The 115,343-nt window shown below is 71.8% G+C and carries 92 protein-coding genes and 2 pseudogenes (2 of these 94 only partly in view); 53 read left to right on the top strand and 41 right to left on the bottom strand.

Features of this window, described 5'->3' with window-relative positions; all coding sequences use genetic code 11:
• Positions 1-644: the 5' end (the start) of an MFS transporter gene (locus tag OG798_RS10635; RefSeq protein WP_095856197.1), read on the bottom strand. 880 nt of this gene lie to the left of the window's left edge; the window shows 644 of its 1,524 coding nt (coding positions 1-644); it begins with the start codon at positions 642-644; its stop codon lies off the left edge, out of view.
• Positions 645-728: 84 nt separating this feature from the next.
• Between OG798_RS10635 and OG798_RS10630 the strand changes: the two genes are divergently transcribed.
• Positions 729-1,139: a MarR family winged helix-turn-helix transcriptional regulator gene (locus tag OG798_RS10630; protein ID WP_121416962.1), complete on the top strand. Its 411-nt coding sequence runs from the start codon at positions 729-731 to the stop codon at positions 1,137-1,139.
• Between the two features lie 116 nt (positions 1,140-1,255).
• Here the strand turns inward: OG798_RS10630 and OG798_RS10625 are convergent, their stop codons facing one another.
• Both OG798_RS10625 and OG798_RS10620 read right to left on the bottom strand, forming a co-directional pair.
• Entirely contained in the window at positions 1,256-1,999 is a 744-nt protein-coding gene (locus OG798_RS10625; protein ID WP_328756865.1) for a maleylpyruvate isomerase family mycothiol-dependent enzyme, read from the bottom strand.
• Between the two features lie 403 nt (positions 2,000-2,402).
• Positions 2,403-3,572: an MFS transporter gene (locus OG798_RS10620; RefSeq protein ID WP_328756863.1), complete on the bottom strand. Its 1,170-nt coding sequence runs from the start codon at positions 3,570-3,572 to the stop codon at positions 2,403-2,405.
• Between the two features lie 49 nt (positions 3,573-3,621).
• On the opposite strand from OG798_RS10620, the gene OG798_RS10615 reads away from it, so the two are divergent.
• The 3 genes from OG798_RS10615 (at position 3,622) to OG798_RS10605 (ending at position 6,963) form a co-directional block, all read left to right on the top strand.
• Positions 3,622-4,020, top strand: coding sequence for an acyl-CoA reductase (locus OG798_RS10615; protein ID WP_267061046.1), 399 nt, complete (start codon positions 3,622-3,624; stop codon positions 4,018-4,020).
• Between the two features lie 272 nt (positions 4,021-4,292).
• Entirely contained in the window at positions 4,293-5,408 is a 1,116-nt protein-coding gene (locus tag OG798_RS10610) for a GNAT family N-acetyltransferase (RefSeq protein WP_328756862.1), read from the top strand.
• Between the two features lie 250 nt (positions 5,409-5,658).
• Positions 5,659-6,963 carry a chloride channel protein gene (locus OG798_RS10605; protein ID WP_328756861.1) on the top strand — a complete coding sequence of 435 codons (1,305 nt, stop codon included), beginning with the start codon at positions 5,659-5,661 and terminating at the stop codon, positions 6,961-6,963.
• Here OG798_RS10605 and OG798_RS10600 read toward each other — a convergent pair.
• The 4 genes and pseudogenes from OG798_RS10600 to OG798_RS10585 all read right to left on the bottom strand — a co-directional run bounded on the left by OG798_RS10600 (position 6,914) and on the right by OG798_RS10585 (position 11,727).
• Positions 6,914-8,746 (bottom strand): glycoside hydrolase family 15 protein, encoded by a 1,833-nt coding sequence (locus OG798_RS10600; RefSeq protein WP_121416966.1) that lies wholly within the window; start codon positions 8,744-8,746, stop codon positions 6,914-6,916. The genes OG798_RS10605 and OG798_RS10600 overlap by 50 nt on opposite strands.
• A gap of 22 nt (positions 8,747-8,768) precedes the next feature.
• Complete coding sequence (locus OG798_RS10595; protein ID WP_328756860.1) at positions 8,769-10,187, bottom strand: DUF2252 domain-containing protein; 1,419 nt, start codon at positions 10,185-10,187, stop codon at positions 8,769-8,771.
• Between the two features lie 32 nt (positions 10,188-10,219).
• Positions 10,220-10,705: pseudogene (locus OG798_RS10590) on the bottom strand (dehydrogenase); the annotation flags it as partial.
• Between the two features lie 128 nt (positions 10,706-10,833).
• Positions 10,834-11,727: a YhjD/YihY/BrkB family envelope integrity protein gene (locus OG798_RS10585; RefSeq protein ID WP_257016941.1), complete on the bottom strand. Its 894-nt coding sequence runs from the start codon at positions 11,725-11,727 to the stop codon at positions 10,834-10,836.
• A gap of 239 nt (positions 11,728-11,966) precedes the next feature.
• Between OG798_RS10585 and OG798_RS10580 the strand changes: the two genes are divergently transcribed.
• Complete coding sequence (locus tag OG798_RS10580) at positions 11,967-12,611, top strand: GAP family protein (protein WP_095856204.1); 645 nt, start codon at positions 11,967-11,969, stop codon at positions 12,609-12,611.
• 103 nt (positions 12,612-12,714) lie between these two features.
• Here OG798_RS10580 and OG798_RS10575 read toward each other — a convergent pair whose 3' ends face one another.
• Positions 12,715-13,647 carry a cyclase family protein gene (locus tag OG798_RS10575; RefSeq protein ID WP_267061044.1) on the bottom strand — a complete coding sequence of 311 codons (933 nt, stop codon included), beginning with the start codon at positions 13,645-13,647 and terminating at the stop codon, positions 12,715-12,717.
• Between the two features lie 129 nt (positions 13,648-13,776).
• Between OG798_RS10575 and OG798_RS10570 the strand changes: the two genes are divergently transcribed.
• Positions 13,777-14,739, top strand: coding sequence for a DUF389 domain-containing protein (locus OG798_RS10570; protein WP_121416968.1), 963 nt, complete (start codon positions 13,777-13,779; stop codon positions 14,737-14,739).
• Here the strand turns inward: OG798_RS10570 and OG798_RS10565 are convergent.
• Positions 14,723-16,126 carry a hypothetical protein gene (locus OG798_RS10565; RefSeq protein WP_267061043.1) on the bottom strand — a complete coding sequence of 468 codons (1,404 nt, stop codon included), beginning with the start codon at positions 16,124-16,126 and terminating at the stop codon, positions 14,723-14,725. The genes OG798_RS10570 and OG798_RS10565 overlap by 17 nt on opposite strands.
• A 207-nt stretch (positions 16,127-16,333) precedes the next feature.
• Here OG798_RS10565 and OG798_RS10560 point away from each other — a divergent pair, with 207 nt between their 5' ends.
• Positions 16,334-16,747, top strand: coding sequence for a DUF6325 family protein (locus OG798_RS10560; protein WP_067373001.1), 414 nt, complete (start codon positions 16,334-16,336; stop codon positions 16,745-16,747).
• A gap of 62 nt (positions 16,748-16,809) precedes the next feature.
• On the opposite strand, the gene OG798_RS10555 is transcribed toward OG798_RS10560, so the two are convergent.
• The 5 genes from OG798_RS10555 to OG798_RS10535 all read right to left on the bottom strand — a co-directional run bounded on the left by OG798_RS10555 (position 16,810) and on the right by OG798_RS10535 (position 21,377).
• Positions 16,810-17,382 (bottom strand): gluconokinase, encoded by a 573-nt coding sequence (locus OG798_RS10555; protein ID WP_095856206.1) that lies wholly within the window; start codon positions 17,380-17,382, stop codon positions 16,810-16,812.
• Positions 17,379-18,428, bottom strand: coding sequence for a cytochrome d ubiquinol oxidase subunit II (locus OG798_RS10550; protein ID WP_121416970.1), 1,050 nt, complete (start codon positions 18,426-18,428; stop codon positions 17,379-17,381). Before OG798_RS10550 ends, OG798_RS10555 begins: the two co-directional genes overlap by 4 nt.
• On the bottom strand, positions 18,425-19,807 hold the full coding sequence (locus OG798_RS10545) for a cytochrome ubiquinol oxidase subunit I (RefSeq protein WP_095856208.1): 1,383 nt from the start codon (positions 19,805-19,807) through the stop codon (positions 18,425-18,427). Before OG798_RS10545 ends, OG798_RS10550 begins: the two co-directional genes overlap by 4 nt.
• 110 nt (positions 19,808-19,917) lie before the next feature.
• Complete coding sequence (locus tag OG798_RS10540) at positions 19,918-20,757, bottom strand: SDR family oxidoreductase (protein WP_267061040.1); 840 nt, start codon at positions 20,755-20,757, stop codon at positions 19,918-19,920.
• A 191-nt stretch (positions 20,758-20,948) separates the two neighbouring features.
• Complete coding sequence (locus OG798_RS10535) at positions 20,949-21,377, bottom strand: DUF7144 family membrane protein (protein ID WP_095856210.1); 429 nt, start codon at positions 21,375-21,377, stop codon at positions 20,949-20,951.
• A gap of 261 nt (positions 21,378-21,638) precedes the next feature.
• Between OG798_RS10535 and OG798_RS10530 the strand changes: the two genes are divergently transcribed.
• From OG798_RS10530 to OG798_RS10495, 8 genes are all read left to right on the top strand, one after another.
• Entirely contained in the window at positions 21,639-21,920 is a 282-nt protein-coding gene (locus tag OG798_RS10530; protein ID WP_267061039.1) for an SHOCT domain-containing protein, read from the top strand.
• A 9-nt stretch (positions 21,921-21,929) separates the two neighbouring features.
• Positions 21,930-22,721, top strand: coding sequence for a DUF427 domain-containing protein (locus OG798_RS10525; protein ID WP_267061038.1), 792 nt, complete (start codon positions 21,930-21,932; stop codon positions 22,719-22,721).
• A gap of 537 nt (positions 22,722-23,258) precedes the next feature.
• Positions 23,259-24,089 carry an alpha/beta fold hydrolase gene (locus OG798_RS10520; RefSeq protein WP_121416972.1) on the top strand — a complete coding sequence of 277 codons (831 nt, stop codon included), beginning with the start codon at positions 23,259-23,261 and terminating at the stop codon, positions 24,087-24,089.
• A gap of 286 nt (positions 24,090-24,375) precedes the next feature.
• Positions 24,376-26,100: a fatty acyl-AMP ligase gene (locus OG798_RS10515; protein ID WP_121416973.1), complete on the top strand. Its 1,725-nt coding sequence runs from the start codon at positions 24,376-24,378 to the stop codon at positions 26,098-26,100.
• Between the two features lie 190 nt (positions 26,101-26,290).
• A complete protein-coding gene (locus tag OG798_RS10510) occupies positions 26,291-40,225 on the top strand; it encodes an SDR family NAD(P)-dependent oxidoreductase (protein ID WP_328756859.1) in 13,935 nt (4,644 codons plus the stop codon).
• A gap of 87 nt (positions 40,226-40,312) precedes the next feature.
• Entirely contained in the window at positions 40,313-42,796 is a 2,484-nt protein-coding gene (locus tag OG798_RS10505; protein ID WP_328756858.1) for a thioester reductase domain-containing protein, read from the top strand.
• A complete protein-coding gene (locus OG798_RS10500; RefSeq protein WP_121416976.1) occupies positions 42,793-43,929 on the top strand; it encodes an alpha/beta hydrolase in 1,137 nt (378 codons plus the stop codon). Before OG798_RS10505 ends, OG798_RS10500 begins: the two co-directional genes overlap by 4 nt.
• A 64-nt stretch (positions 43,930-43,993) precedes the next feature.
• Complete coding sequence (locus tag OG798_RS10495; RefSeq protein WP_095856218.1) at positions 43,994-44,773, top strand: alpha/beta fold hydrolase; 780 nt, start codon at positions 43,994-43,996, stop codon at positions 44,771-44,773.
• Between the two features lie 225 nt (positions 44,774-44,998).
• Here OG798_RS10495 and OG798_RS10490 read toward each other — a convergent pair whose 3' ends face one another.
• Positions 44,999-45,955, bottom strand: coding sequence for an ABC transporter substrate-binding protein (locus OG798_RS10490; RefSeq protein ID WP_095856219.1), 957 nt, complete (start codon positions 45,953-45,955; stop codon positions 44,999-45,001).
• Positions 45,956-46,286: 331 nt separating this feature from the next.
• Between OG798_RS10490 and OG798_RS10485 the strand changes: the two genes are divergently transcribed.
• Genes OG798_RS10485 through OG798_RS10470 form a run of 4 tightly spaced genes read left to right on the top strand, consistent with a single transcriptional unit; the run spans position 46,287 to position 50,686 of the window.
• Positions 46,287-49,157 carry a sensor histidine kinase gene (locus OG798_RS10485; RefSeq protein WP_328756857.1) on the top strand — a complete coding sequence of 957 codons (2,871 nt, stop codon included), beginning with the start codon at positions 46,287-46,289 and terminating at the stop codon, positions 49,155-49,157.
• 2 nt (positions 49,158-49,159) lie between these two features.
• The gene (locus tag OG798_RS10480; protein ID WP_095856220.1) at positions 49,160-49,633 is read left to right on the top strand and encodes a roadblock/LC7 domain-containing protein; all 474 of its coding nucleotides are present in this window, start codon (positions 49,160-49,162) and stop codon (positions 49,631-49,633) included.
• A gap of 59 nt (positions 49,634-49,692) precedes the next feature.
• Complete coding sequence (locus OG798_RS10475) at positions 49,693-50,124, top strand: DUF742 domain-containing protein (protein ID WP_060898551.1); 432 nt, start codon at positions 49,693-49,695, stop codon at positions 50,122-50,124.
• Positions 50,075-50,686 (top strand): GTP-binding protein, encoded by a 612-nt coding sequence (locus OG798_RS10470; protein WP_095856221.1) that lies wholly within the window; start codon positions 50,075-50,077, stop codon positions 50,684-50,686. The genes OG798_RS10475 and OG798_RS10470 overlap by 50 nt, the downstream gene beginning before the upstream one ends.
• Before the next feature lie 55 nt (positions 50,687-50,741).
• On the opposite strand, the gene OG798_RS10465 is transcribed toward OG798_RS10470, so the two are convergent.
• From OG798_RS10465 to OG798_RS10455, 3 genes are read right to left on the bottom strand one after another with little or no spacing between them, the layout of a single operon-like run.
• Entirely contained in the window at positions 50,742-51,416 is a 675-nt protein-coding gene (locus OG798_RS10465; RefSeq protein ID WP_075025595.1) for an ABC transporter permease, read from the bottom strand.
• Entirely contained in the window at positions 51,413-52,120 is a 708-nt protein-coding gene (locus OG798_RS10460; protein ID WP_067373069.1) for an ABC transporter permease, read from the bottom strand. Before OG798_RS10460 ends, OG798_RS10465 begins: the two co-directional genes overlap by 4 nt.
• Entirely contained in the window at positions 52,117-53,253 is a 1,137-nt protein-coding gene (locus tag OG798_RS10455) for an ABC transporter ATP-binding protein (protein WP_261688715.1), read from the bottom strand. The genes OG798_RS10460 and OG798_RS10455 overlap by 4 nt, the downstream gene beginning before the upstream one ends.
• Positions 53,254-53,538: 285 nt before the next feature.
• Here OG798_RS10455 and OG798_RS10450 point away from each other — a divergent pair, with 285 nt between their 5' ends.
• On the top strand, positions 53,539-55,626 hold the full coding sequence (locus OG798_RS10450) for a GH92 family glycosyl hydrolase (RefSeq protein WP_121416978.1): 2,088 nt from the start codon (positions 53,539-53,541) through the stop codon (positions 55,624-55,626).
• A 37-nt stretch (positions 55,627-55,663) separates the two neighbouring features.
• Here the strand turns inward: OG798_RS10450 and OG798_RS10445 are convergent, their stop codons facing one another.
• Complete coding sequence (locus OG798_RS10445) at positions 55,664-56,443, bottom strand: DeoR/GlpR family DNA-binding transcription regulator (RefSeq protein WP_121416979.1); 780 nt, start codon at positions 56,441-56,443, stop codon at positions 55,664-55,666.
• Positions 56,444-56,598: 155 nt separating this feature from the next.
• Between OG798_RS10445 and OG798_RS10440 the strand changes: the two genes are divergently transcribed.
• The 3 genes from OG798_RS10440 to OG798_RS10430 all read left to right on the top strand — a co-directional run bounded on the left by OG798_RS10440 (position 56,599) and on the right by OG798_RS10430 (position 59,236).
• Entirely contained in the window at positions 56,599-57,489 is an 891-nt protein-coding gene (locus tag OG798_RS10440; RefSeq protein WP_095856225.1) for an SIS domain-containing protein, read from the top strand.
• A 32-nt stretch (positions 57,490-57,521) separates the two neighbouring features.
• Entirely contained in the window at positions 57,522-58,373 is an 852-nt protein-coding gene (locus tag OG798_RS10435) for a class II fructose-bisphosphate aldolase (RefSeq protein ID WP_328756856.1), read from the top strand.
• Positions 58,374-58,462: 89 nt separating this feature from the next.
• Positions 58,463-59,236, top strand: coding sequence for an AraC family transcriptional regulator (locus tag OG798_RS10430; RefSeq protein ID WP_095856227.1), 774 nt, complete (start codon positions 58,463-58,465; stop codon positions 59,234-59,236).
• Here the strand turns inward: OG798_RS10430 and OG798_RS10425 are convergent.
• Complete coding sequence (locus OG798_RS10425) at positions 59,226-60,371, bottom strand: methyltransferase (protein ID WP_179436669.1); 1,146 nt, start codon at positions 60,369-60,371, stop codon at positions 59,226-59,228. The genes OG798_RS10430 and OG798_RS10425 overlap by 11 nt on opposite strands.
• A gap of 104 nt (positions 60,372-60,475) precedes the next feature.
• Between OG798_RS10425 and OG798_RS10420 the strand changes: the two genes are divergently transcribed.
• Both OG798_RS10420 and OG798_RS10415 read left to right on the top strand, forming a co-directional pair.
• Positions 60,476-61,177, top strand: a complete 702-nt coding sequence (locus tag OG798_RS10420) for an alpha-ketoglutarate-dependent dioxygenase AlkB family protein (protein WP_328760010.1) — start codon at positions 60,476-60,478, stop codon at positions 61,175-61,177.
• On the top strand, positions 61,174-62,418 hold the full coding sequence (locus OG798_RS10415; protein WP_267061028.1) for an ROK family protein: 1,245 nt from the start codon (positions 61,174-61,176) through the stop codon (positions 62,416-62,418). Before OG798_RS10420 ends, OG798_RS10415 begins: the two co-directional genes overlap by 4 nt.
• Before the next feature lie 87 nt (positions 62,419-62,505).
• Here the strand turns inward: OG798_RS10415 and OG798_RS10410 are convergent.
• The 3 genes and pseudogenes from OG798_RS10410 to OG798_RS10400 all read right to left on the bottom strand — a co-directional run bounded on the left by OG798_RS10410 (position 62,506) and on the right by OG798_RS10400 (position 64,674).
• Positions 62,506-63,485 (bottom strand): annotated as a pseudogene (locus tag OG798_RS10410) (phosphotriesterase family protein).
• Positions 63,479-64,063: a DUF4865 family protein gene (locus tag OG798_RS10405; RefSeq protein ID WP_328756855.1), complete on the bottom strand. Its 585-nt coding sequence runs from the start codon at positions 64,061-64,063 to the stop codon at positions 63,479-63,481. The pseudogene OG798_RS10410 and the gene OG798_RS10405 overlap by 7 nt, the downstream one beginning before the upstream one ends.
• Positions 64,064-64,101: 38 nt before the next feature.
• On the bottom strand, positions 64,102-64,674 hold the full coding sequence (locus OG798_RS10400; RefSeq protein WP_257016950.1) for a TetR/AcrR family transcriptional regulator: 573 nt from the start codon (positions 64,672-64,674) through the stop codon (positions 64,102-64,104).
• 202 nt (positions 64,675-64,876) lie between these two features.
• On the opposite strand from OG798_RS10400, the gene OG798_RS10395 reads away from it, so the two are divergent.
• Genes OG798_RS10395 through OG798_RS10385 form a run of 3 tightly spaced genes read left to right on the top strand, consistent with a single transcriptional unit; the run spans position 64,877 to position 68,498 of the window.
• A complete protein-coding gene (locus tag OG798_RS10395; protein WP_095856231.1) occupies positions 64,877-65,185 on the top strand; it encodes an SHOCT domain-containing protein in 309 nt (102 codons plus the stop codon).
• Entirely contained in the window at positions 65,182-65,940 is a 759-nt protein-coding gene (locus tag OG798_RS10390) for an ABC transporter ATP-binding protein (protein WP_075025608.1), read from the top strand. Before OG798_RS10395 ends, OG798_RS10390 begins: the two co-directional genes overlap by 4 nt.
• On the top strand, positions 65,937-68,498 hold the full coding sequence (locus OG798_RS10385; RefSeq protein ID WP_328756854.1) for an ABC transporter permease: 2,562 nt from the start codon (positions 65,937-65,939) through the stop codon (positions 68,496-68,498). Before OG798_RS10390 ends, OG798_RS10385 begins: the two co-directional genes overlap by 4 nt.
• Positions 68,499-68,524: 26 nt before the next feature.
• Here OG798_RS10385 and OG798_RS10380 read toward each other — a convergent pair whose 3' ends face one another.
• Both OG798_RS10380 and OG798_RS10375 read right to left on the bottom strand, forming a co-directional pair.
• The gene (locus tag OG798_RS10380) at positions 68,525-69,058 is read right to left on the bottom strand and encodes an ATP-binding protein (RefSeq protein WP_095856233.1); all 534 of its coding nucleotides are present in this window, start codon (positions 69,056-69,058) and stop codon (positions 68,525-68,527) included.
• Between the two features lie 1,293 nt (positions 69,059-70,351).
• Positions 70,352-70,675 (bottom strand): hypothetical protein, encoded by a 324-nt coding sequence (locus OG798_RS10375; RefSeq protein WP_054228734.1) that lies wholly within the window; start codon positions 70,673-70,675, stop codon positions 70,352-70,354.
• Between the two features lie 407 nt (positions 70,676-71,082).
• Between OG798_RS10375 and OG798_RS10370 the strand changes: the two genes are divergently transcribed.
• Positions 71,083-72,207 (top strand): PLP-dependent cysteine synthase family protein, encoded by a 1,125-nt coding sequence (locus tag OG798_RS10370; protein ID WP_328756853.1) that lies wholly within the window; start codon positions 71,083-71,085, stop codon positions 72,205-72,207.
• Between the two features lie 59 nt (positions 72,208-72,266).
• On the opposite strand, the gene OG798_RS10365 is transcribed toward OG798_RS10370, so the two are convergent.
• Complete coding sequence (locus OG798_RS10365; protein ID WP_121416985.1) at positions 72,267-72,746, bottom strand: SRPBCC family protein; 480 nt, start codon at positions 72,744-72,746, stop codon at positions 72,267-72,269.
• A gap of 78 nt (positions 72,747-72,824) precedes the next feature.
• Complete coding sequence (locus tag OG798_RS10360) at positions 72,825-73,655, bottom strand: DeoR/GlpR family DNA-binding transcription regulator (protein ID WP_054228731.1); 831 nt, start codon at positions 73,653-73,655, stop codon at positions 72,825-72,827.
• Positions 73,656-73,935: 280 nt separating this feature from the next.
• Between OG798_RS10360 and OG798_RS10355 the strand changes: the two genes are divergently transcribed.
• Positions 73,936-76,278, top strand: coding sequence for a hypothetical protein (locus OG798_RS10355; RefSeq protein ID WP_443053734.1), 2,343 nt, complete (start codon positions 73,936-73,938; stop codon positions 76,276-76,278).
• Positions 76,279-76,306: 28 nt separating this feature from the next.
• On the opposite strand, the gene OG798_RS10350 is transcribed toward OG798_RS10355, so the two are convergent.
• From OG798_RS10350 to OG798_RS10335, 4 genes are all read right to left on the bottom strand, one after another.
• Positions 76,307-78,742 (bottom strand): right-handed parallel beta-helix repeat-containing protein, encoded by a 2,436-nt coding sequence (locus OG798_RS10350; protein ID WP_328756851.1) that lies wholly within the window; start codon positions 78,740-78,742, stop codon positions 76,307-76,309.
• 158 nt (positions 78,743-78,900) lie between these two features.
• On the bottom strand, positions 78,901-79,506 hold the full coding sequence (locus OG798_RS10345) for an Rv1733c family protein (protein ID WP_267061024.1): 606 nt from the start codon (positions 79,504-79,506) through the stop codon (positions 78,901-78,903).
• 160 nt (positions 79,507-79,666) lie between these two features.
• Positions 79,667-80,491, bottom strand: a complete 825-nt coding sequence (locus tag OG798_RS10340; protein WP_328756850.1) for an MOSC domain-containing protein — start codon at positions 80,489-80,491, stop codon at positions 79,667-79,669.
• Positions 80,492-80,559: 68 nt separating this feature from the next.
• Positions 80,560-81,003, bottom strand: coding sequence for a DUF6643 family protein (locus tag OG798_RS10335; protein WP_075025618.1), 444 nt, complete (start codon positions 81,001-81,003; stop codon positions 80,560-80,562).
• A 302-nt stretch (positions 81,004-81,305) separates the two neighbouring features.
• Here OG798_RS10335 and OG798_RS10330 point away from each other — a divergent pair, with 302 nt between their 5' ends.
• Positions 81,306-82,739: a TerD family protein gene (locus tag OG798_RS10330; protein WP_328756849.1), complete on the top strand. Its 1,434-nt coding sequence runs from the start codon at positions 81,306-81,308 to the stop codon at positions 82,737-82,739.
• Positions 82,740-82,799: 60 nt separating this feature from the next.
• On the opposite strand, the gene OG798_RS10325 is transcribed toward OG798_RS10330, so the two are convergent.
• A complete protein-coding gene (locus OG798_RS10325; RefSeq protein WP_121416990.1) occupies positions 82,800-83,975 on the bottom strand; it encodes a glycosyltransferase in 1,176 nt (391 codons plus the stop codon).
• Positions 83,976-84,033: 58 nt separating this feature from the next.
• Here OG798_RS10325 and OG798_RS10320 point away from each other — a divergent pair, with 58 nt between their 5' ends.
• Entirely contained in the window at positions 84,034-84,819 is a 786-nt protein-coding gene (locus OG798_RS10320; protein ID WP_121416991.1) for a glutamate racemase, read from the top strand.
• Positions 84,820-84,989: 170 nt separating this feature from the next.
• Positions 84,990-85,535 carry a hypothetical protein gene (locus OG798_RS10315; protein WP_095856242.1) on the top strand — a complete coding sequence of 182 codons (546 nt, stop codon included), beginning with the start codon at positions 84,990-84,992 and terminating at the stop codon, positions 85,533-85,535.
• A 12-nt stretch (positions 85,536-85,547) separates the two neighbouring features.
• Here OG798_RS10315 and OG798_RS10310 read toward each other — a convergent pair whose 3' ends face one another.
• Positions 85,548-86,564: an O-antigen ligase family protein gene (locus OG798_RS10310; RefSeq protein WP_328756848.1), complete on the bottom strand. Its 1,017-nt coding sequence runs from the start codon at positions 86,562-86,564 to the stop codon at positions 85,548-85,550.
• Between the two features lie 310 nt (positions 86,565-86,874).
• Between OG798_RS10310 and lnt the strand changes: the two genes are divergently transcribed.
• Both lnt and OG798_RS10300 read left to right on the top strand, forming a co-directional pair.
• The gene (gene lnt, locus OG798_RS10305; protein WP_121416993.1) at positions 86,875-88,503 is read left to right on the top strand and encodes an apolipoprotein N-acyltransferase; all 1,629 of its coding nucleotides are present in this window, start codon (positions 86,875-86,877) and stop codon (positions 88,501-88,503) included.
• A gap of 40 nt (positions 88,504-88,543) precedes the next feature.
• Complete coding sequence (locus OG798_RS10300) at positions 88,544-89,017, top strand: NUDIX hydrolase (RefSeq protein WP_121416994.1); 474 nt, start codon at positions 88,544-88,546, stop codon at positions 89,015-89,017.
• A 27-nt stretch (positions 89,018-89,044) separates the two neighbouring features.
• Here OG798_RS10300 and OG798_RS10295 read toward each other — a convergent pair whose 3' ends face one another.
• Positions 89,045-90,328, bottom strand: coding sequence for a PP2C family protein-serine/threonine phosphatase (locus OG798_RS10295; RefSeq protein ID WP_267061019.1), 1,284 nt, complete (start codon positions 90,326-90,328; stop codon positions 89,045-89,047).
• 119 nt (positions 90,329-90,447) lie between these two features.
• On the opposite strand from OG798_RS10295, the gene OG798_RS56525 reads away from it, so the two are divergent.
• The gene (locus OG798_RS56525; protein WP_095856247.1) at positions 90,448-90,702 is read left to right on the top strand and encodes a DUF2180 family protein; all 255 of its coding nucleotides are present in this window, start codon (positions 90,448-90,450) and stop codon (positions 90,700-90,702) included.
• 315 nt (positions 90,703-91,017) lie between these two features.
• Here OG798_RS56525 and OG798_RS10290 read toward each other — a convergent pair whose 3' ends face one another.
• Entirely contained in the window at positions 91,018-92,280 is a 1,263-nt protein-coding gene (locus OG798_RS10290) for an alpha-L-fucosidase (RefSeq protein ID WP_328756846.1), read from the bottom strand.
• A gap of 266 nt (positions 92,281-92,546) precedes the next feature.
• On the opposite strand from OG798_RS10290, the gene OG798_RS10285 reads away from it, so the two are divergent.
• From OG798_RS10285 to pqqB, 4 genes are all read left to right on the top strand, one after another.
• Complete coding sequence (locus OG798_RS10285) at positions 92,547-93,788, top strand: acyl-CoA dehydrogenase family protein (RefSeq protein WP_328756845.1); 1,242 nt, start codon at positions 92,547-92,549, stop codon at positions 93,786-93,788.
• A gap of 149 nt (positions 93,789-93,937) precedes the next feature.
• Positions 93,938-94,360: an SseB family protein gene (locus OG798_RS10280; protein WP_095856251.1), complete on the top strand. Its 423-nt coding sequence runs from the start codon at positions 93,938-93,940 to the stop codon at positions 94,358-94,360.
• 88 nt (positions 94,361-94,448) lie between these two features.
• On the top strand, positions 94,449-95,561 hold the full coding sequence (locus tag OG798_RS10275; RefSeq protein ID WP_095856252.1) for a hypothetical protein: 1,113 nt from the start codon (positions 94,449-94,451) through the stop codon (positions 95,559-95,561).
• Between the two features lie 63 nt (positions 95,562-95,624).
• On the top strand, positions 95,625-96,512 hold the full coding sequence (gene pqqB / locus OG798_RS10270; RefSeq protein WP_095856253.1) for a pyrroloquinoline quinone biosynthesis protein PqqB: 888 nt from the start codon (positions 95,625-95,627) through the stop codon (positions 96,510-96,512).
• Between the two features lie 3 nt (positions 96,513-96,515).
• Here pqqB and OG798_RS10265 read toward each other — a convergent pair whose 3' ends face one another.
• The 6 genes from OG798_RS10265 to OG798_RS10240 form a co-directional block, all read right to left on the bottom strand.
• Positions 96,516-96,911: a MarR family winged helix-turn-helix transcriptional regulator gene (locus OG798_RS10265; RefSeq protein WP_121417000.1), complete on the bottom strand. Its 396-nt coding sequence runs from the start codon at positions 96,909-96,911 to the stop codon at positions 96,516-96,518.
• Between the two features lie 84 nt (positions 96,912-96,995).
• Positions 96,996-97,349, bottom strand: coding sequence for a VOC family protein (locus tag OG798_RS10260; protein WP_067373204.1), 354 nt, complete (start codon positions 97,347-97,349; stop codon positions 96,996-96,998).
• Positions 97,350-97,457: 108 nt separating this feature from the next.
• The gene (locus OG798_RS10255; protein ID WP_095856255.1) at positions 97,458-98,489 is read right to left on the bottom strand and encodes a LacI family DNA-binding transcriptional regulator; all 1,032 of its coding nucleotides are present in this window, start codon (positions 98,487-98,489) and stop codon (positions 97,458-97,460) included.
• Positions 98,486-99,391, bottom strand: coding sequence for a carbohydrate ABC transporter permease (locus tag OG798_RS10250; protein ID WP_097226657.1), 906 nt, complete (start codon positions 99,389-99,391; stop codon positions 98,486-98,488). The genes OG798_RS10255 and OG798_RS10250 overlap by 4 nt, the downstream gene beginning before the upstream one ends.
• The gene (locus OG798_RS10245; RefSeq protein ID WP_095856257.1) at positions 99,388-100,311 is read right to left on the bottom strand and encodes a carbohydrate ABC transporter permease; all 924 of its coding nucleotides are present in this window, start codon (positions 100,309-100,311) and stop codon (positions 99,388-99,390) included. The genes OG798_RS10250 and OG798_RS10245 overlap by 4 nt, the downstream gene beginning before the upstream one ends.
• A complete protein-coding gene (locus OG798_RS10240) occupies positions 100,308-101,627 on the bottom strand; it encodes an extracellular solute-binding protein (RefSeq protein ID WP_095856258.1) in 1,320 nt (439 codons plus the stop codon). The genes OG798_RS10245 and OG798_RS10240 overlap by 4 nt, the downstream gene beginning before the upstream one ends.
• 186 nt (positions 101,628-101,813) lie before the next feature.
• Here OG798_RS10240 and OG798_RS10235 point away from each other — a divergent pair, with 186 nt between their 5' ends.
• The 13 genes from OG798_RS10235 to mptB all read left to right on the top strand — a co-directional run.
• On the top strand, positions 101,814-103,835 hold the full coding sequence (locus OG798_RS10235; RefSeq protein ID WP_121417002.1) for a beta-galactosidase: 2,022 nt from the start codon (positions 101,814-101,816) through the stop codon (positions 103,833-103,835).
• 224 nt (positions 103,836-104,059) lie between these two features.
• Positions 104,060-105,631, top strand: a complete 1,572-nt coding sequence (locus tag OG798_RS10230) for a glycosyl hydrolase 53 family protein (protein ID WP_095856260.1) — start codon at positions 104,060-104,062, stop codon at positions 105,629-105,631.
• Between the two features lie 168 nt (positions 105,632-105,799).
• Positions 105,800-106,084: an ArsR family transcriptional regulator gene (locus OG798_RS10225; protein ID WP_328756844.1), complete on the top strand. Its 285-nt coding sequence runs from the start codon at positions 105,800-105,802 to the stop codon at positions 106,082-106,084.
• Between the two features lie 247 nt (positions 106,085-106,331).
• A complete protein-coding gene (gene crcB / locus OG798_RS10220) occupies positions 106,332-106,808 on the top strand; it encodes a fluoride efflux transporter CrcB (RefSeq protein WP_095856261.1) in 477 nt (158 codons plus the stop codon).
• Positions 106,805-107,179 (top strand): DUF190 domain-containing protein, encoded by a 375-nt coding sequence (locus OG798_RS10215; RefSeq protein WP_097283438.1) that lies wholly within the window; start codon positions 106,805-106,807, stop codon positions 107,177-107,179. The genes crcB (OG798_RS10220) and OG798_RS10215 overlap by 4 nt, the downstream gene beginning before the upstream one ends.
• A 2-nt stretch (positions 107,180-107,181) precedes the next feature.
• Entirely contained in the window at positions 107,182-107,556 is a 375-nt protein-coding gene (gene crcB / locus OG798_RS10210) for a fluoride efflux transporter CrcB (RefSeq protein WP_328756842.1), read from the top strand.
• Between the two features lie 93 nt (positions 107,557-107,649).
• The gene (locus tag OG798_RS10205) at positions 107,650-108,486 is read left to right on the top strand and encodes an undecaprenyl-diphosphate phosphatase (RefSeq protein ID WP_121417004.1); all 837 of its coding nucleotides are present in this window, start codon (positions 107,650-107,652) and stop codon (positions 108,484-108,486) included.
• A 170-nt stretch (positions 108,487-108,656) separates the two neighbouring features.
• Complete coding sequence (locus OG798_RS10200; RefSeq protein ID WP_095856265.1) at positions 108,657-109,334, top strand: FadR/GntR family transcriptional regulator; 678 nt, start codon at positions 108,657-108,659, stop codon at positions 109,332-109,334.
• Entirely contained in the window at positions 109,331-110,779 is a 1,449-nt protein-coding gene (locus tag OG798_RS10195; RefSeq protein ID WP_121417005.1) for an amino acid permease, read from the top strand. Before OG798_RS10200 ends, OG798_RS10195 begins: the two co-directional genes overlap by 4 nt.
• 8 nt (positions 110,780-110,787) lie before the next feature.
• Entirely contained in the window at positions 110,788-111,795 is a 1,008-nt protein-coding gene (locus tag OG798_RS10190; protein ID WP_095858283.1) for an asparaginase, read from the top strand.
• Between the two features lie 184 nt (positions 111,796-111,979).
• Complete coding sequence (gene aspA / locus OG798_RS10185) at positions 111,980-113,398, top strand: aspartate ammonia-lyase (protein ID WP_095856267.1); 1,419 nt, start codon at positions 111,980-111,982, stop codon at positions 113,396-113,398.
• Positions 113,399-113,431: 33 nt separating this feature from the next.
• The gene (locus tag OG798_RS10180) at positions 113,432-114,391 is read left to right on the top strand and encodes a glutaminase (protein ID WP_095856268.1); all 960 of its coding nucleotides are present in this window, start codon (positions 113,432-113,434) and stop codon (positions 114,389-114,391) included.
• Between the two features lie 208 nt (positions 114,392-114,599).
• Positions 114,600-115,343: the 5' portion of a polyprenol phosphomannose-dependent alpha 1,6 mannosyltransferase MptB gene (mptB, locus tag OG798_RS10175; RefSeq protein WP_097226661.1), read on the top strand. The gene runs 669 nt beyond the window's last position; 744 of the gene's 1,413 nt are visible here — the first part of the coding sequence; it begins with the start codon at positions 114,600-114,602; the stop codon falls past the right edge of the window.

The following is a 115,343-nucleotide window of genomic DNA, read 5'->3' as shown; positions in this document are numbered from 1 at the left end:
CCGAGGACGGCGCCGGGGATGTCGTAGCCGTTGTGGTCCTTCTCGCGTTCGCTGCGCGGCAGCAGCTTCAGGCCGACGAGCAGGGCGAGCAGCGCGATGGGCGCGGGCAGCAGCATGGTGAGGCGCCAACTGGCCTCGGTGAGCAGGCCGGACAGTACGAGGCCCATGGAGAAGCCGGTGGCCGCGCAGGTCGTGTAGATCGACAGGGCGCGATTGCGCAGGGGGCCCTCGGCGAAGGTCGTGGTGATGATCGACAGGCCCGCCGGGGCGGTGAACGCCGCGCTCAGGCCCTTGATGAAGCGGCTGGCGATCAGCAGCGGGCCCGAGTCGACGAGTCCGCCGAGCAGCGAGGCGAGCGCGAAGACGCCCAGGGCCACCAGGAAGACCTGGCGGCGGCCCAGCAGGTCGGCGGTGCGGCCGCCGAGGAGGAGCAGTCCGCCGTATCCCAGGATGTAGCCGCTGACGATCCATTGCAGCGTCGAGGTGGAGAGGTCCAGTTCGGAACCGATGGACGGCAGGGCGACGCCGACCATCGACACGTCCAGCGCGTCCAGGAACATCGCGGCGCAGAGCACCAGCAGGGTGCCCCACAGCCGTGGGGTCCAGCGTCCCTCGGTGGTGGGGGTGGTGAGCGGAGAGGTCATGCGGAGACAGTACATGCACATGCATCGGATGCAAGTGCATTTAATTCCGATGCAACAAACTCGATTCTTTGCTACGGTGCGCCCATGGCGGCGAAGAAGGCCGAGCAGGTGCTCGTGGACCAGTGGCGTGACATCCTCGCGGTGCATGCGCGCACCCTGTGCGAGCTCGACCGCGAGCTGCACCGACACGGCCTGGGCGCAAGCGACTTCGAGGTGCTGGACGTGCTGGCCGGGGGCACCGCGTCCGACGGTGACTGCTCCTACCGCGTCCAGGAGATCTCCGACCGCGTCCATCTGAGCCAGAGCGCCCTGTCCCGGCTGATCGCCCGCCTGGAGAAGGACGGTCTCGCGACGCGCGGCATGTGCCCGGAGGACCGGCGGGGGGTGCGCGTCTGCCTCACTCCGAAGGGACGAACGCTCCATGCCGAGGTGCTGCCCGTGCAGCGGGCGGTGCTGACGCGGATGCTGGCGGGCGGAACGGCCACCGGCGACTGACGCCGCGGACCGCAGGGCGGAGGCCACCACACGCGAAACGCAGGGCGGAGGCCACCACGCGCGGACCGCCCTCGCACGCGGACCGACCCGGACCGACCCGGTCGGGCCCCGGTGTCTCAGCCCCAGGTGATGCTGGACTTCTCCCGCCACAGCGCGGCGAGCGAGGCGTCACCGGTCAAGTCCGGGAACGGCAGCCGGTTCCACAGCGCCAGATAGAGCCGTGCCGCGGGCCCCGCCAACTCGCAGTCGACGTCCCCGCCCGCCGCCACGCCCCACTCGCTCACCGGCGGCTCGGGCGACAGTCGTACGGTCCACACCGCGTCCACGTCGGTGGCGCGCACCCGCAGCACACGGGGAGTTCGGGAGCGCACCTGGCTCCTCGGACGTCCATGGAAGCCGCGCAGCAACTCGTCGATCCCGTCCACCGCGAAGCCGCGCGTCACCGTGTCCGGCGTCTCGCCGAGCGCCGACTGCGCGTCGACCCGGTGGATGGTCGTCTCGTGCGCCTGCCGCCGTGCCCAGAAGGCGAGCGGCGAGGGCGCGGGCAGAAAGCTCCAGCACGACAGGTCGGGCGGAGCGGCCGCGAGGGTGTCGACCAGGCGGCGGTGGCCGTCCCTGAACCAGGCCAGCAGTTCGGCGCCGTCCAGCTCGGGCAGGCCGCCGTCCGGGTGGTACGCGGCGTACCCCTCGGCGACGAACGCCGTCGCCCACCGGTGCACCATGCCCGTGTGCCGCACCAGATCCCGCACCTGCCACCCCGGGCAGGTCGCCACCTTGGCGTCGGGCCCCGCCTGCTCGGCCGCCGCGGCCAGCGACCGGCCCTCCTGGTCCAGGCTCTCCACGAACTCCGGAATCTCCATGCGGCGAGTGTGCCGGACGGAGTGGGCTCCGGGGGCCGCGGACGCCCATCGCGTCACACGACGGGGGTCACTGCCGACGCACGGTGGGCCGACCCGGCGGCTGTCGGCGCCGACGGCGGGCAAGGAGAAGCCCCGGCTGGACGGGGGAGACCAGCCGGGGCCGTATGTCGTGGCCGACGGAGGGCGGTCGCCTCGCGGCGGAACGCTCCATGGGGCTTCAGCCGAACGATCGTCCCCATGGGCTGTAGGTGAGACCCGGGGACACTGTCCCCTCCGCAGCCACGTACGGATCAACGGCCGATGCCCCTGGGTTGTTCCCGCCCGGCTCCCTCGCCCGCTGTGAGGTGGAGCACGCCTGCTCAGTCCGCGGGGGCGCCCGGCAGGGACCAGGGGCGACGCGCCGTCAGCCCACGGCCGCCCGGCGCGTCCCGAACCCGATGAGCGCGGCCAGCGCCGCCAGCACCGCCACGCTGGTGAGGGCGATGGGCAGCGAGAACCAGTCGGCCATGAACCCGATCGCGGGCGGGCCCAGGAGCATGCCGCCGTAGCCGAGTGTCGAGGCGATGGCGACACCGCCGGGGCCGGCGAGGGAGCCCGCGCGTTCGACGGCGACGGGGAAGATGTTGGCGAGTCCGAGCCCGGTGATCGCGAAGCCGAGCAGGGCCGCCCACACGGAGGGGGCGAGCGCGCCGAGCAGCATGCCGGTGGCGGCCGTGGCGCCGCCCCCCACCAGCGTCCGTGTGCGGCCCAGCCGTTCCAGCAGCGCCGTACCTCCGGCCCGGCCGATGGTCATGGCGAGCGCGAAGCAGGAGTAGCCGGTGGCCGCGACGCCCGGGTGGACCCGCAGGTCCTGTTCCAGGTGGAGGGCTCCCCAGTCGGCCAGGGCGCCCTCGCCGTACGCGGTGCACAGGGCGATCAGGCCGAAGACGAACACCAGCCCCCGGGTGCGTGCGTCGAGGCGACGCGGGGTGTGTTTCTCGTGCGACTGTCCGCGCTCCGGGGGCGCCGGGGGCTCGTGGCTCAGCAGGGTGCGTCCGGCGAGGGCGGTCACCAGCAGGCCGATCACGGTGAGCGCGAGCAGGTGCCGGGTGGGGGACAAGGAACCGGCCACCAGTGCGCCGAGCCCCGCGCCGATCATGCCGCCCAGGCTGAACGCCGCGTGGAAACTCGGCATGACAGGCCGCCGCAGCGCGGCCACCAGGTCGACGGCGGCGCTGTTCATGGCGACGTTGATACCGCCGTACGCCGCTCCGAACACGAGCAGGACCAGCCCCAGCGCGACCGCCGAGTGCGTCAGCGGGGGCAGGGCCACGCTCAGCGCCAGCAGGATGCCGCAGACGACGGTCACGGGATGGCTGCCGAAGCGGCGGCACAACCGGCCGGTGAGCGTCATGGTGATCACCGCTCCGGCGGAGACGCCGAGCAGCGCGAGCCCCAGGTCGCTCACCGAGGCGCCGGTCTGCTCCTTGATGGCCGGGATGCGCACGACCCAGCCCGCGAAGACGAAGCCGTCGAGGGCGAAGAAGGCGGTGAGGGCGCCACGCAGGCGGGGGAGGTCGTCGGGGCCTCGCACGGCACTGTGCGAACGGGCTTTGTTTATTAGCGGCACAAAGTCAGCGTAGGTGGCGGGCGGAGGTGGGGCAAGGAGCCTGTCGCGCCGAGCCGGTGACCGCGGCGGGATCACGGTGTTCCGCTGGGGCGATGCGGCCCGGCGCGACTTCATCCGCGAGCACGTCATGACCGGGCGCCACCGCCTCGCCGTCGGGCTCGGCGAGCCGAGCAGCGGCTCCGGCGCCGCGGCGCCGCGCACCACCGCCGACGATCACGGCGACCACTTCCTCGTACCGCAGACCGTCGGCGTCCACCCGGACACGCGCAAGGCGGAACCGCGCGACGCCCTCGCCTGCGCCGGGGTGCAGCGCGTGGTGTCGCTCGGCCGGGCGGGCGGTATGCCACCGGGCCTCTCCCGCGACGGCTTCCACCCCCTGCAGCGCCTCATGCGCCGGGTGGACGACGAGTGAATCGGCCTTTGATCCGCTGCCCGGACCCGAGGCCGGACGGCCTGGTCGGGTCCGGGCAAGCCAATTCCCACTCTTCCGTTACGACAGACACCCTTGACAGCTTGCGTACTGATTCGCGACGTTTGAGCCTCGCGGAACAGTTCGAGACGCGTCATGGGGGAATGGGGGGCGGTCGGCCGTGCGATCGATGAACAACGATCCTCACGCCTTAGGGGTCCGCGCTGCGAACGGTACGTCCCTCGCGGAGCCCGCGGAAGGGCGGTTGATCTGAGGTGGAGATCACGATCCACAGACCGGAGGAGCTGGGCAGTTCGCTCCTCCTGGCCTGGCATCGGGTGATGGACGAGTCGCCCGACTACGCCAACCCGTTCCTGGCCCCGGAGTTCGCGGCGGGGATCGACAGGTACCGAGGCGGGGCGCACGTGGCGGTCCTCCACGAGAGAGGGGAACCCGTCGGCTTCTTCCCGTACGAGCGCAACTCCCTGGGCGTCGGCCGGGCCATCGGTCTCGGCCTCTCCGACTGTCAGGCCCTGGTGCACCGCCCCGGGGTCACCTGGGACACGCAGGAACTGCTGCGGGCCTGCGGGCTGTCCGTCTTCGAGTTCGACCACCTCGTCGAGGAGCAGAAACCCTTCGGCAGACATGTCACCGGGACGTTCGCCTCACCGGCGATAGACCTGAAGGTCGGCGAGGGCACCTACGCCGAGTGGCTGCGCGGCGCCTACCCGGGACTGGCCAAGACGACGCTGAAGAAGGAACGCCGCCTGGGACGCGACCTGGGCGAGATGCGGTTCGTCTACGACGAGCGCGACCCGCGGATGCTGCGCACCCTCATGCGCTGGAAGTCCGCCCAGTACCGCAGGACGGGACGGATGGACCGGTTCGCGCGGCCCTGGATCGTGGACCTGGTGGACCATCTCTTCCGGGTCCGTGAGGAGCACTTCAACGGCGTGCTGTCCGTGCTGTACGCCGGTGACCGGCCGGTGGCCGCACACTTCGGACCGACCTCGCGCACGCTGTTCGCGGCCTGGTTCACCGCGTACGACCCCGAACTCCGCTACTACTCACCCGGGTTGATCATGCACCTCCGGATGGCCGAGGCCGCCGGGCGGGAGGGCGTGCGGCTCATGGACCTGGGCCGTGGCGACAAGGAGTGGAAGGACTGGCTCAAGACCCGCGAGCTGCGCGTGGGCGAAGGGTTCGCGACCCGCCCCCACCCGATGGCCACGGCGCACCGGCTCTGGCGCAGGCCGGTGCGGGGCCTGCGCAACACGGTCCTGGCCCATCCCAGGCTGCGGGATCCGGCCGACCGGCTGCTGAAGACGGTCGGCACGCTGCGTACTTCGGGCCGGCCGGACTCCGGCGCGGCGGGCCCCCGCGCCCGCTGAGCCGGCTTCGCCACCGAGGGTCCGGGTGGCCGTGCGGCATCGTGGCATCGGTGGGCGCGTCCACCCGGAGGGTTTCCGGGTGGTGTCGCGTGGCTTGGAGGGGCATGGGCGACGTGGTGGGTAATCTCGCGCTCCGACCGGCGGCATCGCTGCGAGCGGACCCAGGAGACGACCCATCACCGAACCGAAGCCCGTACAGGCGGAGCCCGCCCCGGGAGATCAGCCCCGCGAGGCCGAGCAGCTGAGGGACATGCTGCGGCAGCCCGCGTACCGGCGGACGTTGCTCTTCTGCGGCCTGATCGGGATCCCGGTGTCGTTGGTCGCGTTCTGGTTCCTCGTCCTGCTGCACGAGCTGGAACGTCTGATCTGGGTGGACTGGCCGCACCATCTCGGGTGGTCGAATCCGCCGTGGTGGTGGCCGTTGCCGCCGGCCGTGGTGTCGGGTGCGGTCGTCGCCCTGGTCGTCCTGCGGTTTCCCGGCCGGGGCGGACACATCCCGGCGGGGGGATTGCAGCCCGGAGGTGCGTCGAAGGCCGCCGTTCCCGGCGTGGTCCTCGCCGCGCTGGCGAGTCTGCCGCTGGGAGCCGTGCTCGGGCCCGAGGCGCCCCTCATCGCTCTGGGCGGCGGTCTGGCGCTGATGTTCCGGGATCTCGTACGTGTTCCCGCGACCGAGGCGAACACGGCGTTGCTCGGTGCCGCGGGCGCCGCGTCGGCCATCTCCGTGATCTTCGGAAGTCCGGTGGTGGCGGCCGTGCTCCTGATGGAGGCGTCCGGAGTGGGCGGGCCGCAGCTGTTCGCGGTGATGCTCCCCGTCCTGCTGGCCGGCGGAATCGGCGCCATCGTGTTCACCGGCTTCGGAGACTGGACCGGGCTGAAGACCGGGAGCCTGGAGATCGGACTGCCCGCGCCCTCCGTCCTCGACGCCGGGGACGTGGTGTGGTCGGTGCTCATGGCGGTCGTCGTCGGGGCGGCCATCCACTGGATCATCGCGGGCGGGCGGATCGCGGCGCGCCTCGTGGTCGCGCATCCGTTGCGCAACACGGTGCTCTGCGCACTCGGCGCGGCCGTCTGCGCGGCGCTCTACGCGGTCCTCACCGGCCGTTCGCCGTCCGACGTCGCCCTGTCGGGCCAGTCCATCCTGGTACAGCTCGCCACCGACCCGCACGCCTGGTCGGTCGGCAGCCTGGTGGCGGTCCTGGTGTTCAAGGGTGTCGCGTACGCGCTCTGCCTGGGCAGCCTGCGCGGCGGTCCGGTGTTCCCCGCGCTGTTCCTGGGCGGCGCGATGGGCGCCCTGCTCGCGCCGCTGCCGGGGCTCGGCGTCGTGCCGGGCGTGGCGGCGGGCATGGCGGCCTCGTCCGCCGCCGCGCTCCGGCTGCCGGTCAGCTGTGTGGTGCTGGTCGTGCTGATGGTGGGCAACTCGGGCACGGTGCCGGTGATCGTGCTCGCCGCCGTGGTGTCCTTCGTGACCACCGAACTGCTGTCGCTGGGGCCGGGAATCCCGGTGTTCAGCGATGGAGCGCGTCCAGCGCCTCGTCCAGCGTCGTCGCGGCCATGATCAGCGAGAGATGGGTGAAGGCCTGCGGGAAGTTGCCGAGTTGCTCCCCGCTGGGACCGATCTCCTCGGCGAACAGGCCGACGTGGTTCGCGTACGTCTGCATCTTCTCGAAGGCATAGCGGGCCTGGGAGAGGCGCCCCGCGCGGGCGAGGGCGTCGACGTAGAGGAAGGTGCACAGACTGAAGGTTCCTTCGGAGCCGCGCAGTCCGTCGGGCGAGGCCCCGGGGTCGTAGCGGTAGACCAGGCTGTCGGAGACGAGGACGCGGTCCATGGCGTCGAGGGTGTTGAGCCAGCCGGGGCTGCGGGGGGCCAGGAATCCGACCCGGGGGACGAGCAGCAAGGAGGCGTCCAGGACGTCGCCGCCGTAGTACTGGACGAGGGCCTGCTCCTTGTCGTTCCAGCCGCGCTCCATGACCTGTTCGAGGATCGCGTCCCTGGCCCGGGTCCAGCGCACGGTGTCGGCCGGTCTGCTGAACTCGTGCGCCAACTTCAGGCCGCGGTCGAACGCCGCCCAGCACATCACCCGGCTGTAGGTGAAGTTCTTGCGTCCGCCCCGGGTCTCCCAGATGCCCTCGTCGGGCCGGTCCCAGGAGTCGGCGAGCCAGTCGAGGGTGGCGGCGAGCCCCTTCCAGCCGTGGTAGCCCGTCTGTTCGCCGACCTCGCGGCCCTCGGCCAGGGCGTAGAGGGCCTCGCCGTAGATGTCGAGCTGCAGTTGGTCACTGGCCGCGTTGCCGGCCCGGACCGGGTAGGAGCCGCGGTAACCTTCGAAGTGCTCCAGGATCTCCTCCGTCAGATGGGGGTCGCCGTCGACCCGGTACATGATCTGGAGGGGTTCGTCGTCGGGGCCCTCGCGGTCGCCCAGACGGTCGCCCAGCCAGCGGGTGAAGCGGGTGGCCTCCTCCACGAAGCCGAGGTCGAGCAGGGCCCGCACCGACAGGGAGCCGTCCCGTACCCAGGTGTACCGGTAGTCCCAGTTGCGCTCGCCGCCGACCTGCTCGGGCAGTCCCATGGTGGCGGCGGCGACAGGCGCGCCCGTGGGGGCGTACGTGAGGAGCTTGAGGGTGATCGCGGAGCGGTGCACCATGTCCGTCCAGCGGCCGCGGTAGCGCGAGGTGCGCACCCACTTCTGCCAGAAGTCGATGTTCTCCCAGAGATCCTCGGTGATCCCTTCGGTGGTGGGGGGCGGTGGCGCCGCCCCGTCCGGCGCGCAGACGGTGAACACCACGACCGCCGACTCCCCGGCGTTGAGGGTGATGGCGCCTCGGACGTCCTGCCCGTCCCGTTCGAGCGGGATGCCGCCCTGGAGGTAGGCGGTCATACCGGGGGCCCGGAAGGTCGCCGTCTCCCGCATCGGCCTGCCGTGCGTCAGGTCGAGTTCGTGGGCGGCCCGCGCGTAGTCGAACCGCGGCCGGCATTCGAGGGTGAAGCGCACGGTGCCGCGCACCGCGCGGACGACCCGCACCAGGCTGTGCCGGTCGGTCGCCGTCGGGCCGGGCTGGACCGGCATGTGGTCGACGATCTCGCCGACTCCGTCGGGCGACATGAAGCGGGTCACCACGACGGCGGTGTCCGGGTAGTAGAGCTGCCTCCAGGTGCCCTCGGGGTGTTCGGGCGCGAGGAGGAAATGACCGCCGCCGTCGTGGTCGAGCAGCGCGGCGAAGATGCTCGGTGAGTCGAAGCGCGGTGCCGCGAACCAGTCGATGACTCCCTGGGACGAGACCAGAGCCGCGGTCTGCAGGTCCCCGACGAGCCCGTGGTCGGCGATGGGCGGATAGCGATCCATGCTGCTCTCCTTGTCAGGCGTGTCAGGCGGTTTCAGCCTTGACCCGCCCGGAACGGACGGCGTCGACGAGTGCCCGGTGGTCCTGCTCGTTCTGGTCGGCGTAGCGCTCGGCGAACGTCACCAGCGCCCGGTCGAAGACCTCACCTCCGCCCAGGTAGGCGGCGATGGCGATCCGGTCCCCCGACCTCGCGTGCGCGCGGGCCAGCGTGGCACCGCACAGCTCACCGAAGGCCCGCATCCCGTCCGGCACCATCGACTCGGGCTCCGCGATGCCCTTCCAGTCCCGCAACTGCCGTACGTAGAAGTCCCGTCGGCCGCCGTCGATGCCGTCAGCCCGAGCCCAGCCGAGGAAGATGTCGCTGGCCGCCTGCATGAGCCGCTGACCGCAGACCACGCGCTCGCCCTGCGTCCGGCAGTCGCTCGCCCCGGTGAACGGCGCCAGTACCGACTCGTCGGCCTCCTTGGCCTGCAGGAGCAGCGGATCCTGGTCGTCGCGGCCGAGCAGCAGAATGATCCAGCAGCGGGTGCCCACGCTGCCGACCCCGACCACCTTGCGGGCCACGTCGACCAGCCGGTACTGCTCCAGCAGCAACCGCCGGTCCGACGGGAGGCTCTGACCGTACCGTTCGATCATCCGGCGGATCAGCTCCTCCATCGCCTCGCGTTCGACGTCCGGAAGCAGGTCCTGCAGCGGTGTGACCAGCGGGGGATCCGGAGCGATACGGACCCTCCCGTCGACGACATGGGTGAGTTTGTCGAAGGCCTGGAGGCTGTCGCGGGTGCGTGCCTTCGCCACCGTCCGCGACCAGCGCTCGCGGGCCCGCGCGCTCACCTCCTGGAAGACGTGGGTTCGCACCCAGTCCTCGTCGAACCGGGCATACCACACGGGGAGATTGCCCAGCTGGGCGAAGCGCCGCTGCCATTCGCGGTACGACCGCACCGTCGACCGCACGACGCAGGCCCGTTCCTTGGCGCTGAAGCCGTTCGCCCGGCCGGCGATGACGAAACTCGTGGACAGCCGCTTGACGTCCCACTCCCACGGGCCGGGCAGCGTCTCGTCGAAGTCGTTGATGTCGAACATCATGCGGCGCTCGGGCGAGGCCAGCAGCCGGAAGTTCAGCAGGTGCGCGTCGCCGCACACCTGCGTCGTGATCCCGCTGCGGGGGGTGTCGGCGAGGTCCCCGGCCATGATGGCGGCGGCCCCCCGATAGAAGCGGAACGGTGACTCGATCATCCTCCCGTAGCGGATCGGTACGAGCTCGGGCACCCGGGTCGCGGACTGCGCCTCGATGACGTCCACGGGGTCGGGCCGCTTCTGAGCGGGAGTGAACTCCGCGTGACTGGAGCGGGGTACGGCGGCCCGGGCGGCCTTGCCGGTCTCGGCACGCTCGCGGGGCGTGCGGTGCGGGACGACGCCGTCGGCCGGGTGGTGCGAGGTCATCGCAGTCGGTCCGCGATGCGATCACCGATACGCGGGGCGTTGGCGATGGCCGTCAGCGACGGATTGTTCTCGTCGAGGGCCAGGTGGATGCCGCCGAGGGGATCCGAGCTGTTGGCCAGCCCGCGTGGATGCCGGTCGTTCGCCGAACGCAGCAGCAGGACGGCGGAGTTGACGGCGCCGCAGGCGACGACCACGATGTCCGCGCTGAACTCCACGGTCGAGCCTTCGCCGCCCCCGTCCCCGACCGTCGCGACGACCGAGGTGACGCTTCGGCCGGTCGCGTCCGTGTCCAGGCGCCGCACGTCCTGGGTGAGGTTCATACCGATCGGGAGGTGGAAGGGGTGCAGCCCCTGCTTCTCCAGATCATGGCTGAGCTGCTGGATGCGCGGCTCGTGCTGGACCGGCGGATACAGGTACTGGGCGCTGGTGGGAGCCTCGGTCGGGTCCTCGCCGTGTCGGCCGTGGACGAGGTGGAGATGCTCGGCCTGGGTGTAGTAGGGCTCGAGTTCCTCGTAGGAACCGGTGCCGACCACGATGGCGTCGTAGTGCTGTGCGTCGGTCATGCAGGCCACCGTCCCCACTGCCCACCGTGGGCATCTGTCCCGAAACCCAAGGTATCCCTGGGGGATATTTCCGGCGAGTTGGACTATTCAGGTGAACCGAGGCGTCGGGACACGGCGGGTTCCCGCGCGATCACCGCCCCGGCGGTGATCCCGGCGGCGATGACGACACAGAGCCCGATCAGCCATGACAAGACCGTGAAGACCGCACCCAGCGACCCGTAGCGGTCCAGGCTGCGGTTGAGCGCGCTGGGCACGTACAGCTTGGCGACCACCGACAGAGTGGTCATGGCCACCCCGGTCAGGAGCGCACCGGGCAGCAGGGGCGGCCAGGGGACGCGCGCCGCCAGCAGCAGGTGCTGGGTCCACCACCAGACGCTCACCTGGGCGACCAGCAGGAGCGGCACGCCCAGCCACGCCCCCACGCCGAACCCGGTGCGCAGCGGTCCCTGCAGGGCGAGGACGACCAGCCAGGCCGCGATCCACACGAGCCATCTCCAGGCGGCGATCCGTGCGCTCGCACTCGGCAGTCGCCAGGCGCGTTGGCACAGGCGCTGCATCGCCCGGCTGCACGCCGTGGCGGAGAGCAGCACCATCAGCGAACTGACCACTCCGGCGCTCTGCTGCAGCTCCTCGGGATCGGCGGCGAAGACCTTCTTCAGCTCCTGTTCGGAGGAGCCGTTGATACCGAAGACGTCGTGCAGGGAGGAGAGGAACTCCTCGCGCACCGCCCGCGGGGCGAAGGAGGCGACCACGAAGATCAGTGGAACCGCGGTCAGGAAGACCTGGGCCGCGAGCCGGGTCGCGGAATCCAGCAGGTTCACCGCGATCAGGTGCGAGGTGAGGCGGGTGATCACCGGGAACCGCTCCTCGACGTCGGCGCGCAGCCGCCGCAGCCGCGCCCCCAACTCCGCGGCCCGCCCGCGCAGGCGGCCCGCCCCGCCGTCGGTGGACGGGCCGGATCCTCTGCCTGCGCGCAATTCCGCTCCCCGGGTCCGGACTGGGCTCCACGCCCCGAGGCGTGACCACGCCACCAGGGTGCCGTCCCGGGCGGCCGCCCGCCTGCGGCGCGAGCGCCGTTGCGCCGTACGGGGGAGAAGTCGCCCGAGGAGTTGCGGACGGCACCGCTGAATTGTGGGTGCGGGTGGGAGCGGTGACGATGGGGCCATGCGCGCATCCGGCGCCGCCCCGAACCTCGCGCGGCCGTACGGGGGCAGCGATGGTCCTTGACCTGGTCCTCATCGGTCTGGCGATCGCCGTGAACCCCTTCTCGGTCACCGCGTTCGTGCTGGTGCTGTCCGCGCGGGGCGGGATCTGGAACGGGCTGGCCTTCGTCCTCACCTGGTTGGCCAGTTTCGTCGCGATCATCGCCGTGGTGCTGCTGATGACCGGCGGGAAACCTCCGCCGCCCAAGTCGGCGCCCTCCACGGCCGCCCTGGCCGCCAAACTCGCCATCGGCGTCGGCCTCGTCTGGTACGGGGAGCGAACCCGCCGCAGGAGGGGCAGGCGGCGCAAGCCATCCGGGATGATGTCCCGGCTCGACCGGATCTCCCCGTGGACGTCGGTCGGGCTGGCGCTGTTCGTCCAGCCCTGGGGGCTGGTGGCCGCCGGTGCCGCCACCGTGGTGGAGGCGGACCTCTCCCACGCCGCCTCGTACGCGGCGTTGCTGGGCTACTGCCTGCTGGCCAGCTCCAGCCTGCTGGCCATGGAGATCTACGCGACCTTCGCCCCCGACTCCTCCCGCGTACGGCTCGGGCGGCTGCGGACGTGGCTGGAGAACCATCAGGACGAGGCGATCGTGGCGGTGTGCCTGCTGCTGGGACTGTGGCTGGTGGGCAAGAGCATCTACCAGCTGACCGCCTGACCCTGACCGGCCATCACCGGACCGCCGGGGAGCACCGACTGTCAAGGGAGCGTCGGGTGACGACCGCCCGCACAGGATCGCCGGACGGCGACCGTCGGCGTCGTCACAGGATCGCCAGGGGATTGACGGGCGAGCCGGTCGCCGCGGGCAGCCGCAGCGGAGCGATCACGCACAGAAACGACCAGCGGCCTTCGCGCGCGCAGATCGGCGCGAGGTCCTCGAACCGCAGATAGTCGAGCAGATGCAGTCCCAAGGCGTGGACGGCGAGTACATGTACCGGGAACGCGACCCCTCGCACCGCGCTCGGGGCCGTGTCGTTGTTGCCGTCACTGCCGAGCACCGCCACCTCCCGGTCGGCCACGAACTCCATCGCGGTCGGATGGAGTCCGGCACGGGCGGCGGCCACGTCCCAGGGGCCCAGCTCCTCGCGGCGCCGGCGGTGTCCGACCCGAACGAGCAGGATGTCCCCGCGGCCGACCCGTAGCCCCTGCCGGGTCTCGGCGGCGCTCAGGTCCTCGGCGGTCACGTTCGATCCGGGTTCGAGCCAGGAGAGGCCGTGCACCCGGGGTATGTCGAGGAGGACCCCACGTCCGACGATGCCGTCGCGGGCCAGCTCGACGGACAGGACGCTCGCGCCCTCCGGCGACAGCGCCTCCGCCGCCGGTATGCCGCCGTGCAGCGTGCCGTCGTAGATGACATGGCACAGCGCGTCGAGGTGACTGTCCACATCGCCGTGCACGTTCATGGCGAAGCGGTCCCGCACGAAGTCCAGGCCCTTCTCGGCCGGTTCGCCGTCGGCCGGAGCGGTGAGCCGGTGCTCGGCCGGATCGGCGTCGTCGGGTCCGGTACGGGTCTCCACGGGGGCGGCGAGCGACACCGTACGCCCCGACCGCACCTCGCGGACGGCCGCCAGCACCTGTTCCGCGGTGATCGTGTCCAGGGCGCCCCGGCGCCTGCCAGCGCCGGAGGCCGTGCCGCGCAGTCGGCGGTAGAGCGACCGGAACTCGGCCTCGCTCAGCTCGTCGGGCATCGGCATGTCACCAGCCTCCGACAGAAGCCGGATTCCGGCACGCCGAGTTGCCGGGGGCAGGCGCCACCGCGTTAATGAAGGAGCGACCTGTCCACGTCACGAGCCGGCGCACCGCACCGAAACGCGGAGGTCCGTATGGACATGATCCATGTCCGCGCGGTGTGCCCGCCGGATCTCACCCGGCGCACCATGGCCCTGCTGGGCGACGAGCCATGCGCCTTGAACGTGGTCCTCCAGACGGGCAGCGCACGCAACCCCGACGGTGACGCCATCGAGTGCGACGTCCTGACCGGAGCCGCGAACGACGTACTGCGCGGCTTGCGGGACCTGGGCCTTGAGCGCCACGGCTCCATCGTCCTCGATCCGGTGGACACGGTGTTCTCGGAACACGCCGCGAGGACCGGGGCCCAGCGGCTCGGGGCCACGCCGCGCGCACCGGTGTGGGCACAGGTGGAGGCGCGGATCCGGGCCGAGGGCAGATACCCCCCGAGCTTCTACCTCTTCCTGGTCGTCGCCGGGCTCATCGGCGCGGTCGGCATCATCACCAACTCCCAGATCCTCATCGTCGCGGCCATGGTGGTCGGACCCGAGTACGGGGCCATCACGAGCGTCGCCCTCGCGATCGACCACGGCTCCCGGCCGAGAATCCGGCAGGGACTGACGGCCCTGCTCGTGGGCTTCGTGCTGGCCGTCGCCGCGACCTTCCTCTTCTCGCTGCTCGTGCGGGGCTTCGGGCTCCAGCCGAGGGCCTTCGAACTGGGTGTCAGGCCCGTCTCGAATCTGATCAACACCCCCAACTTCTTCTCGGCCGTGGTGGCGGTGCTGGCCGGCGTCGTCGGTATCGTCTCGCTGGCCGAGGCGCGGACCAGCGCACTCCTCGGCGTCTTCATCTCGGTGACCACCATTCCGGCCGGGGCCGACATCGGGGTCTCGTGCGCGTTCGCCAGCTGGGACGAGGCCTGGGGGTCGCTGCTCCAACTTCTGCTCAACATCGTCGTACTGATCGTGGTCGGGACCGGCACCCTCAAGTGCCAGCGGGCGATCTGGCGGCGGGTGGGCGAACGCCGGCACCGGCGCGAGGTCAGGCGGGCGACGTAGGGGCGGACGGCGCCGGAGGAGACGGCGTCGAAGCGGCCGCGGCCGAGGGGGCGCCGGTGTCCAGGAACTCGCGGATCGCGAAGGCGACCAGCACGATCACCACGGTCCACACCACGACCCACGTGGTCGGGTAGTTCCAGGTGAACAGCACGATCGCGGCGACCACCAGGATCGCGGCGCCGATCCACCGCTTGAAGCGGTGCACGAACCGGCCGACCGGACCCAGCGGGAGCCCCGCCGACACGGCGACGTCGCGCAGGGCGGCGATGCTCCTGCGACAGCCCGTACGGATGAGGACGGCGATCCTGGACGGCCCGACGAGGAAGGCACCGACAGCCGTCACGAGCGCGAGTGCGCCGACCGCGCGAACACCGGCGCGCAGGAACCTGACCAGGGAGTCGAACACCGTGATGGCGGCGTCCTCGGACGTCCCGACGGGCAGATGGTCGAGATAGACCGCCCGCGAGACGGTCAGGACGATGCCGAGCACGACCATGGCGGCGAACACCCCGAGCGCGGCCCCGATCAGGGCCCGGCGACGGTTGGTGGCCAGATACACGCCCGCGGCGGCGATCAGCACGGCGATGAGGGGGAGCCAGCCGCCGATGATGTCCAGCACCCGCAGATACGTCTTGATCTTGCCGACGTCCTTCGACGCGAACACCACGAAGTCCGTGTGGATGGCCGGGATCCGAGCGGCCGGCTTGAAGCCGGCGCTGACCAGCCGGTCCTTGACCTGGGCCACGATCGGCGCCACGTCGATGGTGACCTGACCGTTCTTGGCGGACACCGCACCGGTGGCGTTGCCCGTGAGGGCCTTGTCCAACGCGCTGTGGGCCCGGCGGTTCGCGTCCACCCAGACGGTGTCGAAGGCCTTGCTGGAGACCACCCGCTGCACGGTGTCGCCGACCAGACTCTTCAGACCGCTGGTGATCGGGCCGCCCAGGTCACCGAGCAGCGTGGCGACCCTCGGCGGGGCACCCTGCTCCGACGCCGCCCGCTCCAGATCCTTGACCAGCGCGTCCACGTCGATCTGCGCCAGTACCGCGGTGGTGACCCGGTTGGTGACCGCCTTCTGCACATCCGGATCGCTCGCCAGCGGCCCCACGGTGGCGACATAGCGGTCCGTGTCCCGGACGATGCTGTTCGCCCAGACCGCGACGACGGCCAGCAGCGACAGCAGCGAGGCGAGGAGAATCAGCAGGGCCGAACCCGTCGAGCGGAGCCAGTGGTGCCGTGCGGCCCCCGACGGCCCCGCGGTCTCCAGAGCGCTCACCCGGTGGCGCAGCTCGTCCAACTCGTTGCGCTCCCGTGCCGAGAGCCGCTGCTCGCCGGACGGTTCTGAAGGCTTCTGGTCCGGGTCCGGTGGAGGCGGGCTGCTCGTCATGGTTACAGCAGAGGCGCACGGATCCGATCCCGCGACCCGGAACCGGCCCGGCGGGTGAACACCGCACCGAGGTGCGGCGCCTTCCGTCCGATGCTGCAATGGAATTCGGGCCCGTGGATGCGCAGGCATTCGGGGACAGGGGGAATTCCATGACCACCCAGGGGTGAAGCCGTGAGCGATTCTGCCGTGAGCGATGAATTCGCCGAAATGGGCCCTATCGACTACATAGTCGTCGAGTTTCCCGGCAACCGCATGACCGGCGAAGGCTTTCCCCTACTGGTCGACCTCGTGGACCGCGGCGTCATCCGGATCCTCGATCTGATGTTTGTCAGGAAGGAGGAGGACGGATCCGTGGTCGGCATGGAGATCGCCGACCTCACCGGCGACGGAGCCCTCGACCTCGCCGTCTTCGAGGGCGCCTCCTCCGGCCTGCTGGGTGAGGACGACATCGAGGAGGCGGGCAGCGCCCTGGAGCCCGGCAACTCGGCCGGAATCCTGGTCTACGAGAACCTGTGGGCCGCTCCCTTCGCCACCGCCCTGCGCCGCGGCGGTGCGCAACTGGTCGCCTCCGGGCGCATCCCGGTGCCGGCCGTGCTGGCCGCGCTGGACGCGACGGAGTAGCACACGGCCGCCGCCCGAGCGTTCGGGAGGCATCGCCGCCGTACTCGTGAGCGTCTGATCCGTCAGGGGCCCGGGTGCCCGGCGCAGTCTTCGACGGCGGCCCGCACCCGGGCGAGGTTCACCGGCAGGTCGGCCGTGGCATCCAGGGTCATGCCCGGCTCGTCCCGCTCCAGCGGCTCCAGCGTCTCGAACTGCGAGTCGACCAGCCGGGCGGGCATGAAGTGGCCGGTGCGCCGGGACACACGGTCCCGGGCCGTCGCCCGGTCCAGGGCGAGGTACAGGTACCGCAACGCCGGCCCTCCGGCCTCCCGGAACTCGTCGCGATAGGCGCGCTTGAGGGCCGAACAGGCGACGACCAATCCCTCGCGGGCCTCGGCGGAGCGACGGATGCGGTCGGAGAGGGCACGCAGCCAGGGCGCGCGGTCGGCGTCGTCCAGGGCCTGGCCGGCGGTCATCTTCGCGATGTTCGCCGCGGGATGGAAGTCGTCCCCCTCGACGAACGCCAGGCCGAGCTCCACGGCGACCGCCTGGCCGAAGGTGGTCTTCCCGGATCCCGACACGCCGAGGACCACGATGATCGGGGGCCTTTTCCCGTCCCCTTCGCCGCCTCCGGCGCTGCCTCCGGCCCCGGTCACGGGTTCTCGGGTTCCCGCCCTGGTGCCGTCTGCCGCAGGTCCGCCTCGGTGAGGGGCTGGAGGGCCCCGCGGGTGTCCAGCCGGTAGAGCAGGACGAGCGGCGGCCCCACGAGCACCACCGCGACGACCGTGACCAGCATCAGCCAGCGCAGCGTCGTCGCCGCGCCGGCCGCCTGGGACACGGTCAGTGAGGTGGGGATGAGATAGGGCCGCTGGGCCAGTCCCCAGGCCACGACGACGAGGGCCACGCTGCCGATCGCGGTGACCCTCGCCCATCCCGTCGCGACGCGGTACAGCAGCCAGGCGGTGGTCAACGCGCTGAGGACGGCGATGAGGACGAGGACGAGACCGATTCCGCCGGTCAGCCCGTCGTAGACGTAGGGCGCGTCGTCGTGGGTCACGGCGAGGCCGACGACCGCCAGCACGGCGAGGACGACGAGAGTGCACCAGGCCCGCAGCCGGAAGTAGCCGACGAGGTCGGGGGCGTCGAAGCGGCGGGCGTCGGCGGTCAGGAACACCGCCCCGAGGAAGGCGGTCGCGGCGACGGTGAGCAGCCCGGCGATCACGGAGGTCCCGTTGGACCAGGCGTCCGCGGACGCCTGTGTGCCGGGAGCCACCCGGCCCGTGGCGATCCCCCCGACCGCCGCGCCGAGGAAGAAGGGGGTCAGCAGCGAGGAGACGGCGAAGACGGCGCCGTAGATCCTGCGCCCGGCGAGGCGCCGCGTGGGCTTGCGCAGGGCGAAGCCGGCGCCACGCAGGACGAGTCCCACGGCCGCGAGTGCCAGCGGGAGCCACATGGCGGAGAAGAGCGTCTGGAACAGGACCGGGAACCCGGTCCACATGATGACCAGGACGAAGACGAGCCAGACGTTGTTGGTCTCCCACACGGGTTCCATGGCGTGGTCGATGAGCCACCTCGGGCGCTTGCCGCGTTCGGCGCCGCCCGCGACGAGGTCCCAGAATCCGGCACCGTAGTCCGTGCCACCGGCACACGCGTAGGCGGCCACCGCCACCAGCAGCACCCAGGCGACGACGTCCTCGATCATTCGTCTCCCCTGTCCCCGCTCGCGGTGGTCGACAACGGGCGGGGCCCGTAGGGAATGCCGCCCTGCAGGTCCTCGGCGCCGGCACCCGCGCCCTCGTCGGCCAGCCGCCAGCGGTGGCTCATCTTCGCAAGGACGGTCAGGAAGGAACCGAAGGCGAGGACGTAGACCACCACGACGATGCCGAACATCGTCCACAGGGACGCGGCGCGGGTGCCCGTGACCGCCTCCGAGACCCGCATGTTCTGGTAGACGATCCAGGGCTGCCGGCCCACCTCGGTCGTGATCCAGCCGCACTCCACGGTCAGCAGACAGGCGGCGCCGGCGAGGGCGGCACACCGGAGGAACCAGGGCGACCGGGGCAGTTCACGACGCCGCAGCCAGCACCAGCCGTACCAGAGCGCGAGCAGCACGAGCAGGCTTCCGACGGTCACCATGATGTCGAACGCCCAGTGGACGATGGTGGCCTGGATCACCGTCGGGCGGTCGCTCGCCGGGACCGATGTCAGTCCGGTCACCTTGGTGGCCGGTCTGAATCCGGCGAGGATCGAGTCCAGTTGCGGGATCTTGATCCCGCCGGAGACCGACCCATCGGCATGCAGACGCCCGAAGATGTACTCCGGTACGTGGGTGTCGGTCTTCCACACCAGCTCGGTGGCCGCGAACTTCACGGGCTGCTTCTGGAAGACGGAGCGGGCGATGGAGTCCCCGAGCACGAACTGCACGGGGGTGAGGATCGCGGCGACGGTGAACGGCAAGGTGAAGCCGAGCCGGTGGTAGCGGTCCCGGCGGCCGCGCAGCAGGCCGACCGCGTACACCCCGGCGACGACGTATCCGGCGGTCAGGACCACGCCGACCACGAAGTGCCAGTACTCGGGGCCGAACATCGGTGTGAAGACCGCCTGCCGGACATTGACGTTCCGCGGCCTGCCGGACGCGTCGAGAGTGAAGCCGCGCGGGGTGTTCATCCAGGCGTTCGCGGCCACGACGCCGAACGCCCCCATCAGGGCGGCCAGCGGCAGGGGCAGGCCGAGCCAGAAGTGCGTCCACGGCTTGAGCCTGCGCCAGCCGTACAGGTAGATGGCGATGAAGATCGCCTCGAGGAAGAACGCCCAGGCCTCGATCCCGAAGCCGAAGCCGAAGACGTCGCCCCACCGGCCCATCATCCCCGGCCACAGCAGACCGAATTCGAAGGACAGCACGGTGCCCGTCACGATGCCGATCGCGAACTGGACGGCCATGACCGCAGACCAGCGCCGTGCGAGCAGCAGGGCGATGGCGTCGCCCTTGCGCAGCCCGCGGTAGTGCATGAGGAGCGTGATGGCGGGCAGCGCCACGCCGAAGGGTACGAGCAGGATGTGGGAGGCCAGGGTGAAGGCCATCAGCTCCCGGGCCGGGAGAAGTTGTGGTGGGCCGTCCGCGAGAAGGTGGCCGATTGTGCTGTTCACATGACCTCGGTGGCTCGTACCGGATGGCTGAGGGGCCCTGTGCTTCAGCCGCCGGTGGCGAAACCGGGGAACAGCGTCATGCCGCCGTCGACGTAGATCGTGGTGCCCACGACGTAGTCGAAGAGGTCGGACGCGAGCGCCGCCACCGCGTTCGCGATGTCTTCCGGGTCGCCCACGCGGTGGTAGGGGATGAGCTGGAGCAGGTCGGCCTCGGCTTCGGGGGTGTCCCAGGCGTCGCGGTTGATGGGCGTGCGAATCGCGCCCGGGGCGACGGCGTTCACCCGGATCCCCTGCGGCGCGAGCTCCTGCGCGAGGGTCGCCATGAGCATCTGCACCCCGCCCTTGGACGACGCGTAGTTCACATGGCCCGCCCACGGGATGATCTGGTGGACCGAACTCATGCAGATGATCTTCCCGGCCGAACGGGAGACCTCGGGGACGACGCCCCGCCGCAGGAACTCCTTGGTCGCTTCGCGGGCGCACAGGAACTGTCCGGTCAGATTGACGTCCAGCACCTTCTGCCACTGGGCCATGGTCATCTCGGTGACGGGGGCGTCGCGCTGGAGCCCGGCGTTCGCCACCATGATGTCGATGGTCCCGAACTCCGCGACCATGCGGGACACCATGTCGACGACCTGGTCCTCCTGGGACACGTCCGCCTCGTGCGTGTAGGCGCGCACCCCGAAGCCCTCGATCTCGCGTACGACTTCTTCCGCGGCGTCCCGCCCGGACACGTAGTTCACCACGACGTCGGCGCCCACCCGGCCGAGGCCGATGGCCGTGGCCTTGCCGATGCCAGAATTCGCGCCCGTCACCAGCGCCTTCTGCCCTTTGAGGAGCGGGAAGGCAAGGGGTTGGCGACCATTACTGCCGCTGGTTTCCACTCATGTCTCCCTGTGGGTGCCGACGCGGACCTTCGGAGGAATCCGCTTTTCGGAGGAATCCGCCCCACAACGAAAACACTGGTGAGTCGGGACGGCTCGTCGGCACGTCCGCTGTCAGCCGGTCGGGGGGCCGACCCGGGCTGAACGGCCGAATGCCCACCCGCGGGGTCCACCCGGGACGGCGCGCTCGGCTACTCGGTGCGGGGCTGCCGGCTGATTCCGACGCACAGCGCCCAGATGACGAAGGCGTCGACGGCGATCAGCACGATGGCCCAGACGGGGTAGTACGGCAGCCACATGAAGTTGGCGATCATCGACAGGCCCGCCAGGACGACTCCGACCACGCGTGCCCACATCGCTCCGGTGAACAGGGCTGCGCCCGCGAGAACGACCAGGACGCCGAGGGAGAGGTGGATCCAGCCCCAACTCGTCAGATTGAAGTTGTAGGCGTAGTTGCGGGTGAGGACGAAGACGTCGTCCTCGGCGATGGCGGAGATTCCCTCGAATATCGCCATCACTCCGCCGAAGATCATCATGACTGCGGCGAAGGCGGTCCAGCTGGACGCCCACGCTCCGCCGCTCCCGGTCTCGCGTCGCTGGTGCATTCCGGTCGTGGTCATATCGAGCTCCTCCCACGTAGGCCTCACCACTGACCTGTGACCGGTCGGTGGTCCACATTTCAGCTTGCCATGAGAGTCACCGACCGGCAGAACGGCGGAATTCCCGCGGGATGGCGCCTATGCCGATGTGCGGGGGAATACGTGCGGTGCTCCAATGGAGGTGTCCCATGCGCCGAGAATTGCCCGTCGGTCGGGGGAGTGCGCATATTTCGCAGACCGCCTTCCGGATGCGCGGGTCGCTTTTCCAGAAAGGAAACCGCCGTGCCAGGTCTCCTTCGCGGGGTCGCCCGCACAGCCGTGGTGGCCGGTACCGCGACCGCCGTGTCGAACCGTGTGTCACGCCGTCAGCAGGGGCGGTGGGCTCAGCAGGAGTACCAGGAGGCCCCGCCGCAGTACGCGTCCGCCGCGCCGCCCGCGCCCGTCCCGTCGGCCGACGACATGAACGGCAGGATCGATCAGCTGAAGCAACTCGGGGAACTCAAGGCCCAAGGTGTCCTGACCGAGGCCGAGTTCGAGGAGCAGAAGCGCCGGATCCTTGGGTAGTGAGGGTCCATGAACCTCACAACTCCGGAAGGCCTGCGGTGGGAGCCCAGCGGGCGCTGGGTGCGCGGGTGCAAGGGCGAGGTCACGGTCGTCGACAGCCGGCACCCCGTCCTCGTCTGGGAGCCCGAAGTGCCCGTTCCGCTGTACGCGTTCCCGCGCGAGGAGGTCCGCGAGGACCTGCTCCGCCCCGCGAAGAACCCGCCGACCGGCACCCACAGCGGATCGCGGGTCTTCTACGACCTCGAAGTCGACGGCGAACTGCTGGAGAACGCGGCCTGGACGTTCCCCGCCGACGACCTCGCCGGCCACATCGCCTTCGAGTGGTTCAGCCGCAGCGGCCGGGGACTCGACCACTGGTACGAGGAGGACGAGGAGATCTTCATCCACCCCCGCGATCCGCACAAGCGGGTGGACGCCCTCCCGAGCAGCCGTCACGTCCGCGTCGAGATCGACGGCACGGTCGTCGCGGACACCCGCCGGCCGGTGCTGCTCTTCGAGACCGGCCTGCCGACGCGGTACTACATCCCGCGTGAGGACGTCCGCCTCGACCTGTTCGTCCCCAGCGACCTCAGGACGGGGTGCCCCTACAAGGGCACCGCCGCGTACTGGTCGTGGCGGGATGGCGGCGACGACCCCGCGCACCTCGTCTGGAGCTACCCGGAGCCACTGCCCGCGGTGGGCGCCGTCAAAGACCTCCTCGCCTTCTACAACGAAGCGGTCGACATCACCGTGGACGGGGAACGCCTGGAGCGCCCCGTCACCCCGTTCACCTCGACACGCCCGACGCGACCGGCGACGTGACGGCGGCGCGCCCCCCGGGTGCGACGGGGAGGGCCACCGCACCGTGTCCTGACGTCGCGGCCGGTGCTCCCGGCAGCCCGCGATCGAGGCCGATCTTCGGGCGTCGTTCCGCAGCATCACGGTCCACGAGCCTCCGCTCGTCGCGATCGTGGCCGAGGATCCGGACGCCCTGAGGCAACTGCGTCCGACGCGAGCCTCGATGGACGCCGTCCTCGGGCGAAGATCGACACCGATGCCCTCGCCCGGCGCGCCGCACCGGTCCTGCTCAGCGGAGGCGCGCAGAGCCCGGTGTGGTCGGCGGCGATCCTCGACCGGCTGGCCGCGGTCCTGCCACGGGCGCGGCGGCAGACCGTCGAGGGGGCGGGGCACATTCCTCACGTCACCCATCCGCGGCGGTACGTCGCCGCCCTCACGCGCTTCGTCCGGACGTCCTGAGACGCGGGTCCCGTCACTCGTCGGTACTGTCGGAAGTGATCGCCGCTCGCTCTCCGCTCCTGGTTCCCCGACCGGGCGGCGGAGCGAAGGAGGCAGGGTGTCGTGACCGTGATCTCCCTGAAGTCCGCCCAGGTGCGGGAAGGACTCACGCTGCCCTACGCCGAGGCCGGCTACCCCGGTGGCACACCCGTCGTCTTCGTGCACGGACTCGGTGACTCCTGGTGGGCCTTCGAGCCCCTCCTCAGGCGCCTTCCGGCCGCCCTGCGCGGTTACGCGCCCACCCAGCGCGGCCATGGCGACGCCGACCGCCCGTCCGAGGGCTACACGCCCGAGGACTACGCCGCCGACCTCGTCGCCTTCCTGGACGCCGTCGACATCGACCGCGCCGTGCTCGTCGCCTCCTCGAGCGGCGGCGTGCCCGCCCGGATGGTCGCGGGCAGCCATCCCGACCGGATCTCGGGGCTGGTGCTGATCGGCGTACCCGGCACGCTCGAGGACAAGTCGGCGGTGACCGGGCTGCGGGAGGCCGTCGAGGGGCTCTCGGACCCCGTACCCCGGGAGTTCGTCGAGGAGTTCGTCTCCGGTGCGGTGGACCGGCCCGTCGCCAGGGGCCTCGTCGAGACGATGATCGAGGAAAACCTCAAGGTCCCCGCGTACGTCTGGCAGGAGACCCTGCGCGGACTGCTCGACACCGATCTGCGCGCGACCCTCGCGGGCATCCTGGTGCCCACCCTCGTCATCTGGGGTGACCAGGACGACCTGCTGCCCCGCGGCGACCAACAGACCATCCTGGACGCCATCCACGGTTCACGCCTGATCGCCTACGAGGGAGTCGGGCACGACGTCCACTGGGAGCAGCCCGACCGCGTGGTCGCCGACCTCGCCGCCTTCACCGCGCACCTGGAACACCCCGCGGCTCCCGGCACGTCATGAAGGCGTGCAGGACGGCAGATTGGCCAGATCGGCCAGTTACCTATTGAATACCCGGGGTTACATCCATCCGGGCGACAAGACTTGCTAGGGTGTTACTCGTTAGTAGCAAGCTGAACGGGGCACACGAGGGGCCGGCGCATGCGTCGCCGCCGCTCCTCGGGCGGGTTGGTCGAGACGGACTGTCCGGCAAGGGGGCCGGGCGGCCACGGCACCTGCGCGTACGCACCCCGCGGCCTTCGAACTCCACTTCTCTCGCTCACTCATTCGAACAGGTGAGACTCCTCATATGGCTCGTTCCCTGGTCGACTTACTGACCACGCATGCCTCGCAACAGCCGGAGCGGACGGCATACCGCTACCTCGTCACGGGCGACTGCGACGGAGAGATCCAGGACATCTCGTACGGACGTCTGGCCCGTCGGTCCCGAGCCGTCGCCGCCTGGCTGCAGGAACGCGGCCTCGCCGGATCCCGCGCCCTGCTGCTGTACCCGCCCGGCCTGGAGTTCATCTCCGGCTACCTGGGCTGTCTTTCGGCCGGGGTCGTCGCCGTGCCGGGCCTTCCCCCGCAGGGGCGGTCGCAGAACCACCGTGCCCTGACCCGCATGAAGCGCCTCATCGCCGACGCGGACGCCAAGGTGATCCTGGGCGGCCGTGAGGTGCTCGCCGCCCTGGCCGCCCAGGCGGAACACCTGCCCGAACTGGACGGGATCACCTGCGTCGCCACCGAGGACATACCCGACGAGGCGGCCGACTCCTGGCGCGAACCCGACCTCACCGCCGACTCGGTCGCCTTCCTCCAGTACACCTCCGGCTCCACCTCCGCCCCGCGCGGCGTGATGGTGACGCACGGGAACCTGCTGGACAACCAGCGGGCCATCACCGAGCGGATGGGCCACACCCCGGACACGCTCGCGGAGTACGAGCACGAACTGTTCGTCAGCTGGCTGCCGGTGTACCACGACATGGGCCTCATCGGCCCGGTCCTGAACACCGTCCACCTCGGCGCCACCGCCACGCTCTTCTCGCCCCTGCACTTCCTCCAGCGGCCCGCGCGCTGGCTGACCGCCCTCAGCCACTACCGCCCGCACACCAGCGGCGGCCCCAACTTCGCCTACGAGCTGTGCCTCAAGCACGCCACCCCCGAACTCCTCGACGGACTCGACCTCGGTCGGTGGAAGGTCGCCTTCAACGGCGCCGAACCGGTACGGGCCGCCACCCTGCGGCGCTTCACCGAGACCTTCGCCCCGGCCGGCTTCCGACGCGAGGCCCTCTATCCGTGCTACGGCCTCGCCGAAGCCACGCTCATCGTCACCGGTGGCTCGGTCGACACCCCGCCCACCCTCGCCGCGGCCCCCGGGTCAGGGCCGCACGTGGGCGCGGCCGACGCGGCCGCCGTCGGCTCCGGGCGGCCGATCCCCGGTACGACCGTGGTGATCGCAGACCCCGAGCGGCGGGAGGAGTTGCCCGAGGGGGAGGTCGGCGAGATCTGGGTGAGCGGCGCGGGCGTCGCCAAGGGCTACTGGCGCAACGCCCTCGCCACCCGCGAGACCTTCCGGGCCACGCTGAAGGACCGTCCGGACCGCTTCCTGCGGACCGGCGACCTCGGATTCCTGCGCGAGGGCGAGCTGTTCGTCACGGGCCGCCTCAAGGACCTGATGGTCATCGACGGACGCAACCACTACCCGCAGGATCTGGAGCTGTCCGCCGAGATGTCCCACGGGGCGCTCCGGCCGGGCTGCACCGCCGCGTTCTCCGTGGACGGCGGTGTCGAGGGCGAGCAGCCCGTCATCGTCGCCGAGACGGCTCCGGACGCGGCGGCCGACTCCGAGCGGATCACCGAGGTGATCCGCAGCGCGATCGGCGAGGCCCACGGTCTCGCGGTGCGTGACGTCGTGCTGGTCCACCCCGGCACCATCCCCAAGACGTCCAGCGGGAAGATCCAGCGCCACGCCTCCCGGGCGGCCTACCTCGCCGACGCCCTCGCGGTCGTCGGCGCGCCCGCCGCGAGATGAGGTAGACGAGGTCACCCCCCGTCGGCGCGGACACCCGCGCCGGCGGGACACCCCGGTCGTACCCGCCGTACACCAGGGGTTCCTTCGTCGCGCGCCGGTGCCTCCCCAGCTCACCGATCGCCGTCCACCGGTCGCCGTACCCGTCGTACGGAATCCGCCTGAACCCGAGTTCACGAGGACACCTTTCCCGATGCCTGCGAGCGAGTCCCCGAAGCAGTTCCCCGAGATCTCCCTCACGACCTCCGAGGACGTGACCTCCGAGGACGTGCGGGCCTGGCTGACGTCGGCCGTCGCCGAGGCGGCCGGGCTCGACCCACTGGCCGTCGACGCCGAGCGGCCGATCGCCGAATTCGGCCTGGGATCCCGCCAGTTGGTGACCCTGGCGGCGGAACTCGCCGGGCGGATCGGCCGCGCCGTGGAGCCGTCCCTCGTCTTCGACCACCCCACCATCGCGGCGCTCGCCGCAGCGGTCCTCGACGAAAGGCCCGTCGGCGAAAGGCCTGTCGGCGCTGCGGCGCCGGTGCCGGCGGACGCGCCCGTACGCGGCGACGAGGACATCGCCGTCATCTCCATGGGCTGCCGCTACCCCGGCGGCGCCGACGACCCCGAGGCGCTGTGGCGGCTGCTCGCCTCCGGCGAGGACGCCATCACCGAGGTGCCCGCGGGCCGTTGGGACACCCGGGGGCTCTACGACCCCGACCCGGAGGCCCCCGGCAAGGCGTACACCCTGCGCGGCGGCTTCCTCTCCGACATCGACCGTTTCGACGCGCACTTCTTCGGGATCTCACCGCGCGAGGCCGCGGCCATGGACCCCCAGCAGCGGCTGCTGCTCGGGACCGCCTGGGAGACGATCGAGCGCGCCGGGATCGTCCCGGACACGCTGAACGGCAGCTCCACGGGCGTCTACATCGGGCTGTACGACAGCGGCTACCAGGCCTCGGCCCCGCTCGGCCGGCTCGACGGGCACGTGGGCACCGGTTCGGCTTCCAGCGTGGCCTCCGGACGCATCGCCTACACCCTCGGCCTTCAGGGCCCGGCGGTCACCGTCGACACCGCCTGCTCCTCCTCCCTCGTCGCCCTGCACCTGGCCGCGCGGGCGCTGGCGAGCGGCGAGTGCGACCTCGCGCTGGCGGGCGGCGCGACGCTCCTTGTCACCCCACGCGGACACGTCGAGTTCAGCCGACTGCGGGGGCTGTCGCCGTCCGGGCGGTGCAGCCCGTTCTCGACCGACGCGGACGGCGTGGTGTGGGCCGAGGGCTGCGGTCTGGTGCTGCTCAAGCGGCTCGCGGACGCGCGCCGCGACGGCGACCGGGTCCTCGCCGTCGTCAAGGGGTCGGCCATCAACCAGGACGGCCGCAGCCAGGGCCTGAGCGCCCCGAGCGGGCCGGCGCAGGAACGGGTGGTGCGCGCCGCCCTCGACGCGGCCGGACTGCGCCCGGACGACCTGGACCACGTCGAGGCGCACGGCACGGGCACCCGGCTCGGCGACCCCATCGAGGGCCGGGCGCTCGCCGCCGTCTTCGGGCCGGGGCGCCCGGCCGACCGGCCGCTCGGCGTCGGCTCCCTCAAGTCCCAGATCGGTCACACCCAGGCCGCGGCGGGTATCGGCGGTGTCATCAAGACGGTCCTGGCCCTCGGCCACGAACTGCTCCCTGCCTCGCTGCACGCCGACACCCCGACCGAGCACGTGGACTGGGCGGGCGGCGGCCTGCGGGTGCAGAGCGCCGCCCGGGCATGGCCGCGGGGCGGCGACCGGGTGCGGCGGGCCGGGGTGAGCGCGTTCGGGATCAGCGGTACGAACGCGCACGTGGTGCTGGAGGAGGCGCCGCGGGACCTCGTACGGCCGGCCACCGGGGCACCCCCGACGCAGCTCCCCGGCGCGACCCTCTTCCCGCTCTCCGCCCGTACCCTCCCCGCCCTCCGGGGCCAGGCCGCCCGTCTCCTCGAAGCGCTCGACGAACAGCCGCGGCCGGCGCTGCCCGAGGTGGCCGCGACGCTGGCCCACCACCGCACGCACTTCGAGCACCGGGCCGTCGTCCGGGCGGCCGACCGCGACGACCTGCTGACCGCTCTGCGCGCACTCGCCGAGGGCCGAACCGACAGCGACACCGATACTGGTGCCGGTGTGGTCGTTGGGCCCCAGCAGGCCGTCCCCACCGGCAAGTTGGCCTTCGTCTTCCCCGGCCAGGGCTCCCAGTGGGCCGGCATGGCCCGCGATCTGCTCGACCGCGACCCGGTGTTCGCAGACGAACTCGACCGCTGCGACGCCGCCCTGCGCCCCTTCACCACCTGGTCGGTCGCGGCCGTCCTGCGCGGTGCCGAGGGCGCCCCGCCCCTGGACCGCGTGGACGTCGTGCAGCCGGTCCTGTTCGCCGTGATGGTGTCCCTGGCCGCGGTGTGGCGGGCCCGGGGCGTACGGCCGGACGCCGTGGTCGGACACAGCCAGGGCGAGGTCGCCGCGGCCTGCGTCGCGGGCGCGCTCAGCCTGAGCGACGCCGCCGCGGTGGTCGCCCTGCGCAGCCAGGCCCTGACCGGGCTGTCGGGCACCGGCACCATGGCCGTCGTCGCCCTCCCGCACACCGAGGTCGAGGACCGCCTCGCCGACCTCGACGGACGGGTCTGCGTCGCCGCCGTCAACAGCGGCCGCTCGACGGTGATCGCAGGTGACGTCGAGCCCCTGGAAACCCTGCTCGCCGACCTCGACCGCGAGCAGGTCTTCGCCCGCCGCCTCGATGTCGACTACGCCTCCCACAGCCCCCGGGTCGAGCCGGTCCGCGCGACGGTCCTCGACGAACTCGACGGCGTCACCACCTGCCCGACCTCCGTCACTTGGTACTCCACCGTCACCGGCGAACCGGTCACCGAGGAGTTGGAGGCCGACTACTGGTACACCAATCTGCGCGAGCCCGTCCGCTTCGCACCCACCGTGGAACGCATGGCCGCGGACGGCTACCGCTGCTTCGTCGAACTCGGCCCCCACCCCTCCCTCGTCACCGCCCTGCACACCATCGCCGAGGACTCCGGCCACGACAACCTGGTTGCCGTCGGCTCGCTGCGCCGCGACGAGGACGGGCCCGCCTGCCTGGACCGGGCCGCCGCCGAACTCCACGTCCACGGACGGCCGATCGACTGGCGCCGACTGGTCCCCGACACCGCCCCCGCCGACCTGCCGACGTACGCCTGGGATCTGCGGCGCCACTGGATCGAGCCCGAGTCCACCACCGGTGCCCCAGGCCTCTTCGACCGCGCCGCGCACCCCCTGCTCGGTGTCCAGCTCCAGTCGCCGGACGAGACCCGCTGGACCTTCCGGGGCGAGTGGTCCCAGGACACCGCCGACTGGCTGTCCGACCACGCCGTGTTCGGCCGGACCGTCGTCTCCGGCACCACCCTGATGGAACTCTGCCGCGCCGCCCTCGCCGTGGCCCACCCGGACGACCCGGCCGACCTCACCGACCTGCTCCTCCTCAGCCCTCTCACCCTCCCCGACTCCGGCACGGTCGAGGTGTCCGTCGAGGTGGTCACCGCCGGTCCCGTACCGGAGATCACCGTGCACAGCCGTCCGCGCGCCCAAGAGGCCACGGGCTGGACCCTGCACGCCACCGCGTCCGCGTCCGCGCCTGCCGCGCCGACGGGGGAACGGCCCCCGGTGTGGCCGGAGGCCGCCGAACCGGCCTGGACCCCGGAGACGTACGAGCGGCTCAGCGAACTGGGCCTCGGCTACGGCCCGGCCTTCCAGGGCGTACGGTCGGCGGTCACGACCGGCGACGGTGAACTGCTGGCCCGGCTCTCGCTGCCGCCCACGGCCCGCGACGCGGCGGACCCGTACCCCCTCCACCCCGCCCTGCTGGACGCCGCGCTGCACGTGGCCGCCGGGCTCGACGCGTCCGACGGCCGGGTGCTGCTCCCGGTCGCGGTGGGCCGGTGCGTCCTGCCGCCCGGTGGCGCGAGGGACCTCACCGCGGCCGTACGACGCACGGGCGGCTCCGGCACGGACCTCACCCTGGACGTCACGCTGTGGGACACCGACGGCTTCCCGGCCGGTCGTCTGGAGGGCGTACGACTGCGGGCGGCGGACCCGGCGGACCTGAACGGCGCCTCGGAGAACGCCCGACATCTGTACGAGGTGGTCTGGACGGCCGTACCCGAACAGCCCGCAGAGGCGTCGGGCACCGAGTGGGCCGTCGTCGGCGACGCCTCGGACCCGGAGGTCGCCGGGGCCCTGCGTGGCCTCGCGGCGGCGGGGACCCACGTGCGGAGCGGGACGGGCGGCGCGGACGTGAGCGGGACCGGCGGCGTCGACGTGCTCGTACGGTTCTGGCCGCGCCCGGCGATGGACGCCGAACCGGCCGCCGCAGCACAGGAGTTGGCGGCCGCGGCCCTGGCCGAACTGCGTGCCCTGATCGCCCTCCCGCAGGACGAGGCACCTGCCCGGACCGTGTGGGTGACGCGCGGTGCGGTCGGGGCCGTCGACGAGGACACCGTGCCCGGCCTCGCCCAGTCCGTGCTGTGGGGGCTCGCCCGCAGCGCCCGCGCCGAACACCCGGAACTCGGCCTGACCCTGCTCGACCTCGACGACTCCGACCCGGCGGACGCGCTCCCGACCGTCGCCACCCACACCGAGGAGCCCGAACTCGCCTTCCGCGCGGGCACTCTGCTCGCGCCGCGGCTCGTCCGCGCCCGTGACCGGGACGCGACCGGCACCCCGGTCGTCCTCGACCTGGTCGGCCGCCCCACCTTCGTACCCACCGACGGCACGGTGCTGATCACCGGAGGCCTCGGTGCCGTCGGGCGGCACATCGCCCGGCTGCTCGCCGAACACGGCGTTCCGCGCCTGCTCCTGACGTCCCGTCAAGGACCCGACGATCTGCGCGCCGCCGAGGTCGCCGCCGAACTGGCCGCGCTCGGCGTCGAGGTCGAGGTCGCGGCCTGCGACATCGGGGACGCGGCGGCCGTGGCCGGTCTGCTCGGCCGTATCGGGGAGGAGTCGCCGCTGCGCGGTGTCGTGCACTGCGCCGGAGTCCTGGCCGACGGGGTGGTCGCCGAGCTGACGCCCGAACGCCTCGCACAGGTACTGCGCCCCAAGGTCGACGGCGCCGCCCACCTGCACCGGCTCACCGCCCACGCGCGACTCGACCTGTTCCTGCTGGTCTCCTCGGCCGCCGGAGTCGTCGGCAACGCGGGCCAGGGCAACTACGCTGCGGCCAACGTCTACCTCGACCAACTCGCCCACCACCGGCGGGCCCAGGGCCTGCCCGGCCTGTCCCTCTCCTTCGGCGCCTGGGCGGGCGAGGGCCTCGCCGCCGCACACGCCGACCTGGACCGGATGGCCCGTCTCGGCCACCGTGCCCTCACCCCCGACCAGGGCCGCGAACTCGTCGAACTCGCCCTGCGGCAGGGCGCCCCGCACCTGGTCGCCTGGGCCCTGGACCTGCCCCGCCTGCGCGAGACCGTGACCACCACGGGCGGCGGCACGGCGGCGCTGTGGCGCTCGCTGCTGCCCGCGCCCCGCACCGGCCGCAGCGGCGGCGACGGTCTGGCCGACCGCCTGGCCCGGCTGCCCGAGGCCGAACGCGCCGAACGCGTCCTGGCCCTGGTCCGCGAGGAGATCTCCCGCGCCCTCGGCCTGCGCTCGACGGAGTCCGTCCGCCCCGACCAGCCGCTGCGCGAACTCGGCATGGACTCGGTGACGGCGGTCGAACTCCGCAACCGCATCGGCGCCCGAATCGGCGCCAAGCTCCCGGCCACCCTGCTCTTCGACCACCCCACCGCGGCCCGGCTCGCCGCGCATCTGCTGGCCACCGCCCTCGCGGCGGGCGACCGCACCACTCCCGCCACCCGGCCCACACACGCCACGACGCCGGCCTCCGACGAACCGGTGGCCCTGGTCGCCATGGCCTGTCGGCTGCCGGGCGGGGTGAGCGATCCGGAAGGCCTGTGGAACCTGGTCGCGGAGGGGCGCGACGCGGTGGGCCCCTTCCCGGCCGAACGCTGGGACGTGGCAGCGCTGTACGACCCCGACCCGGACGCCGTCGGCAAGTCGTACGCCCGTGAGGGCGGCTTCCTGAACGACGACGACCTGACGTCCTTCGACGCGGGTTTCTTCGGGATCACCCCGAAGGAAGCGGCCGCGATGGACCCCCAGCAACGGCTGCTGATGGAGACGGCGTGGGAGGCGCTGGAGCGCGCCGGGATCGTTCCCGCCGAACTCGCCGGCAGCGCCACCGGTGTGTACGTCGGCATGTTCGGCAGCGACTATCTCGCGGGGTCCCGCCTCGACCAGCTGGACGGGTACGTCGGCACGGGCTCGGCGCTGAGCGTGGCCTCGGGCCGGCTCGCCTACGCGCTGGGGCTGGGCGGCCCCGCGCTGACGGTGGACACGGCGTGCTCCTCGTCGCTGGTGGCACTGCACCTGGCGGCACAGGCGCTGCGGTCCGGAGAGTGCGACCTCGCGCTCGCCGGTGGTGTGACGGTGATGGTGACCCCGGGAACCTTCGTGGAGTTCAGCCGACTGCGGGGCCTGTCCCCGACCGGCCGCTGCCGCTCCTTCTCCGACGACGCCGACGGCGCCATCTGGGCCGAGGGCGCCGGCATGGTCGTACTGAAGCGACTGAGCGACGCCCGGCGCGACGGTGACGAGGTGCTGGCCGTGCTGCGCGGCACGGCCGTCAACCAGGACGGCCGCAGCCAGGGGCTGTCCGCGCCGAACGGTCCGGCGCAGGAACAGGTGATCCGGCGGGCACTGGAGCTGTCCGGGCTGGAGCCCGCCGACATCGACTACGTGGAGGCGCACGGCACGGGCACCACGCTGGGCGACCCGATCGAGGCGAACGCCCTGGCGGAGGTCTTCGGCGACTCACGCCCGCAGGACCGCCCCCTGTACCTGGGCTCGCTCAAGTCCAACATCGGGCACGCACAGGCGGCTTCGGGTGTGATCGGGCTCGTCAAGGTGGTGCAGTCGCTGCGCCACCGGACCCTGCCACGCACCCTGCACGCGGACACGCCCAGCAGGCACGTCGACTGGGAGAACAGCGGGCTGCGGCTGGTGCGGGACACGGCGGCCTGGCCGTCGTCGCCCGGGCGGACACGACGGGCGGGAGTGAGCGCCTTCGGGATCAGCGGGACCAACGCGCATGTGATCGTGGAGGAGGCCCCGCCGGTCGCGAAGGCGGGAGGGAAGGACGAAGTCCCGCCGGGTAAGCGGCGGAAGGACGAACTTCCGCCGGGTAAGCGGCTGTTCGTGCTGTCGGGGCGCAGCGAGGCCGCCCTGCGGGGGCAGGCCGCGCGACTGGCCGACCACCTGACCGATGAGGCCGGCGAGGACCTCGCTCTCCTCGATGTCGCCCACACCCTGGCCCGGCACCGCAGCCACTTCGAACGGCGCGCGGCCCTCGTCGCGGGTGACCGGGACGAACTGCTCCTACGGCTCGAGGCGTTGGCGAGCGGGCGGGCGCCCCTTGCCACGCAACGCGACGACGGAACGGGCAAGGTGGCCTTCGTCTTCGCCGGACACGGCGGTCAATGGCCCGGAATGGGCGTCGAGTTGATGGCCGGATCGGATGCGTTCCGCGAGGAGCTGGTCCGCATCGATGAGGCCGTTCGCCGACGGGTCGGCTGGTCGGTGCTCAACGCGCTGCGGGCGCCGGAGGAGTTCGCCCCGCTCGGCCGCACCGAATTCCTGCAACCGGTGCTGTTCGCGGTCAACGCCTCACTGGCCGCGGCCTGGCGCGCGCTCGGCGTCCGCCCGGACGCCGTCGTCGGGCACAGCCTGGGCGAGATCGCCGCCGCGTACAGCGTGGGCGCCCTCACCCTGGACGAGGCCGTGACCGTCGTGACCGGACGCGGGCAGGCGGTCGTACCGCTGGTGGGCAAGGGCGGCATGCTGTCCCTGGAACTGCCGCCCGCGCGGGTCGAGGAGCTGCTCGCGCCGTTCGCGGGCCGCCTGTTCGTCGCGGCGGTCAACAGCGCCCGGTCCACGGCCGTCTCCGGCGAGGCCGACGCGCTGGCCGAACTGCGCGACCGCCTCGACGAGCGGGGCATCGCCGCACGCCCGCTGACGACACCGTTCGCCTCGCACACCCCCTTGATGGACCCGCTCCGTGCGGAGCTGCTCGAGCGTTTCTCCGGCGTCAGGGGCGCCCGGACACCGACCCCGCTGTACTCGGCGGTGCTGGCCGAACCCGTCCCCGGCGACCTGCTGGACGCCGACCACTGGTACGCCAACCTCAGGGAGCCGGTCCGGTTCGCGGACACGATCCGACGGATGCTGGACGACGGCTACCGCTACTTCGTCGAGCTGAGCCCGCACCCCTCGCTCACCTCGTCGATCGAGGCGGTGGCGGCGGAGGCCGGGATCGACGCGGTCGGCATCGGCTCGCTGCGCCGGCAGAGCGAAGGACACGACGTACTGCTGCGCGGGCTGGGGGAGTTGTACACGGCCGGGCACACGCCCGACTGGCCGCTGCTGTTCCCGCAGGGCCGCCGGGTCGGCCTGCCGACCTACGCCTTCGCCCGCGAACGCCACTGGCTCGTGCCCGCCCCGGCCACCGCATCGGCCGGTGGATCACCGCTGCTCGGCACGCACTTGGAGGCCAGCGACGAACCCGACCGGCACCTCTTCCAGGCCGACATCGACCTCGACGACAGCCGCTTCGCCTATCTCACCGACCATCGGGTCACCGGTGAGGTCTGGCTGCCCGGCGCCGCGTTCCTCGACATGGCCCTGGAGGCCGCGTCCGCGCTGCGGGACGGCGGCGAAGTACGGCTGGCCGACATCAGTTTCGTACAGCCGCTGCCGCTGGACGTGGACCGGCCCGTACGGCTGCAACTGGTCCTGAGCCCGGCCGAGGACGGCTTCCGGGACTTCACCATCGCCTCGACACCCGCCGCGGGGCACGGCGCGCCGTGGCAGCGGCACGTCAGCGGACGGCTCGCGGTCACCGAGGAAACCGCCGCCGCCGACGACGAAGAGCGGCTCGACGCCGTGCGCGAACGGTGCGACGAGCAGGTCGATCTGGCGGCGGTCTACGCCGGGCTCGCGGCCCTGGGCATCGACTACGGCCCCGCCTTCCGGGGGTTGGAGGAGGGCCGCCGTACGGACGCGGCCGCCCTCGGTCGCCTGGCCCGCACGCCCGCCGCCGGTCATCTGCTGCATCCCGCCGTCCTCGACGCGGCCTTCCACACGGCCGCCCTGCCGGGAGGCGCGCCCGAGGGCCGGGCGTTCGTGCCCGCGGCCGTCGGACAGCTGAGGTTCACCGGACTGCGCACGGCGCCCGTGTGGGCGACCTGCCGACTGCGTTCCGTGGACGGCGACACGGCGACCGTGGACCTGCGGCTGTGGGATGAGGACGAGCAACTGGTGCTGGAGGCGAGGGAGTTCGCATTGGCTGCACTGTCTCCGCTGGACGGCGTGCTCTTCGAGACCCACTGGCAGCCGCGCCCGGCCGCGCAGCGACCGCCCGCCGAGGGCAGTTGGCTGATCCTGGCCGACGACACGGGCGTCGCGGCCGAGCTGGAGGAGCGGCTCGGCTCGACCGTGCCGCGGGTGATCGCCCGCAGGGGTGAGTCGTTCGGCGTCGAGGGACCCGGTCGTTACGTGCTTGACCCCGCCGATCCGCGGCACCTGGCCCGCCTCCTGGACGAGGCCTTCCCCGACGGGCCGCCCGAGCGGGTGGTCCAGCTGTCCGCGCTCGACGCCCCGGCGATCACGGATGCCGGTACGGCCGAGGAGGCGGCGCGGCTGTGCTGCCTGAGCACGCTGCACCTGGTACGGGCGCTGGCGGACCGGCCGCGGGGCCGGGCCCCCCGTCTCTTCGTCGTCGCGCGGGGCAGCCAGGCCGCCGGTGACAGCACCCGGGTGACGCACCCTCAGCAGGCCCTCGCCTGGGGCTTCGGCCTCGCGGTGGCGCAGGAGTACCCGGAGCTGTCGGCCACCCTGATCGACCTGCCGCCCACCGACGGTGTCGACGCCCTGTGGACACAACTGCGGCACGCGGACGACGAACGGCTGGTCGCGCTGCGGGAGTCGGGCCGACTGGTCCCGCGCCTGGCCCGCACCCGCCCCGACGACGGCGGCGACGGCGAGGTCACCCCCGACGGGGTGTACCTGATCACCGGCGGTCTGGGCGGCCTCGGCCGGGTCGTCGCCGAACGACTGGTCCGCCGCGGCGCCCGCCGACTGGCCCTGATGAGCCGCGGCGAGCCCGACGCGCCCACCGCGAGCTGGATCAGGGGTCTCGAAGAAGACGGGACCACCGTGTACCTCGCCCGCGCCGACGTGGCCGACCGCGAGGAACTGACGGCGGCCCTGGACGCCGTGCGACGGGAAGCGGGGACGATCGCCGGAGTCGTCCACGCGGCTGGTGTCCTCGACGACGCGACGGTGGCGAACCTGACCGACGAGCGCGTCCTGCGCGTGCTCGCCCCCAAGGTCCTCGGCACCACGCTGCTCACCGAACTGATCCCGGAGGCCGAGAGCCTCGTCCTGTTCGCCTCGGCGGCCGGTCTCCTCGGCTCCGCGGGACAGAGCCCGTACGCGGCGGCGAACGCCTTCCTCGACGCCTGGGCGCACCACCTCTCCCGCGCCGACCGCCGGGCGCTGAGCCTGGACTGGGGTGCCTGGGCGGGCGTGGGCATGGTGGCCGAGTCCGGCACCCGGGCCGCCGAGACCGGCCGATCCGGGCTGCTCGCCTTCTCCCCGCAGGACGGGGGCGATCTCTTCGAACGGGTGCTGGCCACCTCGCGTCGTCAACTCGCCCCCCTCGCCCTGGACTGGGAGGCCCTCGCGCACGACCCGGACGTGGCCCGCACCCGACCGATCCTCGGCGACCTGATCACCGTACCGACCGGCGGTGACGGCGCGGACGACCTCGTCGCGAGCGTGTTCACGGCGACGACGGAACGGGACCGCGCGGACCGCCTCGAAGCGTATGTACGGGCCCGGGTCGGCCAGGTCTCCGAAGGCACGGTGGACGTCTCCGCGACCACGGCCCTGAAGGAACTCGGCCTGGACTCCCTCATGCTCGTCCGGCTGCGCAACGCCTTCGCCCGCGAGCTGGGCGCCGAACTCCCGGCCGCCACCGTGTTCTCCGCCTCCGACATCCGCGGCCTGGCCCGGGCGCTCGGCGAGGTGCTGCCCGAACGGGACACGGTCGCGCAGGCCGGGGAACGGCGGCCCGAGGCACGGCGACCTGAGGCACGGCGGCCCGAGGTCGCCGTCGAGGTGCCCGAGAGCGAACTGCGGCCCGCGACCCGCGATGTCGTACGACTGCTGCGCAGCGCCCGGCCCGGCATGCCGGACGCGGCCCACGCCGTCGGCCTGGCCCTCCGGCTCACCACGCCCACCACCCGCGAGGCGCTCACCGACGTCCTCACCCGTCTCGCCGGACGGCACGCCGCGCTGCGCACCGCGATCGTGACCGGTTCCGTCGGCGAACACGCGCGGCTGCTGCGGGTGGACCGGGAGCTCGCACGGCCGGTACTGCGCTGGACGGACGTGCCCGGCGACGACGAACTCGACACGGCCGACCGGCTGCGGCGGCTGCTGGAACCGCCCTTCGACCTGGCGAACCCTCCGTTGTGGCGCTTCGAGCTGCTCGACGCCGGTGCCCGGGGCCAGGTCCTGACGTTCGGCGCGCACCACGCGGTGAGCGATCTGCAGTCGCTGCTGCTCGTGGCGGGGGAACTCGACGCCGAACTGGTCGGCACCTCGCTCGGCGACGCCGTCACCAACCGGGACATCGATCTCCTGATCGAGGCGCAGCAGACGGACGACATCCCCGGCGAGGGCGTGACCGCATGGCGCGAGGCCTTCCAGGGCAGTGACCGACTCGACCTGACGCTCGCCCGGCCCCGCCCGGCGACCCGCTCGTACCGGGCCGGCAGCGTGAGCGTGACGATCCCCGACGGGCTCATGGACCGGGTGTCGGCCGCCGCGAGCGGGCTCGCGATCACGCCCGCCGCCTTCTGCCTCGGCGCCCTGACCGTGCTGCTGGCCAGGATGCGGCAGAAGGAACGTTTCGTTCTCGCCGTGCCCGTCGACACCCGCATCCACGCAGACGCGTACGAGGCGGTGGGCTTCTTCGGAGTGCCGGTGCCGTTCCCGGCCGAGGCCGGGGCGGGCGAACGGATCGAGCAGGTGCTGCGCCGCACCGACGGCCGTCTCGACCGGGTCCTCGCGAAGGGCGCCATGTTCTCGGACGTGCTGTCGACCCTCGCCCGACAGGGGCTGCACCGGGCGAACGCGCCGTTGGTGGAGGTGTACTTCAACTACGTGCGCTCTTCGGCGGGCCGCCTCGCCCACCTGGAGGTCCTGCCCGCCGGGACCGGGTACTCCGACCTCGACCTGATGATCACCATGACCCCCGACGCGGGCCGGATCCGGCTCGACCACAACCTCGACATCCTGGACGCGGCGACCTCTGCCGAACTGGGCGAGGAGTTCCTGCGGCTGCTCGCGGAGGCGGTGGACGATCCGACGGCGGCGGTCCGTTCGACGCCGGGTACGGCGGTGGAGCTGTCCGAGGGCACTCGCCGTTCCCCGCGCCGGTCGCTCGCCCTCGCCGCCACCTTCGCCCTCGGGAATCTGCCCCTGCTGTGCGAGGCCGCGGTCGAGGAGGGCGCGCGGGACGGCGGCCTGACCGTCGCGGAAGCCCCGTACCACCAGGTGCTCGCCGCCCTGCGCGACCCCTCCGGCGTCTTCGCCGACCCCACCGCGGCGGTGGGCGTGGCGCTGCTGCGGGCGGCGGACCTGGAACGGTTCGGCCCGGTGGACGACGCGCTGCTCGCCGAGTTGCGGACCGCGTTCCCGGCCGCGCTGCGTGCCCTGTCCGAACGGACGCGAAAGCCGCTGATCGTCGGCTTCCTGCCGTCCGCGCACGCGCAGGACCGCTTCACACGGTGGGAGCGCGAGATCGCCGACGAACTGGCCGAGGTGCCCGGCATCGCGGTGCTCCGCCCCGACGACTGGACCCGGTGCCACACCGTCGAGGAACCCTTCGACGAGCGGACCGAGCGCATCGCCCACCTCCCCTTCACCCCGCCGTTCCAGGCGGCGGTGGCGCTGTGCCTCGCCGACGTCGTACGTGCGGTACGGCGCCCCGCGCCCAAGGTGATCGCGGTGGACGGCGACGAGACGCTGTGGGGTGGGGTGGCCGGGGAGATCGGCCCGGAGGCGGTGGACCTGACCGGACCGCGTGCCCTGCTCGCACGCCGGCTCCTTCAATGGCGCGCGGCGGGTGCGCTGTTGGCACTCGTCAGCAACAACGACGAGGCCACGGTACGGGCCGTCCTGGACCGCCCGGACAGCCTGCTCAAGGCCGAACACTTCAGCGTGCTCTCCGCGACCTGGGGCCCGAAGTCCGGCCGGCTCGCCGAGGCGGCCCGGACGCTCGGTCTCGGCCCGGACAGCTTCCTGTTCCTCGACGACAACCCGGTCGAGATCGCGGGAGTGCGGTCCGCGCTGCCGGAGGTGCTGTCGGTGACGTGCCCGCCGTCGGCCGAACTGGGTCCGTTCCTGGGCAGGTTGTGGCCGCTCGTCCCGGCCGCGGCGACGGCCGAGGACGCGCTGCGGGCGCGGTTCTACGAACAGGAGCGGGACCGGGACGCGGTGCGCGCGCAGGCCGGATTCGAGGAGTTCCTCGCCCAGTTGGAACTCGACGTCGACATCCGGGCCCTGTCCGGGACCGATGTCGAGCGGGCCGAGCAACTCGTCCGCCGTACCAACCAGTTCACCCTGCGGGCGCGGTCCGCCGACGGGGGCGATCTCGGGCGGTGGCGGGAGCGCGGTGAGGTGTGGACGGCCGCGGCCCGGGACCGGTTCGGCGACTACGGCCAGATCGGGCTGCTCGTCCTCCGCGCGGACGGGGACCAACTCGACGTGCTGGCCTGGCTGATGAGCTGCCGGGCGCTGGGCCGGGGAGTCGAGGAACGGCTGTTGCGGTGGCTGGCCGACCGTGCCGACGAGCTGGGCTGCGTCAAGGTCCGTCTGACGGCGGAGCGCACCCAGCGCAACGTACCGGCCCGGCGGCTGCTGGCCGCGCTCGGTGGCGGGGACCAGGACGACGAACGCTTGGAGACCGTGGTCACGCCGGAACACCTGCGGGCCTTCCGGTCCTGGCGGCGGGGGTGAACCGGCGGCGCCGACGGGTGAAAGCGGTGGCAGTGGTGGCAGTGGTGGCAATGCGCGAAAGGACAAGTCACGGGGTGAAGGGCTCTCATGCGTGAGGTGAACGAGGACGCGTCGGCGTACGCCGGACAGCGGGCGACGGCCGAGGCGATCGAGCGGGGTGGCGGCGGGCTGAGCGTGGACGCCCTGCTGGCGAAGGTGAGGACGGCCGCGGCGCCCACGCCGACCGGTTCCGACGCGGGCGCCGCGGCGGCAGCGGTCCCGGACGTGGTTCCCGACATGGAGGGTCCGGCGGCAGCGGTCCTGGACGTGGAGCGTCCGGCGGCAGCGGTCCCGGACGTGGAGGCTCTGGCGGCAGCCATCGCCGCCGTGGCGGGCCGCCATCTGCCCGAGGGGCACCTGTCGCCCGACGCCGACTTCTTCGACGCCGGGGGCACTTCGGTGGGCGCCGTGGAACTCGTCGCGGCGCTGGAGGACGAGCTGGGCATGGAGATCGACCTCGACGACGTCTTCGCCGACGCCCGTCCGACCAGCCTGGCCCACCGCGGGCTGTCCACCGCACACCCCACGGCCGCCCTCTCGGCCCCGGCCGTATCGCAAACGCCGACGCCCGGGACGACTTGGGCCCCGGACACGGCAGGTACAGCCACGTCCGAGGGGACCGTGCCCGCACCCGGCATCCTCCCCGTCCCGGCCCCCCGCACCGCCCCCGCGGCGGCCGTCATCCCCGCCCCGTACTCCGCGGCCCGCCCCGAGGACCTCGACCAGATCCTGGCCGACCTGGCGCTCGCCGACCGGCTGCCCTGGACCGGCGACCCCGAGCCGCTGCCGCCGCGTCGGATCCTGCTGACCGGCGCCACCGGCTTCCTCGGCAGCCACATGCTCCTCGACCTGCTGCGGCACAGCGACGCCCACGTCTACTGCCTGGTCCGCGCCGCCGACGAGGAGGCGGCCCTCGGGCGGCTCGGTGAGGCGCTCAAGAAGTACGAGCTGCCCTGGTCGTCGGAGGTCCGCCGCCGGGTGACCGTACTCCCCGGCGACATCCGGCGCCCGCACCTGGGCCTGTCCGACGAACTGTGGACCACGCTCACCCACGAGCTGGACAGCGTCGTCGGCGTGGCGGCGGCCGTGGACTTCCTGCGCGGCTACCAGTCGCTGCGGCAGAGCAACGTCATCGGCTCGCTGACCCTCGCCGAGCTCGCGGCGACCGGCCGGCCGAAGCCGCTGCACCACATCTCCTCCATCGCGGTCTTCAACGAGGTCGGCATCACCGCGATGGGCGAGGACGACCCGCTCGCCCACGTCGACCGCCTCGTGGCGGGCTACGACCAGACGAAGTGGGCGGCGGAGGTCGCCCTGCGCCGGGCCCGCGACCACGGCCTGATCGTCACGGCCCTGCGCCCCGGCGGCATCGGCGGCCACACCAGGACCGGCGCCTACAACCCGCAGGACCTCAGCAGCGGTCTCCTCTCGGCCTTCGGCCGCTTCCGCACGGTCCCCGCCTTCCACCACCTGAACGCGGCCCCGGTGGACTGGGTGAGCCGGGTCGCGGTCGGCGTCGTCTGCGAACCCGACGCGTGGGGCTACGACTACAACCTGACCGGCGTACCCAACACCCTCGACGACGTCGTACGGGACATGGCGCTCGGCGGGATGCACGCACGCGTGCAGGACTGGGACGAGTGGCGGACCCATGCCCTGGCCCGGCTGGAAGCCGAGCCGGTGCCCGAACTGGCCTTCCTCACCAGGGTGTTGCGGAGTCCCACCGCCCTCAAACTGTGCGAGGCGACCCTGAAGGGCCCGGCGGCCACCGCCGAGCGCACCGCCGCGCTCGTCGAGGCGCTCGGGTTGCGGCCCGCCGCCCGCTACGACGCCCAGGCCCAGCTGAGGACGTTCGAGCGACTCGCCCAGGACGGGTTGGCCCGGCTGCCGCACAAGGACGACCAGCCCTACCTGTGGTTCTCCGAGACGACCGAGGGCGGCGTCGGCCCGGTCGGAGCCCCCGCCGACACGCCCTGCTCGATGGCGCTCACCCTCTCCCTCGCGAGCATGTACCAGCTGGTGAAGGAGCGCCGGGTCGATGTCACCGGCGAGTTGACCTGCGCGGCGGTGCATCCCGAACCGCTGGTCGTCGAACACGGCGACGTCTGGATCCGGCCCGAGGAGGGCATCCCGCAACGGCACGGTATGCGCCACCGACTCCTCAGCTACCGGCTGGCGTTGCGCGACGCGGAAGGCGGCCGCTGGTGGCTGGAGGGCCACAAGTACGCCCGGGCCCGTCGTGACGTGTGGCGCCAGACCCGGGCGCTCACCGTCGAGATCGGCCGCGAGGGCGCACCGGCGACCCTGGCGGGCGAGCTCGTCGTGCCCGCCGACACCTATCTGCGCGACCAGGTCGACGGCATCAAGGTCGACCCGCGCCTGACCAGCCAGGAGAAGCGGGCCGCCAAGCTGACCTGGCTCGCCTGGTTCGGCCTGGAGATGGGCCGCGGTCTGCTCGGCCCCTTCGCCCGGGCCGCCGCCGACCTCCTCGACCTGCGCCGCACCCCGACCCCCTCGGAGCACCACCGATGATCCTCCGGAGCACCGACTCCCGCACCAGGCCGACGCTCCGCAAGGTCAGGAGCACCACGACCCTGCGCCCCCTCCACCACCGCCTCGACCCGGCGCGGGTCGAGGAGATCCCCTTCCGGGCGGGCGACGGCGTGCGCCTCGGCCTGACCCGCGTCGACAGCGGCGCCACGGACCGCCCCGCCGTGCTGCTCCTGCACGGGCACACCGCGTCCGCCGACATGTTCCTGCTGCCCGAGACCCGCAACCTGGTCGACGTCCTGCTCGACGACGGCTACGAGCCCTGGCTGCTCGACTGGCGGGGCAGCTGCCGGCTGCCGTACAACGAGACCGGCCAGAAGTACACGTACGACGACGTCGCCCTGTACGACATCCCCGCCGCGGTCTCCCACATCCGCCGCCGCATCGGCGACCGGCCGCTGTTCGTGGTCGCCCACTGCGTCGGCTCCCTCACGCTGTCGCTCAGCATGACGGCCGGGCTGGTCCCGGGCCTCGCGGGCGTGGTGTCCCAGGGCGTGTTCCTGACGCCGAAGCTCGCGGGCCGCACCTCGCTGCGCATGTCGCTGGCGGGGGAGCTGCTCAGGTCCCGCATCGATCACATACCGGTCGACATCCGCAAGGCCGGCCTGTGGTCGAAGTACACCCCCCTGTTCGCGCTCGCCTCGCGCGGGGCGAGCTGCCCGGATCCGACCTGCCAGATCCTGCACAACTCGGCGTGGGGGACGGGCGCCTCGCTGTTCGTGCACGAGCACCTGTCCGAGGCCACCCACCACCGGCTCGCCGAGCTGCTGGGCCCCGCCCCGCTGTGGATCCTGCCGCATCTGCGCCGCATCGAGCTGGCCCGCACCGTGGTGCGCTGGCACGACGGCGACCACCGCTACCGGGCGCTGCCGCAGAACGCGCTGGACGCGGCGGCCGGTATCGACACCCCCGTCCTGCTGCTCGCCGGCAGCGAGAACGGCCTGTGGCTCGACTCCCAGAGGCTCTGTCACGACGTACTGGCCCGCAGGCAGCCGCAGTTGGACGTCGCGTACACCGAGATTCCCGGCTACGGCCACCTGGACACGTTCCTCGGCCGGGGCGCCGCCCTCGACGTGTTCGGGCACATCCTCGAATTCCTCGGCGAACGACGGTGACGGCGACCAGGGCGGCCGGTTACCGTACCCGTCAGTAACCGGACCGCATCGCAGGAGGCCAGCCATGCCGCAGCTCGAAGTCGACGGCGCCAGACTGACGTACGACGACGAGGGCCCCCGCGACGGTGCGGGCGCGCCCCTGGTGTTCATCCACGGCTGGACCGCCAACCGGCACCGCTGGGACCACCAGCTGGCGCACTTCTCGGCCACGCGGCGGGTCATACGTGTCGATCTGCGCGGCCACGGCGAGAGCGACGGGTCGGGACGGCGGAGCATCGCGGAGCTGGCCGGGGACGTTCTCGCCGTCCTCGATCACCTGAAGGTCGAGCGGTTCGTCCCCGTCGGTCACTCGATGGGCGGGATGATCGCGCAGACCCTGACGCTGGGCCACCCGGACCGGATCGAGCGCATGGTCCTGGTGAACTCGATCAGCCGGATGACGTACAGCCGGGGGAGGGGCCTGCTGATGGCCGTGTCCACGCAGGTGCCGTTCAAGCTGTTCGTCGCCGCCAACATCCAGCGGGCCTTCGCCCCCGGGTACCCGCGCGAGGAGATCAAGGAGTACATCCGGACCTCCGCGGCCACACCGCGGGAGGTGGTCATGACCTGCTACGGCGCGATGCGGTCCTTCGACGTCCTCGACCGGGTCGGGGAGATCCGTGTCCCCACCCTCATGATCCACGGCTACTACGACATCCAGCTGCCCGTCTCCCAGATGCTGCGGATGGCGAAGGCGTACCCGGACGCGGAGGTGCGCATCCTGGACGCCGGCCACGAACTCCCGGTGGAGAAGCCCGAGGAACTCACCTCGACCATCGACCGGTTCCTGACCGAGCGCCCCTGAGGCGCCCACCGCCTACGAGGTTGTCCTCGATGTCCCGCAGGGCGCGGGTGAGTTCCGGGTGGGTGTCGGCGAGCCGGAAGGTCAGCCGGACGCTCACCGCGAACACCTCGGCGGGCGTCGGTGATCTCGCGACGGACGGGCGAACCGTCGTGCCTCGGTGATCCCGCGGCACGGCAAAGGCCGGAGCGGCGGACCCCCGCTCCGGCCTGCGTACCTCCGTCGGAACTACAGCCCGGCGGTCGACAGCCAGCTCTTGGCCACGTCCAGCGGGTCCTTGCTGTCGTTCTGCACCTGGGCGTTGAGCTTGACCAGGGTGTCCGTGTCGAGCTTCGCCGATACGGCGTTGAGCGCGGAAACTCCGGCGGCGGAGAGACCGCTCTTGTAGGCCAGCGGCGTCACGTTCTCAAAACCGAAGAGATTCTTCGGGTCTTGAAGGACCACGAACTTGTTCTTGGTGATTCCGGGGTCGGTCGTGAAAATATCTGCGGCCTGAATGTTGTTGCCCTTGAGGGCGGCCACGGTCAACGGCCCACCCGCGTCCAGCGCCTTGAACGACTTAAATTCAAGGCCGTATTCGGACTTGAGGCCCTTCAATCCCTGCTTGCGCGTCTGGAACTCCGGCGATCCCCCGATGACCAGGTCCTTGGCCGAGGCGGAGAGGTCGGCGATCGTCGACGAGGTCGTGAGCTTGTACTTCTTGGCGGTCGCCTCGTTGACCGCGATCGCGTCCTTGTCCTCCGCCTTGGAGGGCTCGAGCAGGGTCAGCTTGGAATCGAGCGCGGCCGTGATGGCCTTGCTGGTGTCCTCGACCGTGGTCGGGGCCGCCTTGGCGTTCAGATAAGCCAGCAGCGCGCCGTTGTACTCGGGCAGGACGGTGATCGTGCCGTTCTTGATCAGACCGTAGGTGGTCTCGCGGCTGCCGATGTTCAACTTGTAACTGACCTTGATGCCCTTGGCCTTCAGGGCCTCGCCGTAGATGTCGGCGAGCAGGATGCTCTCGGGGAAGTTGTTGGAGCCGACCACGACCGTGCCGCCCTTGGCGGTGTCGCCCTGCAGCGGGTCCTTGCTGTCGGAGTTGTCGGAGGAACCGCAGCCCGTGAGGGCGGCCGCAGCCACAACCAGCAGGGATACAGCGTACGTTGCGGTCGTTCTGGTGCTTCTGGCGTGGGTCACGTTGGTCATCCAGACTTGTGCATGAGCGGTCGGTGGCCGGAAGGCATGGCGTGCTGACGATCCAATCGAGCCCAGTAACGCACCGTCAAGACACGAATAGATCACCGATGGAGACCACACGGCTTCGCCGCGTGGGCGCAACCTGACCGAAACGGGCGTGAATCCGACGTATCGCCGTGTCAGTTTTTGGTTGATCATGGCCGTACTCTTGCGGCAGCCGCTAATGTTGGCCGAGTCGGGGGACCTGGTTCCACTTGCTCGGCCCGAGCCTGCTGGCATGACCCAGTCCACGCAGCCCGGGGTGCGGGCTTCCAATTGGGATTGAAGTCAAGGAGGTTTGGTGCCCGCGCACAGGAAAGCCGCCCGGGGGCCGCAGACCACGGCTCCCCGAATAGGCCGGACGCCTTCCCTCCTCGACCGTTGGCCTTTCCGCAGGAAACTCAACGTCCTGGTGATTGTCCCGCTCGCCGTCGTTTCGGCGATGATGGCCTACATCACCTACGCCGAGATCGACTCGGCCCGTTCCGCCGCCTCCACCGCCCAGCTCGTGCGGGACAGCGCGCAGGTCACCAAGCTCATCGACGGCGTGCAGACCGAGCACCGCCAGGCGCTCCTCGTCTCCCTGCGCTACGAGGCGGCCCGCTCCGGTGACAAGGCGCCGGGCACCTCCGCCTTCCTCCAGGCGCAGCAGAAGGTCACCGCCCAGGCGGAGGCCGTGCGGTCCACCTACGGGGACCGGCTGCCCGACGCCGAGGCCCAGGCGCTCAAGGAGCTGGAGGGCCTCGACAGCCTCCGCAAGACCATCGAAGAGGGTCCGATCCCCGCCGACAACATCGACCCGGCGTACGGATCGGTCATCGAGGGCCTCATCAACGGCCTCGGGCTCGGTCAGTCGGGCGGCGAGTCCTCGGAGTCCGCGGGCAATCTGCTGGACGCGCTGCTGCGCGCCGACACCGCCCACGCCTCCTTCGAGACCAGTGTGTTCGCGGCCCGGACCCGTGACCCCAACGCGCTCATCGAGTACACCGGAGCCGTCGGCGACTACGAGCAGTACACGTACCAGGCCGAGCGGTTCACCCGGTTCGCCAGCCAGGAACAGGGCGCCGAACTCGCCGCGATCGAGCACAGCCCGTACCAGAGCGTCGTCGCCCAGCACTACGCCGCGCTGCAGGTCGACCCCAGCGGTCTGGTCGCGGAGAACGCCTCGCAGCTGCGCGCCGCGCTCGACGACGCCCTGGCCGCCGACCCGACGTACCAGCGTCAGGCGGAGAACCGGCTGAAGATCACCGAGTCGCTCATCCAGCAGATCGCCGCCGACACCCAGAAGGCGTCCAGCGACGCCTGGTGGCAGGTGCTGTGGCTGGTGTCCGCCAACCTCGCCGCCTTCGCGGCCTGGATCCTGTTCTCCGTTCTGGTCCGCCGCTCCGTGGTGCGGACCGTGCGGAGCCTCACCGAGGCGGCCCAGCACGTGGCCGACGCGGCCGAGACCGAGCTCGCCCGGGTCGCCGACGACGACGCCGACGACGCGAGCCCGCCGCGCCTCGAGGCCGTGCCCGTGCCGGTCCGCGACGAACTCGGCGAACTCGCCGAAGCCTTCAACCAGGTGCAGGTCACCGCGACCGCCCTGCTGGAGCGCCAGGTCATCAGCCGCCGCAACATCGCCGAGATGTTCGGCAACGTCGGCCACCGCGTCAGTAACCTGACCGCTCGTCAGCTCGCGCTGATCGACTCGGTGGAGCGCGGCGAGACCGACCCGGAGGTACTGGACCGGCTCTACCGCATCGACCACATCGCGGTACGCCTCCAACGCAACGCCGACAGCCTGATGCTGCTCGCCGGCATCCGCGAGACGGGCCTGAATACCGGGCCCATGCGACTGAGCAACATCGTCCGCGCCGCGCTCGGCCAGATCGAGGGCTATCAGCGGGTCACCCCGCACGCCGAGGGCGATGTCACCGTCGCCCCCGACATCGTCGGCGACCTCACGCTGATGCTCGCCGAACTGCTGGAGAACGCGGTGACGTTCTCCCCGGCGTCCAGCAGTGTCGAGGTCGTCCTGCGGCCCCGGCACGGCGCAGGCGGCGGCGCCCTGATCGAGATCATCGACCACGGGCTCGGGATGAGCGCCGAGCGGCTGGAGGAGGAGAACGCCCGCCTGATCCGCCGCGAACGGCTCGACCTGGCCCCGACCGAGGTCCTGGGCCTCTTCGTGGTCGGCGGTCTGTCCCGGCGCTGGGGCATCGAGGTCGTCCTGACCCGCACCCCGGGCGGCGGCGTCACCGTCACCGTCGCGGTGCCCGGCTCCCATCTGCTGCTCGCCGACCCCACGGGGGCCGCGACCAGGGCCCCGCACATCCTGCCGCCGCCACGCCGCCCCGGCGGGACCGAACCGCGCTCCGCGGCGGTCGACCCGGAACCCGGCCCCTCGTCCCTGCCGCGCAGGATCCCCGCGCGCAGCCGGGGAGCGGACGGCCACACGGGCCGTCAGGAACCGACGGGCGACGGCGGCTACGGCGGCCCCGGCGCATCCCGGCCCCGGCCGGGCGGCACACGGGGCGCCACGACTCCGGGGGCGGCGCAGCCCGCGGAGCGCGAGACAGCGGGACGCGGCATGCCTCAGGACGCGGTCGGCGGCCCGGGCCACCAGCGGGGTACCGGCGCCGGCATGGAGAGCGGACAGGGCCGGCCGTCACGCGCCGCGGGCAGCGGCATGGACAGCGGGCTCGTGCAGCGGTCACGCGGCGCGAGCACCGGCCCGGGGAGTGCGACGGGGCAGCCGCCGCGCGGCCCGAACACCGGTACGAGCAGCGGGCTCGGTCTGCCGCCCCGCGGCGCGAGCACCGCGCGCGGTTCCGGTACGGCCCCGGCGGCACCCGGCAGCGCCCCGGCGCGACCGGGCGAGGGCGGCCCCAGCCCGCTCAGGCGGCGCGTGCGCGGCGCGACCCTGCAGGCCACCACCGCCTCGACCCGGCTGCCCAAACAGACCGTCACCAACCCACGGCCGCCCGCCTGGCAGACCGCTGACGCGGAAGCGGCACGATCCGAGATCGACGAGTTCGAGGAAGCCGTGCTGCGAGCCGAGCGCGAGAGCGCGACAGAGGCCCGCGGTACCGACTTCGGGTCGGCCCATTCAGGGGGCCGTCCCGACACCTCTGGCGATTCCAGCACAGAGAACAACAGACCCTCATTCCCGGAAGGCATGAGCAAGTGACCATGTGGACAGGTGAACCGGAGTCCGCGGCCGTGGAACAGGCGACGGACGTGAAGGCCGCCGCTGCCGACTTCAATTGGCTGCTCAATCGTTTCGCCACCGAGACCGCCGGCGTCGTCGACGTCATCGGGGTGTCCTCCGACGGTCTGTTGATCGCGGTGTCCCAACTGCGCGGCAAGGCGGACTCGGAGCGGCTCGCGGCCATCGTCTCCGGGATCACCAGCCTCGCCATGGGCGCGTCCGGCAACTACGGCCTCGGCGGGCTCAACAAGGTCATCATCGACCTGGAGGAAGGGCACGTCCTGGTGTCCGCGCTCGGCGCGGGCGCGGTGCTCGGCGTGGTCGCCTCCAAGGAGGCGAAGCTCGGGAACATCGCGTACGAGATGACCCTCTTCGCCAACCGCGCCGGTGCCGCTCTGAGCCCGCAACTGGTCATGGAGCTCAAGAACACCGTGGGGATCGCGCCGACCGGTTGACGGTCGGCGGGGGCGTCACGAAGGCCGGGACGACCCGCGAGGTGAAGGGTGAGGACGAGATGACGGCCGGCGAGCCATCAGCCGCCGACGACGACGCATGGGGAGCGGAGCACCCCCCGTCGATCGTCAGGCCATTCCTGCTGACCGCGGGGCGGATCGCCGGCGGTGACAGTCTGGTGCCGACGATTCCGATCGAGACGCAGGTCGTCGCGACGGATCTCGGTCTGGCCACGCTGGACGCGTTCGTCTTCGACCAGCACCGCGACATCATCACGGTCTGCCGTCAGCCGCAGTCGCTGGCGGAGATCGCGGCGAAACTGCGGATGCATTTGAATGTGATCAGAGTGCTCGCCGACGATCTGCGCGCCGACGGTCAACTGGCCTTGTACGCACCGCAGGCCGAATCCGCCCGCGACGCCACCGTATTGCGAAGGGTTATCGATGGTCTCCGAGCTATCCCCGACTCCCGGGGCGCGATCCGTGAGCGCTGACACCGAGGGTCCCCGGCCGCCGATGCCGGTGAAGATGGTGATCGCGGGCGGTTTCGGCGTGGGCAAGACCACCACCGTGGGTGCCATCTCCGAAATCGAGCCGCTCACCACCGAGGCGTCCATCACCTCGGTCGCCGCGGGCATCGACGACCTCTCCCACACCCCGGAGAAGATGACGACCACCGTCGCCATGGACTTCGGCTGTGTCACGCTCGACCCGACCCTGAAGCTCTATCTGTTCGGCACCCCCGGCCAGGAGCGCTTCGGGTTCATGTGGGACGACCTGGTCGAGGGCGCCCTCGGCGGGCTCGTCATCGTCGACACCCGCCGGCTCGACGACTGCTACGCGGCCGTCGACTACTTCGAGCACCGCGATATCCCGTTCGCCGTGGCCGTCAACGCCTTCGACGGCAAGGTCGAACACGATCTGAACGACGTACGGTGGGCCCTCGACGTCGGCGACCACGTGCCGCTCACCGTGTTCGACGCCCGCGAGCGCGGGTCCGTACGGGACGCGCTCCTCGTCGTCCTCGAACACGCCCTGGCGACCGCGCAGCAGTGAACGAAGGAAGAGGGGGGACGGCCCTTGTGGCTCGTCCCCCCTCTTTCTCTTTTCCTCAGGCCGTACGGCGCCTGCGCACCCCCGGGGACACCGCCACCCGGGCAATGGCCCAGAACAGCACCAGCACGAGCAGTGCCAGGATCGCGGTGAGGGCCGCGCCGCCCACCACCTTCTCGTAGTTGCGCTGGTAGAGGCCGTCCAGGATGTAACGGCCGACCCCGCCGAGGCTCACATAGGCCGCGATGGTCGCCGTGGACACGATCTGGATCGCCGCCGAACGCAGACCGCTGAGGATCAGCGGCAGCGCCGCCGGCACCTCGACCTGGAACAGGACCTTCCCCTCCGGCATGCCCATGCCGCGGGCGGCGTCGACGGGGGAGGGATCCAGGGTGCGGATCGCCTCGTAGGTGGTGATGAGGATCGGCGGGACCGCCAGCACCACGAGCGGGATCATCACGGGCACGATGCCGAGGCCCAGCCAGACGAACATCAGCACCAGCAGACCGAAGGTGGGCAGCGCCCGGGCACCCGCCGACACGAAGGCCAGCGCGTTGCCGCCACGCCCGGTGTGCCCGGTGACCAGGCCGATGGGCAGGCCGACGGCCGCGGCGATCGCGAGCGCCCCGGCGGTGTACTGGAGGTGTTCCCACACGCGCTGCGGGATCCCGTCGTACCCGTGCCAGTGGGAGCCGTCGGAGAAGAAGGACTGAATGAAGTTGAGTACGTTCACGAGACGCTCTCCGGAGTGCGGGCGGCGCCCGCGATCGTGGACGTACGGCGTGCGGCCTTGCGGCCGGAGGCCGGCTGCCAGGGGGTGAGCACGCGGCGCAGCAGGACGAGCACGGCGTCGACCAGCACCGCGAGAACGGCGGTGGTGACCACCGAGTTCACGGCGAGGAGAGGGCGGTGGTAGAGCATCGCGGTGGTGAGCAGGTTGCCGAGCGCCCCCTGGTTGCCGATCAGCGAGCCGACGCTGACCAGACTGATGCTGGAGGCCGTCGCCACGCGCAGTCCGGCCATGATCGCGGGTACGGCGATGGGCAGTTGGACCTGGAGGTAGCGTCGCAGCGAACCGATGCCCATCGCCGCGGCGGCGGCGTTCGTCTCCTCGGGGACCGAGCGGACGCCGTCGACGACCGCCGGGACGAGAACCACGAGACTGTAGAGGGTCAGCGGGATCATCACGGTGGTCTTGCTCAGGCCGGTGTAGTCGATGAGCACCACGAAGAAGGCGATCGAAGGGATCGCGTACAGCACCGTGGTGATCCAGAGGACCGGCGGATAGATCCAGTTGACGCGGACGCACAACAGGCCGATCGGCAGTGCCAGCAGGAGGCCGACGAGAACCGGGACCAGCGCCTCCTGCATGTGGGTGGAGATCAGGCCGAGATAGCTGCTCTGGAGGTCGCTCGGGATGTCGAAGAAGCCGTTCATCGTGCGGCCTTCACCGTGGAGACGCCTTCGGAGTCCGCGGCGCGGCGCTGCCTGGCCGCGCGGATCGCCGCGGCGACCGTCTCCTGCCCGGCGAGCCCCAGCACGCGTCCCGTCCCGTCCACGGCGACCGCCTGACCGGTGGGCGAGAGCACCGCCCGGTCCAGCGCGACCCGCAGCGAGTCCTTGCCGACCTCGAAGGCCTGCCCGTGCGGCTCCAGTGCCTGGACGTCACCGGCCCACACCGTCAGGTCGGCCCAGCCCAGCGGCTTTCCGTCCGCGTCGGTGACCAGGACCGGCCCCGCGCCCGCCGACTCCCCGGCGAGCTGCTGCCAGTCGCTGCCGACCGGGAAGACCCGGGAGCGGTCGAGTGCGAGGTCGCGGGTGGACAGGAACGACAGCCCGCGGATGCCCCGGTCGCCGCCGAGGAACTCCTCCACGAACGCGTCGGCGGGCGCCGACAGCAGCTCGTCGGGGGCGGCGAACTGGGCGAGCTTGCCACCGGTGCGCAGTACGGCGACGCGATCACCGATCGTGATGGCCTCGTCCATGTCGTGGGTGACGAACACGATGGCCTTGCCCAGCTCGCCCTGGATGCGCAGCAACTCCTCCTGCAGACCACGGCGGACGACCGGGTCGACGGCGGAGAACGGCTCGTCCATCAGCAGGATCGGCGGGTCGGCGGCGAGCGCGCGGGCGACACCGACGCGCTGCTGCTGGCCGCCGGAGAGCTGGTAGGGGTAGCGGCGGGCCATGGCCGGGTCCAGGCCCACCCGTTCCATCAGTTCCGCCGCGCGGGCGCGGGCGCGCTGCTTGGACCAGCCGAGCAGCCGCGGCACCGTGGCGATGTTGTCGAGGATCGTGCGGTGCTGGAAGAGCCCCGCGTTCTGGATGACGTAACCCATGGACTGGCGCAGGGCGTTGACCGGCTTGCGGAGGATGTCCTCGCCGTTGACGCGGATCGTGCCGCTGCTGGGCTCGATCATGCGGTTGATCATCCGCAGTGTGGTGGTCTTGCCGCACCCCGAAGGCCCGACGAGCACGGTGATCGAGTGGTTCGGTATCTGGAGGGACAGGCGATCGACGGCCACCGTGCCGTCGGCATATCGCTTGCTGACATCTTCGATGGCTATCAAGCGTCGAAACCCTTCGGGAACGGCTGTGATCGGACGTGACCGGATCACATGCACGAGGGTGCGTAGTCTAGCCAGTTGGCGTGTGCGTTCGGGCACCGCAGGGTGGCCGGTTGTGGAGGGTGCGCAGGTGGAGCCCGCCGCGTCGCACGAGCCGGTCGGGTGAGGGCGGGCGCTCCGCCGTGCGGGTGATCTCCGGGCATGGCGGCGCGGAGGCGACGACATCCCCCGGGAGACTGTCGCCCTCACACTCTGTCGCCCCTGCCGCCACAGCCCGGAGAGACCCACTTGCGATTCCCCTTCCGCCGGGCCGCGCTGGCCGGCGCCGCCGTGCTCGTCGTGTCGTCCGCCCAGGCCGCACCCGCCGCCGCGGACGACACGGTGGCCGACCCGGCCCAGTACGTGAACCCCTTCGTCGGTACCGCGCCCGGAGGGGCCGATTTCGGCCATGGCGGCGGTGCCGGAAACACCTTCCCCGGCGCGACCGCACCCCTCGGCGGGGTGCAGTGGAGCCCGGACACGGTGACCTACCAGCACGGCGGGTACGCGTACGGGGACAACCGGATCAGAGGGTTCAGCCTCACCCACATCTCCGGGGCCGGCTGCAGGGACTACGGCAACGTGCCCTTCATGCCGATGCTCGCCGGCGACACCAGCGGGCAGGCGACCTTCTCGCACGCCAACGAGCAGGCGACACCCGGCAACTACCGGGTCACCTTCGACAACGGCATCCGCAGCGAACTCACCGCCACCCGGCGCTCCGGCATCGCCCGCTTCACCTACCCGGCCACCGACGACCGCCCCGCCGCGCTGAGCGTCGACGCGGGCAAGGCGTTCAACGCGGCGACCGGAACGGTCGACATCGGCACCGACACCCTGTCCGGGTTCACCGACAGCGGCGGCTTCTGCAAGTCCGCCAACCGCTACCGGCTCTACTTCCACGCCGTGTTCGACCACCCCTTCGCCCATGTCGTCCACCCCGACGGCAAAACGGGCGCCGCGCAGGTCTCCTTCGGCCCCGACGTACGCACGGTGACCGTCCGCGTCGGCGTCTCCTTCGTCAGCGTCGACGGCGCCCGCGGCAACATCGCCGCCGAGCAGCACACGAACCCGTACGACCAGATCCGGCGGGCCGCCCGTGCCCAGTGGAACGACTGGCTCGGCCGCATCCGTGTCGGCGGTGGCACCGACACCCAGCGCCGGGTCTTCTACACCGCCCTGTACCACTCGCTCCTGCACCCCAGCGCCTTCAGCGACGCCGACGGCCGCTACCCCGGTATGGACGGCCGCATCCACACCACCCCCGCCGGACACGTCCAGTACGCGAACTTCTCCGGCTGGGACGTCTACCGCTCCCAGGTCCAGCTGCTCGCCCTGCTGGCCCCGCACGAAGCCTCCGACATCGCGCAGTCCGTCCTCAACCAGGGCCTCCAGGCGGGCTACTTCGACCGCTGGACCGTCGCCAACGGCGGCACCGGCGTCATGGTCGGCGACCCGCTGCCCGTCATCGCCTCCGCCGTGTACGCCTTCGGCGCCACCGACTTCGACGCCCGCGGCCTGCTGCGTGCCGCCATGGCGGGCCGCGACGACGAGCGCCAGCGGCCCGGACACACGCAGTACGACGCCCTCGGCTACATCCCCGCCGGCACCAAGGGAGTGTGGGGCTCGGCGGCCACCACTCTCGAATACGCCGTTTCCGACTACGCGTTGGCCCAGCTCGCCCACCGCCTGGGCGACACCGCCGCCCACGACACCCTGCTGAAGGCCTCCAGGAACTGGCGCAACCTCTTCAACCCCGCCACCGGCTACCTCCAGCCGCGCGCGGCCGACGGCACCTGGCCGGCCTTCACCCCCGCGCAGAAGAACGAGTACGTCGAGGGCAACGCCGCCCAGTACACCTGGATGGTCCCGCACGACCTGCCCGGCCTCTTCACCCTGATGGGCGGGAACGCCGCCGTCACCGCCCGCCTCGACACCTTCTTCACCCAGCTCAACGCGGGGGGCACCCAGCCCTACGCCTACCTCGGCAACGAGCCGTCGTTCGACACCCCCTGGGCGTACGACTTCGCCGGCCGCCCCGACCGCGCCCGCGACACCGTCCGCCGCGCCCTGGCCACCCTGTTCAGCGACCGCCCCGACGGCCTCGTCGGCAACGACGACCTCGGCGCCATGTCCTCCTGGGCCGTGTGGGCGAGCCTCGGCATGTACCCGCAAGCCGCCGGCACCGGGCAACTCGCCCTGGCCGAACCGGCCTTCCCCAGTGTCGTCGTACACCGCCCGGGCGGACCGAGGACGGTGCTCGTCGCGCCGGACGCCTCCGCCACCAGCCGCGACATCCGCACGCTCACGGTCACCGCGCCGCAGCGGAAGGGCTGATGAGTCCGGCGTCGAGGTAGCGGGCCGGTCGGGGTCGTCAGACGGCGACGACCCCGACCCCCGCCTCCGTGAACCGCCGCACGGTCTCCTCGTCCACCGCCGCGTCGGTGACCAGTGTGTCCACCGACTCGGCCGCGCAGATCCTGGCGAAGGCGCGCCGGCCCAGCTTGCTGGAGTCGGCGGCGACGATCACACGCTCGGCGCGCTCGCACATCAGCCGATTGATCGCTGCCTCGGCCTCGTCGTGGGCGGCGGCCCCGTGCGTCACGTCGAAGGCGACCACGCCCAGCACGGCGACGTCCATGGTGATCTGGCTGAGCACACCGTCCGCGAGCGGCCCGACCAGCTCGTACGACTGTGGGCGGGCCACCCCGCCGGTCAGCACGATCTTGAACTGGGGCCGGACGGCCAGTTCGCCCGCGATGTTGAGCGCGTTCGTCACCACGGTCAGCGCGGGTGACCCCGAGGCGAGATCGGGGCGCAGGGCCAGTGCGCGGGCCACCTCGGTGGTGGTCGTGCCGCCGGTCAGGCCCACTGCCTCGCCGGGCGCGACGAGATCGGCCACCGCCTTCGCGATGCGCTGTTTCTCCGAGGCGTGCCGGGCGGTCTTGTAGCGCAGCGGCAGTTCGTACGACACGCCGTGGACGACCGCGCCGCCCCGGGTGCGCACGAGCATCTGCTGCTCGGCGAGCTGGTCGAAGTCGCGCCGGATCGTGGCCGGAGACACCTTCAGCTCGGCCGCGGCCTGCTCGACCTCCAGCCGGCCCCGCTCCACGAGCAGTTCCAGCAGGGCGTTCCAGCGGGCGTCGCGCGACATCCGCACTCTCCGTTCCTCGATCCTTCGCGACCCTAGCGCACCCCCGGCGCACCACATTCCGTGGCATTTCAGCAGTCGACATGCTTGATTGTGCTCGAAAGTCAGCCTTAACTTGCACTATCTTGCATGGACAGCGTCAGTGGGAGGGGTACGGCATGACCCATGTCGAGCACGAGCTGAACAGCCAGCCCGAGTGCTGGATCCGCGCCGCCGAGCAGGCCAAGGCGCACGACGGCGCACTGCCGGAAGGGGGGGAGCGGGTCGCGATCGTGGGCTGCGGGACCTCCTTCTTCATGGCGCAGGCCGCCGCCGCGCTGCGTGAGGGGTCCGGGCAGGGCGAGACGGACGCCTTCGCCGCCTCGGAGTTCCCGGAGAGCCGCTCCTACGACCGTGTGGTCGCCCTCACCCGCTCCGGCACCACCACCGAGGTGCTCGAACTCCTCGGGCGGCTGCGCGGCCGTACCCGGACGACCGCGATCACCGCCGACCCCGCGACCCCCGTGATGGAGCGCGCGGACGACCTCGTCGTACTCGACTTCGCGGACGAACGCTCCGTGGTGCAGACCCGGTTCGCGACCACCGCGCTCACCCTGTTCCGCGCCCACCTCGGACTGCACACCGACGACGTCGTCGCCGACGCGCGCACCGCGCTCGCGACCCCGCTGCCCGAAGGGCTCGTCGACTGCGCGCAGTTCACCTTCCTCGGCCGCGGCTGGACCGTCGGGCTCGCCAACGAGGCCGGGCTGAAGATGCGTGAAGCCTCCCTGGCCTGGACCGAGGCGTACCCGGCGATGGAGTACCGGCACGGGCCCATCAGCGTCACCACCGCCGGCACGGCCACCTGGATGCTCGGCGAGGCCCCCGAAGGGCTGGCCGAGCAGGTACGGGCCACGGGGGGACGGTGGGTGGCGGGTGAACTCGACCCGCTCGCCGAACTCGTCCGCGCCCAGCGGCTCGCGGTCGCCGTCGCCGCGGCCCGCGGACTCGACCCCGACCGGCCGCGCCACCTCACCCGCTCGGTCGTCCTCGCCCCGTCGGCCCGCTGAGCCGTCGGCCCGCGCACCCAGAAGGAGGAGTTGTGCCACTCGCAGCCACCGGTGACCTCGTCACCGCCGCGGCCGGGGCGCGGACCGCCGTCGCCGCGTTCAACATCATCACCCTGGAGCATGTCGAGGCCGTCATCGCGGGCGCCGAGTCCGTGGCCGCCCCCGTCGTCCTCCAGGTCAGCGAGAACGCCGTGAAGTTCCGCTACGGACGGCTGCTGCCGCTGGCCCGCGCCGCCGCCGCGGCCGCCGAACGCGCCTCGGTGCCCGTCGCGCTGCATCTCGACCACGTACAGAGCGACGACCTGCTCCGCCAGGCGTCCGCCGCCGGATTCAGCTCGGTGATGTACGACGCGGCTCGGCTGCCCTACGAGGAGAACCTCGCTGCCACCCGGGCCGCCGCCGACTGGGCACACGCACAAGGCCTGTGGATCGAGGCCGAGTTGGGGGCGGTGGGAGGCAAGAACGGTGAGCCGCCGCTCGACGCGCACGCGCCCGGCGCCCGCACCGACCCCGCCGAGGCCCGCGCCTTCGTGGCCGACTCCGGCGTGGACGCCCTGGCCGTCGCGATCGGCAGCTCGCACGCGATGACCACCCGCACCGCCGCCCTCGACCACGACCGCCTCAAGCGGCTGGCCGCGGCACTCGGCGTGCCGCTCGTCCTGCACGGCTCCTCCGGAGTGCCGGACGACGAACTGGCCGCGGCCGTCGCGGGCGGCATCGCCAAGGTCAACGTGGGGACCGCCCTGAACATCGCGATGACCGGCGCCATCCGGGAGTTCCTCGCCGCCCACCCCGAAGCCGTCGACTCCCGCACGTACCTCAGCGTGGGGCGGGAGGCGATGGCGGGGACGGTGGCGCGCCTGATCCGCGTACTGAACGCCTGACCTCGAGGGGCACCGACGTCGACCAGCTTCTCGGTCGGGGCCGCCGACGGCGTGTGGGTGCGGCTCACCGCCGCTGGTAGCTTTTCACCATGCGGGAGACGGAAGTCCACCTCGGCGAGCCGCCCGCCGTCGTCAACATAGGCGTCGGCGTGCACGGCGTGGCGAGCCGCACGGACGTCTTCCGGCTGCCGGAGCTGTGGCAGCTGCACCTCTACCAGTACGACGCCGAGCTGACCGTCGACGGCACCGCGCACGCCATCCGCCCCGGCCGCGTCAGCCTCGTACCGCCCGGCACCACGGTCCGCTACCGCTACCAGGGCCGCTCCGAACACCTCTACGCCCATCTGCGCATCGCCCCCGCCGGGCCGTCCCGCACCGTCCCCGTGATGCAGGACGCGGGGCCCGAATTCCCCATGCTCTCCAGCCTGTTGCTGAACGCGATCGCGGCGGCCCCCGGGGGACCCGAGCACACCCGGGCCGAGATCTGGACCGCGCTGTGGCGCGTCGCCCGGCTCACCCCGCCCACCGCCACGAGTCGCGGCCCGCACCCGGCGGTCGGCGCGGCCATCGCCCACATCGAGGCCCGGCTGGCGGCGTCGCTCACCATCCCGGAGATCGCCAGCGCCGTCGGGATCTCCCACAATCACCTCACCCGGCTCTTCCGCGCCGAGACCGGCACCACGGTCGTGGCCTACATCCGCCGCCGCAGACTTCAGCGCGCCCACCATCTGCTGCGCGCCTCGACGCTCTCCATCCCGGCGGTCGCCGCCTCCGTGGGCATCCCCGACCTGCAGGCCTTCAACAAGGCGTGCCGCCGCGAACTCGGCGCCTCGCCCCGCGTACTGCGCGGAACTACTTCTTGACGGCCCTCAGGACGACGAACTTCGCGTCGCTCGCCACGAGTTCGCTGTTGCCGAAGAGGCGGCGCAGCTTCAGGTGGTAGCCGAGATGGCGGTTTCCGATGACCCACAGTTCGCCGCCCGGCCGCAGCGCGCGCCGCGCCCCCGAGAACATCCGCCAGGCCGTGGTGTCCGTCGTCGCCTGGTGCGAGTGGAAGGGCGGATTGTTCAGGACGAGGTCCACGCTCCCGGCGGGGATGTCCGCGAGTCCGTCGCCCACGCGGAACTCCGCGCCCACGCCGTCGGTGTTCTCCCGGTACGTCTCCTCGGCCGAGGCGACCGCCTGGTACGACTCGTCCACGAACAGCACCTCCGCCTCCGGGTTGGCCAGCGCCATCGCCGTACCGACGACTCCGTTGCCGCAGCCCAGGTCAACGATCCGCTCGGGACCCCGGCTGCGCGGCAGGTGCTGGAGGAGGAAGCGGGTGCCGATGTCGAGACGGTCGGCGCAGAACACGCCGGCGTGGTTGACGACGGTACGGCCGGAAACCGGCCCGATGTCGTCGGGGAGCCGGTAGCTGTACGGCCAGGGGTTGGCGGCCCTGGCGATCCCGGGGTACGGGGTGCAGAAGATCAGCCGGGCCTTCTTCTCGGCCAGCGAGGTCCGGGTCGGGCCGAGGATCCGCTCGAAGAGGTGCAGCGTCGAGGTGTGGATCTCCTTGACCATGCCCGTGCCCACGACGACGGTCCCCTCATGCACGCCGGGCGCCAGCCGGTGCAGCTGGTCCTCCAGCAGGGCGAGGCTCTTCGGCACTCGGACGAGCAGGACGTCGATGCGGTCGGGGGGCGTGTCCTGGGTGGTCAGCAGCCGTACCGCGGGCGCCTCGACCCCGTTGCGGGCCAGGTTCGCGCGGGTCGCCTCCTGTGCGAGGAAGGAGTCGGTGATCTGCGTCGGCCGGTGCGCCGACAGCGCCGTGGCGAGCGCTCCCCAGCGGTCGCCGACCACCACGACCGACCCGGACAGCGGCGTTCCGCTCTCCGCGAGGTGCCGCAGCAGATAGGTGTCGGCGGCGTCCCAGGCACGGAGCTGGTCGCGGGGGTCCTCGGGGAAGCGGGCCAGCGCGTACTCGGCCCAGGGCGCGGTCATCCGGTCGTTCATCGTGGGTCAAGGCTAGCCGAGCCGCAGCTCAGCCGGGTCCGGGCCGGGTCTTGATCAGATGCGCGCACGGGACGGGCGGGGTGCGCGAGGATGGTGGCATGTCCATGGATGCTGAGCTGTTCCCCCGGAGCCGGGCGGAGATCGCGCCGGGCGCGGTGCATCTGCCGGACTGGCTGGACCCGGCTGCCCAGCGGGAGCTTCTCGATGCCTGCCGTGCGTGGGCCCGCCCGCCGGCCGGACTGCGTACGGTGCGCACGCCCGGCGGCGGCACGATGACCTCCCGGCAGGTGTGCCTGGGCTGGCACTGGTACCCGTACCGGTACGCGCGCACGGTCGCCGACGGTGACGGCGCCCCGGTGAAGCCCTTCCCCGCCTGGCTGGACGAGCTCGGCCGCCGCGCGGTCGCGGACACCCTGGGCCTCGAGGCCGCCATCGCCCCGTACGACATCGCACTGATCAACTTCTACGACGCCGACGCCCGGATGGGCATGCACCGCGACAGCGACGAGAAGTCCGACGCGCCCGTGGTGTCGTTGAGCCTCGGCGACACCTGTGTCTTCCGCTTCGGGAACACCGAGTCGCGCTCGCGCCCGTACACGGATGTCGAACTGCGCAGCGGGGACCTGTTCGTGTTCGGCGGGGCCTCCCGGCTCGCCTACCACGGAGTTCCCCGGGTGCACGCCGATACGGCGCCGCCCGAACTGGGCCTGACCGGCCGTCTGAACGTGACGCTACGGGTGAGTGGCTTCCAGGTGCCTTCGGACGGGACACCGCACGAGCGGATCATGGGAGACTCGCCCTCATGAACGGCAAGGCGGGCCCCCGGACGGCGGGGGAAGGGAACACGCGGACACGGCTGGACCGGGGGCGCGGGGCGCTCGGACCCGCGCTGGAACTCGTGCACACCGGACGTGCGCCGACGCGTGCCGTACTCACCGCCGAGCTGGGCGTCACCCGGGCGACCGCGGGCGCGGTGGCCGCGGAGCTGGAGGCGCTGGGGCTGATCCGGGTCGACGCGCGGCCCGGCGCGGCGGCCGGTTCGCAGGGACGGCCCTCGCACCGCCTGGAGGTCGCCGAGGACGGTCCCGTGGCGCTGGCCGCACAGGTGCACGCCGACGGGTTCCGCGCCGCACTGGTCGGGCTCGGTGGCCGGATTGTCGCCACCGCACCCAGCTGCGAGACCGTCGACGCCGACCCGGCCAAGGTGCTGGGCGCCGTCGTCGAGACCGGCGCGGAGCTGCTGCGCGAGACCGGGCGGCGCTGCGTGGGCGCCGGGCTCGCCGTACCGTCCGCCGTCGCCGAGCCGGACGGGCTCGCCCTCAACCCCCTCCACCTCGCCTGGCCCGCGGGCGCCCCCGTCCGCCGGATCTTCGCCGAGCGGGTGCGCGCGGCGGGCATCGAGGGCCCGGCGTTCGCCGCGAACGACATCAACCTCGCCGCCCTGGCCGAGCACCGCCACGGCGCCGGGCGCGGCGCCCGCGACCTGCTGTGCGTGGCCACCGGGCACCGGGGCGTCGGCGGCGCGCTCGTCCTCGACGGGCGGCTGCACACGGGCAGCTCGGGCCTCGCCCTCGAAGTCGGCCACCTCACCGTCAACCCCGAGGGCCGCCCCTGCTACTGCGGCAGCCGCGGCTGCCTCGACGTCGAGGCGGACCCCCTGGCGTTCCTCACGGCGGCGGGCCGCGACCCCGGCCCCGAGGTGTCCCTCCTCCAGCAGGCCAACGACCTGATCCGCACCCGGTACGACCATGACCCCTCCGTCCGCACGGCCACCGAGGCGCTGATCGACCGCCTCGGCCTCGGCCTCGCCGGACTGGTCAACATCCTCAACCCCGACCGGATCATCCTCGGCGGCCTGCACCGCGCACTCCTCGACGCCGACCCCGACCGGCTGCGCGCCGTCGTCGCCGACCGCAGCCTGTGGGGCCAGAGCGGCGGCGTACCGATCCTCGCCTGCACCCTGGACCACAACACCCTGGTGGGTGCCGCGGAGTTGGCCTGGCAGCCGGTCCTCGACGACCCACCGGCGGCACTGGCTCGGACCTGAGGGCGGACCTGAGGCCGGATCTGATACGAGGCCGTCGAGGCGGTATCGGCTCCCTCACGTCCTCGGTGTGCTCGGGCTCCACAGGGCCTAGGCGGCGTTCGGCAGCCGGGGCGGACGGGGCGGTGTACCGGGCCACTCCACGGCGAGCGCCCGGCCGGGGTTCTGCGTGAAGACGCGCTCCACGAGTTCCGCACCCAGGGCCAGTGCGAGCCGTGGCCGCACCCGGCGCAGCAGATACGGCATCCCGGGGCCGCCGTTGACCGAGCGCGCCGCCGCGGTCGTCGTGTCGGCGCCGAGGAGCAGGCGATGGCCGAAACCGGCGTCGGCCAGGGCGCGTACGGCGTCGGGCATGCGCCAGTCGGTGGCGTGGTGCGCACGGGAGGGGCCGTCGAAAGCGAGGTAGGCGCCCGCCTCGGCGGCCTGGCGCTGCACCACGAGGTCCGGGGAGCGGTTGAGGTGACCCAGGATCACCCGGTGCGGCGGCACCTCCAACGCGCCGCACAGCAGGTCGAGTACGTCGAGCGCGGCCGTGCCCAGCTCCAGGTGCACGGCGATCGGCGCGCCCGTGGCATGGTGCGCCTCGGCCGCCGCGGTCATCGTCCAGCGGGCGTGCGCGTCGAGCGCGTGGAAGCCGCCCGCGACCTTGACGAGTCCGGCCCGGACCCCGGACGTGCCGATGCCGGAGGTGAGTTCGCAGACGAAGACGTCGGTCAGCCTGCCGCGCAGTTCGGAGAGCGACTCCGGTGTGTAGTGGACCGCTTGGTGCAGGCCCGTCGCGGCGACCACATGGACCCCGGTGTCACGGGCGGCAGGTCCGCGGCGCGCCGGCCCAGTCCGTACGGTGTCCACTGCACCACGGTTCCGCCGCCCTGCTCGCGGAAGGCGGCCAGTTCGGCCCGCGCGGCGGTCGCGTCGCGCAGTTCCTGGCCGGGGAGCGCGGGACTGCCGAAGAAGAGGTGGTCATGGGCGTCGCACACCCCGAGGTGCTCGGGCGGCACGTCTCCGAGGACCGTACGGACCCGTGCGGAGACGGCGCCACCGGGGCTCGTGGGGGCAGGGCTCACCACTGCCGGCCCCGGGGCAGCCGGTCGCGCCCGGGCGCCGACAGGTGCAGCACCTGGAAGACCTCGCCGGGGGCCTTGGGCGTGTCGTGGTCCCAGAGGGAGAAGTGGACCAGCTCCCAGTGGCGCGGGTCGACGGCGGCGGCAGCGCACACCGCGCCGTCGAGCGAGGCCAGCCGCTCCGTCTCCGCCGCTGCGTCCGCCATCACCTCGGCCAGGTCGACGCCCTCGGGTACGGGCTGCCGTCGCCGCACCGCGACCTGGGGCGGCGCACCGGCGGCGCCGCCCTCCTCGTACGCGAGGCCCGTCCAGTTCTGCACCACCGGCCGCCCGAAGTCGTCGACGAGCCCCTGGAAGGCGCCGCCCCAGAGGAAGGAGTTCATGCCCTCGACGGTGTTCCAGAGGTAGAAGGGCGCGTACTGGTTGACCGGCGAGCCGTGCACCCCGCGCTCACGCATCAGATACGTCTTGAAACCGAGCCCCTCCCAGTCGTCGAGGAGGTGTCCGACGCGGGAGACCCGGGCGCGGACGATCCCCATGTCGTAGTCGGCGGGTAACGTCAGTTCGTACTGCGTCGCGTGCATCGCATGCCTCCTTGAGGGGCCTTCAGGCCTTCAGGTCTTCAGCCGAGGCCCCGACCGGCGGGGGAGAGCAGGGCGAGCAGTCCGCGGACGGCCGTGTCGAAGGCGGCCGGGGAGCCCGAGGCGCGCGCGAGCACATAGCCTCCCTGGACGGTCGCGAGGATCGTCGCGGCGATCTCCTCGGCGTCCAGCGACGGCGCGAACTGCCCCTGTTCCTTGCCCTCTTCGACGATCCCGGCCAGTCGCTCGCGCAGCCAGTCGATCGTCTCGTCGACGGGGGCGCGCAGTTCCGCGCTGGCGATCACGTCCGGATCCATCGTCAGCCGACCGACCGGACAGCCGCGCAGGACGTCTCGCTCCCGGCGCAGATACGCCTCGACGCGCTCGTACGGCGAACCGGGCGCGCCCAGTACGCCCTCGGCAGTAGACCGCAGTTCCTCGGCGGTGCGTCGGATCGCGGCCAGGGCGAGATCGGGCTTGCCCTTGAAGTGGTGGTACATGCTGCCCTGCCCGGCGCCCGCGTGCTCCTGGATCGCCTTGGGGCTGGTGCCCACGTAGCCGCGCTCCCACAACAGCTCACGCGTGGACTCGATCAGCCGCTCCGGAGTGCTCATGAACTCACTGTACATACTAGTAGGTACAGAGTCGAGGGCAGCCAGAGCGGACTGAGGAAGCAGGCGGTGACGCCCCGCGTACTCCCGCGGAGGTACGGGAACGGCCGCTGGCCGTACGACGACTCGGGCCCCCTCCCGGAGCCAGTCTCGATGCATCGAAACAGCTCCCACCCACAACTGCTCCTCTAGGAGATGACCCGAGATGCAGACCCTGGCGAACTGGGACGGCGGCCCCGGCCCGTGGATCCTGTTCTTCCCGCTGATCTGGGCGGCCGTCGTGATCGGCGTCGTGACGGTCCTGCGCCGCACCGTGGGGCGTGGGCGCCGCGGACCGTGGCGCGCCATGGGCGACTTCGGCCCGCCCCGCGACTCCCGCCTCACGGGCGACTCGCCGATCGCGCTGCTCGGCCGCCGCTTCGCCACCGGCGAGATCGACGAGGACGAGTACTGGCGCCGACTGTCCGTCCTGGACGAGCAGTTCGGCCGCCCGGGCAAGGGAGGAGCGGCATGACGACCGCCACCACGACGCGTCATGCCGCGGGCGTCGCCGACGCCGTCAAGGTGTACGGCAGCGGCGACACCGCCGTCAGGGCCCTGGACGGGGTGAGCGTCGGCTTCCCGGCCGGACGCTTCACCGCGATCATGGGCCCCTCGGGCTCCGGCAAGTCCACCCTGATGCACTGCGCGGCAGGCCTGGACACGCTCACCTCGGGCGCCGCGTTCATCGGCGACACCCCACTGAGCACGCTGGACGACCGCCGACTCACCCTGCTGCGCCGCGACCGTGTCGGCTTCGTCTTCCAGGCGTTCAACCTGATCCCGACGCTGACCGTCGCCGAGAACATCACGCTGCCCCTGGACCTCGCCGGGACGAAGGGTTCCCGCGAGTGGATCGACGCGCTCGTCGACGTCGTCGGCCTGCGCGACCGGCTCCACCACCGCCCCGCCGAACTCTCCGGCGGACAGCAGCAACGCGTCGCCGTGGCCCGGGCGTTCGCCGGCCGGCCCGACGTCGTCTTCGCCGACGAACCCACCGGCAACCTCGACTCCCGCTCCGGCGAGGAGGTCCTGAACCTCCTCGGCCGCGCGGTGCGCCGGATGGACCGTACGGTCGTCATGGTCACGCACGACCCGGTGGCGGCCGCACACGCCGACGAGGTCGTCTTCCTCGCCGACGGACGCCTCGTGGACCGGATGGAGTCCCCGACGGCCGACAAGGTCCTCGACCGGATGAAGGCGTTCGACGCCAAGGGAGGGCGGTCGTGAACGCCTCCGTGCGCCTGAGCGTGTCCTCCCTGCGCGCCCACAAACGCCGCTTCGCCGGTACGTTCCTGGCGGTGCTCCTCGGCGTCGCCTTCCTGGCCGGAACGCTGGTCATGGGCGACACGCTGCGGGCGAGCTTCAGCACGCTGTTCGGCGACGCCACGAAGGGCACCGACGCGGTCGTCCGCAGCGCCGACGCCATCACGACGCCCGGTGAGAGCCAGGGTGTGCGCCAACCGGTCGACACCACCCTGGTGAAGACCGTCGAGCGGGTTCCCGGCGTCGCGGCCGCCGCCCCCGACATCCAGGGCGCGGGCCAGCTCGTCGGCAGCGACGGCAAGCCCGTCGGCGGCCAGGGCCCGCCCACCCTCGCCGGCAACTGGATCACCGACCCGAAGCTCAACCCGTACCAACTCGCCGCGGGCCACGCCCCGTCGAAGTCCGGCGAGGTCGTCGTCAACCGGGGCGCCGCGAAGAAGGGCGGCCTGAAGATCGGCGACACGACCACCCTGCGCACCCCCGGTCCCGTCAGGGTGACGATCGTGGGCCTGGCGACCTTCGGCGGCGAGGACGGCATGGCGCAGGTGACGTTCACCGGGATGACGCAGGCCGACGCCGAGAAGTACCTCACCGCGAAGCCCGGCGAGGCGGCGAACATCCGGGTGCGGGCCGGTCCCGGGGTCGGTCAGGCCGAGCTCGTCGCGGACCTGACTCCCGTCCTGCCCAGGGGAGTCGAGGCGATCACCGGCCAGGAGTCGGCGCGGGAGAACACCGACATGATCTCCAGCCAGTTCCTGAACATCTTCACCACCTTCCTGCTCGTCTTCTCCGGCATCGCGCTGCTGGTCGCGACCTTCTCCATCCACAACACCTTCGCGATCGTCGTCGCCCAACGCACCCGCGAGAATGCCCTGTTGCGTGCCCTGGGCGCCTCCCGCCGCCAGGTCACCGCCTCGTCCCTGGTCGAGGCGAGCGTGGTCGCGGTGACCGCGTCGGCCGTCGGCCTCGCGGGCGGCGTCGGGATCGCGGCCGGCCTGCAGGCGCTGTTCCCCGCCATCGGGTTCCCCTTCCCCCAGGGCGACTTGGTGATCAGCGGCCTGTCCATGCTGCTGCCGCTCGCGGTCGGCATCGTGGTCTGCCTGGGCTCCGCGCTGCTGCCCGCCGTACGCGCCGGACGCACCGCGCCGCTGGCCGCGCTGCGCGAGACGGCCGTCGACGGGTCCGGGGCTTCACGGGGGCGGACGCTCGTGGGTGCGGCGCTGGCCGTACTTGCGGTGGGCGCCACCCTGACCGGCGTACTGGTGAGCCCGTCGCTGTGGCTCGCGGGCCTCGGCGCCGTTCTCGCCCTCGCCGCCTTCGTGGTCCTCGGACCCGTGGCGTCGTCGGCCGCCGTACGAGCCCTCGGCGCCCCCCTCGACACGCTGCGCGGTGTCACCGGCGGCCTGGCCCGGCGCAACGCCCTGCGCAGCCCCAAACGGACCGCCGCCACCGCGAGCGCCCTGATGATCGGCGTCGCCGTCGTCTCGCTGTTCACGGTCTTCGGCGCCTCGCTGAAGGCCACCATGGACCAGACGGTCTCCCGGTCCTTCGCGGGTGACGTCGCCGTCAGCACCCCGTCCTTCGGCGCGGGCGGCAGCGGGCTGAGCCCCGAGCTGGCTCCCGCGATCGCGCGGCAGCCGGCCGTCCGGTACGCGGTCGGCCTCGGCCGCGGGGTCGCCCAAGTCGACGGCAGGGGGCGGGCGCTGACCGTCACCGACCCCGTCACACTCGGCAAGGTGTTCGACCTCGGCGAGGTGCGCGGCTCGCTCGGCGACCTGGGCACCGACGGCATCGCGCTCACCCGGAAGGAGGCCGCCGAGCAGCACCTCACGACCGGCGACATCGCCCGGCTCACCTTCACCGACGGCAAGCGCGAGAACTTCACCGTCCGCGCGGTCTACGGCCGCTCCGAACTCGTCGGCGACTACGTCATCACCCGCGCCGCCTGGGCCCCGCACCGCACCCAGGACTCCGACTCGCTCGTCGCCGTCACCTTCAAGAACGGTGTCGGCGCCGCCGACGGCAAGGCGGCGGTCGAGAAGGTGGCCGCGCGGTACGGCAACCCCGAGGTGCAGACCCGCGACGAGTACGCGCGGTCCTCGGCCGGCGGCATCGACATGATGCTGACCCTGGTCTACGCGCTGCTCGCACTCGCGGTGCTCATCGCCCTGCTCGGCATCGCCAACACGCTCACCCTCGCGATCCACGAGCGCACCCGTGAACTCGGTCTGCTGCGGGCGGTCGGGCAGACCCGGGCGCAGCTGCGCGCCATGGTCCGCTGGGAGTCGGTCCTTGTCGCCGCCTTCGGAACGGCGGGCGGACTCGCCCTCGGTGCCTTCCTGGGCTGGGTGCTCGTCGAGGCCTCCGACGGCGCGTCGGACAGCACCTTCGCCTTCGCGATCCCGCCCGTACGGCTCGTCGTGGTGGCGCTCGTGGGCCTCGCGGCGGGAGCCCTCGCGGGGCTGCGCCCGGCCCGGCGGGCAGCACGCCTGGACGTGCTGCGCGCCATCGCCACCGAGTGACGTACGAGACGGGGGTCACCGCCCGGTCAACCGGCAACGGCGGACCGGGCGGGAGCGTGTTCGGGCCGACGTTCGTCGAGGGGATCGAGCGGGGCGACGGCGTGTCGGCGCGAGGTCTCGCGAGTCTGTTCGTACGGCGGAAGCACGGGCTCCGCCACCGCGGGCGAGGTCGCCGGCAGGGTGAACCACACGACCTTGCCCGACTCGCCGTCCGGACGCACGCCCCAGCTCTCGCTCACCGCGGCGATCATCGCGAGACCGCGTCCGCAGGTGGCCGTGGGGTCCACGTCCTGTACCTCGGGCAGGCGGGGGTCGTGGTCGTGCACCGAGACCGTGAGCCGGTCGAGCAGCAGCTCGATCTCCACGGTGCACACCTTGTCCGGCTGGGCGTGACGGTGAACGTTGGTCAGCAGCTCGGTCACTCCGAGCGCGGCCCGGTCTATCAAGGGGTCCTGATGCCAGTAGCGCAACTGCGCAGAAAGGATTCTGCGGACCTGGCCGATCCGCGACGGCAGGGCTTGGAGCTCCACCGTGCAATGCCTGCTTGGCTGGCTGATCACGGCTGCGACTCCCCGAATTGAGGTCCGGAAGAAGACGGAGATCGGATCCAGCAGAGTGGCTGAGTGGAACGGCCGCCTGCTGTGATGACCGGCGGACTGATTCGTAGCGTTATCGCCGGTGAACCCAGAGTGATGATGTGAGAACAGCGTGACTCAGGGGGTGCGGTCCTGCAACTCGCGGTGCGGTCCGCTCCGGCCCGAGCCGTCGCGGGGCGGCGGTCTCGCCTGAGCGGCGGCGTCCGGCGGGCCGGGGTTCATCGTTCACCGCCACGGGCCGGAGGTGGATCGCTCACGCACCGACCACCACCCACCCCGAACCGGGGCCGCCGCGCCGACGGCACCGATGCCGGACCGCGTTCCCCTCGGCCACAGCCGACCGAGGCCCCGAGCACCACCCCTCGCCGCACGCGCCCCGAAGCTTCCCGCACGCGGGCGGGTGGCTCCCACCCAGGGTTTTGCCGGGTGGGGGCCGGAGGCTCGTGGTCCGGGGTGGGCCGGTTGGGAGCCTGAGGCTTTTCGGTCGGCCGGAGCCGACCGTCGGCGGGTGGCTCACGCCCTGGATTTTGCCGGGCGGGGGCCGGAGGATCCGTAGCCGGGCTTCGCCGACGGTGAGTCCAGGGGTTCGTCGCGGGCCGTCGCCGACCGTCGGTCCAGGGCTGCCTCGTCGGCGGTCGCGGGTTGCGCGTGGGTGGTTCTCGCATCGGGCTTCGCCGGGCGTGCGTTCGGGGTGTGCCTTCGGCGCTCGTCGGGCGAGGGGTCCGGCACCGGGACTCGGCGGTCGCGGGCCCGGACCTTGCGGGTCGGCTGTGGGCGGCTGCGGTGAGGGCGTTCGTGCCGGACGTCGATGGTGGGACGACGTCCGAGGCTCGCCCGGTCGCCGTCGCCGGTTGCGGGCCGGGGCTGCTGGGCCCTGTCGTCACATTCCCGTCTGGCCCGCGACGCCATGCACGCGCCCCCAAGCTCTCGGCTTCGCTCGAACAGCGAGGGACCCCCTTCGCCGTACCGGGCAGCACGCACCTGACGCCGCCGGGCCCGTCCTCCAGGCGGACGACGGGAATGTGACGACAAGACCTGGCGCGGGCGAGCGGGGGGTGCGGGCCCGGGGCCCGCGTGTCCACCGCCGCGGGTCGCGAGCGTCGCTGGTAGCGCGCTCGGAGGTGCCCGGTGGGCGGCCGTCGGCCGGAGGTCGAAGGCCTGCGCGCAGGGCGTCGCCGGTCGCGAGTCGTGGGTGCCTGTGTCGGCCCTTGCCGGTGGCGAACCGAAGGCTCCCGTGTCGGTTGCCGCGCGGCCGACTCAGCCGTTGCGCCCCGCCGCCCTGCGAACCGCCTCTATGAACCGGCGCGCCGAGGGCGGCCCCGGCTTGCCCGGCGCGGGGTCGTGCTCGCCGAGCGTGAGTGAATAGCGGGTGCCGTTGACGTCGGCCAACGCCCGGTCCTCGGGCGCGAACCACGGCTTCGACGCCCGCACCGCCTGCACCGGCGCACTGTCGATCTCGCTGCCGTAACTCGTCAGCAACTCCAGCCTGCCGTCGCTGATCCGGACCTGTCCGGCCCGGGTGAGCGACCGCAGCCTCTTCCCGATCCGCACGCCCGTGGCCGTGAACTCCGGCTCTGCCATGATGCTCCGCCCCCTTGTGCGCGTCGGCTGTGCTCTGTCCCGCGTCGCTCTGTCCCGGGTCGCTCTGTCCCGCGTCCCGGCACCGGATTTCGCGCGGGTCGTGCTCCGGTGTGCGCGACCGCTGCGGGAGTGTCATCCCGCGCGGCGCGGTCGGACGCGGGCCGCGTGCCCTGCGGTGCAGTCTGCCCGCAGGCAGCGGCGAGCACCAGTGCGCATGACGAGGTGACGGCGGGGACGGGAGCACTCGCCCGGGTGCGCCCCCGTCGCTTTGGACACCCCTGCTCCAGGGGTGCCTTTGAGGTGCTCAAAGGAGTGTTTATGCAGGTGAGAAGCGTGCGCAAGGTGTTTATGATCGAGGCGTCCGACCATCTGAACCGGCGTCGGCGCGATGCGTAAGGAGCCCCGCCGTGAGCACCCCTCAGCAGATCCGGACCGGCGAAACCCTCGACGTCGACCACAGCGACGCGCGGTACCGGACCTGGCTCAAAGAAGCCGTCCGCAAAGTCCAGGCCGACGCAAACCGCTCCGCGGACACCCACTTGCTGCGCTTCCCGCTGCCCGAGGCGTGGGGTATCGACCTCTACCTGAAGGACGAGTCGACCCACCCCACCGGCAGCCTCAAGCACCGCCTCGCCCGCTCACTCTTCCTGTACGGGCTCTGCAATGGCTGGATCCGGCCGGGCCGCCCGGTGATCGAGGCGTCCAGCGGCTCGACCGCCGTCTCCGAGGCGTACTTCGCGAAGCTGATCGGCGTGCCGTTCATCGCCGTCATGCCGCGCACCACGAGCGCCGAGAAATGCCGTCTGATCGAGTTCCACGGCGGGCGGTGCCACTTCGTGGACGACTCCCGCAGGATGTACGAGGAGTCCGCCGCCCTCGCGGTCGAGACCGGCGGCCACTACATGGACCAGTTCACCTACGCGGAACGGGCCACGGACTGGCGCGGCAACAACAACATCGCCGAATCCATCTTCCGCCAGCTGGAGTTGGAGCGTTTCCCGGAGCCCGCGTGGATCGTCGCCACGGCCGGCACCGGCGGCACGTCGGCGACCCTCGCGCGTTACGTCCACTACATGCAGGCCGACACCCGCATCTGCGTCGCCGACCCGGAGAACTCGTGTTTCTTCGAGGGCTGGACCACCGGCGATCCGGACGTCACCTGCGACTGCGGCTCGCGTATCGAGGGCATCGGCAGGCCCCGTACGGAGCCGAGCTTCGTGCCGGGCGCGATCGACCGGATGATGAAGGTGCCGGACGCCGCGAGCGTGGCGGCCGTACGGGCACTGGAACAGGCCATCGGCCGCAAGGCGGGCGGCTCGACCGGCACCGGGCTGTGGAGCGCGCTGAAGATCGTCGCCGAGATGGTGACCGAGGGGCGCAAGGGGAGCGTGGTGACGCTGCTCTGCGACCCAGGGGACCGCTATCTCGACAAGTACTACTCGGACGCGTGGCTGGCCGAACAGGGGCTGGACATCGCGCCCTACACCGCGGCGATCGCGGCCCTGCTCCAGACGGGCGTCTGGCCGGACTGACCGCCGGGGCGCGGCTCACGCGGCGCGTCCACGGGCGGACCTGGGGCCCGGGCCTGTCGTCACGCGTGTGTCGACGCCAGCCGTCGGTCCAGCGCCGTCACCGCCTGGCGGAACGCGCGGCCGAGACCCGCCCGGCCCAGCTTCAGGGCCAGCAGGAACGGCGCCGAGCCGTCGACGGCGAAGGTCCACTGGACCCGGGTGCCCTTCCCGGCCGGAGTCAGCCGCCACTCCTCGACCAGGGCCCGGGGGCCGGGCGCGTTCGAGACGTCCACCCGGTACGCGTACACCTCGGGGGCCTCGGCCACGAGGACCGTTTCCTGGAAGCGCGTACCGCCCCGGAGCCGGATCTCCCGCCCGGCGCCGTCCGCGGTCGGCCGGGCGAGTGTCACCGCCGAGAACCACTCGCTCCAGCCGGGCACGTCCTCGGCCAGCGCGCGGAAGACCACCTCGGGAGGGGCCGCCACCTCGCGGGCGAACACCAGACGCAGGGGAGCGGTCTCGGCGAAGTCGAGCCCCACCGGGCGAAGACGGCGTGCCATGGACGAAACCCCCACCTGGGAACGGAGCCCGGTCCCGCCTCCAGAGCCGCGGGCAGCGTCACCTTAGCTGGCGGACCGTCAGATGTCTGTACCGTCCTCGGGCTCTCCGGCCACCACCAGGCGCCGCAGGTGTTCGGAGACCTCCGCCCGCGCCTCGGCCGGCAGCCCGGCGTCGGTGACCAGAGTGTCGACCTGGTCCAGCGCGGCGAACGAACTCAGACCCACCGTGCCCCACTTGGTGTGGTCGGCGACCACGACGACCCGCCGTGCGGACTGCACCAGCCGCCGGTTGGTCTCGGCCTCCGCCAGGTTCGGCGTCGACAGGCCCGCCTCGACCGATATCCCGTGCACCCCGAGGAACAGCACGTCGAAGTGGAGCGCCGCGATGGCCTGGTCGGCCACGGGACCGACCAGCGAGTCGGACGGGGTGCGCACCCCGCCCGTCAGCACGACCGTGGCCGCGCCCTGCCGCTGGCCGGAGAGGCGCTGCGCCGAGTGGAAGACATCTGCGACCCGCACCGAGTTGGTGACCACGGTCAGGTCCGGCACGTCAAGGAGCTGATGCGCCAGCGCGTACGTCGTCGTACCGCCCGAGAGCGCGATCGCCGTGCCCGGCGCGACCAGCTCGGCGGCGACCCGCGCGATGTCCTCCTTGGCGGTCAGCTCCAGACCCGACTTGGCCTCGAAACCCGGCTCGTGCGTACTCGCCTCGACCAGCGGCACCGCGCCGCCGTGCACCTTCTCCACCACGCCCTGGCGGGCGAGCGCGTCGAGGTCACGACGGACCGTCATGTCGGAGACGCCCAGCTTGCGGGTCAGCTCGTTCACGCGGACGCCGCCCCGGCGCCGTACCTCGTCGAGAATCAGGGCCCGACGCTGCTCCGCGAGAAGGTTCTGATTCTCACTCACGTCCGCTCCGATCCTTGCGCCACAAGCTGCCCGACACTCCGTCCGAACCCACTCCCACGTGGACATTCTCCTTGTCCTAGGCCTGGAGGACGACCCATCCTCGCACGGGCCACCGACACGTGCGCCACTCCCCGCAAGGACACCGCGTCCCGCCCGTCGCGTCACTGTCACACGTATCGGGGAGATTCCGTGACCACAGGTGCGCGCGCACCCCTGAGCGGAGATCCTTGTGCCTGCACATGACACACGCCAGACGCGCGCACGGGGGAAGTGCAGAAAAGTGGAACGTGCACGGGAACACGCCTCGGCGGGAGAGCTCAGCGGCCCCGCACAGCGGCCCGAAGCGGCCGATACCGCCCTCGAACTCCTGGTCCACGGAGTCGGCGGCACCACACCCGAGGAGATGCTGGACGATCCGCGGACGGTCCGGATCAGCGGCGACGACACCGCGGCCGTCTACCGGCGCGTCGACGACGCCGACGCGGAGCGGCGCCCCGACGACTACCGGGGCAAACCGGTCCCCGAGGCCTATGTGTGGTGCAACCTCACCTCCGGCAACGGCACCCGGGCCCTGTGGCTGTTGCTGCTGCCCTTCATGGTCGTCAACCTCGCGCACTGGATGCGTCCCGCCACCCGCGGCCGCACCCGGACGGTCCGCCTGTACGGCCTGCTCGTCCGGCTGGCCGGGCTCACCCTCACCGTGCTGCTGGTCGCCGCGGCCTGCGAGGTCGCCCTCGACCTGACCGCCTGGCAGTGCGCGGGCATCCGCGCGTGCGCCGAGGCGCACTCCTGGCTGGGCTTCCTCTCCCCGGACCTGTCCGACAACGGCTGGTGGAGCCGACCCGGCCGCCGCCTCGCCCTGGCCGCCCTGGTGCCCGCGGGTCTCACCTGCCTGCTCTGGTACCTCTCGCACCGCACCTGGAGCGCGTACGAGTCCCAGCAGCCCGTGTCCCGCAGGCCCGAGCCCGCCGAGGAGACCGGCCGGACCGGGCTCGGCAGGCCCGGCTTCTGGTACGGGCGCCGTCTGGTGGCCCGGCTGCGCGCCGCGCACACCGCGGCGGGACTCCTCACCGTCACCGCCGCCGTCGGCGGCCCCGCGGCCCGCTTCGACCGGGAGGCGGGGGGACCCGCCGTGCTCGGGATCCTCGGCCTGCTGCTGTACGCATCGCTCGTCGTGGGCGCGGTCGTGGTGCTGTGGGTGGTCTGCCGGCGCGGGCGCAGCGAACACCGGCTGGACCAGGAACTGGACGCCACGCTCGTGCGCGGGCTGCCCCTGGGCTCGATCGTCCTGTTCGCCCTGACCCTGCTGTACGCCGGATGGTCACGGCCCGGCTGGCACTCGACGGGGCGGCTGCCGGGCGACGCGACCTTCGGGGGCCTCACCCTCGCCCAGGGGCTGCTCGTCATCATGCTCGGCGTGGTGGCCCGGGTTCTGTACCGCACCAGGCCCGATCCGCGCACCGCTCTGCGGGGTCTGGCCGGACCCGCCGTCGCGATGCTGGCCTGCGCCCTGGGCGGCGTGATGTCCGGCGGAGTCGCGCAGCGCGTCGCCGACTGGCTGGACGGCACGCGCGGCTCGCTGCCCGGCCCGCCCGTCCTGCTGACCTGGCAGGCGTCCGTGATCCCGCCGACGCTCCTCGTGCTCCTCGGCCTGTGCGGCAGGCTGGTCCTACGCACCTGGCGGCTGCGCGTCCTCGAGATGCGCGCGGTGGAACTCGACTACCTGGGCGAGGCCAAGGACACCACCCGTACCGGCCGTATCGCGAGCACACGCGCGATGGCCGCCCTCACCGACCGGGCGCCCCTCATGGTCGGCGTGATCTCGTTCGTGACCCTGCTCCTCGGCGCCGGAGCCCTGGTGGGCGTCCTGATCACCGGTGACGCCCCGGCACAGGCCGCGCGAGGGTCGTACGCCTTCGTGCGAGGCGCCGCCGAAACCGCACAGGCGCTCGGGTCCTGGCTGATCGGCCTCGGCTTCATACTTCTCGTCACCTCGGGGCGGCGCGCCTACAAGGACCCGGCGGCCCGACGCACCATCGGCATCCTCTGGGACGTCGGCACCTTCTGGCCGCGCGCCGCCCACCCCTTCGCGCCGCCCTGCTACGCCGAGCGTGCCGTGCCCGACCTGACGTGGCGCATGGTCACCTGGACCCGGGCCACCGGCGGGCGCCTGGTGCTCTCCGGGCACTCCCAGGGCAGTGTGCTGGCCGCCGCCGCGGCCTGGCAGCTGAAGCCCTCCGTACGCAGGCGGGTCGCGCTGCTCACCTACGGTTCACCCCTGGAACGGCTCTACGGGCGCTGGTTCCCGGCCCACTTCGGCCCGGCCGCCCTCACCTCGCTGCACCGGGAGGTCGACTGCTGGCGCAACCTGTACCGCCTCACCGACCCCATCGGGGGCCCCGTCCGGCTGCCCGGCGACTGCGGCCCCCAGGTCGACCGCGCGCCCCTGAAGGACCCGCTCGCCTACGGACGCACTCAGGAGCATCCGCTGCCCGCGCCGATCCTCGGACACGGGGACTACCAGGCGGACCCGGCCTTCGCCGAGGAACGCGAACGGCTGCTGGCGCGGCTGCGGCCGGAGGCGGTACCGGGCCCCCGTCCCGACGGCGACGCCACGACCTGAGGGCGACCGCACGTCCACGGGGCGAGGCTCAGGGCAGCTCCGGCAGGTCCTCGGGGTAGAGCAGCGTGAGGTCGTCCGTGCTCGGCTCGTCGAGCTGGGCGACCCGCCCCGCGTGCCGCTCGACCATCGCCTCGAAGGTCTGCCGCGCGGTACGGCCGTTGCCGAACGCCGGGCCCTTGGGGATGGCCGTGAAGTACTTCAGCAGCGCCTCGGGCGCGCCGGGCGCCAGGCTGTACTCGTGCTCCTCGGCCTGCTGCTCCACGATCCGCAGCAGCTCCTCGGGGACGTAGTCGCTGAAGGTGATGGTCCGTGAGAAGCGGGACGCCACACCGGGGTTGACGGAGAGGAAGCGCTCCATCTCGGCCGTGTAGCCCGCGACGATCACGACGACCGCGTCCCGGTGGTCCTCCATCAGCTTCACGAGCGTGTCGATGGCCTCGCGGCCGAAGTCGCGGCCCGAGTCCTCCGGCGACAGCGCGTACGCCTCGTCGATGAACAGGACACCGCCGCGCGCCCGGTCGAACGCCTCCTGGGTGCGGATCGCCGTGGAGCCGATGTGCTCGCCCACCAGGTCGACGCGGGACACCTCGACCAGGTGCCCCTTCTCCAGGACACCGAGCGAGGCCAGGATCTCGCCGTACAGCCGGGCGACCGTCGTCTTGCCGGTGCCGGGGGAGCCGGTGAAGACCAGGTGGCGGCGGGCGGAGGCGGCCTTGAGACCCGCCAACTGTCTGCGGCGGCCCACCTCGATCATGTCGGTGAGGGCGCGCACCTCGCGCTTGACGCTGTCCAGGCCCACCAGCCCGTCGAGTTCGCCGAGGACGACCTTCGAGGTACGGGCCGGCTGCGCGGGCTCGAGCTCCGAGGCGGTGACGAGCGGCTCCTGCTCGGTGCTGCGCTGGCCCGGGATCGCGCCGAGCAGGCCCGAGGACGGGTTGGACGTCTGTACGGCCGTCTCGTGCGCCGGGGGGCGCACTCCGGCGCTCTCGTCGCTCGTGCAGTCCTCGACGATCGGGCCGCCGCCCGGTGTGTTGCCGCCGTCGGCGAACTCGTAACCCCCACGTGCGCAGCGCTCCGTACGGCACTTCTTCAGCGTCGCCCGGCAGCCGTCGATGACATGGAAGCCGTAGCCCCCGCTGCCTGTCACCCGGCAGTTGTGGAAGCTGCCGCGGCCACCCGCCGACACGTAGAAACCGGCCTCCGCGGGGGAGTCGACCGTGCAGCGCTCGAGGGTGGGGTCGGCGCCCTTGGTGACGATCACGCCGGTCTGGGTGCCGTCCACGGTGCAGCCGGACAGGGTGCCGCCGCTTCCGTGGTCACGGAACCAGGCGCCCGTCGCGGCGTCGCGGATACGGCAGTCGTCGAGCTGCGCCGTCGCGCCGTCGCTCACCGAGACGGCGGTGTTGCGCACTTGGGAGAGGTCGCTGTCGACGACGTCCACGCGTGAACCGCGGTCGAGGACGAACAGGGCGTCGGGCACGTCGTGCACCCGGCAGGACTCGAGCACCGCGGTCGCGCCGTCGCTGACCCACACCGCGGGGTAGTCGCCCGTGCTGTCGAAGATCTCGCACTGGTTGGCGTCCACGCGCGTGCCCGGGTCCCAGACCGACAGGCCGTTGCGTCCGAACTGCCGGACGGTGGTGCGGGTCAGGGTGAGGACCGAGCGGGAACGCAGGTCCACCGCGTTCTCCGGGATGTCGTGGATGCGGCAGTCGGCGAGCGTGAGCACGGCGTCCGTGTCCAGGGTGACGCCGTCCGACGTCGTGCGGTGCACATCGCAGTCGGTGAGATGGGCCGCGGCGCGCGCGGTGATCTGCACACCGGAGCCCTTGACCTCGTACACCTCGCAACCGACCGCCTCGAGCGAGGAGTTCTCGCCGGTCACCGACAGGCCCGCGCCGGAGGCGTGGTGCACCCGGCAGCGCTCCAGACGGGGATGCGCGCCGCCGCGGACCGCGATGCCGGACTGTCCGGCCGCGACGACCTCGCATTCCTCGAACACGCCACCGCCGCCGTCGAGTACGGCGATGCCGACGCCCGCCGGATTGTCGACCGTGCAGCGCCGCACGGTCGGACGGGCGCCGCCGCGCACCTCGATGCCGGCCGCGGAGCGCGTGACGATCCGCATGTCGAGGAGCTCCGGGGTGCCCTCCTCGACGAGCAGCGCGGGCGCCGCCGAGTCCTGGCCCTCCACGTACAGGTCCTGGACCACGGCCGAGGCGCGCACGGTCAGCGGCACTCCGTCCACCGGCGCGATGCGCACGGAGCCGGGGGAGCCCTCCGGGCCGCGCAGCGTCACCGCGCGCTGGACCACGAGATTCTCCCGGTAGGTGCCGGGTGCGACGGTGAGCACGTCCCCGTCGGCCGCGGCCTCCAGGGCGGCGGCCAGCGATGCGTACTCTCCTGTGCGGCGCCGCCACCGCGAGGTGCCGGTGTGCGTCACCTGGACCGTGCCCTGTGCCATGGCGCTGTAGTGCCCCCACCTCGTCGTACGCGGGTCCTGCGAGGCCGTGCTGAAATCCCGTCGCGATCAAGAACAGCTTCTCACGACGGTGCCGAACGATTCGGTCGGTCCACCGTAGCGTGCGCGGGCACGGTGGGTTGACCGGAGCCGGAAGGCGGTCAGCTGCCGGTGCCCGTCCTGCCCCAGTCCGGGCCCGCCCTGTCCCATGCCTGATCCCAACGGGCGTACCGGCGAAGGACCATGCGCCACACGATCAGACGTCTGCCGCTGTCGAGGAGCCCCGCGGTGAGCAGGGCCGCGCCGATGCCCGCCAGCACGGCGTGCGTCGTCGCGGTGGCCGGATCCAGCGGGCGGGCGACTATGTCACCGTGCTCGTCGGTCCAGAGCGTGAAGTGGTCGCCCTTGTGCGGTGACTTGAGGGCGGCTATCACCTTGCCGTGATGCGCCGTGCCGTCCGGAGCGGTCCAGTCGGCGAGCACACGGCTGTGCGGATCCTGCGCCGACGAGGCCTCGGGATCGGGGTCCAGCGGGGCCCGGGCCGCCTTGCCGACCACGGTGGCCGTCACTTCGTGGCGGGCCAGGTGCTGGTCCCGAACGGCCTGTTGGAGGGCGTCCTCGGCCGTCGCTCCGGTGAGGGCGCCGAGCAGGGGCGCGAGGGTGAGGATCAGCAGGACGGCCAGCAGGGCCAGCCATGCCTCGACCAGATCGGTCGTGCGGCGCAGCGGATTGTGCCGCCAACGCCAGAGTCCGCCGATAGCTCGCACCGTCCCGCACCCCCTTTCGCCTCCGTGATAACCCCCGGCGGAGCCGTTCATAGGCGAGCCCCGGGAAAGAGAGAGCGAAATCACCCTTCCCACGGGTCTTTCATGAACTTCTCACACAGTCTCAACGACCGTGCCCGGGGCCCGGGTTCCCGCGGGCGGGTCATTCGAGGACCGTGACCGGATCGCCGATCCGCACCGTGCCCCGGGACTCCGGCACCAGGTTCTGTCCGAAGACGAGCTGGGAGCCGAAGCGGCGGTGGCGTCCGAGTGTGCGCAGCGGCTCCTTGCCGCGCTGGGCGGTGTCCTGGTCGGTGGTGGTCACGGCGCAGCGGCCGCACATCTTGGGCACCCGGAAGGAGACCTCGCCGATGGCGATCCGCCGCCAGCCGTCCTCGGCCCATGCCGTCGTGCCCGCCACCACCACGTTCGGCCGGAATCGGTTCATCGGGAGGGGGCCCTCGTCGGCGCGGTCGCCCTGCGCGATCAAGGAGTTGAGCGCGTCCAGCGAGGCGAGCGTGGTGACCAGCAGGGGATAGCCGTCGGCGAAGCTGACGGTCTCGCCCGGACGCGCGTAGTCCGGGTCGACCGGCCTGCGCGTGGCGGGGTCGTCCATGTGCAGGAGACGGACCTGGGTCCCCAGATAGTCACTGCACCAGGCGTGCGCGTCCGCGTCGGCGAGGACCGCCTCCACCTTGCTGCCGAAGAGATCCAGCGGCGTCGTGCCGACCGGCCGGGGCACGTGGACGGTCAGCGGCTCACGGCCGGGCGCGGACAGGCGAATGCCGCCGCCGGGCAGCAGCTCGGCGGCGGCCAGTGCCAGCCGTGGTTGCTGACGCTGGGTGACGACCTTTCCCCCGTCGTCGATCAGTACCCAACGTCGGTCTCCGGCCAGCCCCCAGGGCTCCACGACGGCCTCCCTGGGCGAGAGAGCCCGGAAGGCCTTGACCGGATGGACATGGATCGAGTGCAGCTCCGCATTCCCCATGACTCCATCGTGCCAGCGGGCACCGACATTCCGGTCCGAATGCCGCGGTGCCCGCCTACCTCAGCCCCTCAGTACCCGCGGTACTGCTGGTTGTTGTACGGGTCCTGGTACGGAGCCGGGGCGGGGCGGGGAGCCGCGGGGCGCATGGCCTCGTAGCCGGTGCCGGCCGCCATCGGGCGCTGCGGCTGCTGCTGGGGTCCCGGGTAGCCGCGCGGGGCGCCGGCCTGCTGCGGGATGTACGGAGCCGGGGCCTGCTGCAGCGGTGCGGGCTGTTGGGCCTGCGGGTAGCCGCCGTACATGGGGGCCTGCTGCGAGGGTCCCGCGGGCAGGGCGGGAAGTGCCGAGGGGAGCGCGGGAAGGTAGCTGCTGCCCGTGTCGTAGGCGGCGGGAACCCGGATCGGGGCGATCTGGGGAGTGCCCCGCTCGGCGACCAGGGAGTCGTAGATCGGGGTGTCCGGGAAGGACGGCGCGGAGTAGTAACCGCCGCCATAGGTGGAGCGGGGGGAGGTCATGGCACATAAGTTAAGCCCACGATGTGCTGGTTGGGGAGACCGATAAGAGGGTTGTTTTCCGTGTCGGCAGTGACGCGGGATCCCCAATGCGAGCGAACTCGGCAAAAAAGGGCGCCAAATCGGGTTCAGATCGCGTAAAGGCCGAGTTCCGAGGGGGTTACCGGTGGTTGGCCAGCAGTGTTCGAGGCCCCTCGTTCGATCTTCCGGGGCACCGCACAGGAGTTCTCCGCCTTGGGGGAATAGGTTGGTTGGGAAAGGGCCCGAGGGACGGCCCGAGGCGCGGCCTGGCGCGGTGACACGTGATGGGGGCGGACATGACAATGCCTAAAGGTTCGAATGTTCCTGTGCCGACGCGTGGGTTGCGCGTCGAAATGGGGTGGCGTTCGGGGCCCGGGGTCCCCGACGCGGATGCTTCCGCGCTGTTGCTGGTCTCCGGAAAGGTCCGCTCCGACGGCGACTTCGTGTTCTACAACCAGCCGGCACACCCCTCCGGCGCTGTGCGGCACGAGGGCAAGCGGGGCGACGGCGGTCAGGTGACCGACACCCTGTTCGTCGACCTCGCGCGCGTGGAGGGCGCCATCGAGACCGTGGTGCTGGCCGCCTCCGCGGACGGCGGCACCTTCGGGCAGGTGCCCGGTCTGTACATCCGCGTGCTCGACGCGGGGCAGGGCACGGAGATCGCGCGCTTCGACAGCAAGGACGCGACCGTCGAGACCGCCTTCGTGCTCGGCGAGTTCTACCGGCGCCAGGGTGCCTGGAAGTTCCGCGCGGTCGGGCAGGGGTACGGCAGCGGACTGGAAGGGCTGGCGAAGGACTACGGAATCACGGTGGACGAGCCGCAGCACGCGGCATCGCCCCCGTCTCAGCCCGCGCCGACCGCCACCGCGCCGGTCGTCCCCGCACCGCCTGCGCCCGCACCGCCCGGCCCCACACCCCCCGCCGCCATGCCGCCCGCGCCCGGTACACGTGTGGCCGGTCCGCCGCCGGTCGGGCCACCGGTGAACATGCCCCCGCCCGTCGCACCGCCCGTCACCGCACCGCCGGTCACCGTCTCGCCCCCCGCCATGGCTCCGCCGCCCGCCCGGCCCGCGGCCCCGGTCCGCCTCTCCAAGGTCACGCTCACCAAGGAGGCGCCCTCGGTCTCGCTGACCAAGCAGGGCGGCACGTCCGGCGCCATGCGGGTCAACCTCAACTGGCAGGTGCGCAAGCAGTTCTCGGGGTGGGGCAGCAAGCGGGGCCGGGCCGTCGCGGCGCACAGGGACCTCGACCTCGACCTCTGCGCCCTGTACGAGCTGTCCGACGGCCGCAAGGGAGTCGTCCAGGCGCTCGGCAACGCCTTCGGGGCGCTGCACCAGCCGCCGTACATCCACCTCGACGGCGACGACCGCACCGGTGCCGTGGCGAGCGGCGAGAACCTCACCGTCAACCTCGACCACAAGCAGAGTTTCCGGCGCATCCTCATCTTCGTCACCATCTATGAAGGGGCGCGTTCGTTCGCCGACCTGCATGCCACGGTCACCCTGCAACCGCTGAACGGCGCCCCCGTCGACTTTTCGCTCGACGAGTGCACGGTGCCCTCGACGGTCTGCGCCCTCGCCCTCATCACCAACAACGGCGGCGACCTGATCGTCCAGCGTGAAGCCCGCTACCTCGTCCCCGAGCGCGGCGTGAGCCCGCAGCGCACGGTGGACCGCGTCTACGGGTGGGGCATGAACTGGACCCCCGGCAGGAAGTGACCCACAGGAAGCGACCCAGCGAAAGTGGCTCGCAGGAAATGACCCACAGGAAGTGCCCGGTCAGCGCTCGTCGAGCGCGGTGTCCGGGCGCGCGTAGGTGCGGCCCTTCCAGGCCGCGCCGCGCCCCCTGTAGTGCTGCACCGCGGAATCGACCGTCATGAGGAGGTACAGGAACGCGGTCACCGGCAGCGACGCGGCGAGCCACACGGGCTGCCGGTAGTAGCGCAGCATCGGCAGATACGTCGCCGTCATCAGCAGCCACGCGAGCCCGCCGGCCGCCGCGATCCCCGTATGCCCGGAGAAGAGACCCGTGAAGAGGGCGACCGGCGGCACCAGGTACACCACGGCGAGGCCGAGGACCGTACCGAGGAGCAGCAGCGGGTTGTGCCGCAGCTGGGCGTACGCGCTGCGCGAGACCATGCGCCACAGGTCGTGCAGCCGGGGATAGGGACGCACGCTGTCGACCCGCTCGGCCAGCCCCAGCCAGATGTGACCCCCGCTCCCCTTGACCGCCCTCGCGAGCGACACGTCGTCGATGACGGCGTGCCGGATGGCGTCCGGAATCCGCGCCCGCTCGGCGGCGTCCGCGCGCAGCAGTACGCAGCCGCCCGCCGCGGCCGCCGTCCGTGAGTCCTTCACCGCGATCCACCGGAAGGGATAGAGCTGTGCGAAGAAGTAGACGAAGGCGGGGACGACGAGCCGCTCCCACACGCTCTCCACCCGCAGCCGGGCCATCTGCGAGACCAGGTCGAAGCCGCCGGTGCGCGCCGCGGCGACCAGCGTCCGCAGGCTGTCCGGCGCGTGCGCGATGTCCGCGTCCGTCAGCAGCAGGTATTCGGGGCCACGCGCGCGTGCCAGGCCGATGCCATGACGCACGGCCCAGAGCTTGCCGGTCCAGCCCGCGGGCGGCTCCCCGGGCGAGTCGACGGTGAGCGGCAGCCCGCCGTGCGTGCGGGCGAGCTCACGGGCCAGCTCCCCGGTGCCGTCCGAGCTGCCGTCGTCGACGAGGAAGATCTCGGCGCGCCCCGGATAGTCCTGGGCGAGCAGCGAGGGCAGGCTCTCGGGCAGCACGGCGGCCTCGTCGCGCGCCGGTACGACGACGCAGACGGACGGCCAGTCGTCCGGTTCCCGACGCGGCGGCAGCCGCAGATCCGTACGCCAGAAGAAGCCCTGCCCGAGCAGCAGCCACAGCCAGGCGGCCAGTGATCCCACGGCGGTCCACGCGACGGCACTCACTCGTCGCAGTCTGCCCCACCCCGGGGGTCCGTCGGGGCGGATCGTCTATGGTGACCGGGTGAAGATCGCGCTCATGGACTCCGGAATCGGACTGCTAGCTGCTGCCGCCGCGGTACGTCGACTGCGGCCGGACGCCGATCTCGTGCTCTCCTCGGACCCCGGCAGCATGCCCTGGGGACCGCGTACGCCTGAGGACGTGACCGCCCGCGCCCTCGCCGTCGCCGAGGCCGCCGCGCAGTACCGTCCCGACGCCCTGATCGTCGCCTGCAACACCGCCTCCGTGCGAGCCCTGTCGGCGCTGCGCGCCCGTCTGGAGCCGGAGGTGCCCGTGATCGGCACGGTCCCGGCGATCAAGCCGGCCGCGGCCGGTGGGGGACCCGTCGCGATCTGGGCCACGCCCTCCACCACCGGGAGCCCCTATCAGCGCGGGCTCATCGGCGAGTTCGCCGCGGGGGTGCCCGTGACCGAAGTGGCCTGCCCCGGGCTCGCCGACGCCGTGGAGCACGGTGACCAGGAGGGCATCGACGCCGCGATCGCAGCGGCGGCCGAGCGCACCCCCCGCGATGTAAGGGCCGTCGTCCTGGGCTGCACCCATTACGAGCTGGTCGCCGAACGCATCCGTACGGCCGTGCAGCAGCCCGGCCTCCCACCGCTCGCGCTGCATGGCTCCGCCGGGGCGGTCGCCGCGCAGGCACTGCGCAGGATCGGCGAGCTCCCGGACCCGGCGGCCCCCGCCGAGGGCTCCCTCACCGTGCTCCTCAGCGGCAGCGAGGGCGGCCTGTCGGCGACCGCGCTGGCGTACGAGGAAGGCCGCCTTCTTCAGGCGGTAAGCCCCGCCCACTGACTGGTGCCGCCGAGCGGCGACCGTCCGTCACCACGGCCGCCGGGCGGAGGCCTGCGAACGGCGACCGTCCGTCACCGCCCGAACGCCCCGCGTGCGCCGCGCGCCCACCCGGAGCAGTGACCCTTCGCGACCCGGTGCCCGCGGTGCGGAACCTGAGTAGTCTCTTAAACATGAGGGACCACCTCCGCCGCGAAAACTTCTCGCACCCCGAAGTCTGGACCGGGAGTGCGACCAATCGCGTCCAGTGGCTGCCCGCCATAGGCGGGGCCGCCTGTATCGCGCTGGGTGTCGAACTGGCCGTCGACTCGACGTGGACGTCGGGTGTCGCGGCACTGGCCATGTCCGTCGTCGGGTGCATCGCGGCGGGACTGCTCATCATGTTCGGCACGCTCGCCTTCGTGCATGTCGCCGTGAAGGTCGACAAGGACTGCCTCGAAGTCCGGTGCGGCCACATCGGTCTGCCCCGCCGACGTATTCCGCTCTCGAGTGTCGTCGGCGCCGACTTCGCCCCCCGGGTCACCCCGCGGCAGTGGGGCGGCTGGGGCTATCGCTGGCGTCCCGACAAGGGCACCGCGGTCATCGTCCGGCGCGGCGAGGGCGTGGTGCTGCAGCTCGGCGACGGACACACGTTCACCATCACGGTGGACAACGCGGAGGCGATGGTCCGGATCATCCGGGACCGGCTGCGGCCGGCCACGCCCGGCGCGGTCATCTGAGCGGCGCGGAGATCACGGCTCCAGCCGGTTCCTCGGGGTTTGGTCTCCCGTGTTCAGGACGCTCTCCAGGTCCTCGTCGGCCAGGGGTCGTGCCGTCGCGAGCCCCGCGAGCAGCCCCGCACCCGCCGTCACCGTGGTGAAGCTCAGCGCGTTGCCCAGCGAGGCGATCACGGCCAGCGCCGTGAGGGCCGCGCCCGCCGTCAGCGCGATCGTCGTGGACCGCGGCGAACGCCACAGTGAATGGAGGACCCAGCAGAAGACCGCGGCGAGCAGCGCGACGCCGACCAGACCCTGTTCGGCCGCCTGCTGCCAGGGTGCCGAGTGGGGCTTGCCGTCGGGCGGCAGCGACTGCGCGACCGTCGGACTGAGTTCCCCGTACCGCCCGGGCCCCACGCCGAGGGCGGGATGGTGTCCGGCCAGGTGGAGCGCGTCGCGCCAGAGCAGGACCCGGTGCTCGGTGAGCTGCCCCTCCAGGGAAGCGGTCAGACCGTCCGGAAGCACGTTCTCCGCGACCGCCCAGGTCGCGCCCGTCACCAGCGCCGCGGCGAGCGCGAGACCCCCGAGTCCGAGGGCGCGGCGGCGCATGCGGTCGGCGGCGAGCGAGCACAGCAGCACCCCGGCGCCGGCGGCGCATCCCGTGGTCGAGCCGAGCACCGCCGCGCTCACCACGATCCCGACGGCGAGCAGACGCAGCGCGAGCCGCTGCGCAGGGCTGCGTGCCGCCCAGGCCGCGCAGCACGCCGCACCGGTGGACAGGGCGAGCAGTGCGGCCGTGGCGCCGCCGTGCCCGAGTGGCGTCGTGAGCTGCGGGCCCGGGGTGGTGTGCGCGGCGGTGAGCGCGAGGCCCAGTCCGGCGAGGGCCCCGGCACACGGCGCCGCGACCGGCAGGAGAGCGCCGAGGATCCGGCCCGAGGCATACCCGGCTGCCACGGCGAGCACGGCCAGGAGCACGCCCTCGGGCCGCCCGTCGTGCGCGGTCGCCGTGATCAGGGCCCACACCGCGCAGGCCCCGAGCACGATCACACCCATGGCGTCCGAAACGTTTCGTCTCTCGCCTTCGGCCGCCGAACCGGCCGCAGACCTCATCCCCGTGGACCCCACCCCGTCGCCCCCCGACCTGTGCCGGGCCCCGACCGCCACGGCCGCATCCGGCCGCACGTCAGAGGCTCGGGCACACCGTAACGGCTGATGCGCCGGTTTGTGGATGAGTTGCGCAGGAACGGTGCGTCAGGCGGGCACGCGACGGTCCGCGGAGCGGACGGACGACCCCCGGGCGCCGGGAGGTTCAGGGTGCGGACCGTGCTGTCGGCGCCCAGGTCACGCGCCGTACACTCCCCGGGTGACCGCCACCGCAACTTCCGTAGACGAGCCGGATCAGCTCGAACCCCAGGCCGCGCCCGCATCGCGCGGGGCCAGACTGGCTCGGCGATACGCTCCGGCCGCCGCCGCGGCGCTCTCCGGAGTGCTGCTCTACGTCAGTTTCCCGCCGCGCACCGTCTCGTGGCTGGCCCTGCCGGCCTTCGCGGTCTTCGGTTGGCTTCTGCGCGGTCGCTCCTGGAAGGCGGGCCTCGGGCTCGGCTATCTGTTCGGCCTCGGCTTCCTGCTGCCGCTGCTCGTGTGGACCGGTGTCGAGGTCGGCCCCGGCCCGTGGGTGGCACTCGTCGCAGTGGAAGCGGTGTACGTGGCGCTCGTCGGCGCGGGCATCACCCTTGTCTCCCGGCTGCCCGGCTGGCCGCTGTGGGCGGCGGCGGTCTGGATCGCGGGCGAGGCGGCACGCGCGCGTGCGCCGTTCGGCGGCTTCCCCTGGGGCAAAGTCGCTTTCGGCCAGGCGGACGGCATCTTCCTTCCGCTGGCCGCGGTGGGCGGCACCCCGGTGCTCGGCTTCGCGGTCGTGCTCTGCGGTTTCGGGCTGTACGAGGTCGTACGCCAGGTCGTCGAGGGCCGGCGCACCGGTGTCGTACGCCGAGGGGCCGCCGCGGCGGCGCTGCTGAGCGTTGCCGTCCCCGTGGTCGGGGCGCTCGCGGCGCGGTCGCTGGTGAGCGACAAGGCCGAGAACGGCACGGCGACCGTCGCCGTCATCCAGGGCAATGTGCCGCGCGCGGGTCTCGACTTCAATGCCCAGCGGCGCGCGGTGCTCGACTACCACGCCCGGGAGACCGAGCGGCTGGCCGCCGAGGTGAAGGCGGGCAAGGTCGCCCGGCCCGACTTCGTGCTGTGGCCGGAGAACTCCTCCGACGTCGACCCCTTCACCAACGCCGACGCCCGCCTCGTGATCGACAACGCCGCCAAGGCCATCGGCGCGCCCATCTCGGTCGGTGGCGTCGTGGAGCGCGACGGCAAGCTCTACAACGAGCAGATCCTGTGGGACCCGGTCAAGGGCCCCCTCGACACGTACGACAAGCGACAGGTCCAGCCCTTCGGCGAGTACCTTCCGCTGCGTTCACTGCTCGGCGCGATCAACAAGAACTGGACCTCGATGGTCCGCCAGGACTTCAGCCGGGGCCACAAGCCGGGCGTGTTCACCATGGACGGCTCCAGGGTCGGGCTGGTCACCTGCTACGAGGCCGCCTTCGACTGGGCCGTGCGCAGCACCGTGACCGACGGCGCGCAGCTGATCTCGGTGCCGAGCAACAACGCGACCTTCGACCGCAGCGAGATGACCTATCAGCAGCTCGCCATGTCCCGCGTCCGCGCCGTCGAGCACAGCCGTACCGTCACGGTGCCGGTGACCAGCGGCGTCAGCGCCGTGATCATGCCGGACGGGAGGATCACCCAGCGGACCGGGATGTTCGTGGCGGACTCGCTGGTCCAGAAGGTGCCGCTGCGCTCCTCCGAGACCCCCGCCACGCGGCTCGGCATCCTGCCGGAGATGCTGCTGGTGGCGGTCGCGGTGGGCGGTCTCGGCTGGGCGGGTACGACGGTGGTCCGCGGGCGCCGCAACGGCGCCGTTCCTGGCGATCTCGCCTGACCCCGGCCGGATGACGGAATCCGGCCGTTAGGGTCGCTCCATGGCTACTCCTGACTTCATCCGCACCATCCGGGCCTCGGCCGGCCACCAGCTGCTCTGGCTCCCCGGAGTCACCGCCATCGTCTTCGACGACGAGGGCAGAGTGCTGCTGGGCCGGCGCACCGACACCCGGAAGTGGTCGATCATCGGCGGCATTCCGGACCCGGGCGAGCAGCCCGCGGCCTGCGCCGTGCGGGAGGTGTTCGAGGAGACCAACGTGCGCTGCGTCGTCGAGCGCGTGGTGCTGGTCCAGGCCCTGGAGCGGGTCACCTACGAGAACGGCGACACCTGCCAGTACATGGACACCACGTTCCGGTGCCGGGCCGTCGGCGGTGAGGCGAGGGTCAACGACGACGAGTCGTTGGACGTCGGCTGGTTCGCGGTCGACGCGTTGCCCGAGCTGAACGAGTTCGCGATGTTCCGGATCAAGCAGGCCCTGTCGGACGCGCCCACGTGGTTCGACCCCGCGACCTGAGGGCGGGGGGACCGGGGGCCGGACGGCTCACAGCCGGACGACGACGAGCGCGATGTCGTCGTCGGGGCCGCGCCGAGGTGCGGGGACGAGATCGGCCAGCACGGCGTCGGCGAGGAGTTCGGGGCCGAGCAGGTGATGGCGTTCGACGCTGTGGGCGAGGCGGTCCAGACCGGCGTAGATGTCCTCGCCCCGCCGCTCGATCAGACCGTCGGTGTAGAGGACGAGGGTGCTCCCGGGACCGTAGCCCACCGTCGACTCGCAGCGGGGAAGGGAGTCGTCGCCCGCTCCCAGGGGCGGGTCGGTGGCTGAGTCCAGCACCTCGACGGAGCCGTCGCCGTGGGCCAGCAGAGGCGGCGGATGCCCGGCGCGACTGTAGGTGACGGTGAGGGCGGTGCGGTCGATGACGACCTGGACGGCGGTCGTCGCGAGCGCGCCGTCGACGGTGTAGGCGTGCGCCGCGAGGGTGGTGAGGGCGGTGGCGGGCCGCCCGGTGGCGCGGATCGCCGCGCTCAGGGCGCTGCGCAGCTGGCCCATGGTCCCGGCCGCCTCCAGACCGTGCCCCACCACGTCACCGACCGCCACGGCCAGCCGTCGCGCGTCGAGGTCGATCAGGTCGTACCAGTCGCCGCACACGTTGAGGAAGCTGGTCGCGGGCCGGTAGCGCACGGCCACCCCGGGTCGGTCCGGCAGCGTCGTACTCGGCAGCATGGCGCGCTGCAGGGTGACGGCGACCTCGTGCGCGCGGGCGTGGGCCTTGCGCAACTCCTCGTTGAGTTCCTCCAGTTCCAGGGAGCGGTTCAGCAGATCGGCGGTCATCGCGTCCTCGACGGTGAGGGGCACCTCCGGAGCGGCGCCGAGCGCCCGCCGGGCGCGTATCAGCGCGGTGACCTCCTCGACGCGGTGGACGATGAGTGACACCCGGCCGTCGGCGTCGAGGAGAGGGATGTTGACGGTGCTCCAGTAGCGCTCCTCGAACACGCCGGGCCGTTCGGGCAGGTCCACGGAGTACTTCTGCAGGGCCATGCTGTCCGGCCCGCCGGTGGCCACCACCCGCTCCAGCGAGGCGCGCAGCGCCTGAGCACCACTGGCCCGGGGGTCGGTGGGGTTGTCGGGAAACACGTCGAAGACGCACCGGCCGACCAACTCCGCGAGGCTCCGTCCGGAGACCCTCTCGTAGGCCCGATTGGCGTCGACCGCCACCATGTCGGGCGTGAGCAGCAGCACGGGACTGGGCAGGGCCCGGAAGACCTCCGCGTAGTCGATGCCGATGCCCCGGCCGCCTCTTTCGGCCGGCGCATCACTGTCACTCATGTCCCATGTCTACTCCGCCCCCTGGTCCGATGCGACACGGTGACCGTTTCCCGCCCGCCCGAGCGCACGGCTCGTGGCCGGGTTCTCTTGCCAGGCGATGTTCGCAAGGATGATGGAGGATGGATCACAGCGCCCCCAACAGGGCCGTGCTCACCAAAGAACAACGAGGTGAGGACATGAACTGTTACGACTGCCCCGGCACCCCCGGTCCCGCGGTCGCCGTATGCATCCGCTGCGGCGCAGCGCTCTGTCGCACACATGTGCACGAAAGTCACCCGCCGACCCAGGACATCACCGGAACCGGCCGGGCCACCCACGAGAAGCCGGCCCGCCACATCACGTGCGGAGCCTGCCGCGCGGCGGAAACGAGCTGACTCCGGCAGCGCACCGGCCGCGCCCCACGGTGTGAGCCGCGGCGTCCGTCCCCCGACCTGAACGTCACCTGAACAGCCACCGCCCCCAGGCATCCCGGTGGGCCGTTCCGCCCTCTCCCTGAGCGAACGGCGAGTACACCGGGAAGGTACGTCCACGGTCAGCACCACCGCAGCGATCACCGCGTCGGCCCGGCGGACGTGCGGGCGGCTGCGCCACGTCGTCCTCGGCGGTGTGGTGACCGTCCCGGGTCGGACCAACGCCGACTGGGTGCGCACCCCGTTCTGCCGCCGCACTCCCTTGACGCGGTGCCTCCGTCAGTCGCGGCCGGTGCCCCGGTAGAGGTCCAGCTCGCCCTCCAGCTCGACGGCGAGGACGGTGGCGTACTCGTCGAGGTCGGCCGCGGCGGGCGCGTCGATCCAGGTGACGCCCGGGACGGCGTCGAGGCCGCCGGTGACGTGGTGGCCCAGTTGGGTGCCGGTGCCCAGGACCGTGACGCGCTTGACCTCGTTGCGCAGGCCGCGCAGCGAGACGTTGTCACGGGGTGCGTCGAAGCAGATCAGGTACAGCGTGCGCCGGTCGGCGGAGAGGGTGCTGGGACCGTAGTGGTGCCCGGCGGGCAGCCCGGCGACCGTCCCGTACACCGCGTCCGTGTGCCGTCCGATCCAGGCGCCGAGCCCCTCCAGGCGTTCGATCTGCTCCTCGGGGATGGTCCCGTCCTCGCGGGGCCCGGCGCCGAGCAGCAGATTGCCGCCCATGCCGATCGTCTCGGTGAAGTAGCGCACCAGCTGGCGCACCGACTTGAAGTCGCGGTCCTGCGGCCGGTAGCTCCACGAGTCGTTGATCGTCAGACACAGCTCCCACGGGCCCTGAGGGGCCTGCAGCGGGGTGCCCTGCTCGGGGGTGGCGTAGTCGCCGTGGCTGAGCATCCGCGCGTTGAGGACGGCGTCGGGGTTGCCCGCGAGGATCAGCTCGGCGAGCTCGTCCATCCGCCACTGCTCCTCGGTGCGCTCCCACTCGCCGTCGAACCAGAGCAGGTCGGGGCGGAAACGGTCCATCAACTCGCCGACCTGGCCGTCGCGGTAGGCGAGGTAGCGCTCCCAGGCGGCCGGGTCCTCCTTGCCGGGCTCGGCGTGCGAGTAGGGACTCGGCGATTCACCCGGCCTCACGTGCCGGATGCTGGGGTAGTCGGGGTGGTTCCAGTCGGAGTGCGAGTAGTAGAGCCCGACCTTCAGCCCCCGCTCGCGCAGCGCGTCGACGAAATCCGTGACCAGGTCCCGGCCGGCCGGGGTGTTCCGGACGACGTCGAGACTGCGGTGGCCGGTGTCCCAGAGGGCGATGCCGTCGTGGTGCTTGGTGGTGAGGACCGCGTACCGGGCGCCGATGCGGGCGAACAGCGCGGCCCAGGCGTCCGGATCGTACTTCGACGCGGTGAAGCCTTCGAGCTGTTTCATGTACTGCTCGTGGGTCATCTCACCCGTGTAGAACGACCAGGACTCGGCCGCTCCGCCCACGGCGTAGACACCGTAGTGGATGAAGACGCCCAGCTTGGCGTCGGGAAACCAGGGTTGCATCGGCATGAGGCCACGCTAGGCGGCGGGGCCCGCGGGGCGCGTGGGCTCCGGTCACCATCACTGGTTCGTTTTCACCATGGCCATCGCCTCGAAGCCCTGGCCGACGAGTGAGAAAAGCGCTCTCCTCGCGCCCCCGGGCGGGCCGGCCGACACTTCAACCGGTGTACAGATCCTCGTACTTGGCGTTATCCGGTGGTACACCGTGGCGGATCTGCGTGTTCAATCACTGGTATCGCCGCACGTACGGACAGTCCCGCCTGTCAGGAGGCCCCGTGATCGCCGTTCCCGAACCGGAACTCACCGAACGCGAAGTGATCGAGCGGGCCGTGGCGATGCGGCCCGCGCTGCTCGAACGGCAGCCGGAGACCGAGCGGCTGACGATCTACCCCAAGGACACCCACGAGGAGTTCCTGCGCGCCGGTTTCTACCGGATGCTGCAGCCGCGCAGGTACGGCGGGTACGCCTTCGGCCTGCCGACCTTCTACCGCGTCGTGACCGAGGTCGCGCGCGGTTGTCCCTCCACCGGCTGGGCCCTGTCTCTCACCGCCGCCCATGTCCTCCAGGTCGCCTCGGTCTTCGAGGAGAAGACACAGGACGAACTCTTCGGCGACGAGGGCGACTTCCGGGCCGCCTCCACCGCGACCCCCGTCGGGGTGGCGCGGCCCGACGGCGACGGCCATGTGATCCTCGACGGCACCTGGTCCTATTCCTCCGGCTCCCCTTACTCCACCCACTACGTCGGTCAGACCCTGCGCGCCCCCGAGAAGCCGGAGGACCCACCGGGGCCGCTCGTGCTGTTCGTGGCGCCGCGCTCCGCCTGGACCCTGCTCGACGACTGGCAGGACGTCCTCGGCCTGCGCGGCAGCGGTTCCCACAGCATCCGCTTCGACGAGGCCCGCATCCCCGCCCACTTCACCCGGGAGGCGAGCCTGCTCGACCTGCCCGTCGAGGGTGGCTCCCTCGGCTCGAAGCTGCACGGCCATCCCATGTACGCGGGGCGCGCGGCGAGCTTCTTCCACGGCGAGCTGGCCGCCCTCATGATCGGCACCGCGTACGCGGCCGCCGACGAGTACGCGCGGATCATCGCCGCACGCCCGCTCGTCCTGGACCCCGGCCGCACCCGCGCCGACCTCCACGACTACCAGCGCAACCTGGGGGAGGCGCTGGCCGCGATCCGTACGGCGGACGCGGCGCTGCGGGCCACCGCCGACGACTGGATGGAGGCCTGCTGCGACAACGTGTCGGGCCGGGCTCCCTTCACGACCGCCGTCGACAACCGGCTCGCGCTCGTCTTCGTCACCGCCGGGCGCCTGGCCTGGGACGCGCTCCAGGGCATCCTCTTCCGCACGGCGGGCTCCCGGCACGCCCGCGACGGCGCGCGGATGCAGCGCTACTTCCGGGACGCCGCCACGATCTGGTCGCACCTCGGCCCCACGATGGCCGAACCGCTGGCCCGCCGTGTCGGCCGCGACCGCCTCGGCCTGCCGTCGGACGACATCCCGCTGATCTCCTGATGCCCTGGTCTCTCGGTCTCTCGATCTCGTGAGCGCCGGCGGGCAGGAGCGGGGAATGCCCCGGCCGCGAGTGGGTACGCGCGACAGGAGCCGCGCCCGGGGCGAGTCCCGCCCCGGGCGGCCTGTCCGTCACTACCTGGGATCTGCCAATGGACACACCCTCGAACAACCATCACTACCTGCCGACGGCCACGACACCGGCCCAGGAGGCACTGAAGGCACTCACGGAGAACACCGAGAACCCGCTGGCGCTGGACACCCTGGCCGACAGCGAGGTGCTGGTCCCCGTGCCGGACGACGCGAGCGAGGAGGACGTGCGCGACCCCGCCGCCGTGGCGCTGCCCGTGCTGGAGCAGCCGGGCGGGGAGCAGGTGGTGCCGGTGTTCACCTCGGAGCCGGCGATGGCCGAACTGCTCCCGTTCGTCTCCCGCTACCGTCTGGTTCCGCTGGGCGCGCTCGCCTCCCAATGGCCGACCGGTGATCTGTCGCTCACCATCGACCCGAGTTCACCGAACGGCCTGACCCTCACCTCCGAGGGCGTTCGTACCCTGTTGGTCCGGCCGCGGGCCTGACCGTTCGACGTGCGGGCCGCGGGCCCCGTTCGCGCCGTAGGAGATCCGTTGCGCTGAAGACGTCCGCGTCGGACGTGAGAATGACCGCATGAAATGGATCTCGGGCGTGGCCGGCGGCCTGCTCCTGCTGCTGGTGTTCGCCAGCATCCTGCGCACCCTCGTCGTGCCCCGGGGGCTGTACTCCTCGATGGTGATCCGCTGGTGGCGCTCCCTGCGCTTCCTGCTGCGCCTCGCCGCCCCCGGCGGCAGCTACCGCGCCATCGACCGCGCACAGACCTGGCTCGCCCCGCTCATGCTGATGGGCACGCTCGTGAGCTGGCTCGGCGGCGCCCTGGTCGGCTTCGGGCTGCTGCTGCACGCCATCTCCTCGCTGACCTGGACCCAATCGGTCCGGGAGGCGGGCTCCAGCCTGTTCACGCTCGGCTTCGCCAGCGGCGACCGACTGCACCTGTCCGTGGTGGACTTCATCGCGGCTGTCACCGGACCGGTCGTGATCGCCCTCCAGATCGCCTACCTGCCCACCCTGTACGCCGCCTACAACCGCCGCGAGCTGGAGGTGACCCTGCTCCAGTCGCGCGCGGGCGAACCCGCCTGGGGACCGGAGATCCTCGCCCGGCAGTGGCTGGTCGACACCGAGACCGCGCTGCCCGAGCTGTACCGCTCCTGGGAACGGCTCGCCTCCGACATCGGCGAGAGCCACTCCACGTACCCCGTCCTGCTCGCGTTCCGCTCACCGCGGCCCTACCGCAGCTGGATCGTCGCCCTCGTCGCCGTCATGGACGCGGCCGCCATGCAGCTCGCCCTCACCCCGAGCAGCGCCCCGCCCGAGGCCCGCCTGACGCTGCGCGCCGGATTCACCGCACTGCGCGACATCGCCCGCTCCCTGCGTTTCCCGTACGACACCGACCCCGCGCCCGAGACCCCGATCCAGCTCACCTACCTGGAGTTCGACGCGGCCGTCGCGATGCTGGAGGCGGCCGGTTTCCCCGCCGAGCGGACGGCCGAACAGGCGTGGCCGCACTTCCAGGGCTGGCGGGTCAACTACGAGACGATCGCCTTCGAGTTGTGCCGCCGCGGCGACGCGGTCCCGGCGCTGTGGACCGGGCCGCGGGACTTCCCCTGGACACCGATCCCGCCCGCGCGCCCCGCGGACCGGCGCCCCGGCGAAGATCGTCCCGAACTGCCCCCGGCCGCCGCGTAGTTCTGGCCGCCGAGTGGGGAAGATCCCCGGGTACGGTTTCGATGCGCAGGGATGGGAGTCCCCTTGAAAGTCGTCCTGCTGGGTACGGCCGCCGGTGGCGGCTTCCCACAGTGGAACTGCGCGTGCGCGCTCTGCGCGGCCGCCCGCGACGGAAAACTGCCCGCGCGGACCCAGGAGTCCGTCGCCCTGAGCGGCAACTCCCGCGACTGGTGGCTGCTCAACGCCTCGCCCGACATCCGTACGCAGCTGACCACCACCCCCGCGCTCGCACCCGGACCTGGGCCACGGGACACACCCGTACGGGGCGTGCTCCTGACCGACGCGGAGGCCGACCATGTCGCCGGGCTGACCGTGCTGCGCGGCGGCGCCGGGCTCAAGGTCTATGCCGCACCGCCCGTCCTCGCCACCCTGGCCCCCCTACGTGACCTGCTCGACCGCTACGCCCCCTGGGAGTGGGCGGACAGCCTGACCGAGGGCGGGTTCGTACTGTCCGGCGGTCTGGTCGTCACCGCGCACCCTGTCGGTCCCAAGGCCCCGAAGTACGTCGCCGGCCCCGCCCCGGACGACCGCTGGGTGACCGCGTACCGGATCGAGGACCTGGCAGGCGGCGGAGTGCTCCTGTACGCGCCCTGTCTGGGCGCCTGGACCCCGGAACTGGACGACCTGCTCGCCTCGGCGGACTGCGCACTGCTCGACGGCACGTTCTACGCGCGCGACGAGATGGGCACGGCCGTGCGCTCGCGGGGCGGGCGGCAGGCCGCGATGGGGCACCTTCCGGTGGTGGGCGCGCGCGGCAGCCTCGCCGCCCTCGCCCGCCATCGCGGCCCCCGACGGATCTACACGCACCTCAACAACACGAACCCGCTGCTCGACCCGGACTCGGACGCCCGCGCGCGGGTGAGCGCGGCGGGGGTCGAAGTGCTGCCGGACGGGACGGAGTTCGTGGTGTAGAGGCTACGCGTTCAGCATGCGGGCCAGCACGGCGCGTTGCAGGGGGAGTACCTCGGTGTGCAGGTCGCGTCCCTTGCGGGTGAGCGCGACCCACACACCGCGTCGGTCCTCCAGACAGACGGTGCGTTCCACCAGGCCGTCCTTCTCCAGCCGCCCGATCAGGCGGGACAGGGCGCTCTGGCTCAGATGGACACGGTCGGCGATGTTCTGCACCCGGCAGTGCTCGCCCTCGTGCGCGAGCTCGCTCGAGACGAGGATGTCCAGCACCTCGAAGTCGCTGGCGCCCAGACCGTGCGGGTGCAGCGCGCGGTCGATCTCGCACATCGTGCGCGCGTGCACCGACAGGATGTCCCGCCACCGGTCCTCGAGCCGGGCCTCGCTCGCCGTGTTCACTGCCATATGTGCACGGTAACAGAGGTCCGAGGTTTTATTGAGTGTGCAACTAGTGCGGTTGCATCGACCAGGTGCACCGCCCGACGGGCCCTAGTCGGCGGAGACGTCCTGGAGGAGCCCGACGAGGTTCCCGTCCGTGTCCTTGACCGAGGCGATCAGCCTGCCGCCGCCCACGTCCTGGACGTCCTGGAGCGTCTCGGCCCCGGCTTCCAGCAGGGCCGCCAGCGTCGCCCGGATGTCGTCGACGTGCCAGTACGGGACCGGTCCGGTCATCCCCTTGGCGTGACCGTTGGGGTCGAGGCCGACGTCCTGCCCGGAGTCCTTGAATCCGACGTAGTACGCGGTGTCCGCGTAGGGCTCCGTACCGAGCAACGCGCCGAACAGGGCCTTCGCCCGTGCGAGGTCCTTGACGGGGTAGATGATGGTCTTCAGCCCTGCGGTCATGGTGACTCCTCCGTGGTGTGTTCCGGTGCTTTCACGGTAGGGCGGGGGAGGGCCGGGAGGCTTCTCGAATCCTGCCCGGTCCCGGCCCCTCGGAGTCGAGGACGCGGCTCAGGTCGAGTCGCGTCGTACCAGCTCCGTCGGCAGGATCACCGCCGCCGGCTCCTCGCCCCCTATCTGTGCGAGCAGCACGCGGACCATCTCGGTGCTGATGCGGTCGTACGGCTGCCGGATGGTGGTGAGGGCGGGGGTCGCCGAGATCGCGGCGGTGGAGTCGTCGAAGCCGCCGACCGACACGTCCTCCGGGACCCGGCGGCCCGCCTTGTGCAGAGCGGTCAGTGCGCCTTGTGCCATCAGGTCGGAGGCGACGAAGACGGCGTCCATGTCCGGGGCACGCTCGAGGAGCTGCTCGGCGCCCGCCTCACCACTGGCCCGGCTGTAGTCGCCGGAGGTGATCAGCCGGTCGTCGGCCTCGATGCCCGCCTCGGCGAGCACCTCCCGGTAGCCCGCGAGCCGCTCGACACCGCCCGGGGTGTCGAGCGGACCCGTGACCATCCCGATGCGGCGACGGCCCAGGGAGACCAGGTGCTTGACCATGTCCCGGGCGCCGTCGCGGTCGTCGGCGGCGACGTAACTCACCTTGGAGCCGAGCCCTATGGGCTTGCCGCAGGCGACCAACGGCACGCCCGCCTCACGCAGCTGCTCGGCGACCGGATCGCCGGAGTGGCTGGAGACCAGCAGTACTCCGTCGACGTGGCCCGCGGTGATGTACCGCGTGATGCGCCGCCGCTCGTCCTCGGTGCCGGCGAGCATGAGCAGGAGGGGAATGTCGTGCGCGGCGAGTGCTTGTGTGCAGCCGCGCAGCAGGACGTTGAAGTTCGGGTCCTCGAAGAACCGCTCCTGCGGTTCGGTGAGCAGGAAGCCGATGGAGTCGGAGCGGCCGGTGATCAGCGAGCGGGCGTGCCGGTTCACGACGTAGCCCGTCCTGCGGATGGCGGCGTTGACCGCCTCCTGTGCCGCCGGGCTCACGTAGTGCCCGCCGTTGAGTACCCGCGACACCGTGCCCCGGGACACGCCCGCCTCCCGCGCGACGTCATGGATCGTCGGCGGTCTGCGCCGGCCCCCCGCGTTGGTCATGGTCACGACTTTACGGCTCCCGAGAGCAGATCGAGGCTCCAGAACCGCTGGATGACCAGGAAGAGGGCGATGAGCGGAACGATCGCGAGCAGCGCACCGGTGATCACCAGCGTGTACAGCGCCGGGGTGTTGGAGCCCTGTTCGAGGAGCGTGAACAGACCCAGCGTGATCGGGAACTTCTCGTCGTCGCTGAGCATGATGTACGGCAGCAGGAAGTTGTTCCACACGGCGACGAACTGGAAGAGGAACACCGTCACCAGTCCGGGCACCATCATCGGCAGCGCGATCCGGGTGAAGATCCGCCACTCGCTCGCCCCGTCCATCCGCCCGGCCTCGACCACGTCACCGGGCACGGCCGCGGAGGAGTAGATCCGGGCGAGGTAGACGCCGTACGGGGAGAGGATGAGGGGGAGCAGCACGGACGCGTACGAGTCCGTGAGGTCCGCCTTGGCCAGCAGCAGGTACTGCGGGATCGCCAGGATCACCGGCGGCATGAGCACGCCCGCCATCAGGACGCCGAAGACGGTTTCGCGGCCGCGGAAGCGGTAGATCGCGAGGGCGTAGCCGCTGAGCGCCGAGACGGCCGTCGACAGGAGGGCGCCGAGGCCCGCGTAGAGGGCGGAGTTGCCCATCCACTTCCAGTAGATCCCGTCGCGGTAGGCGTTGAGGTCCTTGACGTTCTGCGTGAAGCCGGAGCCCGGCAGGAACGTGAAGGTCGAGAACAGCTCACGGCCCGATTTGGTGGCCGCGATCAGCACCCACGCGACGGGCAGCAGGCAGTAGAGCGCGCCGAGCAGCAGCGTCAGGGTGGGCACGAAGGCGATACGGCGGCGCAGGGGCGGGCCCTGGGCGGTGCCGGGGGTGGTACCCGCGGCCGGTGCGGCCTTGCGTACGGCAAGAGAACTCATCGTGCTTCCTCCTGCTTGTTACGGGAGTTCGCGGCCCGCAGGAAGCCGAAGGACAGGAGCAGGGTGACGACGGCGATGATCGCCGCCTCCGCGGCGGCCGAGTAGATGTCGCCCTTGCGGAAGGCGTCCTGGTACACCTTCATCAGCGGACTCCAGGTCGTGGAGACGGAGTTGGTGAGGGGTTTGAGGGTGGTCGGCTCGCTGAACACCTGGAGCGTCGCGATGATCGAGAAGAAGAAGGTGAGCACCAGCGAGGGCGCCACCATCGGGATCTTGATCCTCAGCGCGATCTGCAGGGGCGTGGCGCCGTCCAGCTTCGCCGCCTCGTACACCTCGGCCGGGATGGCCTGCAACGAGGTGTAGATGACGATCATGTTGAAGCCGGTGCCGCCCCAGACCGCGATGTTGGACAGGGCGAGATACAGCGGGCCGCCGTCCAGCAGGTTCGGCTGCGGCATGCCCAACTTGTCGAGCACGAAGTAGAAGGGGCTGACGTCGGGGAGGTACAGGAAGCCCCACAGCAGCGCGGCGACGACGCCGGGAATGGCGTACGGCAGGAAGATCGCGAGCCGGGTGAAGGGGGCCAGACGCACCTTGTCCGTGTCGAGCATCAGCGCGAACAGCAGCGCGAGGCCCAGCATCACCGGGATCACGATGGCCCCGTAGCCCACCACGCGCACCGCGCCGCTCAGCAGCTCGGAGTCGGAGAGGGCGTCCTTGTAGTTGTCCAGCCCCGCCCATACTTCCTTGCGGGCGCCCGAGCCCAGGCCAAGGCCCTTGACCTGCACCTTGTGCAGGCTCAGCCAGAGCGCGTAGCCGATGGGCAGCGCGAAGAAGAGGGCGAAGAGGATCGTCGCGGGGAGGAGGAAAGCGTACGGGGCCCCCTTGACCCCGTACGACTTCCGACGTGCCGTCGTCACTGAGCGACCCCGAAGCCCTGCTTCTTGAGGTCGGCCACCGTGGCGTCCTGCATCTTCTTCAGGGCGGCACCGAAGTCCGACTTGTCCTTGGCGGCGGCGCCGAAGGCGTCGTTGAAGGTCGTGTAGGCGACGTTCACGTTCGGGCCCCAGGCGGAGGGCGCGGTGGTCTTGGCGATCTCCGCGGCCTTGGGGTAGAAGTCCGCCTGGTTGGAGAAGAACGCCGGCGGCTGGGAGAAGGCGTCACTGGTCTGCGCGGTGGTGGCGGCCGGGTAGATGCCACCCTCCTTCGCCAGCGCGGCCACCGCCTGAGGGTCCGTGTTCAGCCAGGTGGCGAACTTCGCGGCGGCCGCCTTGTGCTGCGAGTCCGTGGTGACGGCCGTCGAGGAGCCGCCCCAGCTGCCGGTGACGTCCGTGCTGCCGTCCCACTGCGGCAGCGGGGCCATCGCCCACTTGCCCTTGGTGTCGGGGGCCGCGGTGGTGAGGGTGCCCGGCGCCCAGACCGCGCTGACCCAGGCGATCTGCTTGCCGGTGTTCAGCGCCTTGTTCCAGGAGGGCGTGTACATCGGCTGGTTGTCGATCGCGCCCTCCTTGACGAGGCCGCCCCAGAAGTCGGCGACCTTCCGCGTCGCCGCGTCGTCGATGCCGACCTTCCACTTGTCGCCCGAGGAGGTCCACCACTTGGCGCCCGCCTGCTGGGCGAGACCCGCGAAGAGGCCGGAGTCGTTGGCGGAGAAGGTGGTCAGATCCTTGTCCGGGGCCTTCTTCTTCAGCGCGCGGGCGGTCTCGGCGAACTGCTCCCAGGTCGTGGGAACCGTCAGGCCGTACTTCTTGAAGAGGTCCTGGCGGTAGTAGAACATCATCGGGCCGATGTCCTGCGGGATCGCGTACACGGCGTCCGAGCCCAGAGTCGTCTGCTGCCAGACACCGTCGGCGAACTTGCTCTTCGCGTCCTTCGACTCGCCCGCTATGTCGGCGAGCGCGTCATTGCTGACCAGGGTCGGCAGCGCCTGGTACTCGGCCTGGACCAGGTCCGGGGCCTTCTTCGCCTTGTGCGCGGTGAGGATCTTGGTGACCAGCGTGTCGCCCGACGCCTGCTTCTTCACCGTGACCGTGATCTTCTGCTGCTTGCCCGGCCCCTTGTTCCAGAGGTCGGCCACCTTGTCCATGCCCGGAGTCCAGGACCAGTACGTCAGGGACGCCGGACCCGATTCGGACGAGCTCTTGTCGTCCGACGAGCCGCAGGCGGCGAGTGCGGTGCCGCCGAGCGTGACGGCGATGGAGGTGGCCACGAGGCGACGCAGCTTCGTGTTTGGCATGGATCTTTCTCCCCTGACCTGGGCCCCCGCCTGCTGCGGCGACCGTGCCATGCTTCTGTGAGCGTTCACAGTAGAGAAACATCCCGGACACTTGTCAATGGTTGTTGCTGTGCGGTTATGTTGGGCTCGCGCCGCTGATCGAGTGTGTGCACGTTCCCAAATGATCGATTAAACGGGAGAAGATCCATGCCGGAGACCACACCCAAGGGCCTGACCGGGCTCGCCTTCGGTGGGGACTACAACCCCGAGCAGTGGCCGGAAAACGTCTGGCACGAGGACGTCCGGCTGATGCGCGAGGCGGGGGTCACGATGGTGAGCGTCGGGATCTTCTCCTGGGCGCTGCTCGAACCCGCCCGGGGGACTCACGACTTCGGCTGGCTGGACCGACTGCTCGACCTGCTGCACGAGAACGGCATCCGCGCCGACCTCGGCACCCCGACCGTCGCGCCGCCCGCCTGGTTCTACCGCGAGCACCCCGAGGCGCTGCCGGTGGCCGCCGACGGCACCCGCTACGAGTTCGGCTCGCGCGGCGCCATCTGCCACAGCAACAGCGACTACCGTGCCGCCGCGGCGAGTATCACCACCGCCCTCGCCACCCGCTACGCCGACCACCCCGCGCTCGCCCTGTGGCACGTCCACAACGAGTACGGCGTCCCCGTCTCGGCCTGCTACTGCGCGTCCTGCGCCGCCCACTTCCGCCGCTGGCTGGCCCGCACGTACGGGACCGTGGACGCGGTCAACGAGGCCTGGGGCACCGCCTTCTGGGGTCAGCGCTACGCGGACTTCGACCAGATCAACCCGCCGCGCGTGACCCCCACGGTCGGCAACCCGGCCCAGGCCCTGGACTACAAGCGCTTCGCCGACGAGACCATGCGCGAGAACTTCGTCGCCGAGCGGGACATCCTGCACCGCCTCGCCCCCGGCATCCCGGTCACCACGAACTTCATGACCGCTCTCAGCCAGTGCGACTCCGTCGACTACTGGGCCTGGGGCCGCGAGGTCGACCTCGTCACCAACGACCACTACCTGATCACCGACGGCCGCCGCACCCACGTCAACCTCGCGATGGCCGCCGACCTCACCCGCTCCGTCGCGGGCGGCGCCCCCTGGCTGCTGCTCGAACACTCCACGTCCGGCGTCAACTGGCAGCCCCGCAACCCGGCGAAGTCCCCGGGTCAGATGGCCCGCAACTCCCTGGCGCACGTGGCGCGCGGCTCCGAGGGCGCCATGTTCTTCCAGTGGCGGCAGTCCCGGCGCGGCGCCGAGAAGTTCCACTCGGCGATGCTGCCGCACGCCGGCACCGACTCCCGGGTCTGGCGCGAGGTCGTCGAACTCGGCGCGTCCATCGAGTCGCTGACCTCGGTCAAGGGCAGCCGCACCGTCGCGGACGCCGCCGTGCTGTGGGACTGGCACTCCTGGTGGGCGCAGACCCTCGACTGGCGCCCCAGTGCGGACCACGACCCGCGCGAGCGCGCCGACGCGTTCTACGAGGCGCTCTACGACCGCCACCTCACGGTCGACTTCGCCCACCCGGAAGCCGACTTGTCGGCCTATCCCCTTGTCGTCGTCCCCGCCCTCTACCTGATGACCGAGGCCGCCGGGAACAACCTCAGGGAGTACGTCGGACACGGCGGCACCCTCGTCGTCTCGTACTTCTCCGGCATCGTCGACGAGCACGACGCCGTGCACGAGGGCGCCTACCCCGGCGCGCTGCGGGACGTGCTCGGCCTGACCGTCGAGGAGTTCTCACCGCTGCTGAAGGACGACCGGGTCCGGATCACCGGCCCCGACGGCTCCGAGCTCACCGGCGACGTCTGGACCGAGTTCGTGGTGCCGCGCGGCGCCGAGACCGTGTGGACGTACGCCGACGGACTCACCGCGGGCCGGCCGGCCGTCACCCGCCACCGCCTCGGCGAGGGCTCCGCCTGGTACGTCTCCACCCGCCTCGGCGCGCAGGGCCTGGACGCCCTCATCGGCTGGGCGTCCGACGACGCGCGGATCGCGCCGCGCGCCGACCTGCCCCGCGATGTCGAAGTGGTGCGCCGCAGCGGTGAGTCGGGCACCTTCCTGTTCGCGATCAACCACACCTCGTCGGACGCCAAGGTGCCGCTGGACGCGGCCGGCACCGAGCTGCTGACGGGCGAACGAGCCGCGGGCCGCCTCATGCTGCCCGCGGGGGCCGTCCGGGTCGTACGGCTCGACGGCTGAGCCGACCGCTTTCCGGGTCGTACGGCTTGATGGCTGAGCCGACCGCCGTCCTCGTCGTACGACTCCACGCCTCACCCGACCGTCGCCGGGCTCAGGACCCCGCGGCCGAGCCGAACTCCCCTCCGCCCGTGAGTGCCACGAGAGCCGCGGGCGGAGGGGTCGCCCCCCAGAGCCACTCCGGGGGCACCCCCATTCCCATCACGTCGAAGGGACGACGGACGAAGATGTTCCATCCCAGACGCACACTCAGGACCCTGCTGTTGCCGCTCGCGGCCGGGCTGGCCCTCACCGCCCTGCCTGCCCTGCCCGCGCAGACGGCACAGGCGGCGAGCACCCTCACCAACGCCGGATTCGAGGCCGACGGCGCCGGAACGGCCACGCCCAGCGGTTGGTCGGAGTACGGCGACACCGGCGCCTCCTACGTGGAGGCCGGGGGCCACAGCGGAAGCTACCGCCTCACGCAGTACTCCTCCGCCGCCTACAAGGTGGAGACGTACCAGTACCTCTCCGGACTGACCAACGGGAACTACCGGCTCACCGCCTGGGTGCGCTCGGGCGGCGGCCAGAACTCCGCCTACCTCGCGCTGAAGAACTGCGGCGGCACCGAGCAGCGCACCGACCTGCCGGTGTCCAGCAGCGGATGGATACACCTCGTCGTCCCCGTCGCGGTGACCGGCAACCAGTGCACGATCAGCATCAACTCCGATGCCAACGCGGGCAACTGGATCAACGTCGACGACCTGGCGTTCACCTCCGGCAGCGCCACCGGGCTGTCCGTCAAGGGCTCCGACATCTCCTCCCTCGCCAAGAGCGAGGCCCTCGGCGGCGTCTACAGGACCAGCTCCGGCACCACCGGTGACGCGCTCGCCATCCTCAAGTCCGCCGGTATGAACTACGCACGCCTGAAGGTCTGGGTGAACCCCGCCGACGGCTACAACAACAAGACGCGCGTCCTGGCGATGGCCAAGCGCATCAAGGCGCAGGGCATGAAGCTCCTGGTCGACTTCCACTACTCGGACACCTGGGCCGACCCCGGCACCCAGACCAAGCCGGCCGCCTGGGCGGGCCACTCCTACAGCCAGCTGAAGACGGACGTCTACAACCACACGTACGACGTCCTCAACGCGCTGAAGGCGCAGGGCACCACCGCCGACATGGTCCAGGTCGGCAACGAGATCAACGGCGGCATGCTGTGGTCCGAGGGCTCCACCGACAACTGGTCGCAGCTCGCCGGGCTCCTCAACTCCGGCTACGACGCCGTCAAGGCCGTCAGCTCGTCGACGACCGTCGCGCTGCACCTCGCCAAGGGCGGCGACCTGTCCGGCACCCGCTGGTGGTTCGACAACGCGGTCTCGGGCGGCGTGAAGTTCGACGCCATCGGCCTGTCCTACTACGGCTACTGGCACGGCCCGCTCTCCGACTTCCAGACGACCTTGGACGACGCGGCCGCGCGTTACGGCAAGCCGGTGTTCCTGGCCGAGACGGCCTACCCCTTCCGTCTCGACAGCGACGACTCGCTCGTCAACCAGATCGACACGACCGGTGAGCTGGTCTCCGGCTACCCGGCCACCACCGCCGGGCAGTCCGCGTGGCTGCGGGACGTGATGAACGTCGTGGAGGCCGTCCCGAACGGCCGCGGCCTCGGTGTCTTCTACTGGGAGGCCACCTGGACCGCCGTCACGGGCAACGGCTGGGATCCGGCCGACGCCACGTCCGGCAACGGCTGGGAGAACCAGGCGCTGTTCGGCTTCGACGACAAGGCGCTGCCCGCGATGTCGCAGTTCGGCCACCGCTGATCAGTCACCGTCGATGACATGAGGGCCCGGCTGCCGCGGCAGCCGGGCCCTCATGGCGTCCCGGGGACTTCCGGGCCGCGCGAAGGCGTGGAAGTCCCGTGCGGGCCGCCCCGGGCTGCGGGACAGTGGTCACACAGCGCCACCATCACGAAGGGCAGGGGGGACGAGATGCTGAGGGTTCCCGTCGGCGGGCGACGCCTGGACATCCTGGAGTGGCTGCGGGACCCCGCCGCGCACTTTCCGCCCGAGCGCCACGGCTCTCTCGCCGACGGCGTCGACGCGGCGGCCCTCGCCACCAAGCTCGGCGTGAGTCACGCCGTCGCCCGCACCCACCTCGAGCTCCTTGTCGGGGTCGGGCTGCTGCGCGCGAGAAGGATCGGGCGGCGCACGCTCTACCACCGCGACGAGTACCGCATCGCCGAGGTCCGCTCCCTGTTCGAGAAGGGCTGGTAGGGCGGGGAGGGAAGCGGGGGAGGAGAAGAAGAGAAGAGGGGGAGGGGCGGCGGGGGCGCCGCGTGCCTCGGTCGAGTGTGCGAGGGCGTCGGCGTCGGCGTTACCCTGTTCAGCGGCCGCGATCATGTGTCGCGGCGCGGCGGTGGGGCCCGCCGTACCCGAACCGCGGCGCTGATGCCGCCAACGGTCCCTACTTGCGATGTGGTGTGCCCGGGGGCCCGGGCCCGGCGAGTAGGAGAAGTACGTCATGACCGTCCCGCATCCCGAGCGCGTCGACGAACCGGGTGCCCCCGCACGGCAGACCCCGCGCCGCGCGTCCCCCTGGCGCGGCCAGGCCCCGGTCGTGGCGATGGTCTCGCTCGGCGGAGCCATCGGCGCCACCGCCCGGTACGGGGCCGCGCGGCTGTGGCCCGTGGAGACGGGCGGTTTCCCCTGGACCACGTTCTGGGTCAACGTCATCGGCTGTGCGGTGATCGGCGTCTTCATGGTCGTCATCACGGACGTGTGGGCGGCCCACCGACTCGTGCGGCCCTTCTTCGGCACCGGTGTGCTGGGAGGGTTCACCACCTTCTCGACGTACGCCGTGGACATCCAGAAACTGGTCGACTCGGGCCACCCCGGAACCGGCCTCGCCTATCTCGCCGCGACCCTGTGCGCGGCGCTCACGGCGGTGTGGCTCGCGGTGACCGCGGCCCGCCGCGCCCTGGTACGGAGGCAGCGATGACACGGCTGACGGGCAGCGCCCTACGGGTGACGATCTTCATCGGCGAGAACGACGTCTGGCACCACAAGCCGCTGTACACGGAGATCGTGCACCGCGCCCACGCGGCGGGACTGGCCGGCGCGAGCGTCTTCCGCGGCATCGAGGGCTTCGGCGCCTCCTCGCTGATCCACACCTCACGGCTGCTGTCGCTGAGCGAAGACCTGCCGGTGGCGATCGTCATCGTGGACACCGAGGACCGCGTCCGTGCCTTCCTGCCCCAGCTCGACGAACTCGTCGGCGAGGGGCTGGTGATCCTTGACGACTGCGAGGTCATCCGGTATGCGGGACGCGACGCCGAATCCGACAAAACGGGCAAGAAAGGTAAGAGGTAGTTGTGAACTGGCTGCTGGTGATCGTCGGCGGAATGGTCGGCGCGCCCCTGCGCTATCTGACCGACCGTGCGGTGCAGACCAGGCATGACACCGTCTTCCCCTGGGGCACCTTCGCGGTCAACGTCGTCGGCTGTCTGATTCTCGGCCTGCTGACCGGCGCGGTCGCCGCGGGGGCCGCGGGTTCCCACCTTCAGCTGTTCCTCGGGACCGGCCTGTGCGGGGCGCTGACCACGTACTCGACGTTCTCGTACGAGACACTACGGCTGACCGAGACCGGCGCGGGGTTCTACGCTGCGGCCAACGCGCTCGTGAGCGTGACGGCCGGGCTCGGCGCGGCGTTCGCGGGTGTCTCGTTCGCCCGGGCGTTGTGGGCCTAGGTGCCGGACGTCACCCGCGCGTAGTAAGACTGTCTACAGCACTGTCGACCAACCCCCCTCACCACCAACCCCTCAGACCTAGAACTGGATCCTATGAGCGTCATCAACGTCGGTCAGGCCGTCGTCCTCGGAGTCGTCGAGGGAGTGACCGAGTTCCTCCCCGTCTCCTCCACCGGCCACCTCAAGATCACCGAGGGGCTGATGAACATCCCGGTCGACGACAAGGCCGTCGTCGGGTTCTCAGCGGTCATCCAGGTCGGCGCGATCGCCGCCGTACTGGTGTACTTCTTCAAGGACATCGTGCGGATCGTCTCCGCGTGGGGTCGGGGGCTGCGCAATCCCGAGGAGCGGCAGCACCACGACTACAAGTTCGCGTGGTGGGTCATCTACGCCACCATCCCGATCGTGATCGTGGGCCTCGCCGCCAAGCGGCTCATCGACGGACCACTGGCCTCCCTGTGGGTGGTCGCGGGCTCGCTGATCGTCGGCAGTGGTGTGATGTGGGTGGCGGACCAGATGGGGCGCCACAAGCGCGGTGAGGACGACACGTCCTTCAAGGACGCGATGCTGGTCGGTTGCTCGCAGATCCTCGCGCTGCTCTTCCCGGGCTTCTCGCGCTCCGGCGCCACGATGTCGACCGCGCTGATCCTGGACCTGGACCGGGTCGCCGCCACCCGGCTCTCGTTCTTCCTCGGCATCCCCGCCCTCACCGGCGCCGGTCTGTACGAGCTGAAGGACGCCCTGGGTACGGGGGTGGGCGCCGCGCCGCTCGCGGTCGGCACGATCGTCTCCTTCATCGTCGCCTACGGGTCGATCGCCTGGCTGCTGAAGTTCGTCGCCAAGCACTCCTTCAATGCCTTCGTGATCTACCGGATCGTTATCGGTCTGGCACTGTTCGGGCTGCTGGCGAGCGGGACCCTCGCCGGCTGATCGCGGAAACAGCAGCTCACAGGGGGTGCGAAGCCGGTTTACAGGCCTCGCACCCCCTGAATGTTTCTTTTCACTCCCCTTGACAGCCCCCTCTTGTCACCCGCAGGATCACCCCCGTGAACCTGTCAGACAGCCAGACAGGTGGATCGGTACCGCGGCGCGTCAGCGCCATGGAAGCGGTGCTCACCCACCTTCGCAGCGCCATCGAGCGCGGCGAATACGCCATCGGTGACAAACTCCCCTCCGAGGCGGAGCTGTGCCGCCGCCTGGAGGTCAGCCGGCCGGTGCTCCGCGAGGCGCTGCGGGCCCTGCAGGTGATGGGCCTGACCGTGTCCCGTACGGGCAAGGGCACCTTCGTGGTCGCCAACGCGGTCGAGGACCCCACCTTCGGCGACTATGCGGCGAGCGACCTGCTCGAGGTGCGCCGCCACGTCGAGATCCCGGTCGCCGGTTACGCGGCGGTGCGCCGCACCCCGGAGAACCTCGACCACCTGGCCCATCTGCTGGACCGGATGGAGCGGGAGACCGACACCACGGCGTGGGTCGCGATGGACACGATCTTCCACATCGCGGTCGCCGAGGCCTCGCAGAACCCGGTCTTCCGCAGGGTGATCGAAGAGATCCGGGACGCGCTGGCCCGCCAGTCCGCCTTCCTCAACGAGCTCGGCGGGCGGCGTGAACAGTCCAACCGTGAGCACCGGGCGATCGTCGAAGCGCTGATCGACGGCAGTGAACACGACGCGGTGGAGGCGATGTCCCATCACCTCGACCGCGTGGAGACCACCCTCACCGACATCGTGCGCCCCGCGCGTACGGACACCCCCACGGAAGGCGGACCCGAGGCGTGAGCGAGCAGTCCCTCAAAGACGAGGCCACATCGGCCGGCAAACCGGCCGCGCACGTCGACGCCGGAGACGCGGGTTACAGCAAGTCGCTGAAGTCCCGGCACGTCAACATGATCGCCATCGGCGGCGCCATCGGCACCGGCCTCTTCCTCGGTGCGGGCGGCCGGCTCGCCGACGCCGGCCCCTCCCTCTTCGTCGCGTACGCGGTGTGCGGCGTCTTCGCCTTCCTCGTCGTGCGCGCGCTCGGCGAACTCGTCCTGTACCGGCCGTCCTCCGGCGCCTTCGTGTCGTACGCCCGGGAGTTCCTGGGGGAGAAGGGCGCCTACGTCGCCGGCTGGATGTACTTCCTGAACTGGGCCACCACCGGTATCGCCGACATCACCGCCGTGGCCGTCTACACCCACTACTGGGGCATGTTCTCCGACATCCCGCAGTGGGTGATCGCGCTCGTCGCGCTCGCCGTCGTCCTCACGGTGAACCTGATATCCGTACGCATGTTCGGCGAACTGGAGTTCTGGTTCGCGATCATCAAGGTGAGCGCGCTCGTCGTCTTCATGCTCATCGGCATCTTCCTGCTGGTCACCCAGCACCCCGTCGACGGCACCACCCCCGGCCCGTCCCTGATCACCGACAACGGCGGAATCTTCCCCAACGGCCTGCTGCCGATGCTGCTGATCATCCAGGGCGTCGTCTTCGCCTACGCCTCCGTCGAACTGGTCGGTGTCGCGGCGGGCGAGACGGAGAACCCCGAGAAGATCATGCCGAAGGCGATCAACTCGATCATGTGGCGTGTCGGCCTGTTCTACGTCGGCTCGGTCGTCCTGCTCTCGATGCTGCTGCCCTGGAACAAGTACAGCGCGGGCCAGAGCCCCTTCGTGACCGTCCTGTCGAACATCGGCATCCCGGCGGCGGGCGGCGTGATGAACCTGGTCGTGCTCACCGCGGCCATGTCGTCCCTCAACTCCGGCCTCTACTCCACCGGCCGCATCCTGCGCTCCATGGCGATGTCGGGCTCCGCTCCCCGGTTCACCGGAGTGATGAGCCGCAGCCAGGTCCCGTACGGCGGCATCCTGCTCACCAGCGGGATCTGCGTCCTCGGCGTCGGCCTCAACTTCGTGGTCCCCGCCGACGCCTTCGAGATCGTCCTGAACTTCGCCGCCATCGGCATCCTCGCCACCTGGGGCATGATCATGCTCTGTCATGTGCTGTTCTGGCGGAAGACCCAGCGCGGTGAGCTGACCAGGCCGAGCTACCGCCTGCCCGGCTCGCCGTGGACCGAGATCGTGACGATCGGCTTCCTCGTCTCCGTCCTCGTCCTGATGTACGCCGACGGGGGAGCGGGGCGCACCACCGTGCTGTGTCTGCCGCTGATCGCCGTGGCGCTCGTCGCCGGGTGGTACGGGGTGCGCCGCCGGGTCTCCGGCATCCGTGACGGAGTGGACGTGTGAGCACGAGCATGACGTACGCCGCCTCGGTCGCCGCCGCCCCGGTGATCCGCGAACCCCTGCACGCCCCCGTCGCCCACCTCGTCCGCGGCGGAGTCGTCGAAGGCATCCACTACGGCTCGGTGGTCGTACTGGCCGCCGACGGCGGCGTCGACCTCCAGATCGGGGACATCGAGGCCGCGTTCTACCCCCGCTCGGCGCTCAAGCCCGTCCAGGCGGTGGCGATGCTGCGGGCGGGACTGCCGCTGGACGGCGAGCTGCTCTCGCTGGCCGCGGCCAGCCACTCCGGCGAGGAACGGCACCTGGCCGGGACCCGGCGGATCCTGGAACTGGCCGCAGTCACCGAGGACGACCTGCGCAACGTGCCCGACCTGCCGTACGACCCGGTCGTGCGGGACGTCTGGATCCGCGAGGGGCGGCTGCCGTCCCGGCTCGCGCAGAACTGCTCCGGCAAACACGCCGCCATGCTGATGACCGCCCGGCTCAACGGCTGGTCCCTCGACGACTACCTCGACCCGGGCCACCCCCTCCAGCAGGCCATCGCGGAGATCGTCGAGGACCTCACCGGGCAGGCGATCGCCCAGGTCACCGTCGACGGTTGCGGCGCGCCCCTCTTCTCCGTCTCGCTGCACGGGCTCGCCCGCGCCGCCGCCCGGATCACCACCGCACCGGCCGGCACCCCCGAGGCGCGGGTCGCCGATGCGATGCGCGAGCACGCCGAGATGGCGTCCGGCTCCGGCCGCGATGTCGCGGCGCTGATGCGGGCCGTGCCGGGGCTGCTCACGAAGGACGGCTTCGAGGGCGTCCAGATGGCCGCGCTGCCCGACGGCCGCGCCGTCGCCGTGAAGATCGCCGACGGGGCCGACCGGGCGCGCGGTCCGGTGGCCGCGGCGGCGCTCGCGCGTGCGGGGGTCGCCCCGGCGTTGCTTGCGGAGTTCGGCTCCGTGCCGCTGCTCGGGGGCGGTGCCGTTGTGGGCGGGCTGCGCCCGGCCCGGGTGCTTGATCCGCTCTCGGTCTGAGCGGCGTGCGACCAGGTCATGGGGGTGCGTCGCCGGGTGCGGGGTCGTCGTGGCTGGTCGCGCTGTTCCCCGCGCCTCTTGCGTCCGTGCGTCTCAGGGCCGGATCAGCAGCTCGTCCCCGACCAACCCGCCCCTACGCCTCACCCATCCCACCCTCACCCCTCCGAAAGAGGACCGCTCAGTCATGACCGTCGCCGCAGCGCACCGCAGTGAACACGATCTGCTCGGGGACCGTGACGTCCCGGCCGAGGCGTACTGGGGCATCCACTCCCTGCGCGCCACCGAGAACTTCCCCATCACGGGAACGTCGATCTCCGCCTACCCGCATCTGATCGAGGCCCTGGCCGCCGTCAAGGAGGCCGCCGCCCGTGCCAACGAGGAACTCGGCCTGCTCGAACCGGAGAAGGCCATGGCCATCGTCGCCGCCTGCCGGGAGATCCGCGCCGGCAAGCTGCACGACCAGTTCGTCGTCGACGTCATCCAGGGCGGCGCCGGAACCTCGACGAACATGAACGCCAACGAGGTCGTCGCCAACCGGGCGTTGGAGCTCCTCGGCCGCGCCAAGGGCGAATACCAGTACCTGCACCCCAACGAGGACGTCAACCTCGGCCAGTCGACCAACGACGTCTACCCCACCGCCGTCAAGGTCGCCACCGTCTTCGCGGTGCGCGAGCTGCTCAAGGCGATGGCCGTGCTCCAGGACGCCTTCGCCGCCAAGGCCTTCGAGTTCCGTGACGTGCTGAAGATGGGGCGTACCCAGCTCCAGGACGCGGTGCCGATGACCCTCGGCCAGGAGTTCTCGGCGTACGCGGTGATGCTCGACGAGGACCGCAGCAGGCTCGCCGAGGCCGTCGAGCTGATCCACGAGATCAACCTCGGCGCCACGGCCATCGGCACCGGCCTCAACGCCCCCGCCGGATACGCGGAATCCGCCCGCCGCCACCTCGCCGCGATCACCGGGCTGCCCCTGGTCACCGCCGCCAACCTGGTCGAGGCCACACAGGACTGCGGCGCCTTCGTCCAGATGTCCGGCGTGCTCAAGCGGATCGCCGTGAAGCTGTCGAAGAGCTGCAACGACCTGCGGCTGCTGTCCTCCGGGCCGCGCGCCGGCCTCAACGAGATCAACCTGCCGCCGGTGCAGGCCGGTTCGAGCATCATGCCCGGCAAGGTCAACCCGGTGATCCCCGAGGTCGTCAACCAGGTCGCCTTCGAGGTCATCGGCAACGACGTCACCATCACCATGGCCGCGGAAGCGGGGCAGCTCCAGCTCAACGCCTTCGAGCCGATCATCCTGCACTCCCTGTCCGAGAGCATCACTCACCTGCGCACCGCCTGCCTGACCCTCGCCGAGCGTTGCGTCACCGGGATCACCGCCAACACGGAGGTCCTGCGCGCCGCGGTCGAGAACTCCATCGGCCTGGTGACCGCCCTGAACCCGCACATCGGGTACACGGCCGCCACCGACATCGCCAAGGAGGCCCTCGCCACCGGGCGAGGCGTCGCCGAACTCGTCCTGGAGAAGGGCCTGTTGCCCGCCGAGCGGCTGGCGGCGCTGCTGCGGCCCGAGGTCATCGCGGGCAGCGGCACCCCACAGGCGGTGTGACCCGATGCGCACCAGGACCGGTCCGGCGGCACAATGGTGATCATGGCTGTGTCTTCCTCGTATCCGCCGTCTCCGTCGTCCCCGACCTTCCAGCCGGTCCTGGAGCGCATCGCCACCGAGATCGGGCAGACACCCGGCCGCGGCCGGCCCGCCGACTACATCCCGGCGCTGGCCGCCTGCGACCCCCGGCGCTTCGGCATGGCCGTGGCCGAGCTCGACGGCACGGTGTACGGCGTGGGGGACTGGCGGCAGCCGTTCTCCACCCAGTCCATCACCAAGGTCTTCACCCTCGCCCTCGACCTGGCCCGTGAGGGCGACGAACTGTGGGAACACGTCGGCCGCGAGCCCTCCGGCAACCCCTTCAACTCGCTGGTGCAGCTGGAGTACGAGAACGGCATCCCGCGCAATCCGTTCATCAACGCGGGCGCCCTGGTCGTCACCGACCGACTCCAGACCCGTACCGGCGACGCGGCCGGCACCCTGCTGGCCTTCCTCCGTGCGGAGAGCGGCAACGCCGAGCTCACCTTCGACAAGGAGGTGGCCGCCTCCGAGGCCACCCACGGCGACCGCAACGCGGCCCTCGCCCACTTCATGGCCTCGTACGGCAACATCGACAACCCGGTACCGGTGCTCCTCGAGCAGTACTTCCGCCAGTGCTCGATCGAGGCGTCCTGCGCCGACCTCGCCCTCGCCACGGGCTTTTTGGCCCGGCACGGTCTGCGCGCCGACGGCTCCCGACTGCTCACCCAGAGCCAGGCCAAGCAGGTCAACGCGGTCATGCTGACCTGCGGCACGTACGACGCGGCGGGTGACTTCGCCTATCGCGTCGGCCTCCCCGGCAAGAGCGGCGTCGGCGGCGGCATCATCGCGGTGGTCCCCGGCCGCTGCACCCTGTGCGTCTGGAGCCCCGGTCTGGACGAGCGGGGCAACTCGGTGGCAGGCGTGGCGGCCCTGGACCGCTTCACGACACTGACGGGCGTGTCGGTGTTCTGAGTCCGTACGGGCGGGGTTTACCCCATCCCGGCTCGGTAGAGCGCCCCGTCAGGGGCGCGGGGCTGTGACAATGTGCGGCTCCGCCGCGTGGGCGCGACCAGCCACATCCGAATCCGCACCCGACAAGCCACCCGGAGGTAACGCCACATCCCCCGCCCGGAGGGCGCCCCGTCGCTTTCCGGCCACCCGCCCTTGACACGCTTGCCAAGTGTTGGCCAAGGCTCCCCTCGATCTCCACCGCTGTCAGGCCCTGGGCCTGATCGGTACCGCCTTCCTCGCGCTCGGCGGTGAGACGGCCGGCGCCCTGCCCACGCGGGACTTCCTCGACCCCGGCTCCGCACGTGCCGTACTCGGCGTGGTCGGGGTCTACTTCGGTGTCGTCCTGCTGATCGCCGCGTGGGTGCTGCTCGGCAAGGTCGTACGCGGTCCCGAGCCGCCGACGCCGCGCGCACTGCTCCTGGTGCTCGCCGCTTGGGCGGCGCCGCTGCTTCTCGCGCCGCCGCTGTTCAGCAGGGACGTGTACAGCTATCTCGCGCAGGGCGCCATGGTCGACGCGCACATCGACGTGTACGCCAACGGGCCCGCGCAGCTCGGCGGGCCGCTCGCCGACGAGGTGGCACCGGTGTGGCAGCAGACCGCGACGCCGTACGGCCCGGTCTTCCTCGCCGTCGCCTCCGCGCTGTCCGGCCTCACCCGCGGGGAGATACCGGCCGGGCTGCTCGGCATGCGCCTGGTCGCGCTGCTCGGCGTGGGCCTGATGGCGGCGGCGCTGCCCCGCCTCGCCCGGCACAGCGGTGCCGATCCGGCCGCCGCGCTGTGGCTCGGCGCGCTCAACCCGCTCGTGCTGCTGCACCTGGTGGCCGGTGCGCACAACGACGCCATCATGCTGGGACTGCTCGGCGTCGGCCTGGTCGCCGCGCGCGGCCGATGGCACCTGCTCGGCGTCGTCCTC

The sequence above is a fragment of the Streptomyces sp. NBC_00271 genome (assembly GCF_036178845.1).
Lineage (GTDB): Bacteria > Actinomycetota > Actinomycetes > Streptomycetales > Streptomycetaceae > Streptomyces.
Note: the sequence above shows the minus strand (reverse complement) of the source record. Positions and strands in the feature narration are given on the sequence as shown.

What these genes read in the sequence shown, in the direction of transcription:
- aspA (WP_095856267.1), top strand. Translation starts at nt 111,980, where the DNA reads ATGACCGTCGCCGCAGCGCACCGCAGTGAACACGATCTGCTCGGGGAC.
- OG798_RS10265 (WP_121417000.1), bottom strand. Translation starts at nt 96,911, where the DNA reads ATGGCAGTGAACACGGCGAGCGAGGCCCGGCTCGAGGACCGGTGGCGG.
- OG798_RS10510 (WP_328756859.1), top strand. Translation starts at nt 26,291, where the DNA reads ATGCCTGCGAGCGAGTCCCCGAAGCAGTTCCCCGAGATCTCCCTCACG.
- OG798_RS10420 (WP_328760010.1), top strand. Translation starts at nt 60,476, where the DNA reads ATGGATGCTGAGCTGTTCCCCCGGAGCCGGGCGGAGATCGCGCCGGGC.
- OG798_RS10535 (WP_095856210.1), bottom strand. Translation starts at nt 21,377, where the DNA reads ATGACCACGACCGGAATGCACCAGCGACGCGAGACCGGGAGCGGCGGA.
- OG798_RS10500 (WP_121416976.1), top strand. Translation starts at nt 42,793, where the DNA reads ATGATCCTCCGGAGCACCGACTCCCGCACCAGGCCGACGCTCCGCAAG.
- OG798_RS10250 (WP_097226657.1), bottom strand. Translation starts at nt 99,391, where the DNA reads ATGAGTTCTCTTGCCGTACGCAAGGCCGCACCGGCCGCGGGTACCACC.
- OG798_RS10470 (WP_095856221.1), top strand. Translation starts at nt 50,075, where the DNA reads ATGGTCTCCGAGCTATCCCCGACTCCCGGGGCGCGATCCGTGAGCGCT.
- OG798_RS10330 (WP_328756849.1), top strand. Translation starts at nt 81,306, where the DNA reads ATGGGGGCGGACATGACAATGCCTAAAGGTTCGAATGTTCCTGTGCCG.
- OG798_RS10205 (WP_121417004.1), top strand. Translation starts at nt 107,650, where the DNA reads ATGAGCGTCATCAACGTCGGTCAGGCCGTCGTCCTCGGAGTCGTCGAG.
- OG798_RS10595 (WP_328756860.1), bottom strand. Translation starts at nt 10,187, where the DNA reads ATGACCTCGCACCACCCGGCCGACGGCGTCGTCCCGCACCGCACGCCC.
- OG798_RS10200 (WP_095856265.1), top strand. Translation starts at nt 108,657, where the DNA reads ATGGAAGCGGTGCTCACCCACCTTCGCAGCGCCATCGAGCGCGGCGAA.
- OG798_RS10445 (WP_121416979.1), bottom strand. Translation starts at nt 56,443, where the DNA reads ATGTCGCGCGACGCCCGCTGGAACGCCCTGCTGGAACTGCTCGTGGAG.
- OG798_RS10315 (WP_095856242.1), top strand. Translation starts at nt 84,990, where the DNA reads ATGAGGGACCACCTCCGCCGCGAAAACTTCTCGCACCCCGAAGTCTGG.
- OG798_RS10400 (WP_257016950.1), bottom strand. Translation starts at nt 64,674, where the DNA reads ATGAGCACTCCGGAGCGGCTGATCGAGTCCACGCGTGAGCTGTTGTGG.
- OG798_RS10310 (WP_328756848.1), bottom strand. Translation starts at nt 86,564, where the DNA reads ATGGGTGTGATCGTGCTCGGGGCCTGCGCGGTGTGGGCCCTGATCACG.
- OG798_RS10440 (WP_095856225.1), top strand. Translation starts at nt 56,599, where the DNA reads ATGACCCATGTCGAGCACGAGCTGAACAGCCAGCCCGAGTGCTGGATC.
- OG798_RS10230 (WP_095856260.1), top strand. Translation starts at nt 104,060, where the DNA reads ATGTTCCATCCCAGACGCACACTCAGGACCCTGCTGTTGCCGCTCGCG.
- OG798_RS10425 (WP_179436669.1), bottom strand. Translation starts at nt 60,371, where the DNA reads ATGAACGACCGGATGACCGCGCCCTGGGCCGAGTACGCGCTGGCCCGC.
- OG798_RS10495 (WP_095856218.1), top strand. Translation starts at nt 43,994, where the DNA reads ATGCCGCAGCTCGAAGTCGACGGCGCCAGACTGACGTACGACGACGAG.
- OG798_RS10605 (WP_328756861.1), top strand. Translation starts at nt 5,659, where the DNA reads ATGCTGCGGCAGCCCGCGTACCGGCGGACGTTGCTCTTCTGCGGCCTG.
- OG798_RS10390 (WP_075025608.1), top strand. Translation starts at nt 65,182, where the DNA reads ATGACGACCGCCACCACGACGCGTCATGCCGCGGGCGTCGCCGACGCC.
- OG798_RS10570 (WP_121416968.1), top strand. Translation starts at nt 13,777, where the DNA reads ATGGACATGATCCATGTCCGCGCGGTGTGCCCGCCGGATCTCACCCGG.
- OG798_RS10490 (WP_095856219.1), bottom strand. Translation starts at nt 45,955, where the DNA reads ATGACCAACGTGACCCACGCCAGAAGCACCAGAACGACCGCAACGTAC.
- OG798_RS10630 (WP_121416962.1), top strand. Translation starts at nt 729, where the DNA reads ATGGCGGCGAAGAAGGCCGAGCAGGTGCTCGTGGACCAGTGGCGTGAC.
- OG798_RS10260 (WP_067373204.1), bottom strand. Translation starts at nt 97,349, where the DNA reads ATGACCGCAGGGCTGAAGACCATCATCTACCCCGTCAAGGACCTCGCA.
- OG798_RS10475 (WP_060898551.1), top strand. Translation starts at nt 49,693, where the DNA reads ATGACGGCCGGCGAGCCATCAGCCGCCGACGACGACGCATGGGGAGCG.
- OG798_RS10295 (WP_267061019.1), bottom strand. Translation starts at nt 90,328, where the DNA reads ATGAGTGACAGTGATGCGCCGGCCGAAAGAGGCGGCCGGGGCATCGGC.
- OG798_RS10395 (WP_095856231.1), top strand. Translation starts at nt 64,877, where the DNA reads ATGCAGACCCTGGCGAACTGGGACGGCGGCCCCGGCCCGTGGATCCTG.
- OG798_RS10575 (WP_267061044.1), bottom strand. Translation starts at nt 13,647, where the DNA reads ATGCCGATGCCCGACGAGCTGAGCGAGGCCGAGTTCCGGTCGCTCTAC.
- OG798_RS10565 (WP_267061043.1), bottom strand. Translation starts at nt 16,126, where the DNA reads ATGACGAGCAGCCCGCCTCCACCGGACCCGGACCAGAAGCCTTCAGAA.
- OG798_RS10415 (WP_267061028.1), top strand. Translation starts at nt 61,174, where the DNA reads ATGAACGGCAAGGCGGGCCCCCGGACGGCGGGGGAAGGGAACACGCGG.
- OG798_RS10550 (WP_121416970.1), bottom strand. Translation starts at nt 18,428, where the DNA reads ATGATCGAGGACGTCGTCGCCTGGGTGCTGCTGGTGGCGGTGGCCGCC.
- OG798_RS10525 (WP_267061038.1), top strand. Translation starts at nt 21,930, where the DNA reads ATGAACCTCACAACTCCGGAAGGCCTGCGGTGGGAGCCCAGCGGGCGC.
- OG798_RS10300 (WP_121416994.1), top strand. Translation starts at nt 88,544, where the DNA reads ATGGCTACTCCTGACTTCATCCGCACCATCCGGGCCTCGGCCGGCCAC.
- OG798_RS10190 (WP_095858283.1), top strand. Translation starts at nt 110,788, where the DNA reads ATGACGTACGCCGCCTCGGTCGCCGCCGCCCCGGTGATCCGCGAACCC.
- OG798_RS10375 (WP_054228734.1), bottom strand. Translation starts at nt 70,675, where the DNA reads ATGGCAGAGCCGGAGTTCACGGCCACGGGCGTGCGGATCGGGAAGAGG.
- OG798_RS10365 (WP_121416985.1), bottom strand. Translation starts at nt 72,746, where the DNA reads ATGGCACGCCGTCTTCGCCCGGTGGGGCTCGACTTCGCCGAGACCGCT.
- OG798_RS10350 (WP_328756851.1), bottom strand. Translation starts at nt 78,742, where the DNA reads ATGGCACAGGGCACGGTCCAGGTGACGCACACCGGCACCTCGCGGTGG.
- OG798_RS10480 (WP_095856220.1), top strand. Translation starts at nt 49,160, where the DNA reads ATGTGGACAGGTGAACCGGAGTCCGCGGCCGTGGAACAGGCGACGGAC.
- OG798_RS10240 (WP_095856258.1), bottom strand. Translation starts at nt 101,627, where the DNA reads ATGCCAAACACGAAGCTGCGTCGCCTCGTGGCCACCTCCATCGCCGTC.
- OG798_RS10290 (WP_328756846.1), bottom strand. Translation starts at nt 92,280, where the DNA reads ATGCCGATGCAACCCTGGTTTCCCGACGCCAAGCTGGGCGTCTTCATC.
- OG798_RS10275 (WP_095856252.1), top strand. Translation starts at nt 94,449, where the DNA reads ATGAAATGGATCTCGGGCGTGGCCGGCGGCCTGCTCCTGCTGCTGGTG.
- OG798_RS56525 (WP_095856247.1), top strand. Translation starts at nt 90,448, where the DNA reads ATGGATCACAGCGCCCCCAACAGGGCCGTGCTCACCAAAGAACAACGA.
- OG798_RS10405 (WP_328756855.1), bottom strand. Translation starts at nt 64,063, where the DNA reads ATGCACGCGACGCAGTACGAACTGACGTTACCCGCCGACTACGACATG.
- OG798_RS10460 (WP_067373069.1), bottom strand. Translation starts at nt 52,120, where the DNA reads ATGAACGGCTTCTTCGACATCCCGAGCGACCTCCAGAGCAGCTATCTC.
- OG798_RS10580 (WP_095856204.1), top strand. Translation starts at nt 11,967, where the DNA reads ATGGTCCTTGACCTGGTCCTCATCGGTCTGGCGATCGCCGTGAACCCC.
- OG798_RS10515 (WP_121416973.1), top strand. Translation starts at nt 24,376, where the DNA reads ATGGCTCGTTCCCTGGTCGACTTACTGACCACGCATGCCTCGCAACAG.
- OG798_RS10560 (WP_067373001.1), top strand. Translation starts at nt 16,334, where the DNA reads ATGGGCCCTATCGACTACATAGTCGTCGAGTTTCCCGGCAACCGCATG.
- OG798_RS10215 (WP_097283438.1), top strand. Translation starts at nt 106,805, where the DNA reads ATGACACGGCTGACGGGCAGCGCCCTACGGGTGACGATCTTCATCGGC.
- OG798_RS10545 (WP_095856208.1), bottom strand. Translation starts at nt 19,807, where the DNA reads ATGGCCTTCACCCTGGCCTCCCACATCCTGCTCGTACCCTTCGGCGTG.
- OG798_RS10625 (WP_328756865.1), bottom strand. Translation starts at nt 1,999, where the DNA reads ATGGAGATTCCGGAGTTCGTGGAGAGCCTGGACCAGGAGGGCCGGTCG.
- OG798_RS10180 (WP_095856268.1), top strand. Translation starts at nt 113,432, where the DNA reads ATGGTGATCATGGCTGTGTCTTCCTCGTATCCGCCGTCTCCGTCGTCC.
- OG798_RS10600 (WP_121416966.1), bottom strand. Translation starts at nt 8,746, where the DNA reads ATGGATCGCTATCCGCCCATCGCCGACCACGGGCTCGTCGGGGACCTG.
- OG798_RS10430 (WP_095856227.1), top strand. Translation starts at nt 58,463, where the DNA reads ATGCGGGAGACGGAAGTCCACCTCGGCGAGCCGCCCGCCGTCGTCAAC.
- OG798_RS10335 (WP_075025618.1), bottom strand. Translation starts at nt 81,003, where the DNA reads ATGACCTCCCCCCGCTCCACCTATGGCGGCGGTTACTACTCCGCGCCG.
- OG798_RS10225 (WP_328756844.1), top strand. Translation starts at nt 105,800, where the DNA reads ATGCTGAGGGTTCCCGTCGGCGGGCGACGCCTGGACATCCTGGAGTGG.
- OG798_RS10505 (WP_328756858.1), top strand. Translation starts at nt 40,313, where the DNA reads ATGCGTGAGGTGAACGAGGACGCGTCGGCGTACGCCGGACAGCGGGCG.
- OG798_RS10235 (WP_121417002.1), top strand. Translation starts at nt 101,814, where the DNA reads ATGCCGGAGACCACACCCAAGGGCCTGACCGGGCTCGCCTTCGGTGGG.
- OG798_RS10340 (WP_328756850.1), bottom strand. Translation starts at nt 80,491, where the DNA reads ATGGGGAATGCGGAGCTGCACTCGATCCATGTCCATCCGGTCAAGGCC.
- crcB (WP_095856261.1), top strand. Translation starts at nt 106,332, where the DNA reads ATGACCGTCCCGCATCCCGAGCGCGTCGACGAACCGGGTGCCCCCGCA.
- OG798_RS10280 (WP_095856251.1), top strand. Translation starts at nt 93,938, where the DNA reads ATGGACACACCCTCGAACAACCATCACTACCTGCCGACGGCCACGACA.